Below are 115343 nucleotides of genomic sequence, written 5' to 3'. Positions count from 1 at the left end.
TCAGTAGGCGCTTTTGCACAAAGTTCTCCAAAAATTATCGGGGTAGTCAATCAAGCCAACTGGTGCAGTGTCTGCAAAGCTCATGGGGAAAGAGCTACGGCAGCTTTAATGGAAAACAACAAAGATGGCGCCTATCAATTTGTAATTAACGACATTTCCAATGCCGAAACTGCAAAGAAATCGGCCGCGGAAATTGAAAAACTAGGACTGACAAAAGCCATGGAACCATACAAGGCAACGGGTATGGTATGTTTGTTTGACGCAAAAACCAAAAAGCCCATCAACCAATTACTCATAGCACTTTCCAGTGAGGATATTGGCAGGGCCATGGAAATGTTTAAAAAGGGCAGGTAATACTGCCTGCCAGTACTATTATATGGCAGTCCTGCCTCTGGCCGGACTGCCTTTTTCCGCAATAAAAACAATTAACATATGTCTATAGAGAAAAGAACAGTTCTTTTTTCAATATTTCTTGTATGTTTTTCGGTATTTCCATGCTTAGGTCAAATACAAGAGAATCCCGTACAATGGAAAACATCAATTGAAAAAGGAAAGGGCGATACGTTAGTAGTCCGTCTAAAAGCAACTATACAGGAAGGCTGGCATATCAACAGCCAATTCAACGGTATACAAGACGGGCCTTTGCCCACGATTTTCGACTTTGAAAAATCGGACCGGTACATCATGGCAGACCACGTGGATGAGCCCAAACCATTGAGCCGTATAGAGAAAGCCTACGGGGATCAGGCACTGTATTACTTTGAGAATGAGGCCGCATTTACGCAAAAAATAATACCTGTAACAAATGACAGTATTACCGTTAAAGGAACCATTACCTATATGGCATGCAGCAGTACGATGTGTTTACCACCGGAAACGGAAGAAATAACATTCGCGTACCAACCGGAGCATCGACGGTCTGCAACCAAACAATACGTCTTACCTGTAAAAGAAACTAATTTGTGGTGGATTTTCTCAGGCGGATTACTGGGTGGATTTTTAGCATTGCTTACACCATGCGTATTTTCAATGATACCGCTTACCGTAAGTTATTTTACCAAAAACGGAGGTGTCCGGAAAGCCGTTATATATGCGGCATCTATTGTCGTTATATATGTGACCCTCGGGCTGACGATTACATTGACATTAGGCCCCGATGCCCTTAATGCACTGGCAAGTAACGGCATAGTCAACTTTATTTTCTTTTTGATATTCGTTGTATTTGCCATTTCATTTCTAGGAGCGTTTGAAATAACCCTGCCGAATAGCTGGCTTAATAAATCAGACAAAATGGTTGACAAAGGCGGACTCATCGGAATATTCTTTATGGCTTTTACTTTGGCACTGGTATCGTTTTCATGTACAGGTCCAATTATCGGGAGCTTGTTGGTTGAAGCTGCAATTAACGGGAATATTACCGGTCCTGCTGTCGGAATGTTTGGATTTGCGCTGGCGCTGTCTATTCCGTTTATGCTCTTTGCCGCTTTCCCGGGGATGCTTAAAAAATTACCAAGATCAGGGAGCTGGCTTGGTAAAGTAAAAGTGATATTGGGATTTCTGGAATTGGCCCTGGCCCTGAAATTCTTGTCCGCTTTTGACCTGGTATACCAACTGGGGATCTTAAAACGAGAGCTTTTTATAGGGGTTTGGATCGTTATCTTTTCCTTGTTTGGGTTTTATATGTTGGGCAAACTAAAATTTGACGATGATGAACGCAAATCAAAAACATCGATAAGCGGGTTGATATCAGCTGTTTTGATATTCAGTTTTGTGGTGTACCTGGTCCCGGGACTATGGGGAGCTCCCGTAAAATTAGTCAGTGGATTTTTACCTCCTTCATTTTATAAGGAATGGCGTAAGAATACACCAACAGCCGACTCGAATATCAATAATACCGCGATAGAAAAACACGCCCGGACTTGTCCGCAAAATCTCAATTGCTTTCACGATTACGAAGAGGGTCTGGCGTATGCCAAAAAAGTGAAGAAGCCCGTCTTGCTTGATTTTACAGGCTGGAGCTGTGTCAATTGTCGTAAGATGGAGGATAATGTGTGGAGTGATGAGGCGGTCTGGAAAAAATTGAATGAGAACTATGTGTTGATTTCACTGTATGTGGATGATACCAGCCCTTTGCCCCGGGACGAGCAGGTAATTTCTACCACAACCGGCAAAAAAATAAGGACGGTGGGTAATAAATGGAGTGATTTACAAACGACTAAGTTCCGAACCAACTCACAACCTTACTATGTGGCGATCGATACCAGTGGTACAATGCTGACCAAACCTGTGGCGTACGAACCCAACGCCGTAAAGTATACGGCATTTTTACAAAACGGTATTGAGAATTTTAATTCGGCAACCCCGGAGTAAGCACACGAGACATACAGGAGAACACTAAAAAATACTTTGACCCGGCCCGACAACGCATTTTGCCGCATCCCGGTTGTTATCGGAACGGCACGGCACATGTATGTCTCACCCGGTGCGTAAATATAAATTTTGATTCAACACGTTTTGAACCGAATTGCCAAATAAGTGAGCCGATCCTCAAAATCCTTTTCGTCCTTGTATTGCAACTTTACCACGTCAATAGTGGCATAAGATTTTGAAAATTCAAATATGACAAAATTAAAAAAATTGAATTGCGTATGGTTCATTATAATAGCCTTCAGCGGTTATGCCCAGAACCTGAAGTCGGATAACGGACATGAAAACAACCCATATTATTCAACAACGGACACTGCAAAACTGAACGTGTCCGATGCCGAATGGAAAAGAATACTCCCCGGGGATCTCTATCTGGTGGCCAGGAAAAAGAACACGGAGAAAGCATTTACGGGAAAATACTGGAAAAGCGAGACCAAGGGAGTTTATTACTGTGCAGCCTGTGGCAATGTGCTTTTTAAATCGGATGCCAAGTTTGCCAGCAGTTGCGGTTGGCCCAGCTTCTATGAGCCGCAGAGAAAAAACAGTGTACGGTATCAGGAAGATCATTCACACGGAATGACCCGTACGGAGGTGCTTTGTGGCCGCTGTGATGCCCATCTCGGCCATATATTTAATGATGGTCCGCCACCAACTTACAAAAGGTTTTGTATGAATTCCGTCAGTCTTGACTTTGAACCGGACAAAACGCCTTCCGGCAGGTAACCTTTAAAGCGCATCCGTAGTTTTCTTCAAATAAAAATTCCGGTTAAACATGCGGAAATTTAAAATTATCAAGCATTTCATTCATAAGTAATAAACATGAAGTTACAAGTTCTTTTGTTTTTTATAGTACTGTGGTCGTGTAGTATACGGGCACAGAACATGGTAAGTATGGCTTCTTTACACCCTGAAACTGACACCATCAGTGTCAATAAGAAGGAACTCGCCATTCGTTATCCGGATTTAAGGCAATTCAACGTTGCGGTAAGTAGTTTCGATTATAGTGATTTTGATGCAAAATCGGATGATAACCGTTTTGCCGGAGGAAGAATAAAAACCGAACGCATAAGCTCTTTTTTCAATACACCGGCTGTTAAATGGAAAGGTAATTCCTTATCGGCCACGGTCGGTTATACCCATACATCAACGGAACTGAAAGACATTACCAATGAACTTCCGGAAGTGCAGTTAATGCCTTTAACCGCTGATAAAAGCACGATTGACGTGGCTTTGAATTATTCCAGGTCAGACAGTATATTCAATCACCCGATTATTTATTCATTAGTAGCAAGAGGTATAACCGATGGCCTGAACAGTATTCGTCGTTTTAATTTTAACGGGAGTTTCAGTTTACCCCTGAAAAGAACGGAAAATACCACATTCTCTGTTGGTCTATTGGTATTGATCGACCCTTCTTCGCCCATCCCCGTCGAACCCATTGTGAACTATTATCATAAATTCGCTTCATCCGGAATTGAATTAATCGTAGACCTTCCCAGGGGGATTAACCTGAAAAAACAAATAGCCGGGAATGCCTGGGTGATAATCGGTTCTGACCAGCATTCGTATACTACTTTTTACGATCGCCATAATGCGTTTCTCGATGGCAAGGTAAGTTACAATACCATAGAACTGAAAAGCGGGGCGGCATTTGAATACCTGTTTGCGAAAAATATTATGCTGAGTCTAGGTGGTGGTTTTAACAGCTTTTTATCTTCCAGGCTTTTTAAAGACGGAGAAGACTACAGTAGCGCTTCTATAAAAAGTACGAACAAAAGTGTTCCTTATGTGAACCTTAGTTTATCACTTTTATCTTTCTAGAATACACTTTCGGGAGCTAAACGTTTTAGAGCATTGTCTTTGAACCATATTGCCAAATAATTGACCTGATCCATAAAACCATTCTGTTTTTTGTATTGCAATTTTGCCTTATCAATTAAAGACATTCAAATTTAAAATCAAGATCATGGGATTATCAAATTTAGGGATTTTTCACACCGTTATAGGTGTTGTGGCCATTGCAGCGGCTGTTATAGGGTTTTTAAAAGGCGGTAAAATAGACTTAAGCCGGCTTACCGGCAGGATATATTTTTACTGCACACTTGTCGCTTCACTAACAGCTTTGGGATTATCCAGGCATGGCGGATTTAATCCGGGACATGTTTTTGCCATATTCATTGTGCTTCTGGTCGTGACAGCTTACTTTTTGTATGCTAAAAAACAAGGAAATAACAGGGCCCGCTTTTTTGAGAACTTCTGCCTGTCGTTTAGTTTTTTCTTATCATTGGTTCCTACCGTTAATGAAACTTTTACACGGGTTCCGATCGGACATCCTTTAGCTAAAGGCCCCACAGACCCGTTAATCGGTAAAACACTTCTTGCGCTTTTAGTGCTGTTTATTGCAGGTTCTGTCTATCAATTCAGGAAGCAAAAGAAAATTTACAGGTCGGTATAACTTCAAAAAAGTAAATGCCCGGGGCCGGACGGAATTTCATTACTCCTGTTTTTTATCTTGTAATTAACAACTTCTATAGTGCTATATAAGCGGGGGTAACAAGGTCGTTCCCGGGCCCGGAGTTACCGAGTTATTGCGTGTAGCCTGAATAACCCGTTGACTTCGTGCCTTTCTATATCTCCGGACGAACGGCCAATATCCATGAGCATGCCTGCATCAAAAAAGTATCATGTCATGGATAAACACCGGTTTTTGGTAAAGATTTACGGAATTCACTAAATTTGTATTATGCCGGCTACCAAAAATCTTGAAGCGTTTTACGCACATAAATTTCATAACACGCCACCGTTGCCACCCACCGGAGCAGGAGATTTCAATGTTTTCCGCCTGGCAGACCTCAACGGTGGCAGACCACCGGCACCATACGCACGCTACGATTTTTTTAAGATCATGCTGATCCGCGGGGCGCATCGCTGTCATTATGCGGATAAGAGCATCGCCCTGGGCGGTAACACACTCATTTTTTTCAACCCGACCGTTCCTTATCAGTTTGAGCGACTGGAAGAACAGTCTACCGGATTTTTCTGTGTTTTTAAGGAGTCGTTTTTCACAGAAAAACTCAGGAACGGAATCCACGACCTGCCCATGTTTGCCCCGGGCAGGAAACCTGTATATGACTTAAACCAAAGGCAGGAAAAAGAGGTCGCCGACCTGTTTGAGAAAATGTTAAGCGAAGCCGGTTCTGATTATCGTTTTAAATACGACCTGTTGCGCAATTATGTCTCCGAACTCATTCATTTTGCCATGAAGATCGAGCCGAGTGAGCAGCTGTATCATCACCCGGATACCAATGCCAGAATAACTTCCGTCTTTACCGGTTTACTGGAACGCCAGTTCCCGATCGAATCACCGGAACAGTATCTTAAGATGCGTTCAGCAAGAGATTTTGCCGGGAAGCTCGGACTTCATGTGAACCATCTCAACCGCGCTGTCCGGCTGACCACCGGAAAAACAACCACCAAACATATTACCGAGCGAATGGTAGCCGAGGCGACGGCATTATTAAAACATACGAATTGGAATATTTCCGAGATCAGTTATAGTCTGGGCTTTGCACAGCCATCACATTTCACTTACTTTTTTAAGAAGCATACCAAGGTCACACCTACTTCCATCCGACTTGTTTGAATTTCGATAGTATCCGTTTGATCCGGGTAAACAGCCGGGCCTTTACCTGCTATACCTTTGCCATATAAAAATAATCGTTATGGATAATAAAAAAGTATGGTTTATCACAGGTGCATCAAAAGGCCTGGGACTAGCTTTAGTTAAACAATTATTACAAGCCGGTCACCAAGTGGCGGCAACTTCCCGAAACACCAAAAGTCTGACCGAGGCCGTGAACTTCAACAGCGATGCGTTTCTGCCGCTAGAGGTAGCTTTGGGCAGCGATGAAAGTGTAGCCGCGGCTATTCATGAGGCCCATCAAAGGTTTGGCAAGATTGACGTGGCAGTCAATAATGCGGGGTATGGTATCGGCGGTACTATGGAAGAACTGACGGACAGGGAGGTACGTGACAGTTTTGACGTCAATGTATTCGGCACCGTCAATGTCGTTCGCCATGTTTTACCTATTATGCGCGGACAGGGCGACGGTCATATCATCAATATTTCTTCTATTGCCGGTATAACACCAAGTACAGGTTGGTCGGTATATGGTGCAACTAAACACGCCGTAATAGGCCTGACTGAAGTTTTAGCTGATGACGTCAAAGCTTTTGGGATTAAAGTAACCCTTATAGCCCCGGGTAGTTTCCGCACTAACTTTAATAATCCGGATGCTCTGGTTTTGGCCGGAAAGAAAATCGATGCCTATGCTGAAATTCATGCATCATTAAAACGATTTGCGGGAATGAGCGGCAGCCAGGCCGGCGATCCTGAAAAGGCCGCAGCGGTCATGATCGGAATTACCGGAATGCCCGAGCCGCCGGTGTACCTCCTTTTAGGCAGTGATGCCTATGCACGTGCGTTGGGTAAACTGGAGCTGTTGGAAATGAGTTACAAGCAATGGGAAACATTGACAAGATCAACCGATTATTAATCATGGATAGCTATGCAAATATCAAATAACAAGATTTTAATTACCGGTGGTGCGAGTGGCATTGGCCTGGGGTTTACAGAACTATTTATCAAGGAAAACAATACCGTGATTATTTGTGGCAGGCGACAGGAGGCACTCGATAAGGCGGCCAGCCGGTTTCCCGGCGTGATCACGCGTCAATGCGACCTCGAGATCGAAAAAGAAAGAACCGCCCTGTTTGAATGGGTATCCGAAAAACACCCTGATCTCAATGTCCTGATCCATAATGCGGGTATCCAAAACTGGATGAAAGTTATCGGAGAAGACTTCTTCGAAAAGGCCAAACAGGAAGTGGGTATCAATATTCTCGCACCACTTCACCTGACCGGGCTTTTCCTGGGACTTCCGTCACTGACAACCATCATCAACATCACATCGGGGCTGGCATTTGTGCCGCTCACCCGCGTACCGGTATACAGTGCAACCAAGGCGTTTTTCCGCTCGTTTACGCTTTCGTTGCGGCATCAGTTACAGGATGCCGGAATAGAAGTTATCGAGGTCATTCCGCCTAAACTGAATACCGACCTCGGTGGAAAAGGCCTGCATGATGATGCCCCGCCGGTAAGGGAATTTCTCGAATCGATATTCACGCAATTAAAAAATGGCGATACTGAACTTGGTTATGCGCTCAGTGCTCAGCAGGTCAAGGTTAACAACACCGCGATACAAGAACATTTTATGACACTGAATACGGGCGGCTGAACCTATGCTAATATTGTATTAACGAAATAAGTAAACGGACGTTTCACCTTTAGCTTGATGTTCATTTTCTTATTAAATGTAGGGATTTTTGCTCCTTCAGAAGCTAAATGCTGTTTTAAAGCACCAAAGTTGGCAAGAGACAAGATCTGCTCTTTAAACCAAAAAACTCAGGATATTTTCTGCCTTTTGGATTTAAAAAAGTGTTTGGTCTTTAAATTTTACTTCGCTTTCATCGACGGGCGAATTTCCCCCTTTGAATGTAGAAGTCTACAGGAAAGGACAGAACTTTCATCCGGATCCGGGACTTCTTATTATTTTTGAATGAAATCTATCTTATCTCATTTACGAAAATACGATTTTCCGGCAATTTTTTATGAAAGCATCGCTTGGTATAAACTCAGGCGATGTTTTAGTATTTTGTAACTTTTACAGACTATATAGAAAGTCCTCTATAAAAGTCTGGATTTATAGCATCCTATTCTTTTATAAACCTTATAGCCCTTTTCATAATGAACGCTGTTCCGCTTTACCGTGAATGTATTTTTTAAGGTTCACTTGTATGTAAGTGTTTCACATTATTTTATCACTATAAAGCAGTACCTTTGCAACTATGATAAAACTGGGCGAATACAATACGCTGGAAATCCTCCGGGAAACTGATCCGGGGCTATATTTAGGCGATGGCGAGGAAAACGTGGTGCTCCTGCCACATAAATATAAGCCGGAGAAATATGAAATAGGTGATGAAATTTCTGTATTCATTTACCTTGATAATGAAGAGCGCCCCATTGCCACAACCCTGGATCCCTTTCTTCAGTTAAACACTTTTGGATATCTGCGCTGCAGCGCGATTACGGAATACGGAGCCTTTATCGATTGGGGGTTGGAAAAACAGTTGTTCGTTCCCTTTAAGGAGCAGGCGCGCCCAATGAAAAAGGGAAACTGGTATATTGTTTATTTATACATTGATGAAAAAACCGACCGTTTGGTAGGTTCCAGCAAAACAAACCATTTCCTTCAAAATGAAAACCTGACGGTTGAACCTTTTCAGGAAGTTGATATTTTGGTGACGCATATCACCGAGAAAGGTGCAAGCGCAATTATAAACGGCATTCACAAAGGGCTTATCTATACTGAGGATATTTTTGAAGACATACATACAGGGGACCTAAGGAAAGCTTTCATAAAGAAAATACGTCCCGACAATAAAATTGACCTTGTGTTGCAAACGCCGGGCTATAAAAGTATAGAGCCGAACGCAAACTTTATTCGTGAAGAACTGGAAGCCGTTGGCGGGTTTTTGCCGCTTCACGACAAATCGGATCCGGACTCAATTAAAAACCTTTTGGGGATGAGCAAGAAGAGTTTTAAAAAGGCGATAGGTACCCTTTACAAAGACAAACAAATTATAATTAAGGAAGACGGTATTGAATTACTATAAAGGCGTTGTATAAACACCATAATCTCCATAGAAACTGCTTCGCCGAGTGGGTGGGTAAAACCATAGAAATATGGCATAAACTCTGGTCTTAAAAACCCTCCGCTGCCGCGCGAGTCCTCTCCGTGGTTCTTGAGCAGGCAGGGTTTTAAACCCAATAATGAGACCTGTAATAAGAACCCCTAGATTTTATCGTCAGTAAACGCTTCCCTTAACTTTTGATATGCCTTTGATACCTGGTTTTCTACAGTTTTAATGGAGATGTTCAATTTTTCCGCGATTTCCCTATACTTTAACCCGTTGAATTTGTGTAGTGTAAAAACCTCCTTACATTTCGGAGGCAGGTCGTCGATGGCCTTTTGAAGTATTTCATAGTTCCTGTGAGCCTCTTTTTTACCGGTTTCATCTTCCAGAAAATTTTCGAGATACATGTTGTCTGAAAGAGAAACAGTGTTCCTATGTTCCCGAAGGCTATTGATAAACTTATTATGGCAAGAGCGAAAGAGATAGCTTTTCACGGACGAATTTATGGTAAGTGATTGGCGTTGTTCCCATATTTTCACAAAAGTACCCTGAACAATATCTTCAGCTTTGTCCCTGTCGTTGCACAAGCTGAAGATATAACGTACCAGGTCGTCGTACAGCACTTCAAAAATAAACTTAAAGGCGTCATTGTTTCCCGATTGAAGAGCGTTTATTAATTCTGTGCTATTATCGAGGGAATACTTCATTAATATCCGGGTAAATCATTATTTAAAGAAAAAATAATTTTGTTTTAACAAAAATGGAAAAAAAATGTGAATCCGGCGTAGGGGTTTTTTAAAACCTTTGTGTCTTGTTGTAAAAAGCCCCTTGTCGTAGTATTATGGAAAAAAATCAATTTCAGCATTTATTGCATAAATATTTCTCCGGTGATATATCGGAGAAAGAACAATATGATCTGGACGAGCTGTTAAAGGATGAGTCTTATGCAGAGGAGTTTAAAACCTATGCCCGGTTAAACAAGCGTATTTCGGAGTTATCATATAAACCAACGCCTGCGAAAAAAAAGAAAGCGATCCTGGATACGATCATGAGAGATTCCGGAACGGGAACGAAAGGAAAAGTATATATGATCCCTGTATTTTTTAAATACGCGGCAGCCGTTGTTATTTTACTGGGGCTTGGTTTTATCATGATGAACAAGTGGTCAAATACCCCGGACCAATTGATCGTAGAAGACAACCCGGTGATACTCCATCTGTCGGATACCTTGATAAAATCTTTACAGGAAACGGACTATACCATGATCAACGCTTCGGGAGATGTACAGGTAGAGCAGGCCGGGGATACGATAAAATATATGGCTACCGGAAAAGAAGGAACCCTGGCCTATAACGAAATAGATGTCCCGCATGGAAAAACAGCGGTTTTGGTTTTGAGTGATGGCAGTCGTGTTACACTCAATGCAGGGACCTGGCTGAAATTTCCCCGGAACGCGGGAGTTACGAGTACCCGGGAGGTCTATGTAAAAGGGGAGGCCTATTTTGATGTGGCGAGAGATACGTCCAGGCCCTTTGTAGTACATGCCGATGATGTCAATATCCGGGTGCTGGGAACGCATTTTAATGTCAATAATTACGAATCCGATACCACGGTCAATACGGTTCTTGTAGAAGGGAAAGTAGCACTCTATGCAGATACTGATCTCTATAACGAGGAGAAGTCCCTGGTCATCCACCCCGGAACAATAGCTGTATTTGATAGGGTCGGGCAACCCATAGCTACCCATACTGTAGACACTTCGTTATACACCTCATGGATGCAGGGGCAATTGATTTTTGAAGGCGCTCATTTTTCTGAAATTATACGCAGCCTGGAACGGAAGTTTAATGTGGAAATAGAAAACCGGAACAGCGGATTGGAAAAGGAGAAGTTTACGGCAAAATTCGAAGAAGAATCCATAGAGCAGATCTTAAAATCATTCCAGCAAAGCTACCCTTTTGAATATACGATAAAGAAGAATAAAATAATTATTAACTAACTCAATAAAAATCAATATGAAAACTTAAAGTACATGAACTCGTTTAAACGAGTTCCATATGGACCTTGAACAAAAAAACCGGAAAATGTGGCCGCATTTCCCGATTTGTGTTCAGTGATTTATAGAGATAAACCAACTAATTCAAAACAAAAGTATGAAAAAACTCATTAACGTAATGAGGCAAAGTTCTTTTGCCTTAAAAATTGACCTGAAAATGAGACTTGCATTACTACTTCTTTTTCTTTCCTTATTCCAGATACACGCGAGTTCATATTCCCAGAATGTCAAAATATCGGTTGACCTGGAACAAGTAACGGTGGGTGAATTTTTCAAAACCGTGGAATCCATGACCTCCTATCGGTTTTTGTATAATCACCGGGATGTAAATATTTCCCGGAAGATTAGTGTATATGCCTGGAAAGAACCTTTATCCCTGGTGCTGAACAGGGTCTTTAAAGACACGAATATTTCCCACCGGGTAGTTGATCATCAAATCGTGCTAAACACGTTTACCTCAAAACCCGTTAAAACGGATGGCAGGGATGACCTGCAGGAGAAGCTGATCTCCGGGAGGGTCATGGATAAAAATGGTATGCCTTTGCTCGGCGTGACGGTATTGATCAGGGGAACACAGCTGGGAACTTCCACAAATGAAGAAGGACATTTTGAAATTGTGGCCGAGGAGGGCGATATTCTGGTCTTCAGTTATATCGGGTTTTCGAAGCGGGAAATACTTGTAGGAGCGGAACAGGAGATCAACGTTAGGTTAACCGAACAAGCCAATGAACTCGGCGAGATCACCGTTACGGGATACCAGACCATTTCGAGCGAACGTACAACAGGAGCTTTTTCCAAATTGAAGACCGATGATTTTAAATCGCAACGCCTGAACAGCCTGGATGCCGTACTGGAAGGCCGGATCGTTGGCTACCAGGATGGAGTTATCCGGGGCGTAACCTCCATGAACGGTTTGACAACCCCATTGTATGTTATCGATGGATTTCCTGTTGAAAAGACCAAGTATAATGAAAATTACAGACTGGAAGAAAATCTGCCGGACCTGAATATTGAAGATATCGAAAGTATAACCGTTCTTAAAGATGCCGCCGCCGCCTCCATTTACGGCGCCCGTGCTGCCAATGGTGTTATAGTGATTACTACAAAAAAAGCCAAAGCAGGAGAAACGAATATTTCGTTTTCCAGCAATTTGACGGTATCCCCTTATAAATATTATACGGGTAATTTGACCAATTCGGCTGATATTATCGGGTTAGAACAGGAGTGGGCTAATGGTAATCCCAACCTTCAAGGTGCCGGTTCAGCGGCTTATGCCTCCTCTTTATTGGATAATGCCGTATATACCAGCCAGGGGATGCAAACGCTTTTAAATTACTATGCGGGGAATATTTCAGAAAACGAATCGAATAGTATTTTAAGCAGATTAGGAGCATCCGGGTTTCAATACTATGATGATCTGGATAAATATGCCAAACGGGATCAATACTACAAACAATATAACCTTAGCTTCGGAAGGGCTACTGAAAAGAACAGTTTCAATGCGTCTGTGACCTATAAGGACAATAAGTTCGAGGATCGTTATTCGGAAGACAATTCCCTGGGGATCAATTTGAGGAATTCTACTGAAATTACGGATTGGCTGACCATGGATGTCGGAACATATATCTATTTCAACAATGCGGATGAGCAGGCATACGACGCCCAGGACCCGGGCTTTGTATACCAGCCGTACAACAGATTGGTCAATGAAGACGGTACTTCATTCACTTCTACTGCGGCATCCCGGTACAATAAATCAACCCTTCAATCCCTGGATACCTATAATATGTATAATATGGATATTACACCAATGGATGAATTGGGAAGAAACATAAGAGAACGCAAAAACTTTTCGAACAGGACCTATGCCAAGTTCAATGTCAAACTAAGCGATGCTTTTTCTTATAGCGCTATGTTTCAATACGAATATGGTGTAGAGCGTATAAACCAGTTAAAAGATAAAAATTCATACGAGGTCAGACAGCGGGTAAATAGTCTGGCTACCATTTCACCTGCAAATAAGGCCGTGTATAATTTGCCTTACGGAGACATCTCCTTTAATAGCAATCAGTATTCAAATGCATATAATTTCCGTCAGCAATTGAATTTTGACAAATTGTTTAATAGTGTTCACGATATAAGTATCATCGCCGGCACGGAAATGCGGCATTCCAAACTGGAATACAGCGAACAGACCCGTTATGGCTATGACTCCCAAACCTTGTCTTTCACACCGGTTAACCAGGCAGATCTGCTACAGGTCTACGGTTCGGTTTTAGGAGGGTATATGTCCCAAAACGATTTTTCGGCAGAAAGGGAATTGCTCAACCGTTACGTTTCTGTTTATGGTAATGCGGGGTATACTTACGATGCCAGATATACCGTTACGGGAAGTTTGCGTTGGGACCGATCCAACTTATGGGGAACGGACAACAAGTATCAAAATAAACCGACATGGTCTGCCGGAGCGGGCTGGAATGTACACAACGAATCCTTTTTTAAACCGCCCTGGGTAAATATGTTTAAACTCCGTTTTTCTTATGGTATCGGGGGGAATGTTGCCAAAAATTCAGCACCGTATTTAACGGCATATTACACGTCTAACAATAATGTAGGGGGGATACAGGGAAGCGTACAATCCAGGCCGAACCCGGAATTATCCTGGGAAAAAACAACCACGGCCAACGTAGGGATTGATTTCTCTATGCTAAAAAATCGATTAAATGGAACGATAGATTTATATCATAAAAGAGGAGAGGACCTATTGGCCAACAGTATTGGGGTGCCGACAGAAGGTTGGGGCTATTCTACCTATACCCTTAACAATGGAGAAATGACCAACCGTGGAATAGAGATCAGTCTTGACGGAAGTATTTTGAGGACATCGGATTTCTCCTGGGATGCGGGAATCCTGTTTGCTTATAATAAAAACAAGGTAACCTATGTAAATGTAGAAGCCCCGGTATATTATTTACAATTGGATTATCCTTCGGCTTATCCAAGAGTAGGGAAGAATTTTAATTCTATATACGGATACAAATGGGCGGGTTTGAGCAATACGGGTTTACCCCGGGTTTATGATCCTTCGGGGACTGCGGTATCTCATAACCCGGCAGATCTGGAAGCTATCGAAGACTTTGGTACAACGGTACCGGTTCAAAGCGGATCCTTTAGAACATCGGTATCTTATAAGGACTTTTCGCTTTCCGCTCTTTTTATTTATGAGTTAGGCCATAAGATCAGAAATAATTTTTTACCCATGTTCAATAACAGTTATTCAGGTGCTACAGGTGGCTATATTGCCAATATAAGAGCGGTAAACAATCGTATTGAAGACCGTTGGGTAAACCCCGGGGACGAAGCGTATACGGATGTACCTCGTGCAGTGTATGAATATGATCCGGATTATAGCTACGATCTGCAATCCATTTATTCCTATGCAGACGTGAATATCCTGGATGCTTCAAACCTGCGGTTGAGCAATGTGTCGTTGGCCTATCAAACGTCTGAACTGGCCTCTAAACTGGGTATAGAGAATATTCGCATAAATTTTAATGTGGAAAATGTTTTTACCGTAGCCAGAAGCAGGGATGCGAAGTACCTGTTGGGAGGGTACCAAACTCCGAATTTTGTGCTTGGATTGCATGTGAATCTCTAATTTTAAAAATGAACAGATGAAAAAAATATATATCACCATCATATGTCCTTTGGTATTGGTTGTCGGGTTAACTTCCTGCGAAGACTATTTAGATGACACACCGAAAGGCTCAAAAATACCACAAACATTAGCCGATTTTGAAGCTTTAATAAGAGATGAATACACCAATCATACGGTTAATGCAGATCAGGCTTTATACCTGTTAAATGACAGGTATGTAACCGAAGCAACACTGTCTTTCGAACCATTAACCAAAGCTAATTATCTCTGGGATGAATCCGCAGACCGTATTGCTTTGAACCGGTCGGATGAAGAAGCATATTATTCCGGTTATGCTGCAATTTCCACCTATAATTTAATCATTGAAAATGCTTTGGAAACAACAGAAGCCACGGAAGCCGAACAAAGAGCGCTTTGGGCACAGGCCAAAGTATTAAGGGCCATGAGCTATTTTAATCTGGCTAATTATTATGCCGATACTTATGAAGTCTCTACCGCATCCGAAAAACTGTCTGTTCCTGTAATTACCAGTGCAGATATCAATGCACCGAGTGAACAGGTGAGTATTCAGGAATTATATGATTTTATATTGAAAGATACGGAAGAAGCCTTGCCCGGTTTACCTCAGGCGTCCTCAACCGTATTACATCCGGATCTGGGGACGGGTTATGCCTTTCTGGCACGGGTGTATTTGCAAATGAGCAATTACGAACAGGCATTGAATTATGCCGATAAGGCCCTGGAGGAAAATAATAGCTTATACGACTGGACAGCCTATTATAATGGCAATAAATCCATTATCGAAGACCCGGACACTTATATAAGTACGCCTTCACCAATGGGATTCGATTATGTCGAAAACTATAATTATCGCCATGGAGCCCTTTCCAGGATTAGTACCGAGAATAACACCCCGGTAGAACGGGCACAACGATTTGAAGAAAGAGATGCCCGTTTTTTATCGCGCTGGAAGATCAGGACTGTGGGCGCAGAGACGTTTTATAACTCCACATTGTCTGGTTATTTTAATAAGGGGGGAATTACCACCGTAGAGGTTTATTTAATAAAAGCCGAATGTTTAGCCCGTCAGGCTATAATAGACGATGCGATGGCAGTGTTAAATAAGGTGCGTAAAACCCGGATTTTACCGGATGTTTACCAGGATTTAACCGCAGCAAACGAAGCAGAGGCCATGGAATCCATTCTAAGAACCAAAAAGAACGAACTTGTTTTAACCTTAATTCCTTTTTGTGACGCTCGTCGTTTAAATGCGGAAGGTATATATACCACTGGTTTTACCAAAAACTATCAGGGTGAAACATATTCCCTGACCCCGGATTCCCATTTATGGACCATGCCGTTTCCCCAGGGGGCTACAGATAACCCGGGAAATGGTACTATAACCCAAAATGTAGATAAATAATAACCGGATAAAAGAGGAAGTCTGAACAAAGTTCCGGAGAGCTATTGCTCCGGGATTATCTACACAACTGTCAAAAATTAAAATTCTATAAAATATGAAAGCAATAACATGGAGCATATTGTGCTTTGGTATCGTTCTTTTAGTATCGTGTGCGGAAAAGAAAGAACAGGAAGGATATGCAATTACAGGAAATATACAAGGTTTGAATAACGGAGTCGTGTACCTGGAACCGGTCGGTGAAGAAGGAAAACGGGATTCTTCGCTTGTCGAAAATGGCAAATTTGGCTTTAACGGGGTGTTGGAAGAACCGCTCCGGTACAGGTTAAAGCTAAAAGGGAAAGAAGATAACGGGTTGTACTTTATCCTGAGCAATGAAGCTATTGAAGTTCAGGTAAAAAAAGACTCACTTTTTAAGGGAAAGGTTACAGGAGCTTCAATAGAGGAGGTGTACCGGAGTTACTACAATAATGAATTTCAGGAAATCCGGGACATGGCAGGGCCTGTTTACAAATTATCGGATTCGATCACCCAGCAGGGAAAAGTGGAAATGACGCCGGAGCAAAGAGCCATGATGGATAAAAAATGGAATGAGTTGGATAAAAAGGCAACTTCGATAACTACCGGTTTTATACTTGAACACCCTGGTTCCATAGCCTCGGCACTGATCATTCAGGAGAGATATATTACGTACCCGAATTTAGAAACGGCCGACAAATTGTATAACAATCTTATTCCGGAAGTTCAGGAATCCTACTATGGGAAACAACTGTATGCTTCACTGACGAAAATGAAGAAAACGGCTGTAGGGAGTAATGCCCCTGACTTTACCCAACCTGACCGGGATGGAAACATGGTCAGTCTTTCGGATTTCAAAGGGCAGTATGTTTTCCTGGATTTCTGGGCAAGCTGGTGTGCCCCTTGCAGAAAAGAGAATCCCAATGTCCTGAAAGGATACCGTAAATACCATGAGGCAGGCTTGGAGATCGTAGCTGTTTCTCTGGATGACAAAAAAGACAAGTGGGAAAAAGCTATTGAAGAAGACGGGTTGACATGGCTTCATCTTTCCGATCTTAAAGGATTTAAGAACGAGGCGGCCCAAGAGTATGGAGTCCAGTCCATACCTCAGAATTTTCTGATCGACCCGAAGGGACAGATTATCGGCAAAGATTTAAAGGGAGAAGACCTTCAGGAAAAATTAAAGGAAGTTTTTGAATCGGTAAATTGACCAAAGGCTGTGTCAAACAGCATTTGAAGTTTCGGGCCTAAGTGGGTTAATCGCAACCCGGCTAATGGCGCTTATTAGACCTTTTGAGTTCTGTATTACTCTTCGTGAACCTCTGTGCAATCTTTGTGAATCTCCGTGTAATAACACAATGAATGCAGGCTGTTACACAGAGATTCACGGAGAACACACAGAGAAGCACTGAAATACACATTTAAAAATCGGCATACAGAAATTTCACCGGGAGTTCCCAGGTGAACAGGAAACTGTTTGTATAATTTTATTTAAACAAAGAACAGATGAAAAACAATGTTTTGGGATTGCTCTGCTTTTTAATTATTGCAGTAGCTCCGGCCCAGGTTTCGGATAAATTCAAAAAGAACAAGGAGTTAGGGGGGATCGGGGAATACGAATACCAGCCCAACGGCTTAAAGATATTGTTACTGCCGGACAACAGTACCCCGGTGGTGACCGTGCAGATCGTATATCATGTAGGTTCCACCAACGAGGTCAGTGGAACGACCGGGGCAACGCATTTGCTCGAACATCTGATGTTCAAAGGAACCCCGAAGTTCAATAAGCGAAAAGGCACGGCCATTTTTTCCATCCTCCAGAACGTCGGGGCGAGAATGAACGCCACGACATGGTACGACCGTACCAACTACTTCGAAACCATTCCCAGTGACCAACTCGAACTGGCCCTGGAAATAGAGGCCGACCGGATGCGGAATTCCCTTTTGCTGGAAGAAGATAAGGAAAGTGAAATGACGGTAGTACGCAATGAATTTGAACGGGGGATGAACAACCCCGCAAGGCTGTTGCAAGACCAGATATGGTCTACGGCCTATATGGCCAGTCCTTACCATCATTCCACCATAGGGTGGAGGTCGGATATAGAAAATGTCCCCATGGAAAAACTCCGGGAGTTCTATGACACTTATTATTGGCCTAACAATGCCACACTTACTGTTGTCGGGGATTTTCAAAAGGATAAGGTTTTTCAGTTGGTGGACAAGTATTTCGGGAAAATTTCAAGTTCACCGGAAGACATCCCACAATCCTATACTACCGAGCCGGAACAGTTGGGTTTGCGTAAACTTGTAGTAAAAAAGCCCGGAAAAGTCGGAATTATAACCAGGGCCTATAAAATTCCGGGAGAACTCCATGACGATTATCCCGCACTTGAGGTTTTATCTGATCTTTTGGCGGCAGGTCCTTCCTCGATCTTAAACAAAACCTATGTGGATACCGGGATAGCTTTGTATGCCGGGGCCAGGGCCAACACTTTCAAAAGTGCCGGGTTATTTACGATTGATTTGGGGATAAGCTCCGAAAAGGAACACGAGGACATCGATTCAAAACTGATAGCGACCATAGACAGTATTAAAAACCTGGATTTTGACCAGAGTGATATCGATCGTATTCTTTCAAAAAAGGTAGCACAAAATATATTGTACAGGGATGGTTCCGGGGTGATTTCTTCCATGCTGACCGAAGCCATTGCTTCCGGTGATTGGACCAGTTATGTTACCGGTATCGAAAAACTGAAGAAAGTGACCCGGGAAGACGTTAAAAGAGTAGCCCGAAAGTACCTGGATATAGACCAAAGTACTACCGGGTACTTTATTCCTGAAGACAGCGGCCCGAAACAGGGAGGAAATCCCGGACCGCAGGGAGATGAAAAAGGATCAAAATTATTTTTCAGGGATCCCGATCTCGTCATTAACACAGAAACAGAAGTGTCTTCCCGAAGGGAGGATGATCTCCAAGCCGTTGCGGTGATTAATTCCGAAATAAAAAGAAAGAAAGTAGCGGATATAGATGTCATTAGCCTGAAAACCGCTGCTAAAAACTTCGTTTCCGTAAATGCGAGCCTCTCGATTGGCGATTATATGGAATCCGGGGAAAATGAGTTGATCCCTATGCTCACGGCCTACATGCTAAACAAGGGGACACAGCAAAAAAATAAGATAGAATTTTCCCAGGCGCTGGAGAAACTGGGAGTAAATATCTCCGCATCGGCCTCGGACAGAAACATCAATTTTTCCTTTAAATGCCTGAAAAAAGATATTCCCGAAGTGATAAACCTGTTTTCCGAAGAATTGAAGATCCCCCTGTTCGAAAGCGATGAATTTGACCTTCTGAAATCCCAGCTTAAAGGCAATATGAGTGAACAGCTCAACGATCCGGGAAGACAGGCAAGGATCAAGCTATCGCAGAGCATTTACAAGCCCGGTCACCCGAATTACACAAAATCTACGGAAGAAAGCCTGGAATTACTTGACAAGGCAGCGATAGAAGAAGTAAAAGCCTTTCACAAAAAATATTTCGGCACGGCTTCATTCCGCCTGGTTGTGGTCGGTGATATCGATGAGGGAGAAATGTACGGGGCACTCCGCAGTAATTTTCCCAACTGGAAGGGTGGAATTCAGGAGGATATATCTGTTAGAAAAGGGGAGGAGATAGCCAAGATCAAATCCCGGAAAGTGGAGGAAGTCTTTATTCCCGAAAAAAGCAGTGCGGAATTATTGATCGGTCAATATACCGGTTTGGGTGAAAAAGATCCGGATTATATACCGTTTTACCTGGCAAATTCGATTTTAGGGTCTGGATTCTCGGGCAGGCTAATGGCTACTGTCCGCGATAACGAAGGCCTTACTTACGGTATAGGTTCCGGGCATTCCGGCGATGATCTGACAGGGGGGTACTGGACTGTAAGTGGCACTTTTAACCCTGATTTGATGGATAAAGGCTATCAGTCCACCATGAGGGAAATCAATAAGTGGTATGCCGATGGTGTGACAAGGAAAGAGCTCGAAAATATAAAATCCTATCTTGTAGGAAGCTATAAAGTAGGAATGTCAACCACAGGAAGTCTGGCCGGTACTATCCTGAATTTTGTAAACAAGGGCTATGAACCGGAGTATATTTATGAGTATCCGTCCAGAATAATGGAGCCTGATCTGGATGAGGTCAACAAAGCCATCAAAAAATACCTGGACCCCGAAAAACTGGTTATTGTAAAAGCCGGAACACTGGAAAACAAAGATTAACCCTATGAGAAAAACAAGGTTTTGCCATATAAAACGCTTTGTATTATTCCTGGTTATCGGACTGACCGGGGTGTTAAACGTATCGGCACAAATTTATGATCCCGTAAAATGGGCGACAGAAGTTAAAGCTGGTTCGGACCATGAATATATTTTAGCTATAAAGGCATCCATAATGCCCGGTTGGCACCTGTATTCCCAGTCGGTTCCTGAAGATGGCCCGGTAGCTACGGAATTTTCTTTTGAGGAATCCGGAAGATACCACCTGGTAAATACGGTTAAAGAAGAAAAAGGACATACTGTCCACGATCCGGTATTTGATATGGAGATTACCTATTTCTCCGATTCGGCCGCGTTTTCGCAAAAGATCAAAACTGACAGAGAAGGAAGCTTTACCATTGAGGGAGAAGTGACCTATATGGTCTGTGATGAACAGCGCTGTCTTCCGCCGGAAACCAAAAAGTTGAGTTTCACCATTCCCGGAAACGGGGACAAGGCAGTGAACCCTGCCGGAAAGGATATTGAGGGGGCCGATATGGTGAAGACCACGGAAGATTCCGGCCCCGTTAAGGTTACAGGAGAAGAACACCCGGAAACCCGTAAAAGCAGGAAGGGCTTATTGTCCATTTTTCTTATTGCTTTTTTATCTGGTTTTGCAGCTTTGCTGACGCCCTGTGTGTTCCCCATGATACCTATGACCGTAAGTTTCTTTACCAAACAAAGCAAGACAAGGGCGGCCGGGATCAAAAATGCTGTATTTTACGGCATTTCCATCGTTGTGATCTATGTGTTTTTAGGATCATTGGTCACGGCTGTTTTCGGAGCAGATTCCCTGAATGCCTTATCCACTAATGTCTGGTTTAATGTGATCTTTTTTTTACTGCTGGTGGTATTTGCCGCCTCGTTCCTGGGAGCTTTTGAGATCGTACTGCCGTATTCATGGGCTAATAAAGTGGATAGTCAGGCCAATAAAGGGGGAATCATAGGAATCTTATTTATGGCCCTGGCCCTGGCCATTGTTTCGTTTTCCTGTACCGGGCCCATTGTGGGGACCCTGTTGGTGGAAGCTGCCAGTAAAGGTGGATTGGCCCCCATCATCGGGATGCTGGGCTTCTCCCTGGCATTGGCCTTGCCGTTTATGTTGTTTGCCATGTTCCCGGGATGGTTAAATTCCTTACCGCGTTCGGGAGGGTGGCTGAACTCGGTAAAAGTCGTTTTAGGCTTCCTGGAACTGGCCCTGGCCTTTAAGTTCCTATCAAATGCCGACCTGGTACTGCAGTTGCACTGGCTGGAAAGGGAAGTGTTTATCGCTATCTGGATTGCCATTTTCGGTATTCTGGCCTTATACCTTTTCGGGAAGATCAGCCTGCCTCACGATTCACCGTTAAAACACATTTCAGTAGGCCGGTTAGGCTTGGGGTTGTTGGTATTGTCATTTACTATCTACCTGGTCCCCGGCCTTTGGGGGGCGCCGTTAAAACTCATCAGCGGTTTCCCACCGCCTATGCACTATAGTGAATCCCCTTACGGAGTAGGTTATGCCAAAAGCGGAGAAAGTGGGGCTCCACATGCAGAATTACCCGAAGGGGCACACCATGGCCCCCACGATATTGTAGCTTTCCTCGATTATGAAAAAGGAATGGCCTATGCCCGAAAAGTAAATAAACCGGTGATGATCGATTTTACCGGTCATGCCTGCGTAAACTGCAGGAAGATGGAGGAACGCGTATGGAGCGAAGGCGAAATATTAAACATCCTGAACAACGAGATTGTGCTTATTTCCCTGTATGTTGACGATAAACGCGAATTACCGGAAAGCGAACAGTACATATCCGAAACCACCGGAAAGGAGATAAAAACCATAGGCAATAAATGGAGTGATTTCCAGATCACCAGGTACAAGGCCAATGCACAGCCATACTATGTACTGGCAGATCACAAAGGCAAGAACCTTAATGAACCTGTCGGATATACACCAGAAGTAAATGAATACGCAGCCTGGCTGAGGGAAGGAATTAAAAACTACACTAAAAACAAATAGCGATGAAAAAACTGAGTTTAATGGTCATGGCCCTGGGATTTCTCCTTGCAGGCTGCAACACCTCCCCCGAAAAGGAGCGGACCCTGGAAGACTTAAAACAGATGGATTCCGTTGAAGTTAAGAAAGAGATCAAACAATTACTGGAAAGTGATGATGAGAAAGATTATCAATTAGCGGTAAATTATTACAGGAGTACAGGGAACAACAAAGAAATAGAAACGATCATGGACAAAGCCATTGCAAAGTTCCCCAAGGGAGAATTTTCGGCTATAAGCATGGCAAACACGATCTATACGGAAAAAGACCCGGACCTGAAAATTGAAAAACTAAACACCTACCTCAGTGAATTCCCGGATCAAGATCCGGGCATGGCCTATTTTGATGTGACTGCAACCCTCATGGAAGCCGGAAGGAAAGAAGAAGCATTAGCCTACTACGATAAAAACAGCAAAAAAAGCAGGTTCCGGTATTATGCTACGAAATTTATTGTAAATGGTATGGATGATGATTCCATTACGGATAAGATCAACTTTGTTAAGGACGAACTTAATAATGCGGAAACTTATCTGGTCATTGAACAAGGCAACGGTATGCCCAAATCTCATGTTTTTAACGATTTGAAACTCAGTCTGGCCAACCTGACCGAAGAAGCCGGTAATTTGGGAGAAGCCGTGAATATAATCGAGGATGTGTATACGAATTCTGAAAGGAAAAGCAATGCGGTAACATTGACCTATGCCGCCATGTTAACCCGGTCCGGAGATTATGAAAAAGCCTTTCCCCTGTTGGAAAAGGCAGTTTCCGAAGGTATTGCAACAAAAGACATTAAGGAATATTTAAAGCTGGCCCATACCTCGCTGGGAAAGAAAGATTATGACGAATACTTAAAAGAATTGCAGTCCGCCCTGGCCGAAAAAACCAAAGAGCATTTAAAAGAAATAATGGTCAATAAACCGTCGCCATCTTTTGAATTAAAGGATACAGAAGGGAAACCGGTAACCAATGAGGACCTGAAAGGCAAAATATTGGTCCTGGATTTTTGGGCAACATGGTGCGGCCCTTGTAAAAAATCTTTTCCGGGGATGCAGATGGCTGTAAATAAGTATAAAAATGATCCGCAGGTTAAATTCTTATTTGTCCACACCTTTGAAAAAGGGGAGTACCCTTTGACAGAAGCCGGAACATACCTGGAGGATAATGAATATGATTTTGATCTCTATATGGACTATAAAAATAAGGAGACCAAAGAAAATGCCGTAGCAAAAGCTTTTGGGATAAGTGGCATTCCAACAAAAGTGATTATTGATGCTCAGGGAAATATCCGGTTTCAGGTGGTTGGATTCAGTGGAGGAGGAGACGATACCCTGGTAGAAGAGTTGTCCGCCATGATCGAAATGGCCGGAGCGAACGGTTAATCATAAAAAAATAATTGCCTTTAAAAGCATGAAAGTACACTTAGAAGAACACTTTAAGACTTTCCGGAATCATATCATAGGGCATCGGAGTGAATTTCAATCGCCATACGGGGTGCAGAAAGTATTGTATGCCGATTGGATTGCCACCGGAAGGTTGTATGGCCCGATCGAAGACAAAATAAAAGACAGGCTGGGGCCTTATTTAGCCAATACCCATTCTTTTTCCAGTGAAACAGGAAAGATCACGACTGAAATCTACAGGGAGGCCCGGGCCATTATCAGGAAGCATGTCAGGGCCGATGAGGATGATATTTTAATAACAACCGGTTCCGGGATGACCGGGGCCCTGTCCAGGCTGATTGGCATTTTGAAACTCCGGAAAGACCAGGTAAGGTATGACAGGGAAAAACCGGTGGTGTTTATAACCCACATGGAACATCACTCCAATCATGTTCCCTGGTTTGAAACCCATGCCGATGTCGTTATTGTCCCTCCCGGTAAAGATTTGATGCCATGTCCGGAACAACTGGCCGAACAGGTGAAGAAGTATGAGGATCGCAAACTCAAAATAGGCGCCTTTACGGCATGCTCAAATGTTACGGGACTAATTACCAACTATCCTGAACTGGCCAGCGTAATGCACAGATACGGGGGATACTGCTTTGTTGATTTTGCGGCGTCTGCACCCTATGTGGATATCCATATGCATCCTGAAAATAAAGGCGAGCGATTGGATGCCGTTTCCTTTTCTCCGCACAAATTTCTGGGCGGGCCGGGTGCCTGCGGTATTCTGGTCTTTAATAAGGAACTTTATGAGGCTTCAACTCCCGAGATCCCCGGTGGAGGAAACGTCAAATGGACGACACCCCGGGGTAAACACGCCTATTTCGATGCTATAGAGACCAGGGAAGATGCCGGAACCCCCGGCATCATACAAACGGTCAGGGCGGCGCTGGCCATAAAATTAAAAGAACAGCTCAATCCGCAATTCATGGCAAAAAGAGAGCAGGAATTGATGGACTGTTTTATGAACGAATTACACGGGATAAGAGAAATTGAATTTTTAGGGAATACCCGGGCCAAAAGGATCGGTTGCATATCCTTTAACATCGATGCGGTGCACTACAATCTTGTAGTAAGGCTGTTGAACGACCGCTTTGGTATCCAGGTCAGGGGAGGGTGGTCCTGTGCAAGTACCTATGCCCATTACCTGTTCGGACTGGACGAGGCTGTATCTTCCTCCATCATGGAACAGATCGATCAGGGAGATTTGAGCAATAAACCCGGTTGGGTCCGTATTTCCATTCACCCGACCATGAACCCTGATGACATCCGGTACATCACCGGGGCCATAAAACAGATCATACGGAATAAGGACGAATGGCAAAAGGATTACGAATACAATCCTTCGAATAATGAATTCGAATCTATCCATGATGTCCAAACGGATTCCGAAAAGGAAGAATTTTTTGAACTATAGTTTTTTTGAATGGCACAGACCAGTGTGCAAGGTGTTTTTGTATATTTTAAGCTATTAAATTGTTAGTAGGGTACCTCCGTCAATAATGAATTCTGTTCCGGTTAAATAACTGACCCTTGGAGAAACGAGAAGGCCAACCAATTCTGCAACTTCTTCAGAGTTAGCAGGTCTACCACCCGGAGTATTATAACCTCTAAAATTATTCACCAAGATATTGAGTTTACCAAAGGTTGATTTTCTTCCTTAGGTTTATTTCTTGCTATGATGATAACCGTAGCACCTGCTTGTAGCAATCGTTCTGCAATCGCTTTTCCCGCACCTTTAGTGCCTCCTGAGCCGCACCGGCTTTTAAAAGTCGTTTTACAATAGGTTTTCCTACAACCGCCAACGGCTCCGATTTTTAGGAGAGCATTTTTTGACGGGGAAGCAGCCTGGCTTCATCGGCCTATCAACATAAAAGCCGGGAAAATTTCCCCGGCTCCCTGGAATTCATTATTTAAATCCCATTAAATGGGCCTGATTCCCCGATGCCCTGATCCGGAATGGGACAGGAGATAGTTGTTTTTCAAGAATTTAATATAAAAAACACACAGGTTGTTTACCGGTTATTAAGCGGATATACCACCATCTATTGTAAAGCTACTACCCGTAATGTATCCGGCTTCATCACCTACCAGAAAATTCACTAATGCCGCAATTTCTTCTGGTTTCCCTAAACGTTTTAAGGGTATGGCATTGATGTAATGTTGACGCACTGTTTCATCGGCTTTTTGTAACATGTCCGTATCAATGGCCCCCGGCTCTATACTATTGACAGTGATTTTTCTGGGCGCAAGATCCCAGGCCAGCCCCCTGGTATAGGCTGAAATCGCCGCTTTTGTAGCAATATAATCAGACATCCCCGGACCACCGATACGGATGCCACCTACCGAAGCGATGTTTACGATGCGACCTCCTTCCGGAATATACTTTTGCGTTGTCCGTATTGCCTCAGCCACAGAACGGATGTTTACATCGATCTGGCGGTTATATTCATCTGCCCGTTCAGAAGCAGTCTCAATGGGTCCTCCTATGGAAATAGCTGCATTATTAACCAATATATCTATTTTCTTAAAGGTGGCAACTGCTTGTTCAATAGCGTTTTCGAGGTTACCTTTTACAGCACCATCTGCCTTGATGGCTAAGGCATTTCCACCGGATTGATTAATTTCATTCACAATAAGACGAGCTTTTTCGTCAGAGCTGGCGTAAGTGAAAATAACTGTCGCACCTTCTTTTGACAGACGTTTAACAATTGCCTGTCCCATGCCACGTGTACCACCGGTCACGAAGGCTACTTTTTGATTTAATGTTGACATATTTATTTGATTAAAAAAACTTTGATTATTTATGTGGTTTAATTGTACCTCTTACCATTTATATTTCTAAACAATTATTATGGGATAGGGTTGACAATAATTTTTCCTGTGGTGTGATTTTTTTCAATTTCCTGGTGTGCCAAAGCCATTTCTTCCAGTTTGAATTTTTTTGATATGTGAGGTTTAAGTTGTCCTTTTTTCAAAAGCCCGGCAATTGCAGCCATATCCTTTCCACTGGATACTACGGCATTATAGAAGGCGTGTATTCCCTGCTTATTTGCTTGCTTTTCCCAGAGCGTACCATCTATATTAGACCATAAACTGAGTAAATGCCCTCCCTTTTTGACAACCTGTAATGTTTGTGCTATGTGCTCCTCACGAAGACCTTCGATCACATAATCAACAGGTGCGAGTACCTCCAGAAAATTCGTTGTTTGATAGTCAATAAACTCGTCCGCACCGAGACTCATAACAAAATCCCTTTTAGCCCCGGAGGCGAGCGCTATTACATAAGCGCCAAAATATTTGGCAAATTGTACGGCAAAATGACCTACGCCACCACCAGCAGCCGTAACCAATACACGGTCTCCCGGTTTAATCCTGATTTTATGGAGTGGTTGCCAGGTGGTTAACGCAGCTATCCCTGATGCAGCTGCCTCATCGTGTGATACATTGTCGGGTTTCAGGGTAATATCCTCTGTATGGGCTACCACATATTCCGCATAAGCCTTAGCGTGCCCGGAAGTGGTGTGAGTAGGGAAATTTAACAACCCAAATACAGCATCTCCAAGATGAAAATCAGTGACCTTTTTACCCAGGCCAACTACGACTCCCGAAACATCCCAACCTAGTATTTTAGGGGTTTCGTTATTAAATATATAATTTAATGCAGGGTTTTGCCTTGCATAAATATCCGTAGGGTTTATGCCAATGGCATGGACTTTGACCAGGACCTCATTTGCCCCGGGTATGGGCATGGGAAGATCTGCCATTTTCAGTTGATCAACGCCGCCTTGTTGTTGTAAGATAATTGCTTTCATATACTAAATAATTCATTTCCGGGTAAAATTTTCACTGTTATTAAGGATTACTTATTTATGACTCTGTTTTTCTTTTACAAAGGTATAGCAGAATGGTATAACTTTGTAACCAGTATCACCAATGATACCAAAATTACTTTGAGTAAGTAGCTGGCGGACAGTTATAAAGCGAGATGGAATCGGGGACTTGAGACGGAGCGGGTTGCAGGGCATACTTTTGGGCCTAAGTTGGATAACTTAAAGCCGTTGTGTAGTTTTGTAATTTATTATCAAGCAGAAGGTTAAAATTCTGCTCCGGATCCCGATAATTATCGGGACTATTGCAGTTGCTTTAGTCATACGGAAATGTCAATCTTAACACGTTATATTCCATGAAAAATTGTGCAAAAACAGAAATCAATGAAAAAGACATCAATGCGCTACAAGATACCATTTATGTCATCGGAGGGAAATGGAAATTGCCTATCATTTATTCCATATGTAACGGTAATAAGCGCTTTAGGGATATAGAACGCAGTATTCCGGGTATTACGACCCGGATGTTGTCTCGTAATTTAAAAGAATTGGAGGACAACAGGCTCATTACCCGTGAGGTATATCCGGATTCTCCTGTAATAGTAGAATATACGTTTACCGAATATGCCAAAGAATATGGTGACCTGATCCTTCAAATGATTGAATGGGGGAAAAAGCACCGCAGGATGCTTATAGAAGAATAATAATCCTTTGAAATGGAACGTAATATGTCCGTAAAGACAGTTTCCGGTGAGGCAGAGGAAAAAAATGGTTATACTGCAAAAGTAATAACCACTGCCGATGGGAGTCAAAGCTCCCGGTATTCCGACCAATAAAGTTCAGATGGCAGTCAAAATTATCAAGGCACTTGGAAAAGGTATTGATAAGGCTAGGGGGACAGGTGAGGACATGGGATACTGAAATCCAAAAGTAGGTTACGCCCTACCAGGTTTTTGCTTAACGCTTATCTACCGGAACACTACAAAAACCCGATAGGATCCATGCGCAAAAGTTGCCCCCCCCTACGAATAATCCCGTTAAAAACGCAGAAATCAGAAAACAACTTTTGAACACAAATTTTATGTTTTTTGAATATTTTCAGAATGGCTCCTTACTATAAACAGCCATTACGAACTATAAATTTATTGAATTTCATCAATTTGTCATGACAGGAATATGAATACTCCCAATATACCAGTGTCTACAAGGGTTTAACAGAAACCCAAATATTCCTACACAATATAATTCACATACTGTAAAAGGGCATAAAAGACCACAAAACTTATGCGTCTTTATTAATGCTAAAATTTAAAATTAAAACTGATCATAATTTAAACTTCTATCAAAAAACTATCCTTTTAACAGTTCGGTTTTAAGGGAAGCTTACACCGAATATGCCATAATCATATGCTATGAGATTTATGATTTATAAATTATCAATCGCTTCCTGTATCAGAACCTCTCCATCGTGCATACTTATCACTTTTTGATAAGTGTTAGCACTATTTAATATTTTTAAAAGCGTTTCCGCTACATTTTCAATAGCGTTTTCTTTATGATGAACTACATTCAGTTCTATTAAGCCTGAACCTTTGGTCTCAGTTAAGGCTCCCGGTTGTAAGATGGTATAGTTCAATTTTGTTTGATGCATTAAAAACAGATCGGCATAATGCTTAGCCAGGTAATAATCTGTAAGATTGCCAAGGCCTTCGGCCTTCCACTTTTCAGGAGATAAAGAATGTATGGCACTTAGCATTACAAAACGTTTAATACTTTTATATTCTGCTGCTTGCATTGTCTTTATTGCCCCATGTAAATCTATTTGAAGTAAGTTTTTACCTCTAGAGCCTGAAACAAAATATATAGCTTCTACGGTATCGGGTATCTTATTTTTAATTATTTCTAATTCATTAGTAAGATCCAATTCAATTTGTGTATACTTACTATGGTTTAATACATTGCTCTTACTTCTGGATGTACCCATTACGGTATGACCATTGGCTATTAATAATTTAACCAGATTCAGACCAACACGTCCGCTGGCGCCCACAACTAATATATTCATATTATAATGTTTAAATTAATTCATATAATGTTAATTTTCAAGACTGTTATTATAAATATTTACTTTTAAAAACAGTCAGTTTGGTTCTTGTCATTTCCTCAATGGTATATGATATACCTCCCATTCCTATACCTGAAGAATCCCTCCCTCCGAAAGGCATCCAATCCGCTCTGAATGCTGTATGATCATTCACCATCACAGCAGTTGCATTTAATTTCTTCACTGTATCCAGCGCAATATCAATATTCTTTGTAAACACTGCTGCCTGAAAATGTACCTCTAAAGCATTTGCTCGTTGGATGGCTTCATCACGATCTTTAAACGTATAAATACATACCACCGGTCCAAAAATTTCCTGCCGGGAAACCTTTGAACTCTCCGATGGATTCACCAAAATAGTAGGTTGGAAAAGCGTTTGTGAAATTCGATCTCCTCCTAAAATTAATTCGGCTCCTTCCGCAAGTGCTTCATTCACCCATGCTTCAATTCGATCAACTTCTTTAGGTGTTATGAGTGGTCCTACATCTGTAGTACGCTCTGAAGGGTTACCAACTTTTAACTGAGCTGTTGCTGCGGCAAAGGCCTCAACAAAAGACTCCAAAATTCCTTCATTTACATAAATTCGCTGCACAGAAACACAAACCTGGCCTGCGTGGTAGAAACTACCTTTCACCAAATCGGGAATCATTTCCTCAAAATCGGCATCACTTTCCACAATAACAGGTGCTGCTCCTCCATGTTCAAGTGCACATCGTGTTCCGGGGGATAATTTACTTTTAAGGTACCACCCTACATGGGCCGAACCTATAAACGAGAAAAAATTAATTCTGGCATCTGTAACCATTAGCTCAGCAACTTCTCTATCACAAAACACAACCTGAAGCCACCCCTCAGGTAACCCTGCCTCTTTCAATATTTCTGCAAAAGCTAAACTGGATAAAGGAGTTGTCATCGCTGGCTTAAAGATTACCGGACAGCCTGCTGCTACAGCTGTAGCTATCTGATGTATAGCCAAATTGAGTGGATGATTAAAAGCACTAACTGCGGCCACGACCCCAATGGGCTCCTTAGTGGTAAAGGACAACCTGTTAAGTGTGGCTTGAGTAAGTGCCATAGGCACCTGCTCACCTTTTATCTGGGAAATATGCTCTGCGGCTAACTTAACTCCTTTAATGGCCCTAAGTACCTCTGCTTTACAATCTTTATATGGCTTCCCTCCTTCACTTATCGTGAGTTGAGTTAACATTTCCATACGCTCACTCATTATAAAAGCAGCCGTTTCCAGTACTTCGATGCGCTTATAGGGCGGAAGCCAATTGGACTGATCACTAAATAATTGGTGTGCAGTCTGTAATATAGGCTCAAGATCTTTACTGCTTATTAGTGGCAATTCTTTAATTTCTTTTAAATCGTATGGTGATACTACTTTTATACTTTTTTTCATAATACGGTTTAGTTTTAAGTGGAAATAATCTCACCTTGAACCATAGGTCAAGATTGATTACAATGAAGTCTTAAGCCTGTTCTGGCTTCCCCGTAATTACGCTATGATACGTATTATTAAGATTTGGTCGTAATTCCGAATTGGCTTACTTCATATGAGAACGTAAAAACCAAGCCATCTTTTCATGGTCCTGAAGCAGCCCGGTTATAAAGTCACTTGAACCGATATCTTCAAAATCGCTTTCAAATATTTTGATATCTGTTCTTAACGTTTGAATAATGCGCTCATGATCTGCCAACAGTTCCTGTATAAAACGCTCACTATCTGTTTTTACGTTATCGGATTCGGCCAATTGGGTGATACTTAAAAAGTATCCTAAACTACCCGGTACTCCTTGCCCTAAAGAACGAATACGTTCCGCGACACGATCAATTATTTCATCCAATTCTTCAAACTGATCTTCAAAGAATTTGTGTTTGTCGTAAAAGTCAGGTCCTGCTATGTTCCAATGTGCATTCCTTGTCTTGGTATACAGTACATACTCATCTGCCAGGATTTTCAATAATTCGTTCGCAACAGCCTGTCGGTTATTTTCTGATATTCCAATATGTATATTCATGTTTCTTTTCTTTTATGGGATGAAGAACTTAACTACGCGAATTCCAGGAATCAAAAATTTAAAATTCCTGTAGGGTTGGTCTCATCACTATTTCATTTATATCAACATCGGCAGGTTGTTCAATAGCAAAGGCGATAGCTCTTGCTACTGAAGCAGCCGGAATAGCTATCTGATAGAACTCTTTTACTCCTACCGAGCTTTCTTCATGGCTTGTACTGAATTTTAATTCAGAATCTACTGCTCCGGGCTCTATGGTTGTAGCACGTATATTACCTCCAATTTCGTGTCTTAATCCATCAGTAATCGCTCTTACGGCATATTTGGTTCCACTGTAAACTGTACCGCCCGGACTAAAAACCTTAATTCCTGCAACCGAACCCAGGTTGATAAAATGACCCGACTGTTGCTCCTGAAAAACGGGTAATGCGGCAGCTATACCATACAGTACACCTTTTATATTAATATCTATCATTTGATCCCACTCATCGGTACGAACTTCGGATATAGGGGCGATAGGCATAATACCTGCGTTGTTGATAAGTACATCAATACGGTTGTACGTGCTCAGTGCCAAATCTATAAGAGCCTGTACCTGGGACTTTACGGTAACATCAGTTACCTTATATACTGCTTTGCCTCCATCAGAAGTAATTTCACTTACTATCTTTTCCAACCTATCTTCGCGCCGGGCACCCAGTACTACAATGGCCCCTTTTTTAGCCAGATATTTGGCTGTTTCTTCTCCAAGGCCACTACTGGCTCCTGTAATTACAATGACTTTATTTATGATGTTATTTTCCATATTTATTTTTTTAATACATACTATTCGTTGTTTAATAATGCTTCTGATCCGGCATTTGCCACCTCAAAATCTTGTGCTACGGTACCTCCGGAAACACCTATTGAACCAATAATTATATCGTTGTTGTTTTTCAATACCAAACCACCTGCAAATGATATTAAACCTCCATTGGAGTGTTCTACATTGAATAAGCTTTCCCCAGGCTGGGACAATTCTCCCAGTTTTTCAGAATTCATCTCAAAAAGTCGGGAGGTCTTTGCCTTTTTTATCGCTATGTCCGCACTTCCTAATAATGCACCATCCATTCGATAAAACAACTTCAGATTTGCTCCTTCATCCATGATAGCAATGTTCATGGGAACCTTAATCTCTTTCACTTTGGAAATAGCTGCTTTCAAAACGCTTTCCGCTTGGACTTCCGTAATATTCATCTGTATTGTTTTTTAGTATGAATACATTGTATCCCTTACGCTATGGGTGTTGTTAATACAATTTCTCTACTAGCCAATAATGGGACTATCTGTCCCAGTAATAAGTCTTGAAAATGTGAAGTATTACGGTGTTCTTCAACGGCCGCTTCATTACGATATCCCTCGAAAAGAATCAGCGTATTTGTATCTGTATTGCTTTGTTGAATGGTATAAAACAAATTCCCATTTTCTTTTATACTTTCTTCTCTAACAACCTTTAATACATTCAAAACAGTATCTATATGCCCTTCTTTAACCTGCCATGTTGCAAAAACATGTACTTTTTTTTGATTTTCCATTTGATTTTAAGTTTTGCGAATACAATAATTGAACTTACTCAGCTACAAAAGATGTATTGAAATGGCCTCTTATATTTTTTAGTAAAGAGGCCATTCTCAAACAGTTTTACTTTTTAGCAGGCTCTAGAATAGCGATCATTTTTTCAGCAACGCCCTTAGCCGAAGCAGGGTTCTGCCCAGTTACCAATTTGCCATCTGCAATACTATGGGCACTCCATGGGGCTGCCGCATGGAACTTAGCACCTTGTTTAGTTAAGGCAGTCTCCAATAAAAACGGAACATCTGCAATAGCATAGGCTTCTTCTTCCTCATCGGTAAACGAAGTCATATTTTTACCTTTTACCAAATACTCACCATTACTAAGTTTTACATTTAACAGAGATACGGGACCGTGACACACCGCACCTACTACTGCATTACGCTCGTAGGTTTCCCTGATCACTTGTTTCAATAACTTGTGTTCCGGCATATCAACCATCGGGGCCAATCCTCCAGGTACAAAAATGGCATCGTACTCACTGACATTGACATCCGCTAATTTTACGGCCTTTTGCATGTCTTCCCAGCCTTTTCCTGTAAGAAAGTCCAAATTGTCCGGATCGCCAGCCAAATTAAGGGCATCCAAGTATGGGGTTTCCCCTGTAAGGCTGGCATAATCAATTTGGTATCCAGCTTTCGTAAATTCCGCATAGGGATGCGCTACTTCAGGAAGAAATATTCCTGTTTTTCTGTTGTTTGGGCCAATTATATTGGCGTTTGATACAATAATTAAAATTTTCTTTTTCATTTTTGTCTGGTTTGTGATACTTGATTTACTTTGTTTTGTTGCATCATTCTGCTTTTTATCCTGTGTGTTAAAAGAAAAAAAAGCAAGTGCTAATGTTAATGCCATAATTTTTTTCATTTCTATAAATTTTAAATTGTTGCTAATTATTTATAGAACAAATTTATGGCAGCCCTGTGCTTAAACACGATGACCCAAATCACAGAAAATGTGTGATTTGAATCACCTTTCAAGAGCGTGTTCAGGGAGCGGTGTATAGGCGGCTCAAGGTTTCCCTACTAACCCCTAGGTATTCGGCAATATATTTTTTGGGTATCTTCTGTATCAGGTTGGGATAAAGTTTGGCGAATTCCTCATAGCGCTGTTGGGGGTTACTGGAAAGCAGCGATATGATCCTTGCCTGGAGTGCCATATATCCATTGGTCAGTTTGATCCTGAAAAAATGCTCCATTTGGGGTAGGATGGAGGCAAGCTTTTCCCGACCTTCCAAGGTCAGGCAAAGTACTTCCCCGGGTTCCATGCACAAGACGTACATATTTGCTTTTTTCTGGTTGAAATACGCAATGTAATCGGACATCCACCAATTTTCAGTGGCGAACTGTACGATATGCTCCTTGCCATCTTCATCAAGATAAAATACCCTGAAGACCCCGGATAGTATTAAATATTCATATTTTACTTCGTCGTCTTGCTGAATTAAGTATTGATGCTTTAATACTTTACGAATCGTAAAAAAAGATTTTACCGCGTCAAAATCTTCATCGGTTATAGCTGTTATTTCTTCAATATGTTTTCGGAGTTTTTCCATAGTAATTAATTCATTAAATAGAGCCTACATATGAATTTTTAGCCACTTTTATGCCAAAAAATTAACTTCATGAAAAACAAATAGTTAAATGTTTTTTTACTTTTTACAATTCTAAAATTCAATAAAAATCCTATATATGAGAATTTTAAATAGTTGTTTTTGTACTAGGGAATTCTTATAAATTAATGGTTTTACCCTTTCTGATTGAGGTAAGTAACTGAAAGCAGATTGGGTAAGGCTACAAATTAAAATTGTACACAACTCATTATATATTCACAAATATACCTTTTCATCATATAAAATGCTTGGAAAACAGCACTTTTTACAATCCCCTTTCAATGGCGCGACCGCTGGTGGTATAACGAAAATAATTCCGGAAAAACGGGTAAGTTGTGCCATTAGAAGAGCATTCTTTTAAGCCTTTATAGTATAGATAAAACCACTCAAAAATTTCACCTTTCGATATTACCAAACATCCTTTCCGGAATATGGGTGAAAATAATATCCATAATTCGGAATAAAATATCCCCGATTCCGGGCGCTTTTTAACATTCTATTGGATAAGGCCACAATGCTTGTTGATGGATTTGAAATCCGAATCTTATTGAAGATAACATTCCTTAATATAATCCGTATTGTAATCTATAGCCCCCACACGGGGAGGGGACTATAAAAATCAGGAAGTCTGAATGGATCAATAACACCATTTCAACTATTCTCCGAATAACTTAGTAACCGACACCTCTAACACCACCTGAAGCCCTTATGGATTCACCTGTGATCCACTGCGAATCTTCAGAGGCAAGGAAGAGCGCTAGTTGGGCAATATCTTCGGGTTCACCGAATCGGCCCAGGGGCGTTCCTGCGATTAGCCTGTCACCTAATTCACCTTCAAAATTCCCTGCTGTGCCCGGAGTATTGGTATGTCCCGGAAGTATTGAATTTACCCGTATCTTACGAGGCCCGAGTTCTCGTGCCAATGCCAGGGTAATGGTGTCTACAGCACCCTTAGTCGCTGAATAAACACTGGATGCCAGATAAGGGTCTGTGCTCAGGATAGAGCTTATATTGATAATGCCCCCCCCACGTTCGCCCATGTGTTTAACAGCTTCTTTAGTTGCTAAGAGATACCCCAACACATTCAGGTCAAATTGCGCATGAAAAGCTTCCTCTGTTAAATCGTCGATCATCTGGAAAACGGCTTTACCGGCATTATTTACCAAAATGTCAACCGTTCCGAATTCTGACTTAATTCTATCAAACAATTGTACTACATCGGCCGACTTGCTCATGTCAGCCCTCAGAGCAATAGCTTTTCCGCCGTGCAATTGTATTTCGTTTACAACTTGGTTTGCATCGCTTTCACTTGAGGAATAATTGACTACCACTGTAGCCCCGGCTTTACCGATTTCCTTCGCGATTCCCGCTCCAATACCTTTAGAAGCTCCTGTTACTATTGCTATCTTATCTTTAAGTTTCATTTTGTACTATTTATATGAATTAATGATGAGCCAAAGGTATATTACATTAACTTTACTTTTGATATGGGTTTCCTGAAGTATAGTCAGTTCCCAAAATAAAAACGGTAATAATGGAGAAAAAAAAAGCATTAGCTGAAGAACAGGCAGATTGTTCCCGAATACTATTTGCTATACAAGATACCCTTGATCTTATAAGTGGTAAATGGAAAATTAAAGTGATAAGTGTTCTGCTCTATGGTAAACGAAACTTTACAGAATTACAGCGACAGATAGACGGGCTGGGAGCCAAGATGCTTTCAAAGGAGTTACAAGATCTCGAGATTAACGGACTTATTACCCGGACGGTTAATGCGACAAAACCAATTACCGTAACTTATCAATTGACCGAATACGGACATACTTTGGAGCCGATAATCAGAGCACTTGCCGAATGGGGTACAGAGCACCGGCATAAGATTACAGGCCGTTAATCCTAAAGCAATCGGGAATAGGGGAGAAGACCGGGATTCAAATAGTTGTGAAAAGTACGTATGCCCACAATGTATCCGGAATTACTAATGCCAGCCTATTACCGAAAATGAGTAACTAAAACCCGCAACTGACTACTCCTGATCTTAAGAGTATTGAACGGAAATGAGCTGGTTATTTGCTGAATGGGAGTCATACCGTTCAACAACTTGTAATAATTTTCTGGAAAGTCCCCCTTGAGTTTTGGGACCCGGAAATGTCCCCGGATCCCAAAAACCATTCTTTTATGCTTTATGGGTTATTCCAAAACTGCATCGCAGGCCTTGACCAGAATTTCCCGTACTGCCTGCAAAAGGCCATCGATAGGAGTATCACTGGTGTTGGTGAGACATAGCGAACCGTTACTGGTCACTGCCCCTATGGTTTGCTCCTTGCCCTTTCCCGAGCGGACCATCGGCCCATAAAGGGCTTTTAATTTAAGCGACCCGAAATCAGTTTTATATTTGACCAATCCCAAATTGGTCACCATGATTTCCTGATTAAAGGCATGTTTTAATGTATCCGTTATCTTCTGAAAATCAGCAGTATTGAACGTCAGGTCCCGGAAGAAATGGATATAATTTTTGACATGTTCCGCCGTGTCTGTCCCTGCAAGTCCTGCTTTGGCCAACCGGGCTATGTCCCAAAAGGACAGGTGCTGCTCTCCTTCAAAATATACCGGGTGGGTCGTAATATTGAGTCCATAATTATCATCCAGTTGAAGGGCTCTTCTCGAACATATCGGGGAGATCAATTCTATTTTTTTATCGGCCCATTCCTTCCTCATGTTCCGGCAGGCGATAAGGACTGCCGCGCACAATGCCCCATGAACGGTCGTTTGCTCCTCCCTGGACCTTTTTATGATACTGCGGGTGGCTTCGCCTGAAAAACGAATGCTTGAAATTTTAGGAGCAACGGTTTTTATATCCTTTGTCAAAAGCGTTGTCCGCTCTGAACCAACAGCACCTGCGTCTTCAGGCAGTCCAAGGGTTTCATCATTCGACTTTTGGGGTTGCATGGCCTCCAGTTCCTGTCCGGTAACTGCGGTGAGGATATCCCTGAACAAGTAGCTCATTGAAGTACCATCGGCCAGCGCATGGTGCCCTGTCAGGATCAGCACAGTGTCTTCGGGTCTCTGGACCAGGACTGCCCGTATAAGGACTTCCTCATCGGTTTTAAATCGTGTCGCCAGTTCCTTTTCAACCTCCTGTTCCCAATTATGATCGCCGTCTGCTTCCAGTACCCGCAGCGGTATGGGCGACCAGGCCGAATGCCTGAAGACAGGCCTGGAGTTGGCATCCATTACGATCCTTACCGAAAGATTGGGATGACGTTGCTGTACTTTATCAAGGGCCTGCCGCCATTCTGCAATTGGTTTGCGGCCCTCGATTTCCCCGGCAATTGCAAAATCTTTGGAATCAATAAAATCCAGTAGCCAAAATGTTTTCTCAAATGCACCTAAAGTGCGGTTTTGCTCTTTTCTCATATAATATTTATTAAGTGAGACAAAGTTGAGGAAGCAAATCAGGCCCAAAAATGGAGAAAAGGCACTATGTCTGGCATATTTTTCCTCACCTACCGGCAGCGGATTCAAGCTATGGGACAGGGGAGATTGATTATATGAGCCCCCTGTTTACCTAGTACTCGCCCAGAGAAAGCAATACAAGGGTACAGGCATGTTCCGTAATAATACCCTGTGCGTTTGCCAGTTTGCGGAGTTCTTCGTTTTCCGATCCCGGGTTAAAGATGATCCGCCTCGGATCGGTGCTGAGGATATAGTCGTACAGCAATGGTTGGTTTGCCGGTCCGACATATAGTGATATGGTATCAATATCCGTATGAATGGTACTGGGCTTTTCTATAGGCACCCCGGCCACCTCGCCTGTTTTCATCCCTACATTAATAATGGTATGCCCGAAACAGGCCAGCCTATGGGCCGCAAGGTATGCGTACCGGCTTGGATCGGTGCTGGCCCCCAGAATCAGTGTTTTTTTATTTTTCATGGTTAACATTATCTTGATGAACGTTCAAATCCTATACGCCCGAATGGTGTAAACGATCCGGCCTTACAAAAGTATCTCGAATAGACGGGTTTGAAAATAGACAAAAGGATATTTGTCTGGTGTTTATTTCCCGCGTTTCTGTACACAAGTTCTTTCGTGATTACAATAGCCGCCGAACAGAGTGCGATTCCATATTTAAATAGTGCTGAGAGAACCGCCTTGACAATACCCATACCGGTACCTTCCGGGGTCATTTTAATCCGTTTCGATGCTTCGTAATGTGATTTTTCCCTTAGAAGGGAAAATTGTACAATACCCATCCACCATTTTCCATTTCCCGGCGATTGTTCCCGGGCCATCTTTGCAGTGGAAAAATAATATTAACCTTTAAAACATAATAAGATGAAATCAATTTTTGTAACAACCGTTTTATTTGTAACACTGCTAACCGGCCAACACATTTTCGGACAAGGGAAAAGAGTACCAGCTTCACTGGGCAGGGAAGAATACATTGAAGTTGAAAAAGGCGTAAAACTTCATGTCACTGACATGGGAACGGGCGAACCTATTGTTTTAATTCACGGCTGGCCTTTGAGCGATGCCATGTACGAGTATCAATACCAATATCTTGTCCGAAAAGGTTTTCGTGTGATCGGCATCACCCTGAGGGGGTTTGGAGAGTCAGACAGGCCTTACGGAAGGTATGATTTTGATGTATTCTCCGATGATATTAAAGTTGTGCTCGAAAAGCTAAAGATCCGGAATGCCACACTGGGTGGTTTTTCCATGGGAGGTGCTGTAGTGACCCACTATGTTACGAAGTATAAATCTGCTCATGTCAGTAAGCTGGCTTTATTTGCCGCGGCTGCCCCTTCTTGGATACAACGGGACGGCTTTCCATACGGCCTTACCAAAGCGGACGTCGATGGTATTATCAATGCCACACTGACAAGCCGCCAGGACCTGATTGCAGGTTTCGGAGCTGGGTTTCCTGCCAGGGAGGGGAATATTTCAGAAAATGTGGAAAAATGGCTGGAGTCCATCAACCTGCAGGCATGGCCTTATGCGGTTACCCAATCCATAACAGCGCTGCGTGACCTTGATCTACGTGACCAATTGGCAGAGATCAATATTCCGGTAGCCATATTTCATGGTACACAGGATAAGTTATGTGATTTTGCATTTGCCGAGCAGCTTCACAAAGGCATCAAAAATTCCTTCATCGTAAAATTCGAGAACAGTGGTCATGCCCTGTTCGTGGAAGAAGCGGGTAAGTTCAATGCAGAACTTGAAAAATTTGCCCGGCAGTAATTTATTGACATTGACGGGACAAATAATGTCCTGTCAATGTTATCCTTTCCCGGGGGCTTAACATACTTTCGTTGACTTGTATTGCCGGCCCACCTTAACATGACCGGAATTTGTACGTTTACCTTTTATTTTTCGAATAATGAAAACCGAACAATTGTTCAGGAGCGAGCTTAAAACACTTGGACTTTTATCTCTTGATAAAGAAATTACCAGCAACATCAATGATGAGATCTATAAGGAGTATATAAAGGTCTTGTTCCTTACTTCGGGCTATGAATTACAGGTGGATTTGACAGCATATTCAATAAAACAGCCAACCCTGTTCTTTGTAAGTCCCAATCAACATCTGCATTTTACACAAACAGGTGTCGAAGGCGGATATTTAATTTTTTACAACCGGGACTTCTATTGTATTCAAATTCATGATGATGAAGTCGCGTGTGATGGTCTATTGTTCAATAATATTCATAATATGCCCATTGTAAGGTTGGATGAAGACGAAACGCCTTTTTTTAACAATATCTTTGGCCAGATCGTGAATGAGTTCGCCCTGCAGGATGCTTCTATTGAAGAAATGATACGTACCTATCTGAAACAATTATTTATTAAATCAGCCCGCTTGTGGAAGAGACAAAATCTCAACAACGCGCTTGTGGAAAACCAAAATGACCTTGAGTTTTTCAGAAAGTTCACTATGCTGGTGGAAGAACATTATAAGCAGAAACATAACGTAGCGGATTATGCGGAACTCATGCATGTCGCTCCGAAAACGATCACACACAAGTTTAAAAGACTAAAACTACCGCTGCCAAATGATGTGATCAAGAACAGGATTGTGCTGGAGGCCAAAAGACTGCTGGTATACACGAACCTGACGTCTAAAGAAATAGGATATATACTGGGGTATGAAGACCCGGCCTATTTCAGCAGGCTGTTTTTACAAAAAGCAGGCGAAACGCCATCGGGTTTCAGAACAAAATTTCTTTCCAAGGATTAATTTTAAATTGTATGGGTAATTCGTATAAGGCCCTTTTACTGGGGCTTCTGGCCTCGCTGTTTTTTGCGATCACCTTTATGGTGAACCGTTTGATGTCGTTGGGAGGCGGCAGTTGGGTATGGAGTGCATCCTTGAGATTCTTCTGGATGCTGCCTTTCTTCTTTCTGATCGTTCTTTCCAGAAGGAACTTCAGGGTATTGTGGAGGGAAATGAAAAAAAATACACTGCAATGGATACTCTGGAGCTCTGTTGGTTTTGGCATTTTCTATGCCCCCCTTACTTTTGCGGCTGCCTACAGTCCTTCCTGGCTGGTGGCAAGCACCTGGCAGTTTACCATTGTTGCCGGAATTCTATTGGCACCGTTGATCAATAAACAAGACAAAAGCAAGCGAAGTGGCCTGTGGCCATCCCTGTTTTTTTCGGGCATCATCCTGGTTGGGATCTCGGTCATGCAGGTTAGCGGGGGTGGGGGCCTTACTGTCCGTCATTTTGTATTGGGAATATTACCGGTGCTGGTGGCAGCATGTGCATATCCTTTGGGCAATCGTAAAATGATGCAGCTTACCGGTGGCAGACTGGATGTATATCAAAGGATCCTCGGCATGCTCCTTGGGAGTTTACCTTTTTGGCTCCTGTTGTCCGGATACGACCTGTTTGTAGAACATACATTACCCGGGAGCAATCAATACGCCCAGACCTTTATTGTGGCATTATCTTCGGGAGTCGTGGCTACTGCACTGTTCTTTCGGGCAACCGATAAGGTTTGCCATGACGAGAGATCATTGGCCATGGTCGAGGCCACACAATCCACAGAGGTATTGTTTGCCCTGTTGGGGGAAATGTTGATCCTGAACGCTCCGATACCCGATGGCTATGCAATGGTTGGAATGGTGCTGATAATTTTGGGGATGGTGTTACACAGTACGAAAACCAAGGGGTAGGTACTTAAACGTGTACAGCACCTCTTTTCCCCATTTCGATTTCAGATTTCATCCGGGATGTCGACGTGGGGCAATCGTTTGATGATCACCTCCCGTAATCGCTCTGCGTTGTCATCTCCCCATTGCCCTATGGAACCGATTACAGGAATCAGGCTCTTCCCAAATGCCGTAAGGCTGTATTCCACCTTCGGCGGGACCACGGGATAAACCTTCCTGGTTATCAGCTCATGTTCCTCCAGCTCTTTTAACTGAATATTTAAGACTCTGCGTGAAGCATCCGGTATTTTGCGCTGCAGTTCACTTGGTCTTTTATGGCCCTGGTCGATGAACCAAAGCAAACGCATCTTCCATTTTCCGTAAAGGACTTCACCGATCAGGTCAAGCCCACAGTTTAAGTTGGGTAATATCTTTCTTTCGTACATAGTTCAAAAATAAACCTATGATACCAATTGTGCAATAGTGGAATAATTTATCCCTATATGAATCGTAATTCCGTACTTGTGAGAAAGTATCATACTCCGGAAATTTGTACAAAAGAAATTACATATGGAACATCAAAGCGGAAATCAGATGGAACTATCAGGCAAGATTGCACTGGTAACCGGGGGAACAAAAGGCGCCGGAAAGGCTATTGCCGAGCGTTTAAAAAATGCAGGCGCGCAGGTCATTATTACGGCTAGAAATACACCGGAGTCACCGGACGAAGATCTATTCTTCATATCTGCAGATCTCAGTAAAACGGAAGGAGCCGATACGGTGGCTTCCGAAGTGTTTGAAAAATTCGGTAAACTTGACATCCTCGTAAACAATCTTGGCGGTTCAGAAACTCCTGGAGGAGGATTTGCAGCCCTGACCAATGAAGATTGGGAAAAAACAATCCAGATCAATTTACTGGCCCCGGTACGGTTAGATAAGGCATTTTTACCTCAAATGCTCAAGAACAAAAGCGGTGTAATTATTCATATAGCATCTATTCAGGGTAAATTACCCCTTTACGATTCAACCCTTCCTTATGCCACAGCCAAGGCCGGATTGATTAATTACAGTAAAGGGTTATCGAAGGAAGTTTCGCCAAAAGGGGTGCGTGTATTGACTGTTTCCCCCGGAGGAATAATGACGGATGCTGCAAAGCAGATGATGCAACGCATCTCAGAAAGTTCTAATGTTTCTATTGAGGCAGCTACCCAGAGCGTATTGGATGCACTGGGCGGTATCCCTTATGGCAGGTTTGCGCAACCGGAGGAGGTAGCCGAACTGGTCGGGTTCCTGGTTTCCCCGAGGGCCGGCTATTTGACAGGTGCGGAATATGTTATCGACGGCGGGACCATTCCCACAATTTAATTGATTTGACCATGCCGGCATATATCATATTCACAGGGATGAAAAGGCCGGATAGGACCGAACAAACGTATTGGTCAATGATACAGGATACCGGCATGGGGTCCGCAAAAAAATGGTATCCTAGTGAACCGTACGGGAAAGCTGCAACGCACGGACAAATAGGCACCGCTTACAACGGAATACGTGTAGAGGGGATTTCTCGACAGTAATACATTATAAATAAACATTAAAAAAAGAGAAGCAATAAATTTACCTAAAGTAATTACAGGTTTGATAGCCCGATTGTGTTGAAGCACAACTTTGAATCCGAAGACGGATTGATCAAATTACTTAGAATTACCAGGTAGTGGTACCAATAGGTACTGAAGTTGACCAGATGAGAAAGTTTTGTAAAATATGCAATGGTGTGGGAAAATATGTTATGCGTATTTTGCTTATCCGTTTTGGAGTCCGGTTGAATGAATTAAAAAAAAGGGATCATGTCTTATTGTACAGCAATTGAGTCAATGCCGTCAACAGCGAAAAAGGCATTGCACAAAAACTATCACGACAACCATTATGGTTTTCCAATCCATGATGACGATGAACTATTTGGCAGGTTGCTCATGGAAATCAACCAGGCTGGTCTGAGTTGGGAAACGATTTTGAAGAAAGAAGCCTCATTTAGGAAAGCTTATAGCAATTTCAATATTGAAAAAATCGCTGCCTATACCGAAAGGGACAGGGAGAGGCTTTTGGCGGACCCCGGAATTATCCGCAATAAACTGAAGGTCAACGCAGCGATAGCGAATGCAAAAACCATTCTTGAATTGCAAAGGGATTTTGGCTCTTTTGAGAAATGGCTGGAACACAACCACCCGAAAACAGTGGAGGAGTGGGTAAAGGTGTTCAAAAAAACATTCCGTTTTACAGGCGGGGAAATAGTAAATGAATTTTTAATGAGTATCGGGATTCTGAAAGGCGCACACGATGAAAATTGTCCGGTGCAGAAAAAAATCTCAAAAGAATCGCCACTGTGGATGCTCGCTGATTAATTGAAAAACAATGATAACCCGGTATTACCTATTTATTTCATTTTTCATTTTTTTATTTATCCCACCCGGCCATGCCCAGAAGGTGGGGGATGGGGATGGCCTCAATGATGATTGGCCGTTTGAGCGGGTCCGGCCGGCCCCCGAAAGTGTTTTCAAAAAATTTAGGGAAGCCGGGATGGAACCGGTAAACCATGTATTGACAGATTCCGAGATTGAAAAGGTAGAAAAGAGCTTTTCTGTTTTACCACCGTCATATTATAAACTCCTGAAAGCGCATCTTCACAGTATCAGTTTTATGGACAATATGCCCAATACTGCACTTACGTCTCCTGTTGAAACTGCAGATGCAACGAAAAAGTTCAATATAACATTTCGAGCCGAAATTCTTCACGAAAGCATTTCCGAATGGGCAACGTGGAAAGAGAACACTTGTTATATCCGGTCGGGGGACAATGAATATCAGGTGAGCATTGACGCTGGCGGGTTGGATGCCATTGTCTATGTTTTACTCCATGAGGCGACACACGTTATGGATGCGGTTATGGAAATTACTCCTCATACCGGGGACAAGGAAACTGTGGGCGGGAGTACTCCCTTTACCCAGGGTATTTGGCAAAAGATGAATGGGCCAGCGGAAGAATATATCGATCCATTGCTGGAAACAACACAGTTTCGAAGCGGTAAGGCAATACCAGTTTCGCAGGCATCGGAAGTCTACAAAGCACTTCGGGAGACTCCCTTTGTTTCACTTTATAGCATGGCTTCATGGTTCGAGGATTTGGCAGAATTAATGACAGTATATCATTTGACTGCGAAATTGAATCAACCATTTCAGGTATTGGTAAAAAAGAAAGGCAAAGAGGTTTTTCGTTTTGGACCTATGGAAAATGAATTAGTCAAACAGAGGTTACCTGATTTGGAAAGGTTTTATGAATAGCCGGTTTCGACATTTTTCACAGTTTTCTTTTTGAAGGCGGCTTCTTTGAGAGAAATTATATTTAGGAAAATCGCCTGTTTTAAGGTGTCCGGATTTTTAATGCTTTGTACCGGGGTCAAGGCAATTTTATAATTTTTTTGTAACCAGGGAAGGTCTTGTTTTTTTTCCGAGTGCGGCTGTTGTTGCCCTGTTTTGGTCATGCCATTGGCAGTCCGCCAAAACCATAAATCTTTGTTTAGCTCAAAATTTTTCATTGATGGCGAGGACTATAGTGACTTGCCGGAGGAAGTATTGGATACGCTAATTAGAGGGGGTGTTTTTGTAGGAAAAGGATTATATGAAGCCCTGGTATAACAGCGCCATAGCAGTAATCGGAGGTTTTAAAAAATATACTTTCAATCGATTTGTAATGAAATCATATGAGCAGTTGGATTATTGTTCTTATCCAGGATAATTTACCCATCGAATTGAAGGCTTTCTAATCCTGAACATCTTTGCGCCTGGTCATGGCCAAAAAATGTTCCTTGTGTTCATTTCCCCATTCCTCCATGTGTAGGGTAAGGGGTAATAACCGTCTTCCGAATTCCGTGAGTTCATATTCTACCTTTGGAGGTAATACGGGAAAGATCTTCTTCCTGATGATCCCGTGTTCAATTAGCTCCTTCAATTGCACGTTGAGAGATCGTCTGGATGCATAAGGGAGCGCACGCTGCAAATCACTGGGACGCTTTATTCCATTGTTTATGTTATTGATTATACAGGGTTTCCACTTGCCTCCTATGAGATCCATAGTGACCTTGATTCCGCAATCGTAGTGCTTTTCAATTTTGTGTTCGTACATGAGTTTCAAGTGTTGTGTAATAGGGCAAAAATTTACACTATTGGTAAATTTTTGCCGTAATTGTGACATCGGAATGTTGACTATAACTTTGCAAAAGTAATCATTTGTGAAAGTTAAATAAATTAGACAATGAAATTATTAACAAAATTGGACTCTGGAGAATTCTCGGTAAAAAACAGGGTCGTAATGGCGCCGATGACAAGAAGTCGTGCTGATAACGAAGATTTAGCAGCCAATAAACTTATGGCAGAATACTATGCGCAACGTTCATCGGCAGGGCTTATCATTACAGAAGGTACACCGATAAGTAACATGGCGAATGGATATATCAATGTGCCGGGCATCTATAGTGAAAAGCAAATTGCGGGTTGGAAAAAGGTAACGGAGGCGGTTCATCGTAAAGGAGGTAAAATCTTTGCACAATTATGGCATGTCGGAAGAATTTCGCATCCTGACCTTTTGGACGGGAATCTTCCTTTGGGGCCATCGGCAATCAACCCGTATGTCAAGGCATATACCAAGAATGGTTTCGTTGATACGGTTACCCCCAAAGAAATGTCTATCCATGAAATTCAACATACGATTTTGGATTTTAAACAAGCAGCAATAAACGCTATTACCGCCGGTTTTGATGGTGTAGAAATTCATGCTGCCAACGGTTACCTGTTCCAACAATTTTTCTCAAAAGGGGCAAACCATCGTATGGACGAATATGGTGGATCAGTTGAAAAACGAGCTCGTTTTCTGTTTGACGTTATTGATGCCATTTCGGAAGGATTGGATTTAAATAAAGTAGGAGTGCGGATTTCTCCAACGCTTAATGGAACATTTGGAATCACTATTGATGATGAAACTGAAAAACTCCATGAGTATGTTGCTTCAAGATTAAATACATACAACCTGGCTTACTTGCATATATCCGGATTTACTTTAAACGAATCGGATGATCCTCTTCAAATGGCTATTGATACTGCTAAACATTACAGGTCGATTTATAAAGGTTTGTTGATGATTAATAAAGGCTTCACGAGGGAAACAGCAGAACAGGTATTACAGGATGATATCGCAGATCTGGTCTCATTTGGAGTGCCTTACATCGCTAACCCTGATTTGGTGGAACGTTTTGAACAGCATATTACGTTGAATGAGGCTGATAGAACAACTTTTTATACTCCGGGACCGAAAGGGTACACGGATTACCCTACCATGATCGAACAGAATAGTCTATAGATTATATAACCCGTTGTGCATTTTTGCCATTGTAATTTTGGTGTTCAATACCTCTTACAGGCAAGACATATTTTTTGTTTTCACTTTAAAGAACACCTGAATTGATGAAACTCAGACCAGATGCACAACGGGTTATTACAATGTTTGCAGTAAACTGCCACCGGGTAGTAATAATTTCAATATTGATTTATAATAGATTGTAAATTATATTGAGATTCATAACAAGTGTTATTTTTTCTTTGATTTTTTAGGTTCTCCATTCAGACCTGACTTCGCTTTAAGGATCTCTATATCCTCACTGATTTTTTATCAGGTACCCAGGCGTATTCCATATTAACGGGAGGAGACCAGGGTTTAAATAGTTGTGAAAAGTACGTGTGCTCATAAAGTATCCGGAATTACGGTAGATTTGACTACCCTTTGACAAACCCGGGGAGGTTCACGAATCCACCCGGGATTGCTAAGGCCGGTACTTCTTACCGAAAATCAGTAACTTGAACCCCGCACCTGACAGCTGTACTGAGCCGTTTGCGTGCATTGTGAAATAACAAGTAATTTCACCGGAATTAAATATTTAATAAATAAACACATTTCAAGATGGGCAAGCAGGTTTTATTCTTACACGGTGGAGGGGAAGGCGGTTATGAAGCTGATAAAAAATTAGCAGATTCGCTTAGAAAAGAATTGGGAGATGCCTATGAGGTACATCATCCTGAAATACATTTTAACGATACTCTTCCGGATTTCGGTTGGCTTCAGCAAATCGGGAAAGAGATTTCCTCAATTAAGGAAGAAATCATTTTGGTGGGGCACTCTTTTGGCGCTTCAATGCTTTTGAAATATTTGTCGGAAAACCGGATACGGAAGAAAATTGACGGACTTTTTCTTATCGCCGCACCGTATTGGAGTGGTGACGAAGATTGGAAACAGGGCATGATGTTGTCCAAGAGGTTTGCAGATAGCATACCAAAGGATATCCCGATTTTCCTCTACCAATGTGAGGATGACGAAGTAGTGCCGTTGGACCATCTCGAATTTTATATACAAAATCTGCCGCAGGCAACGGTCCGCAAAATAACCAGTGGGGGGCATCAATTTAACAACGATCTATCACTCGTTGCCGAAGATATTAAAAGGGAAAAGTTTATTTAGTGTAGAAGAAATTCATATCCAAGGCGGATTTGGGATAATCTATTTATCCGGAAAAAAATATCCGGCGTAATTACTTGTTCCCTTTTTGTCCTGCTACATGTGCAGAAAATATACCATACGAACTGCATGGGGTCAGGGGAGCTCTACATTTAACGGTCGGAGGTGAAAAAAATCAAGCTTATAATTTACTTTCTCTTAACTTATAAGAAGATAAATTACAGTTATTTTGCGAAGTGTCTTCGCCAGGTAATACATCGACAGCCGTGCTTTTGGCCCGGATAAAAAAATCGGATGAGAGTGCTTTACATACATTGTATGATATGTATTGGGAGCCTTTGCTGAAAGTGGCTTACAATATTCTAAGGGACCGGGAATTATCCAAAGATGTAGTACAGGAAATATTTGTAAATCTTTGGGAGCGAAGAAGAGAACTCAATATCCGGGACTTTGGCGCATATCTTCGACATGCGGTCAAATACAAATCACTCCGGTATTTGAAGAACACCAAACTGAAAGATGTCCATTTGGAAACCCTGGAAGATGTTATTGCAGAATTTCCCGGTGACGTTGTTGAAATACAACAGCTCCGCAATACTATTGAAACCGCTCTGGAAGAATTGCCCGAAAGGTGCAGGGAAATATTCATATTAAGCAGGGAATACGAATTGTCTAATTCGGATATAGCCGCTAAACTCGGTATTTCCAAAAGAACTGTGGAAACACAAATATCCAAGGCACTGAGAATACTTCGGTCTTCTTTAGCCGTTATAATACTTTTTCTCTTTATCGGATTGTGTTTGATTAACTAAATGTTAAGAGGGTTAAATAAAGGTAAAATCCGTTGTTTTTAGTAAAAACGGGATACGTGTGATCTGTCTTTTATTGAACATAAGAGTAAAGACAACTACGTAATGACCGAAAAACAATTTCAGCACCTGCTGGAAAAATATCTTAACGATACCGCCTCCGCATCTGAAAGGAAACAGGTGGAAAGGTTTTTTGAAATCCTTCAAACCGAACGATCAGCGGATTTTCAATGGCTGGAAAAGGACAAGCAGCGCGTAAAGGATTTAATAAAAAACCAATTCAAACAAAAAATTGACAGGCGGCGGTCTAAACCTTTCCACAGAAAAAGGATCTTCAGGCTTGCCGCCGTACTCCTGCTATTGGTTGGTTTGGCTTTTTTATGGCAATATACCCTGCAGGATCTCAATATAAAACAGGAATCCGAAGCTTCCCGCTTGGTGGTTACACAAGTACATCAAATAAAAACCATTGTCCTGGAGGATGGTACAAGGATCATTTTAAACAGCGGCAGTACTCTGAAATACCCTTCAGGTTTTGAAAATGAATCCGTCCGGAAAGTTACGCTTGAGGGGGAAGCTTTTTTTGACGTTGCCAGGGATACATCAAAACCTTTTGTGGTATCGACCAATGCAATACAAACGCGGGTGTTGGGAACAAGGTTCAACATAGGGAGCCAACCCGACAAGGTGACCGTGGCTTTGGTGGAAGGAAGTGTACGGATAGATAGCAAAGACGGAAAGCAGCTCTTGAAACCAGACCAGAAAGCTGTTTACGATGTGAAAAGCCGACGTATTGAAATCCAGTCCTTTGATGCGGCAGGAGAACTGGCCTGGATAACAGGGGATTTTAATTTTGAACAAACTCCGCTAACGAAAGTGGCCGCTTTGGTCGAAGCGCGGTTTGATGTCAAAATCCGTTTTGCCACAACAGATATCGGGGAGAAAAAAATAACGGCTGATTTCGAAGGGGAAAGTATGAAAAACATTGTACTTGCCATAACCATAGGAGGCGGGTTGAAATACAAAAACATTTCAAAAAATGAAATATTAATCTATAAATAAACTGTTTATGAAAAAGTAACCGGGAAACAAAAAAGGAAGCGTTGCAGCGCTTCCTTATCAGGATCATTCTATTTTAAAATGCATTTCCAATTACATTTTATTAAAAATCACGAACAAACCTTGTATCTAAAATTATGAAAAAAAAAGTTTTAAACCATTCCGTCAGGTGTTCACGGGTCTTGGCCATTTTTTTTGTGCTACTGAGTTTTGAAAGCCTCTTTGCCGGCAAAGCCGAAGCCCAGGACCTGGAGGATTTTTCCGTGACCCTTAACAAAACCGAATACAAATTTAATGAATTATTCAAAGCAATCGAGCGGCAAACCGTTTTCAAGTTTACGTATTACAAAAGCGAAATAAATAGTAACGATACATATGTGCCGCTGAAAAACGAACAGAACCTGAAACAACTCCTGGACGATATATCTCAAAAAAAGCGGTTGTATTTCCATCAGATTAACAAGATCATCGCGGTTTCCAAAACCCGGCACCAAAGTACCACAGGGATGAAGGAACAACGGATCATTTCAGGTACGATAACGGATGCCGAAGGAGTGCCTATGCCCGGTGTAACAGTAGTGCTGAAAGATACTGATAGGGGAACCAGTACCGATTTTGACGGGAATTTTCAACTAGAAGCAGCTACCGGGGATCTCCTGGTTTTTTCTTACATCGGTTATATTACCCAAGAAATAACAATCACCGGTAGTACTGCCCTGACGGTGATATTGGAACCCGATATAAGCCAGCTTAGTGAAGTTGTGGTGGTCGGTTACGGGGTGCAGAAAAAGGCCAATCTGACCGGGGCAGTTAGTGTTGTGGATATGGAAAAGCAGGTTGCCGACCGTCCGTTGTCCGATGCCGCAGAGGCGCTGCAGGGCGCGGCACCCGGACTTCAGGTAACCTCTGATTCCGGCCAGCCGGGGGCTCAGGGGCTCAGCATGAGGATACGGGGCTATGAGTCGATTAATGGCGGGCAGCCTTTGGTGTTGGTCGATAACGTGCCCATGGGCATTAACGACATCAACCCCAGGGATATTGAGACAGTGACGGTGCTGAAGGACGTCGCTGCATCGTCTATTTACGGAGCACGTGCGGCTTTCGGTGTCATATTGATTACTACCAAGCAAGGCAAACGGGAGCAGCCTATCAGCTTTGATTATTCATCAAACTTTGCGTTTACCAGTGCGAGTAATCTCCCGGTAAAAGCCTCTCCGTTACAACATGTACAGGCTTTGGCCGATTTTGGGAATAAAAATGCCTGGACGGGACAGGATATACCTACCTGGCTTACGTTACTGAATGCATACCAGCAAGATCCCGGGCAGTACCCGGAAGGGTATGCAGACATAGACGGTACCATTTACCCTTTAGCAGATCAGGATCACTATGGCAAGTTCTTTCAAAACGGATTTGAGCACCTGCACAATTTGTCTTTTAGCGGCGGCTCGAAACGTACTTCATACCGGGTTTCGGTGGGATATAACGATGCAGATGGTATTATGATTACAGACAAAGACAGCTACCGGAAGATAAACCTGAATACCTTTCTGAATACAGACCTGACCGATAATCTGAGAGGAACTGTGAATGTGTTCTATAAAAATGATTACAGAAGGACTCCCGGAAATTTCGGGAATATAATAGGCAGGGCTGTCAACCTGAGTTCTTTTGACCCCACAGGTACCGGGGTTACTCCGGATGGAGAAGAACTTCCTTACGGTACTTCGAACAACATTCTGGAACAAGAGCCCCCCGTGAAACAATACGGAGACAATATAAGGTTATACGGAAAACTGGAATACGAACCACTGGATAACCTGAAAATAACCGGAGAATATACTTTTGACAAATCTACAGGCAATGTCCGTGAGACCGGTTTAAGAACTCCATATATAGCTCCTGATACGCATGCGATAGATTTTTTTAATGATGAAACGTTTTACAGAAGATCCAGCAGCACTACGAATTATCATGCCGTTAACCTCTATGCAAATTACAGCAGGAGTTTTGGTAATCATAATTTCAGTATACTGGCAGGTACAAACCAGGAGAGTAGCAAGTATGAATATTTTAATATCAGGAGGGCAGATGTAATTAACGGTGAGGTTCCTTCCATTTCAACCAGTACGGGTTTGGCATCCGGAAGTGACGATTTCAGTGAATACGCCGTGTCGGGTTATTTTGGAAGAATCAATTACAACTACAGGGAGAAATATCTTCTTGAAATGAACGCCAGGTACGACGGGTCTTCTCGTTTTCCTCCGGGGCACCGTTTTGGGTTTTTTCCTTCAGTGTCTGCAGGCTGGGTTATCTCTAAAGAAAATTTTATGGAATCTTTGCAAAATTCCATATCCCTTTTGAAACTAAGAGGGTCCTGGGGAGAAGTTGGCAACCAGGTAACCGGGAGCGATTATCCTTTTATCCCGGGGATGAGTCCCTATGAAGCCCAGTGGATTGATCCCGATACTAATATACGATATACATCTCTAAACCCTCCGTCTTTGGTGAGCAATAATTTTAGCTGGGAAACCGTGCGGTCCGTGAACCTCGGGATAGATATAGGATTGTTCAGGGACCGGTTTAACGGAAGTTTTGACATATTTCGACGAAAGACATTGGATATGCTGGCTCCGGGTGCTGAATTACCCGCCGTTGTAGGGGCTTCGGCGCCGTTACAGAATGTAGCAGACCTGGAAACAAAAGGTTGGGATCTGGAAATTTCATGGAAAGACCAGATAAAAAGTTTTGTGTATTCATTCGGGTTTAATCTCTCCGATAACCGGACCTTCATCACTCAATTTAACAACAAAGCCGGTTTGATAAGTGATTATTACGAAGGACAGGAAATAGGTGAATTATGGGGATATGTTACGGATGGTTTTTATACCGTAGACGATTTCGTGGAAGGTACGCTGAATGAAGATCTGACCGGGGGAGTGCTAAAAGAAGGTATTCCGGCTTTTGAAGGTTATGAGACCAGGCAAAATCCAGGTGATATCCGTTTTGTAGACCTGGATGGGGACGGAATGATTACGGACGGCGATAATACGCTGGACAATCCGGGAGACCGAAAAGTTATTGGCAATCAGGGAAACAGGAGGTATCAATTCGGGATCAATGGAAGTGCAAGCTATAAAAACTTTGATTTGACCTTCTTCCTTCAAGGAGTGGGGAAAAGGGACAGGTGGATAAACACCGCTGTGTTCTGGCCGTACCGAAGTCAATTTCAGGAAATATTTGCAAACCAGGTGGATTACTGGACTCCCGAAAATACAAATGCTTATTATCCCCGAATGTATCCGGAAGCAGGGGGCAATACGGAAATCAGCAGGCTTCTTCAAACCAAATATTTATTGAATGGTGCGTATCTCCGTGTAAAAAACATAACCCTGGGGTATTCCTTGCCCGAGCGTTTTTTAAAAGCTGTTAACCTGACCAAGGCCAGAATCTTTTTTTCAGGAGAAAACCTGTTCACCTTTGATGATCTGGCAAAAGGTCTGGATGCAGAAGCCGGGAACATTACTTCCGGAGGGTATTACCCTTTTCTGAGGAAAATCAGTTTTGGTCTAAACATTTCATTTTAATTAAAAGATCTTGATCGTCATGAAATACTTTAAAAATATATGTCGCTTCTTTTTGCTTGTTGGGCTTTTGATGTCCTGTCAGAAAGATTTTCTTGATTTATCACCTAAGGATGAACTTACCGAAGAAACAACGTTTACCAGTTATGAGAATATTTTAACCTACGCATGGGGATTCTATGATGTTTTCCCCGGGTATGTGCCGGGCATACCGATATCGGAACGCAACGGAGATTTATTTCTCAATTCCGCTCCAAATTCAGAGTCTGAATGGATTTGGCAGCGAATAACGGTTCCGAGTTCATCTCCGGACTGGAATGACCCCTACAGCAATATCCGCCGTGTTAATATCATGCTTGATAACCTGGAGGATTCGGGGATGGACCAGGAAAGTATCGATCACTGGAGAAGTGTCGGTTATTTTTTCAGAAGCTACAATTATTTTGAACTCGTAAAAAAATATGGAAGTGTTCCGTGGATAGAACATGCAGTAGGGGATGGCGACGATGATATTATTTACGGTCCCCGGACTCCCAGGGATGAGGTTACCGGATCGATGCTGGAGCAGCTCCGGTGGGCTGAAGAGCATATAAAACCGGAAGGAGACGGGCCTAATACGATAAATGTTCATGCGGTAAGGGCCCTGATCTCCCGTTTCGGACTTTTTGAAGGTACGTGGAGAAAGTACCACAGCCTGGGAGGGGAAGAAGTTTATTTAAAAGCCTGTGCAGATGCGTCGGAGAAACTCATGTCGTCTTTTCCAAATCTGCATCCGAGTTTCGATGAAGTTTTTAACAGTGAATCATTGGCCGGGGTTGAAGGCATTATTTTGTTCAAGGCTTATGAAGCTAACCAGCTGACTCACGGACAGACGGCCAGGTCGAGGAACAGTTCCGGACGCTATGATTTAACAAGGAAAGCCGTCGATATGTACCTTATGACGGATGGAGAAACACGTTGGACGAGCCCCCTTTTCGAGGGGGATAAAAGTCCTTATACGGAGTTCAGGAATAGGGACAGACGTTTTTATTTTACCGTGACCCCTCCTTATGAAGTAGAGACCCCCAACACAAATAGTACCGAATGGTCCTTTACCTCTAATCCCACTCATAGGGAATATATAGACCTGATGAATGAGATTTCGGATCCGGTACATAAACAACTGCCACAGGTTAACTGGAATGAAATAGTTTTACGGCAGGTGCCTCATTATTTTGATGACAGGAAAGGTCAGGGCTTTATTATCAGTTTTACCGGGTATTATTACTGGAAAAATTACAATAGGATATTAAACAATATCGATTTTTCAGATATAAGTGATGCTCCCATATTCCGAATGGGGGAGGTGCTGGTAAATTATGCAGAAGCTAAATTCGAACTGGGAGAGTTTAATCAGGATGTTGTTGATCAGACGATTAATAAACTCCGCGAGAGAGGATACATAGCCAGCCTGGACATCGGGAACATACCTGATGATCCGACCCGCGACCCTGCGATTGATCCTGTTTTATGGGAAATAAGAAGAGAACGAGCTATCGAATTAATGGGAGAGGGATACAGACCTGATGATTTGAGAAGATGGAAGAAGATGGATTATGCTACCAAACGAAAACTGGGGAGGTGGATTACGCGGTCGGAAGTGGAAACCGTACCTATTTTAGATGGAGCAAGTGAAGGTTATATTGATTACTATGGTCAACCACCTGCCGAATTCCCCGAGGATTACTACTTGTGGCCTATACCATCTGATCAAAGGGTGTTAAATCCACAGTTAGAACAAAATCCCGGTTGGGAATAAGAGCTATAATAATTATGGACAAACCGATTTGTCAAAAGGGAAATAACTGTAAAAACTAATATTTAAATTCCGATGAAAAAGACAACTTTATTACTTTTATTGTTACTGAATATCACTACCTACGCACAAGAGCGGGTAACGGGAGTGGTTTTTAACGATTCGAACAAGAATGGTCGGAAGGATTCCGGAGAAAAGGGTATTGCAACAGTACCCGTTACCAACGGTATAGAGGTGGCCTTAACCGGTCCTGAAGGGAAATACGAACTTCCCGTTGGAGATGACAATATTATCTCGGTGATCAAACCCGCCGGGTATACCGTTCCGGTAAATGACAACAACCTGCCGGAATTCTATTACATACATAAACCCGGGGGAAGCCCGGATTTAAAGTTTATGGGAGTGGCTCCGACGGGAAAGTTACCCCGGTCTGTTGACTTTGCACTGCATGCCGTTGAAGAACCCCTGGAATTTACCACGCTGGTATTCGGAGACCCCCAGCCCTATACTCCTGAGGAAGTGGACTATTTTGCCCGCGGAGTCGTTTCGGAGGTAGAAGGAATAGAAGGTATATCTTTCGGTCTTAGTCTGGGTGACCTCGTGGGAAATGATCTGGCTTTGTTCAATCCGTATATAGAAGCGGTCAGAAAAGTGGGACTTCCCTGGTATAATGTGATGGGCAATCACGATATGAACTTTGATGTTCAGGACGACAAACTATCCGATGAAACCTATGAAGCCCACTTCGGTCCTAACAATTATGCCTTTAACTACGGAAAGGTCCATTTTATTATCCTCGATGACATTATCTATCCCGATCCCCGTGATGACAAGGGATACTGGGGCGGATTCAGAAAGGATCAGCTCGATTTTGTGGAAAATGACCTGAAATACGTTCCAAAAGATCACCTGGTGGTCCTGGCATTTCACATTCCGCTCAGCGAACCCGGGGGAGATGCCTTTATCGATGAAGACAGGGAAAGGCTCTTTAACCTGCTGAAGGAGTACCCGTATACCCTGTCATTATCGGCCCATACCCACATCCAGAAGCAGGATTTCTTTACTGAAAAAGAAGGCTGGAAAGGTGAAAATCCACACCATGAATACAATGTAGGAACGACTTCAGGAGACTGGTACTCCGGAAAACTTAACGATGAGGGAATTCCGGTTTCCACCATGCGGGACGGGACTCCCAAAGGCTATGCCTTTATTCGTTTTAACGGAAATCAGTACGAGGTAGACTATAAAGTAGCCGGCCGATCTGAAGACTATCAAATGGAGATCTTTGCTCCTAAAGTAGTGGCCAAGGGGCGCAGGACTCAGGCCGGAATCTATGTGAATTTCTTTATGGGAAATGCAGGTGATACTGTTGAATATCGTATAGATAATGGTAATTGGAAACCAATGCTATTCCTGGAGGAAGCCGATCCGTCATATGTACGGCAGGTCTACGAATGGGATACTTCGGATTCCCTGTTTACAGGAAGACGCTCGTCCAATCCCATAAACTCCACTCACTTATGGAAAGGGAATATTCCGACCAAACTGGAAACAGGCCGGCATAACATAGAGGTTCGGGCTACAGATATGTTTGGTAAAGAACACTTTTCGAAAAGCAGTTTTATACTGGCTTTGCCCAAAAAAAGGTAAGTTCTTTTATTACAAAATGAATTTCACTATTTCCTGCCGTATGCTTTCCGGCGGTGGCGGAGAACATATTAAGGAATGGGTATAACCCCATTCCTTATTTATTGTAATAAGCGATCAAATCAGATATTACCAAAGGGGATGGTGAGCAACCCTCCCCTTTATTTATTTCCCCTAGCCAATCCTGCAAGCATAAAATTCGGGAATTTTAGTTATCTTAGTTCTTAACCAACCCGCAACTGAAGGATGTATCGTTTTTATCTGCGTTCATTCAGCTGAAGTAACCCTATAATTTTATGAAAAATACCGGTATTTTCGTATACGCCGTTAAAAACATCGGAATGAGGGCCGTATGCAAATACAGGGACCATAACACCTGTGTGGTCGTGAGTGGTGAAATCACCCTCGATAAAAGATGTTGCAATATTTCCTTGCGGTATGCTAAAACCGGAGGTCTCATGATCTGCAGTGATGATAACCAAAGTGTTTTTATGGGTGTCGGCAAAGCGGATGGCTTCGGTGACCGCTTTGTCAAAATCGATCCCCTCTGTAATGATCATATCGGTATTGTTGGCGTGTCCGCCCCAGTCTATCTGAGCTCCTTCGACCATGAGAAAGAAAGGCTTTTTCTTGTCGTTTAAGTATTCCAGACCGTATTTGGTGGCTTGTGCCAGATCATCTTTTCTTCCTTTTAAAACAGAAGGAACTCCACCGGGAGCCATAAACCAGCATACCTTGTCTGCTGTGGAAGAGGCGATGTCCTGTACCTGGTCTGCTACAGTAAATTCCGATTGTTTTACGATAGCCTCAAAATCGGTCTTACCACCGCCGACAAGAAGGGAGATTTTACTGTTGAGCAGGTCACGGGCTATGCGTTCGGATTCCGAACGTTCTTTTTGATGCGCATAGAATGCGGAAGGTGTAGCCCCTGCAATCCGGTCGGTGGTTATAATTCCGGAAGCAAAATCGTGTTGGCCCAGCAACTCGGTAATATTCTCTAAAGGCTTACCCTTAGTATCTGTTCCTATAGCCCGGTTGTTCGTTTTTTCCCCGGTAGCCAAAGCGGTTCCTGCAGCAGCAGAATCTGTGGTGAAGTCGTCTGCAGACTGTGTTTTCATCAAGCCAATGCTCTTCAATTGAGTGATGGTGGAAGTATTGTTGTTAGAGAAAACAGCCGAAGAGAGTTGTGTCAGTCCGAAGCCATCGCCAATAAGCAATATCACATTTTGAATTTCTCCATCTGTCCTGTCACTTTCAAAACTCGGTGTGTAAGGAACCGAATAATCGGTATTGGTAAAAGTACGTTCCGTTAAACTTCCGAGATATTCGGAAGAAGCTGCAGGTTGGTCTGTGTTGATATAATCTACTCCCAATTCGGCAAAGGTCTTCCAGGTAGATTTGGTATCCGGGGCTCCCCAAAAGCGGAAGGGTTTACCACCGGCATGTGCTTTTTCGATAACAGAGATTACACTTTCTTTATCTTCTGCGGTGAGTCTCCCCAGTCCGTTCCACACGGAATAATCTGCAAAATTAACGCTAATCAATGCTACTTTATCCCAGTTAGAGGCGGGATGATTATCGACGTCTTGCCAGTCGAACAAAATATACTCGGGGTAATCGCTATAGTCTTCCGGAGCAGGGCGATTCCCGGATATAACAAAACTGATTTTAGGATTGGAAGTGAGTTCCGGATATTTCTTCAACACCTTTACGATTTCTTTTAATGTACTTTTCGCCTCGGATTTAAGGTCGATAAGCAATTGGATATTGTCAGTGATTTTTCCGGATTTTACTTCCCTTAAAAGTGGTTCCAGGTAAAGAGATTGTATCGTGCTGTGCTCTACGATCTCACTTTCCGTATGGGTGGCGTAAAGCGTGTTGTTTTTTAAAAAAACATCCACTTCGATAGACGTTAACCCGTTGGCATAGGCGTTCCAGAAGGGTGATTTCTGCTCGTAGTCGTTGTGGGAGTGAATTTTAAAAGAGTCGTAGTGCTGTGCATTTATTGTATGAGCAGAAAATAGATAGATGGCCGCAATTGCCAATCGGTATGTTAATTTAAACATTTATCGGAATTTAAAAATGAAGGGTGTAAGTGATCAATAAACACCCTTCATTGCGTTAAAAAATTATTGTCGGTGTTGTTACCAACCTGTATTCGGGGTAATTCCTGATGACTGAATTACGGTATTAGGTATAGGCCATACATTCATATAAGACGGATCAAAATTTCGTGCGGGCCATACTACTTCCAAAGTGTAATCGGAAAAGGGGTCGGAACGGTCCGTGTGAATTCTGCCGTACAGCGGTTGGCTGTATACTTCCCGGGCATTTCCCCAACGCACCAGGTCGAAATGACGATTGGCAAATTCTCCGGCCAGTTCTACGCGGCGTTCGTGCTTCAAATCTTCCATAGTAGCTCCGGAAACGGGAGGAAGCCCGGCGCGATCTCTCACCTGGTTTAAAGGAGCATCTCCGTTATTCCCCAGCATGATCAACGCTTCGGATTTCATCAGTAAGACTTCCGCATATCGCATCAGGGGAACGTTATACGTAGTAGAAGGGAAATCACCATTGGTGTTGATGTAGCTTCCCACGGGATTGGAGAAACCGTATTCCACCATGTATTTGTTGAACTGGAACCCGGAAAGTGAGTTTTCCGACTGGAAATGGCGGGTTTCACCAAAGTATTCGAATTCATCGCCGTACTTTAAGATGGTAACTTCACGCCTGGGATCTTCTTCTTCAAATTCCTGGTACAGACTTTCCGTAGGTTGATAATATCCCCAACCGTTATAGCTGCCCCAGCCTTTGTTTTCCAGCATACAGCCCGGAAGTATGCTTCCCGCATTGTTGGTTACACTGGAGTTTACAGACCAGATGTACTCCGAAGCCCAATTGTTTTCGGCGCTGTGTAAGGTACGGAAATCCCGGTCCGGGTTACCGGTGTCTATAAGCGCTCTTCCGGAACCGGAATTGGTAACGGCATCACAAGCGGTGACTACATCGGTGTATTTGGAATTGTCGTATTGTGCCCAGTACAGATGGGTTTTCGCCATATAGGCATAGGCCGCATCTTTGTGGGGGCGACCGTAATTTTCGCTTTCCATGTCGGTAAACAACGGTAGGAGAGCGGCAGCGTTTTCCAAATCAGCTATAATTTGCTGATAATTTTCAATAACACTCTCCGGTCGGGTAAAAGTACCCGCTTCTTGTGTCATGTTTTCTTCGGTGACTATGGGGATACCGCCGCTGGTGCCATTGTCGCCATACGTATGTGCAAGCCAGAAATAGTAGAATGCTCTCATAAAGTAAGCTTCTCCCAATAAATGGTTTTTTATATTTTCGTCCATATCAATTTCCGGAACATTCGTCAGTACTTCATTGGCACGCCGGATAACGCTATATCCGTTCGGATATAAACTATTCATGTAGTTTTCATCTCCGCTTGGATTAAAGTTTTTAATGTTGTCCGGCCCTGCTTTAACACGGCCCGTAATCATATCGTCCGAAGCGTTGATGTACCAGAAGTATCCCCGGCCAAAGTCGTCCGGTAAGTATCGATACATACTGTTTACGGCCTCTGTTGCATCTTGTTCATTGCTCCAGAAAGTTTCGTAAGAAGCACTTCCTTTGGGCGTTAATTCCGTAAAGTCGTCAGAACAGCTATAGGAAGCTAAACCGATAACCCCGGCAGTTATTATTTGTATGATTGACTTTTTCATAGTGTTAGAATTTAAAATTTAAACCTAATGTGTAAGCGCTGGATAATGGATATCTACCGATGTCCAGCCCGTTGTTACCAACCTCAGGGTCGAGTCCGGAATAATTGGTAATGGTAAACACGTTGTCAGCAGAAAAGAAAATCCTCAGGGAAGCTTGATCTCCCAGAAAAACAAGCGCTTTTTCCGGTAGATTATAACCCAGGGTGATATTTTTCATGCGCAGGTAAGCGGCATCTTCCAGGTACCAGCTCGACGTATTACCATAAGTTTGATTGCTGTCTTTGGTAGATAATCTCGGAATTCCGGTATTGGTGTTTTCCGGGCTCCAGGCGTTTAATACCCTGTTGTCGAGGTTGTACCCTTGCAAAGAAGCGTTGTAAGTAGAGTATTTGTAACCGTTAAAGGCTTTAGCGCCCCCGACACCCTGGAAGAACATGCTCAGATCAAAATTTTTGTAGTTGAGGTTTAAGGTGAAGTTATACGTTACATCAGGCTGGTAGTTGCCCATAAACACCCGGTCATCATCACCGATCTTTCCGTCACCGTTGGTGTCTGCAAACTTGAAGTCCCCCGGAAGGGCGTTGGGTTGAATCAATTGCCCGTCAGGGCCGGTATAAACATTGATCTCTTCCTGGGTCTGGAAGATACCTTGTTGCGGAATAAGGTAGTAGGAATACAGGGGTTGCCCCACTTTGGAACGAAAAGGGGTGAGTACGCTTCGCACATTGTCGTCATTATGAGTCCTGTAGTCTATGCCGCTGTTGCTGTAACCGTCGAGGTTGACGAGCTTGTTATCCAGCAGGAAAAACCCTGCGGTAATGCCGTATTGCAGGTCGCCGATGGTGTTGTTGTAGTTCAAAGCAAATTCCCATCCGGTGTTTTTTACTTCACCGCCGTTTACATCCGGAGCGAGAGTTCCCTGGTGTGCGTCTTCCTGTCCCGGGATAATCATTTGTTTGGTCCGCTTCTCAAAATAATCTATGGTGAGTCCGAGTGTATTGTTGAACAGACTGGCATCCAGACCTATATCGACGGATTCGGAAGTCTCCCATTTCAGGTTCGGATTGGATTGGCGACCGAGATAGGTCCCCTTGTCGTCCAGACCGCTTCCTTCGCCTATGGCCACCTTGGTGTTGTACATGGGGACATCGTAAGAGTAATAACCTACAGAGTTGATATTCCCGATCTGGCCCCAGGAAGCTCTGAGTTTTAAATCGTTTACGGTGTGTATATTGTCAAAGAAAGACTCATTTCCTATTCTCCAGGCAGCAGAAGCAGAAGGGAAGTAGTCCGATTGGTTGCTCCTGGCCAACCGGGAAGAGGCGTCTCTTCTCAAACTGGCTGAGAGGTAATAACGGTTGTCGTAGTTGTACATCACCCTGCCGATGGCAGAGGTAAGCGCGTCTTCGTAAACGTCGGTTTCCGGCATTAATACCGAGGTGGCATTGCCCATGTACTGGTTGTAAGGTTCTTCACTGCTAAACCCTTGTCCTTCCTGGTAGTAATACTCGTAATCCGTATGCTGCGAAGAGTAGATTGCCGTGGCGTTCAAATGGTGTTTTCCAAAGGTTTTGTCGTAACTGATCTGGTTGTCCCATATCCATTTATTCGTAGTGGCATTACTCTGGTACAGATAATTGTTGAGGTTCGTTCTGCCTAATTCCGGAATCCGTGGCTGAAATTGTTTGTAGCGTTGCCCGGTATAGTTATACGAGTACGTAGATTTAAATTTCAATCCGTCGAGGATATCGTATTTAAAATAAACATTGGCGTTAATAAAGTCAGTCGGGTTGGTGGTTGTGGGCCGCATTAACAGGGCCACGGGGTTGTACACATCTCCGTAAGCGCCGGCAAAATTGGCGAGCTCTTCGGGAACAACACCCTGGAACGTTCCGTCGTCATTGTAAACAGAAGCTGCGGAAGGCATATAGATGGCGTTGATAATAGATCCGCTATACCCACTGGAGGTATTGGTCCCGACAGCGTCGGTTCTGGAATAGTACACATTTTCTCCTATGGTGATCTTATCCGTAAGGTCAATATCCGTTTTTACTCTAAAGTTGTAACGTTCTCTTTCCGTACCGATAAGTACCCCTTCCTTTTTCTGGTAACCGAAAGAAGTCATATATCTTATATTTTCAGCTCCACCGGAGACATTGGCGTTGACATTGTATATGGCAGCTGTTCTGAATATTTCGTCCATCCAGTTGGTACGGGTAGTCTGTCCCCACGGGTTTTGTTCTGCATCGTGTGCTGATAGCCTGGAAGCTCCTGCACCTGCATTATCTGCTGCGGTGTTGTATACCCGGGCCTGCTGCTCTGCATTCAGTGCAGTGGGAAGGTTGTTGGCTTTCTGGAACCCGCTGTACACGTCGACAGCTACTTTTGGTTTTCCGCTTTTTCCGCTTTTGGTCTCAATTACGATAACTCCCGATGAAGCCTGTGCACCGTATATTGCAGCAGCGGCGGCATCTTTTAAAACGGAGATGGAAGCGATGTCGTTGGGATTTATGGGCGGGCCGTAATAGGGAACGCCATCGACAACAGTTAAAGGAGATTCGGTCTCAAAAGATCCGTAACCACGAATAACGACCTGCCCGTCCTGGGTGGGATCTCCTCCTTGTTGCAGTACGGTAACACCGGGAAGATTCCCCTGCAGGAAATCGTTGACGTTGCTCACCGGCCTGCTCGCTATGGATTCGACGTTTTCCACCGTGGCGACGGCAGAGGTAAGATCTCCTTTTTTGGCCGAGCCATAGCCGATGAGAACCACTTCTTCAAGACGGTTGATTTCGTCTTCCAGTTCGATATAAAGTTTTTCGCCAGCTTTATATGGAATCTCCAGAGTCGTGTATCCCATGGAAGAAATGGTAAGCATTCCTTCTTTCTGATCTACCGATATCGTGAAATTACCATCAAAATCGGTGGAGGCTCCCTTTCCGCTGCTGTTGTCCGGAATGACCGTTGCAGCGGGAATGGGGACATTGTCTTTTTTGGAAACTACTGTTCCTTCCAGGACTTGCTGTGCCATCAGTCCTGTGACACAGAACAGGTTCAGCAAAACCAATAATACAGTACTTTTTCTCATGTGAATTAAAGTTTGATTTACATTTGAAAGGTACTGTCCTATATGTTTTAAAGGGGGTAAAATAAGTTCATAAAGGTGCTTTTAGCGTTCGTTTATGGTGTTTTTATGATGGAGAAAGGTGTATATTTGTTGCATTAACAAAGCCGTAACAATGGCGTAATCCGGTCTTAATTTTCCTGTATCTCTTTTTGGTTTCTGAACTGTCTCGGATTGTGACCATATCTTTTCTTAAATGCTTTACTGAAGTACTTCGGGTCGTTAAAACCGCATTCGAAACTTATTTCGGAGATGTTCAATCCTTTTTTCTGTAAGAGGTAACTGCTTTTTTGTAACCGCAGTTCGTGTATTACTTCAGAAGGAGCCTGATGGAAGACTTCTTTGAAAATGCGATAACACTTAGCTCTCGATATTTCCAGGTCAGCGATGAGTTGTTCCACGTTGAAAGAAGGATTGCCCAGTTGTTGCTGAATAATGTCAATGCCCTTTTGTGCAAGTTTTTCATGTGGTGTCATCATTTCCTCGCCTTCGCGATTTACAACCAGGGGATGTATAGATTTTTCGCGTTGATAATCTTCGCCTTTTTGAAGTAATGAATGTAAGGTTTTGACAATAAAATGTTTTCGTGTAGGTAGGTTGATGACACTGTCAATACCCAATTCGATGAGATGTTCCTTAAAACTCACATTCAGACTTTCCGAAATATAAATACCGGGCAGACGCTTGTCTTTTTGTTGTAAACTTCGGATCAGATCATTGGAAAAGGGAAGATCGTAAATGACGAGTGCGTGTATGTCCAATTGTTTTAAAGCGGTTTGCAGATTTGCAGCTTCGTTTTCAAAAATAAGACTGGTATTTTTGCCTTCCAACAGCTGCTGTGCGATGGTCATGTCATAAGCCGCACAGTACACCAGGATGTTTTTCCTTCCCTTCGGAAGATGGTTTTTAGTGTTTAAGTGCTTCCACAAAATGCGCGTGTCTTCTAATTGTTCTGTCTCTGCATATACCACAGGCAGTTGTATGGTGATCTGTAGCGTGGAAGACCGGGTGTCTATATTGAGCTTTCCGTCCATATCGCGGACTAACGAATGGAATGCTCTGTAATACGGGCTAAAAAGCGAAATGCTCTCCCAGTTCATTTTTACCATGTTGCTATAGGTACTGAGGGAGATCCGGATTTGCTTATTTTGAAGGGAGATCTCCACAAAAAGGCGGTGCTCTTTTTCGATGTATTTTAAAAGATCCGTGGTGATATATCTAAATAAGAGTTTAAACCGAAGACTGTCCAGTAATATCATCTTCTCTTTTTCTTCTTCGGAAAACCTGATTTCCAATTGGGTTTTCGAACCGGAAAACTGAGGAGTTAATCCTTCGGCAAAGTCCTTGAATTTCACCGGAACTTTTTGGAGATCTCCCAGTTCATCTACCTGGTCCAGATATTTCCATTCCTCCAGGACCTGTAGTAAGGTATCCACCTGATCCAAAAGCTGGTTTTTGACCGATGGCGAGAAGTTTACGGTTTCAATATGATTTAGAATACTGTGTATGGGAGGTTTAAATTCGGACAGTATAAAAGTTTTGAATTTTTCAATCTCAAAATCCTTATCCTTTAATTGCTGATAATAACGGAGTAATTGATTTTTTTGATCCGATATTTCTTTGTTTTTCTGGTTTAAATCTTTGTTGATACTGACAAGTTCATTTTTATGAGCTTCTATGGTTTGGGTTCGTCTCTGTATTTTTTCTTCGAGTTTTTTCTGATTTCTGATGGAAATTCGGTTTTTGCGGTATATGTATATGAGGATGAAGCTGAGGCCAACGACTATTAACATAGTGAAAAACCAGGAAGCTTTATAGAAAGGGGGTTCTATTTTTAAGTTGACTACCGAAGAAATCAAAGCATTGGCATCGTCTCCTTTCTTGATGAGTAGTCGATATGATCCGGGGTGAAGATGATCGTAGTGAATTGTGGGGTTTTTAAGAGGAATCCAGGTTTTGTCATGTCCTTCCAGCTGGTAAAATATAGGTGATTTTCTTTTGGAAAAGTAAATAGGAGTTAGTTCTGCCTGTAAACTGTTGTCGGCGTAAGATTTGGTATACGATTCGGCATAATTTTCTTTGTGGTCGATTTTTATCTTTAATTTCGGCTTCGGCTGCTGTGGGACAATAGCTTCCGGTTGAAAGTAATTAAGTCCGTGAATACCGCCAAAATACAGCATCCCCTTGTTGTCCTGATAATAGGAACCTTCGGAGAACTCGGCACCTTGCCACCCTTCTTCGGGAGGAAATGTAGTAACACTAAAATCTCTTTTATCTACAGAGGCAATACCTTTGGTAGTACTTACCCACAGGGCATCCCTGTTGGGTAAAAGACTGTATACCATGTGGCTGGGCAAACCGTCTTCTTCGGTGATTTGCCGGATCAGCTCACGATTGTTGAAGTCGTAAATGGTAATACCGCCCAGGGTAGCAATCCAGTAATAGTCGGTTTCGGGGTCTTTGTAGATGTAGTATACACTATTGCCCGTAAGCCCGGAGTTAAGGTTTATTTCTTCTACATTTCCGGTAAGGGTATTTAATATCACCATGCCATGGTTTTCGGAAGCGAGGGCGATAACAGCCCCGTTTTTCACAAGTTGACGAAAATGATATTTATTTAATTTTTCCTGTCCCGGAAAATATTCGAAGGAACTTTTGTTTTTATTGTAGCGGGCGAGCCCGCCCCAACAGGTTATCCAGAATGCATCTTCTTCTTCAAAGAAGGCGTAGTTGCGGTTGTTGGGGAAATTTTGATGTTCCTCGGCACGTATAAGCTGGTACGTATCTCCTGTTATGTGGATCAGACCTGCGTAGGTGCCTACCCATACGGAACCGTCTTTTGCGGTATGCAAGCTTCGGATACGTCCCCAATCCGGATTTTTTTGGGTTTCGGCAATGGGATAGTGGAGGTAACATCCGGAGTTTTCACTATAATAGTACAGCCCTTTGGTGTAGTACCCCAGCCATATTTTGCTATGATGGTCTTGGGTAATGGCACGTATAGTTTCATTGGGCAAATGCGGAAACCGGTTTGGATGCGGGAGTATGGTATTGATGTTTTCCGACCCTTTATATACCATACTGATGCCCCCGTCTTTATGAGCAAGCCAGATGTTGTTAAAACTATCCTCGTATAGTTTTTCTATATCATTACTCTTAAAACTGTATTCCGAATACAGGTCGTAAGTGTAGTGCACAAATTGTTCATTGTAAATATTCTTATTGGTGTTGGGAAGAATAAAAAGTCCTTCCCGTGTAGCATACCAAATATTTCCTTTGTCGTCTTTCAGGACATCCTTGATGGTCAGATCAGGGAATTGTGACCACAAAATATTTTTCAGATTGTCGATTTGGTAGTCTTCACCGGGAGCGGAATATGAAGCTTCTGCAAATTTTCCGTCTTGTAGTCGGAAATATGAACTGTTGGAACGGACCCAGATAACATTGTTGTTGTCTGTGAAGAGCTCATGTATAATATTGTCGAAATAGTGGTTTTTAAATTTGCCATCCCCCATATATCGGCTTACGGCCTTGTTGTCTGTGAGTATCCAGATATTCTGGTGCTCATCTTTGACAAATGTGGAAACGACATTCCCCGCAATAGAGGAATCGTCCGAAAGATCGTGTTTGTAAACAGTAAATGTCTGTCCGTCAAAGCTGTTTAGCCCGTCCCAGGTGCCAATCCACAGCATACCGTTTCTATCGCTGATAATATCATTAACAGAATTATTAGATAGCCCGTCCTGGGTCGTAAAAGTATTAAATTTCAATTGCTGTGAATGACCTTGAAGCGTTATCAGAAGAAAAAACAAGGTATAAATAGATGGATATTTCAAGTGTATTTTTGGGTACAGTATAACACAATAGTATTATTTCAAAGAGAATAAATGTTTATGTTTTTGTTATTTTCACGACTTAACTGCAACTGCAATTTGTCTACATATAATTTTCTAAAGTGTCTGATGCGGATAATAAAACAGGCAGATTTAGGTCACATCCGTATGGATCTTACTCTTCTATCGGAGATAATGCTAAATCCAGCTTTTACGAAGTATTCAAGAAATATCTGGTATTACCCCGGGAGATGTGGTAAGGAAAGGGGAATTTAGAAGAAACGATTTTTGTTGTGTAGTCATAATATTTAATCTGGTTTTAAAATTACTTTTTTACTCGTAACTGTCAGATTAAATATTGACGAATTTAGATACGGTGTTGAACTAAACCTTCGGTAGCTTTTCCGGCTCTTGGGCTAACTTAGCTAAACGACTATAGACTTCAAGTCCATAGCGGTTTAGTGGTTGATTTGCACTAGTCCACATCAGGAAAGTAAACCCGATGATCTATTTATGGCAACAAAGAAACCAAGCTATTAAGTTACCACTTTCCGAATTAAAAACTGAATGAGAAATAAATACATTAGAACACAAATTTCCACTGAAAATTGAAAAAAATGTCCCTACCTATAAGATTTTTATTAAAAATTACTTATCTATGTGATGATATAATGTATGTAGAAAGAACTCCCCATTATTATGAATAGATTCCTGAGCTGCGATTGGGGAACTTCCTCTTTTCGGCTAAGGCTGGTAGAGGTAACTCCGTTAAGGATCTTGGCCGAAGTAAAAACGGATCAGGGAATTGCCGCTACCCACAGGCTCTGGAAAACAACAATAAACAAAACTGCAGATAAAAGATTCATATTTTATCTGGATGTGATCCAGGAGCATATCCGTAGCATAGCAAAAGATCTTTCCATGAATCTTCAGGGAGTACCGCTGATTATTTCGGGAATGGCTTCGTCTTCCATCGGAATGATGAATCTGCCTTATGGGCAACTTCCGTTTCATACGAGCGGCAAGGGAATTAGAACAGAATATTTTCCGGCTGGCGAAACTTTTGAGCATCCTATGCTTTTGATTTCGGGGGTGCAAAGTAAGAACGATGTGATGAGGGGCGAAGAAACACAGTTGATAGGCACCTTAATCCATGTAGAAGATAAAAATGATAACCTCTTATTTCTTTTCCCCGGTACACATTCAAAACATATTAAAGTGAGTGAAGGTCAGGTACGAGATTTCAGGACTTATATGACCGGAGAATATTTTGAACTGCTATCCCGAAAAAGCATTCTATCATCAAACGTAGATTCAGAAGGAGAACCGGATCAAAAAAATATGGAAGTTTTTAAGCTGGGAGTAGAGCAGGCACTTCAAACGAATCTACTGCATGCGAGCTTCCTGGTACGCACCAACGAACTTTTCGGGAAAATGACGAAGAAAGAGAACTTTCATTTTCTAAGTGGACTGCTCATAGGAGCAGAGCTAAAGGAACTTCTGAAGGAAGATGATTCAAAAATATATCTGTGTTGTAGTTCAAACCTGAAATATTTGTATGAAGAAGCCTTGAAGAAGCTGGGTGTCACGAGCACCAACGTTTTACCTGCCCGGCTGGTAGACGAGGCTGTTATAAAGGGACAATTAGAAATATTTAATAAATTGAAAATTCATGGATAATTCATTTTCATGGGAATTGTTCGAGAGGATACCGATCATTGGAATTTTGAGGAACTTTCCCTTCAGCCAAATAGAAAGTATGTCGGAATGTTATGCCCGCGCAGGATTGACAAATTTAGAGGTTACCATGAATTCTAAAAATGCAGTTGAAACGATTTCTTTTCTAAAAAACAAGATGCAAGGCCGGTTAAACATAGGTGCAGGAACCGTTTGTACTATGGAGGACCTGGACCGGGCGCTGGAAGCGGGTTCGGAGTTTATAGTAACTCCAATTATTGAAGAAAAGATTATTCAGGAGTGTGTGGAGAATTCGATCCCCGTCTTTCCGGGAGCTTATACACCTACCGAAATTTATAAAGCGTGGAGCCTTGGTGCCAGTATGGTGAAGGTTTTTCCTGCTTTTAAACTCGGACCTGATTATATAAAACAGGTGCTGGCTCCGCTCAACCAAATTAAACTTTTACCCACCGGCGGAGTTTCTATTGAAAATATGGAGGATTTTTTCCGCGCCGGGGCGAAGGGAGTTGGGGTCGGAAGTCAGCTCATACCCGGGGATTTGGTTGACAAAAACGAATGGGAATTGTTAAGTCTGCATTTTTCCAAATTTATTAATAAATACAAAACAATTTCAGATGAAGATTAGAAGTTTCGAATTGTTCCAGGTACCACCCCGCTGGTTATTTTTAAAGATTGAAACCGATGAGGGAATCGTAGGCTGGGGAGAACCGGTAATAGAGGGAAGGGCGGCAACGGTCAAAGCAGCTGTGCAGGAACTAATGCATGGATTGATTGGAAAAGATCCAATGAACATTGAAGATCACTGGAATACAATGTACCGGGGCGGATTCTATAGGGGTGGGCCAATCCTTATGAGCGCAATTGCAGGAATTGATCAGGCTTTGTGGGACATAAAGGGTAAATTTTATAACGCTCCCGTATATCAGCTATTAGGTGGAAAAGCCAGGGATTCTATAAAGGTGTATTCCTGGATTGGTGGCGACCGACCTGCAGATGTAGGGAAGGCCGCCAAAGAGATGGTATCCCGGGGTTTTTTGGCTTTGAAAATGAATGCAACAGAAGAATTGCAATATCTGGACTCCTACGCGAAAGTAGACCAGGCAATAGAAAGAATTGCCGCGGTACGGGAAGCAGTGGGTCCCGAAATAGGGATTGGAATCGATTTTCACGGCCGGGTGCATAAGCCAATGGCAAAGATTATAGCAAAGGGAATAGAGCCTTATCGCCCCATGTTTATTGAAGAACCCGTATTACCCGAAAATAATGAAGCGCTGCGGGAGATAGCACAACATGTCTCCACTCCTATAGCCACGGGAGAAAGGATGTTTTCGAAATGGCAGTTTAAAAATCTGTTGAAGGATGGCTATGTCGATATCATTCAACCGGATCTTTCTCATGCCGGCGGTATCACAGAATGCAAGAAGATCTTCTCAATGGCAGAGGCGTTTGATGTGGCTGTAGCGCCTCATTGTCCTCTTGGCCCTATTGCCCTCGCATCCTGCCTGCAGGTCGATGCGACCTGCCACAATGCATTTATTCAGGAGCAGAGCCTGGGAATTCATTACAATCAGGGGAGTGACTTGCTGGATTATCTGGAAGATAAGGAGATTTTCGATTATGAAAACGGTTATGTCAAAATCCCGGAAGGTCCGGGTTTAGGTTTAAAAATAAATGAAGACCATGTTCGAAAAATGGCTGAGAAAGGGCACAATTGGAAGAACCCTTTGTGGAGGCATAAAGATGGTAGCATAGCTGAATGGTAATATGATGGATAACACAATCTACTTATTAATAATTGCATCTCTTTCAATTTTATTACTGCTTGTTCTGGTAATGAGGTTAAAAGTACACGCTTTTATCTCTTTGTTGCTTGCTAGTGTTTTTGTGGGCCTGGCCACAGGGATGCCTTTTATGGAATTAATCGCGAGCCTTCAGAAGGGAATGGGTGACATTCTTGGTTTTATTGCAATTGTGGTCGGTATGGGAGCCATTCTGGGAAAACTTCTGGAGCAGTCAGGAGGGGCCCAGACGCTGGCTTATTTTATAATCAATGCCTTCGGAAAAAAAAGATCCAATTGGGCATTGATGCTTACCGGATTTATTGTTTCTATACCTGTATTTCTTGATGTTGGGTTCATCATACTGGTGCCTATTGTATATGCTTTAGCCAATCGATCAGGATTATCCCTATTACATTTCGCGATACCACTATTGGCAGGAATGGCTGTTGCTCATGCTTTTATACCTCCGACTCCGGGACCCGTGGCTGTAGCACAAATCCTGGATGTGCCGCTGGGGTGGATGATTGGATTTGGAGTTGTAATAGGCTTTCCAACTGCGGTGGTGGCAGGACCTGTCTTCGGAAATTTTATTGGAAAGAAGATAAAAGTGGATACCCCCGATTTTATTGATGCTACAGAAAAGAAAATAGAAGAAACCAAAAAAGATTTTTGGGTGATTCTTTTTATCATCATTTTGCCCATTTTCCTGATCCTTCTCGCAACGACCTCGGATATGCTAGTCGGGGGAGGAAATTTGAGCGGAGACAATTTTGCGGTTGGATTGCTTCAGTTTTTAGGACATCCCTTTATAGCATTGACCATTGCCACCCTTGTGGCTTCTTATTTTTTAGGTTTTAGAAAAGGTTTTAATGCAAAGCAATTACTGGAATTTTCAGATAAAGCACTGGCTCCGGCTGGATTGATCATTTTGATTACCGGGGCCGGTGGAATGTTTAAGCAAATCCTTGTAGAGAGCGGTGCGGGAGAAGCCCTTGCCGAAATATTTATAACCTATAATGTAGCGCCAATCACGATGGCCTATTTACTGGCGGTTATTATAAGAGTTATACAAGGTTCAGCTACTGTAGCCATGGTCACTTCAGCAGGTATGATGGCGCCGGTGATCTTGCAACTCGACCTTTCCGACCCCACAAAAGCTTTAATAGGACTTTCTATAGCTGCGGGAGCAACAATTCTTTCTCATGTCAATGACAGTGGCTTTTGGCTGGTGAAAAAATATCTTGGATTGACGGAAAAGGAAACACTTCAATCCTGGACAATGATGGAAACTATCATCTCGGTTGTTGGTTTTATTCTAATCGTAGGAATTTCATTTTTTGTGCCGTGATATGAGTGTACAATAAATCCAATTCAGAAAAGCTTGTTAGTCAATTTATCTTTAGTTTCCCCTTTAAAAAGGCTTTCAGGTACTTTTCCGTAGTATAGTAGTTCTTCATCGTACCCGGTTTCAGGGTATGCACCATACTTTCGTTATGATAGGTAACAAGCTGCATTAAGGTTTTGTGCTACTCATCCTCCCCGAGAAAACGTTTTTTAATGGCATCGGGAGTAATGACTTTAAGTTCGTTCAACAATTGCTTGTAACAATCGAGCAACTGCGCGTGCACTTCATCCAGATAAGCGTTGAGCCGGTGGCTGTCGGGGGAGTTCACCAGGTGGGGTGAATTCAGGTGAATACAAACGATACTAATGCTATGACTAAAAACAAAAAAGCATTGAAAATCAGCTGATTTTCAATGCTTTTGATACTGAAAAGTCGGGGTGACTGGACTCGAACCAGCGACCACACGCACCCCATGCGTGTACGCTACCAACTGCGCCACACCCCGATATCCCTTTGTTTGTAAAACAAAATAAAGAACGCTTGCTTTAATTCTGCGCGAATATACAGAAAAAATATAAAGTGGAAAACATAAAAGATAAACAAAAATTAACTCTCGTTCTTACCGTATTGATTATGTGTTTCTTCAAAGAAAAACAAGTAAAAACGGGCATTCCGATAGGGGAGCGCCCGTTGTGTACTGCTTATTTTTGATTTCGTTCTTTAAAGGCGTCGAACTCTGATTTGGTTTCTCTTCGCGGCCAGAAATTATTCCCGGTTTCCACATCTGCGGTTTCTTCTTTCGGGTCTATTACAATCTGAGTAATTTCTTTGTTTGTAGCAATGACTTTAGATACTTCCTTATCGTTTTTTCTCCAAAGTTCCACGGGATACTTTACAGTTTTTTTACTGCCGTCGGCATAAGTGTATTCCGCGATGAGCGGCATCGGCATTCCTCCCGGTTTCTCGAATGTTATTTCGAAGAAATACTTCGGTTGTTTTAGTTTGGCCCGTTCTTCGGGGGTGAAATTATCGAGGATATACTGATTCAGGGGGGTAGAATGGTCTAGTATACTCCCGTTTTTTAAGTCATCGCTATAATTTTCACCTCCTTCTTCTGCCAGATACACCAGGGGGGCGTTCGCAGGAATATTACGGGCGGCCATGATTTCCTTAACCTGGTTACTCGGTTTTGAGGACACATAGTATTTTTTCACCTCCTTAATACCTATATCCACATAATCGGTGGTATAGAACCAGCCCCGCCAGAACCAGTCGAGTTCTACGCCGGAAGCGTCTTCCATAGTGCGAAAGAAATCTTCGGGGTTAGGGTGTTTGAACATCCAGCGCTGCGCATAGGTTTTAAAGGCATAATCAAAAAGTTCGGGCCCCATAATGGTTTCTCGCAATATAGTGAGCCCGGCTGCCGGTTTTCCGTATGCATTATTTCCCAGTTGGTAAACGTTTTCCGGGTTACTCATAATAGGGGCAATGAAATTCTCGTCCCCCTTCATATAGGTTACCATAGTGGAGGGCTTTCCACGCCTGGATGGGTAGTTTTCCATAAAATCCTGCTCAGTGAGGTATTGTAGAAAACTGTTGAGACCTTCGTCCATCCATCCCCATTGACGCTCGTCGGAATTAACGATCATGGGGAAGAAATTATGCCCGACTTCATGGATAATAACACTTATCATTCCGTATTTCACCCTGTCCGAATACGTACCATCTTCATTAGGCCTTCCGTGATTCCAGCAGATCATAGGATATTCCATGCCCTGGTTCCTGGCGTGTACGGAAATGGCTTTGGGATATGGGTAATCAAAGGTGTGATCGGAATAGGACTTGAGCGTATATGCCACTACTTTGGTAGAATACTCTTCCCACAAAGGATTTCCTTCTTTAGGGTAAAGGGATTCGGCCATCACGGTTTTGTCCCCGATTTTCACGGCCATAGCGTCAAAAATATATTTTCTGGACGTGGTAAAGGCAAAATCTCTGACATTCTGTGCCTTGAATTTCCAGGTGTTTTTCTTATCGGAGAACGATTTTTCTTTGATTTCCGCTTCTTCCTGGGTGACCACTATTACCGGTTTGTCGAAGGACTTGGCAGCTTCTTCGTAACGTTTCATCATATCTTTGGTGAAAACGTCTTTACGGTTTTGCAGTTCCCCGGTGGCTTCCAGCATATGATCTGCAGGGACGGTAATATTTACTTCATAGTTCCCGAAAGGGAGGGCAAATTCCCCGCTTCCCCAGAACTGGTAGTTCTGCCAGCCTTCATAATCGTTATATACTGCCATCCTCGGAAAAAATTGTGCTATGACATAGGTATTATTACCGTCTTTCGGGAAGTGTTCATAGCCGCTCCGCGCCCTGTTTGTCACGTGATTGTTTACATTATACCACCATTTGATAGCAAAGGATATTTTTTGCCCCGGTTGCAACGGTTTGGGCATGTCAATACGCATCATGGTATAGTTGATGGTGTATGGAAGAGCATTTCCCCTGGCATCTTTTACATATTCTATATTAAAGCCTCCGTCGAAAGGCTCCTTCAGGTATTTGTCCGTAAACCGGTCCGGGGTTTCGGCCGGCGAAAGGTTTTCACTGTCCTTATCCAGGGCGGGAGAAGTTTTAGAACGGATATTCTGATCGAGCTGTACCCAAAGGTATTCCAGTTTGTCCGGTGAATTATTGGTATAGGTTATGGTCTCTTCCCCGTATAATTTCTGATTCTTATCATCGAGCTCTATATCCATCTTGTAGTCTGCCTGTTGCTGGTAATACGCAGGCCCGGGGGCACCGGATGCGGTACGGAACATATTGGGTGTGGTAAATTCCTGGTACATCTGGCGGAATTTATTTGTATTGACATGCTCCTGTTGTTTTGGTTCTTTTTGGGCATATGTCCCGGTGGACAAAGACAGGGCCAGTAAAAAGGAAAAGAGTGATTTAACTGAATTCATACCTGAGTTGTGTTAGTAAATGGAACAAAGTTGCAAATTAAATGTTTTTTGAAGAAAGTTATTATTTACGGTTGAATTTTAACGTACACCGGTCATCATCTTTTAGCAATAAAAAACTTTTCCTGGTATCCCCGGAACGTATGTGTACAATATTCTGTTGTTCCGGATAGGTTTCGTATAACAGTTTGTTTTCAATTTCTATGGAAGAGGGAAGGGGAGTACCCGGGATTTCGAGATATGAAACCACCATGTCGTCTTTGTATTCTTTACCTATAAATCGGAATTTTCCCGGTTTCCCGTTTACCCTGATTATAAATTTTCCGTTGTAATATTTTTCCAGGTAATCATCTGTCTCAGGATGTTCCCTGGAAGTGGCCAGTCCGGATTTTATACCATACCGGGCGTCTATGGTCTTTTCCAGGTCGTCTGCAAAAACCCGGGAAACAACCTGTATGGCATGTGACTTTTCATCGTAGTTTACATCTGTAGTACTGACGTAAAATTTATGCATGCCTATAAAAGCCAGCAGGGGCAGTAAAAGAAAAAGAGCACTGATTTTTTTAATAATACGCATTGTACAGAATTTCAATTCAGGGTTCGGGCAGGTTAATCTTTTGAAGTCGGGGAGGGGGTGTTTATTTTTACATAGGTTTTCGCATGTTTTTGTAAAAACTGTTGCAAGAACATTTTATTATTTAAATCCGGAATTTGATGATATCCGATCTGGACCGAACAAAAGTATAAAAAATCGTATATTTTTTCTTCGGGAATGCCGAGAGAAATAAAAAAATCATTGTCGAAACCGTTATGAATTCCTTCAAGTTTTGCTGTTTCCTGTTCCTTCCGCTGCCTGTCCTTCAACATTTTGGTTCGTCCTGAAAAAGCGTTTATTATAGGGTCAATGGAGAACGCAAGTCCATGAAAATTCCAATCTGTGGCTGTATACAATTTTCTTTCTGTCTGTGTGCGTGGAATAACATGAGCATTTGGGAGGTTCAGAGTCATAGCGTTAATACTATCTGTTTTTGTCCTTTTGAGATCCGTTACCAAATTTCCGGACATGTTTTTCACAATTACTTCGTCCAGTTCTGCCACCTTCTCTTCCGGTTCTACGATAAGAAATGAGGCACTCAAAACCTGTTTATCCACAACAACCATTTTTTTCCAAAATTGAACAGCAGAAAATGCCAGGGTATCTCCCGAGTTTACGGGAATGGAAAAGTATCCTTTACCATCTGTTATTGTTGCCTTCCCCCTTGTTTTATTGATAACATGGATTCCTTCCGTATCCTGGGACTCGCTTTTTATTTTTCCCTTGAGAACAATGGTCTGGGAAATGGAAAGATTAATGGACAAAGGGATGAAAAACAGAAAAAGGATAGTCACCTTTTTTATTTCAGAGATTTTTCCCTGCATTTTTTTGTCTTTTTGCATGTCACGGATTAAGGCTGTGTTTTTATGGGACTCTGCCGGTTTTCCAAGAGATACTGTCTTGCCATCCTTTTTAAGGAATCTGTAAGCACTATGAGATCGGGATTATTTTTAATATGGTGATAATTTCCTTGTCCTTGGCAATAGTGAAGAAAATCGTATATTTTATCTTCTGGAATTCCAAACTCTATGAATATGCGATCCTGGAGTAAATTCCGTATTTCTTCTATCTTTTGTGTTTCGCTCTCTAGCTGCAGGCGTTTTTTAAGCATCCTGGTTCGTCCGCTTATTGCATTTATAATAGGATTGAGCGGTATAAAACCCCCGCCGGTGGTCGCTTCGTTTAACCTGCGTTCGGTTTGTGTGGGGAGTCGTTTGGTAGCATTGGGCAAGCCCATATGAATAGCTGTAACACTATCTGTTTTAATTCTCCGGAGATCGGTGATCAGGTTTCCGGTAAGGTTTTTTAAAACCACTTCATCCAGTTCTGTCACCTGCTCTGTGAGATGTATGATGAATGAGGGCGCTGCCAGGATTTCGGATGTAACAACAATTTCTTCTTTCCGGTACTGTACGGCAGAGAATAAAATGGTATCTCCTTCCTGCGTCGGGATATCAAAGTACCCATAGGCATCGGTAATCGTGGCGGATTCACGGGTTTTATTTATGACATGAACCCCCGTGACATCCGAAAACGTACTTTCCACCTTTCCTTTTAATCTGCTTTGGGCGTGGACACCATACAGGGAAAACGGCAAAAGCAGGAGCAAAACCTTATTTTTTCTCGATTGTTGCAATACCTGTAGTTATGGGTCCTATGTTATGTACTCTTTGTGAACAAAAAAGCGAACTATTCTTCTTTCTTCAGGCTTTGCCGATAGTTTTCACTTTGTTGTACGAGAAACTCTATAAGTTCAAATTCGTTATCTTTACGCAGGAGAGATTGTCTTGGTATCCTGTCATCGCAATAGTAAAGAAAATCGTCTATTTTATCCTGGGGGATTTTCAGATCTGCCACGAAAAAATCATCATTGTACACCTGGCGCAGTACTTCACTTACCTTAAGTTGTCTTTTGGGGCCTTCACCTTCCTGCTCAGACAGGAATAGAGCCTTGAATATGTTTACAAAGTTGACACCATTTTGCAAATGATGTTCCGGGGTGGCCATATTTTCGGCATTAGAGGAATAATCCTGTTCGTAATCGAATTTCTTGAATTCCTCTCCTTTCAGTTCCAGGAACTTCTCTTCGTTATCCGGAGTTACCACTACTTCATCCAGCTGGTTAACTCTCTCGTTTACTTCTACCACCAGGCGATTATTGTTTAATATACTGTCATTTATCTGTATGGTCTTTAACCGGTAGTTTACAGCGGAGAATGCAAGATTGTCCCCTGATTTTACATAAATCTCGAATTCACCGTCCTTATTGGTGATCGTAGCTCTTTCCGTATCGATGTTTATGACGTTCTGATTCGGAACGTTAGTGTTTTTGTATAATACTTTTCCCCGGAGAATGATCCTGTCATCGTCTTGAGCGTAGGTTGTTAAGGTACAGATCAGTATCAGAATAAAAAATATTTTTCGCATAGGGTCATTTTGTTTTTTCACTTTTCCTGCCTGTCCGTACCTGTAAAAGTAACCGGGAGATTTCCTTTTGTGCGGTAGGCAGATATTTTTCGTCCGGATAAAGAAAACACAAGATTACCGGAAAAAAAACAACAGGGCAATTAAAATTTTGTTAAATACAACCTGTGGCGCATTTCAAAGGAAGATTGGCCTGACAGAGAAAATCTCTTAAAATGCGGAACGGATTAAATACAATATTTAAATTTACAAAAAATCCAGTTAACCATAATACGAAAACATCCGGATGAAGAAACTTATCATAGCCAGCACTTCAACGATTCATGGCGGTACATATTTATCTTATATTTTACCACATCTAAAAGATTTTTTTGCGACAACCGATGAGATCCTTTTCATCCCTTACGCCCGTCCGGGGGGAATTACTTATGATGAATATACGGAAGTGGCCCGTAAAGGCTTCGGAAAGATAGGGAAAAGGGTAAGAGGGATCCATACTTTTGAGGACCCGAAGGAAGCTATCCGGGAGGCTAAAGCGGTATTTACCGGCGGAGGAAATACCTTTCTGCTGGTGACACAGTTGTATAAAAACGAGATCATGCAGCCTTTACGACAAGCGGTCCTTGGCGGTACTTTATACTTCGGTACAAGTGCAGGGGCCAATATAACGGGGCTCACGATGCAGACGACTAATGATATGCCTATTATTTATCCACCAAGCTTTAAGACGCTGGGACTGGTATCCTTTAATATAAACCCACACTACCTGGACCCGGATAACGGGAGCAAGCATATGGGGGAAACGCGCGAAACCCGTATAAGGGAATTCCATCGCATTAATACCCAGCCCGTTATAGGCCTTCGGGAAGGTAGCTGGCTGGAGGTTTCCGGAGATGACATTGTTCTGAAAGGGGAACTTTCCGCCAGGATATTCGAGCAGGATAAAGAAGCATACGAACTTGAAAGTGGCAGTAAAATACCGTTCGGGCTGTTCTAATGAGAAAACACTTTCAGCCCGATAATGGAGAGGATAAGTGTAGTTATAAAGAACAATCTCCAGAAGTCGGCGGGTTCCTTAAAAAATAACATTCCCACTAACACGGTACCTACGGCACCTATGCCGGTCCATACGGCATAGGCTGTACCTATGGGTAAGACCTGCGTGGCCCGGTAAAGGAGGTACATACTAAGGGAAAGGGAGAGGAAAAACCCGGTTATCCACCAATAGGAGGCAGATCCGGCAGTCTCTTTGGCCTTTCCCAGGCAGAAGGTGAAACCTACTTCAAAAAGACCGGCTATAATAAGAGTTAACCAATGCATATGGAGTATTGTAAATTATAGAAAATAATATTTATTCTTGTTTTTTTATGATCTTCACTTCGAAAATCTTATCCCAGTTTTTTCCGGTAACAAAGAAGGAATCATTTTTTGGGTGATATGCTATGCCGTTTAATACATTGAGATCTCTGTGTTGGGTGACTTTATCTTTTAGTCCTCGAAAATCAATAACGCCTTCAATAGCCCCGGTTTTAGGATTAATAATCATCACTCCATCTTTCTGCCATGTATTGGCGTATATCTTACCATTCGCGAATTCCAGTTCGTTGGCACGGGAAAAGACAGAAGTATTGGTAACAATTTCAATGTGGTCTTTTTCTTCCAGGGTCTCGGGGTCCAGTATCCATATTTTTTCGGTGCCGTCACTTTTGTAGATCCGGGTGCCGTCATTACACAATCCCCAGCCCTCTTTACTACTGCCATAAGGAAAATCTTTTATCTTATTGAATTCCATGTCATAGATGAAGCCGATATTGGCTTTCCAGGTAAGCTGGTATATTTTGCGGTTCATAATGGTAAGCCCCTCCGCAAAGTACATGGAATCCAGGCTTGTTTTTTTCAGAATTTCCCCGGTGTGATAGTCAATTTTCCGCAGGGATGACTGTCCCCGTCTCCCGGTGCTTTCATAGAGCGTATCATTGCGAAATTCCAGTCCCTGTGTAAAGGCTTTGCTGTCGTGCGGATATTCATTCAAAACGGTATAGGCGTATAATTCAGGTGCGTTTTCGGCAAGAACAGCTATCTGTTTTGATATTTTATCCGATTTTCCTTCATAATAAACCGTTGCTTCCAGGTTACGGTGCCCCAGATGGATTCCGGTAAAAGTCAGGTTACCTTCATCCGTATCCATTTTTTCGCCGTCAATGCTGTAGGCCACGGAATCAATTTCTATTTTTTTCCTGTTTTTTATGGTTGCCTTGACCTTCTGGTTGTATTGCACCTTATCCAGTCCTTCTCCGAGTTGTATGGAAAACTTTTTTGTAGAAGCCTTCTCTCCGTTGCAGGCCATGAACAAACAAAACAGTATATTGACAATTAACCACTTGAACATTTTCATGAAAGTTTATTTAAGACATGGCAATTTATTCAATAAAATTAAGATGGTAAAACCTTTGGCAAAATATAAAAAAGAAGTACCTTTGCACCCGGCAAGTCCTACACGACCAGCTCCTGCAGAATCCCCCAGGGTGGGAACGCAGCAAGGGTATGCGGTCGTAGCGGTGCGATGTAGGTAGCTTGCCTTTTTTTGTACCCAAAAGTTTCCTTTTTCGGAGATTGGAGAGCCTTCACAAAAGTTCCGGTTTGCGTTAAAATTGTTTGCCGGTTTTCTTTTATAAATTCCTTGTATCTTTTTAATTTTGCACCATGAATTTGCCATCAAAAAGCAACTTTGTCAGGAACGGATTAATTTGGTCTTTGTTTTTAATCCATTTTATCTTTTTATTCATTATTTTAATAGAATACAAAGCTCCTGTTTATGTTTTGGCTTTTATCGGGATTTTACTGCTTATCATGCTTTTTTCCTACCTGAAGTCACCTTTGCACATAGACGGATTTGATTATGATTCCTGGCGTCTTGTGCTTTGGGTTCCGGCAGGGGCCCTGGTCGCTTTTGTTTTAAATCAGAAACTGGAACTGGGCCCGGTTCTGGGGGGGTCCGTCACGGGTTTTGCGGGATCTTTTATACCTCATCTTAATAAACGTTCGATTTACTTATCGCGATTGCCGGAGGTGATTTACTGCGGGGCTTTCATCGGGATGTCCGCGCCAAAGGTAGCAAACGGATTTATGTTTGTTGTGATTGCCGGAATTATAACGTCCATTTTCCTGATGCTTTCCAAAAACTTTTTACATGGTATAGGAGGGAAATTGGGAACACTTGCTTTTTTAGGTGTGGTTATCGCTTCATTTATTTACCAATTACTGAATTTATGGAGCTTTTGGTATTAATAATAACAGCGCTGACAGGGGCATTAGCCACGTATTATTGCTGTAACCGTTTCGGATGGTCGCCAGTGCGTTCTTCGGCTATGCTGAGCATGGTTGTCGCCTTGTTTTTTAAAATATTTCCGGACGTTCTTTCGCAGTACCTGACGGAAACTATCCCCTTTGTTTTTATCGGGGCCACTTTTGTGGGGATGGTATCGGCAAGGCAAACCACGAGTTATTTCGGTATTAGTCTGGCAGCTGTTATTTACAGTATCATCCTGTTGAATATGAGCGATTATTTCCAGGGTTACGGAGGTGCTTTGGGAACAACGGCCTGTGTAGCTCTCCTGGTGGTGTTGAGTTCCCGTTATCTTAAATCAGATAAAAAAGTCTATGTAGGAACCAGGAAAGTATGGAAACAGGTTAAAAAACCGATGCGGAAGGGATAGTTTTGTAGGTGTATAGTCCTCACGGATCGGAAGCTGCCCGTCTGATAATTAGTGATTCTTAAACAGGGTTTATTTTTGTTTTTTCAGGAGTTTTTAACTTAAAAAAAGTATCTTCGTTTGCTGATTCCGATAGGGAATAAAAATATTTCATGTCAAAAGTAGTTCTAATCACCGGAGGGTCTTCTGGCATTGGTAAATGCATAGGAGAGTTTCTCATAACCAAAGGATATAAGGTTTACGGCACCAGCAGGAATCCGCAAAAGGTAACAGGTTCTGTTTTTCCTTTGCTTAAGATGGATGTCAGGGAAAGGGAAAGTATTGATGAAGCCGTGAAAATCCTTATAAATACCGAATCGCGCATTGATGTCCTGGTGAACAATGCCGGAGTGGGGATTACGGGGCCTTTGGAAGAAACCCCGGATGCGGAGATGCTCAATAACTTCGAAACCAATGTTTTTGGCCCCCTGCGGGTTATAAAGGCTGTACTTCCGCATATGAGAGAGCAGGGGAAGGGGCTTATTATCAATGTCACTTCTATTGCAGGATATATGGGACTGCCTTATCGCGGTATTTATTCTGCCTCGAAAGGGGCCCTGGAATTGATTACGGAAGCATTGCGTATGGAGATCAAAGCCTTTGGTGTGCAGGCCGTAAATGTCGCCCCGGGTGATTTTGCAACCAATATTGCTGTCGGAAGGTATCATGCCCCGGTTATACAAGGTTCGCCTTATGAAAAAATATACGGCAATACCCTGGAGATGATGAACGATCATGTGGATTCGGGAGGAGATCCGGAAGAAATGGCGAGGGCGGTATATCGTATTATGCAACAAAGATCACCGGCTGTTCATTACAAGGTAGGGGCTTTTAAGCAAAAGTTGTCTATAGTCTTGAAACGGGTTTTACCGGATAAAACATACGAAAAACTACTGATGAACCATTATAAATTGTAGCTTTGTAGTCCTTGTTACTATAAGTTTTTTTTGCAATATGGACAACGATCAGACCAGAATAAATGAAAATCCAACATATTAAAATTTAAACGATGAAGTTTTTTATAGACACTGCCAATCTGCAACAGATCGAAGAAGCACAGGCACTGGGCGTTCTCGATGGAGTTACCACCAATCCTTCCCTTATGGCCAAAGAAGGTATTACAGGGAGAAACAATATTCTGAAACACTACGTGGATATATGTAATATTGTGGAGGGTGATGTTTCCGCCGAAGTGATTGCTACCGATTTTGAAGGTATGATAAAAGAAGGAGAGGAACTGGCAGAGCTGCACCAGCAGATCGTGGTAAAAGTTCCCATGATAAAAGACGGGATAAAAGCTATAAAGTACTTTACAGATAAAGGAATCCGGACCAATTGTACATTGGTATTCTCTGCCGGACAGGCCCTGTTGGCAGCTAAAGCCGGTGCAGCATATGTTTCCCCGTTTATCGGAAGACTGGACGATATTTCTACGGACGGGTTGAACCTTATTGCCGAAATACGCCAGATCTATGACAATTATGATTTTTCAACCGAGATACTGGCTGCATCTGTTCGTCACACTATGCATGTTATCGATTGTGCGAAAATAGGGGCAGATGTAATGACCGGGCCTTTGTCTTCTATTACCGGATTGTTGAAACACCCGTTGACGGACATAGGTCTGGAGCAGTTTCTCAAAGACTACCAGAAAGGAAATTCTTAATTATCACGGAAATTCAGCCGGACAGAGGCGGGTTTTCTGTGGATGCTATAACGTATACGGCGAGGCTGGAGTTTTTTCAGCTTCGCTTTTTTATTGGTCTTATCCCGGATCGTTATGATTCTCTCAACAGGCTGATAGGCCGATAACAGAATTTTAACCCATTACCGCTTTGGCCAGCAATTCGAGTGATTTCAGTTTTTTGTCGTGATTTGCAGAGATGAGTTGAACGATGATCTCGTCGGCACCGAATACTTCCTGGACAATTTTCAATTCCCGTGCTACGGTTTGCGCGTCCCCGACAAAAAATCTGGGAGGTTGTCCGGGGTCCGAAAGCCGTTGGGCCAGTTCGGAGCTTTTCAATAATTCCAGGGCTTCTTCTTCTGTACGCAATCCGTCCTTTATATTTCCCCGGTGAAGCTGTTGCAGGAAATACTGTGCAGGGGCCGATAATTCTACAGCCAGTTGTTCGGTTTCATGTGCGTAAATGCTGAGTGACAGTAAAAGCCTGGGGTGTTGCTGTCCGTAAGTTTTATCGGAAGGCTGAAAGAGGTTTTTGTAAAGTCTGGTGATATAGTGCGCTTGCGAAGGGTTTATAAATGCGGCAAAGGTGTAAGCTAATCCTAATTTTGCTGCTGCCCTGGCGCTCCATTCGCTGGAGCCAAGCAGAAAGATCTCCGGTAAAGCATCGTCACTGAATACTTTTACTTCGTTAAAGGGATGATCTCCGGAAAAATCATCTGCCAGCCAGGAAAGCAGTTCTGCCAGTTGTTCCATGGAGTCGTTGGTGGTCTGGCGGTAAGAACGGTTGCGCTGCAGGGCAAGGTCAGAGTAAGGGCCGGTTGTCGCCCGCCCTATACCGAGGTCTATTCTTCCGGGAAACAGTTCGGTAAGTGTAGAAAATATTTCCGCGACTTTAAAAGGGCTGTAGTGATTGAGCAATACAGCTCCCGAACCCACGCGGATATTCCTGGTTGCCGATGCTATGGCGGGTATGAGTGCTTCCGGGGCACGCCCGGCAAAATGCCCGGAATTATGATGTTCCGCCACCCAAAACCTTTTAAAACCTAGGTCTTCGGTGAATTTGGCTGTCTCTATGGTTTTATGTAAGGCCTCGTGGCGGGTGCCGTTATAGGGTACAGGGGATAAGTCTAAATAGGATACGTCCATGATTATTTTTTGTTGATACAAAATTATTTTACTTTTACTATATAAAAAATAGCAGTTACCCAAAGGATAGTAATGAAACAGGAAAAAGTTATACCCAAAAAGGAGCAGTTTAAGGAATGCATCCACAGTTTATACCCCATACGCGATGCGCTGGAGGTACTAGGGGGGAAGTGGCGGATACAGATACTCATTGCCATACGCACAGGTAATTATCGTTTTACGGCCATACAAAGGGCTATAGAAGATATTTCGCCACGCATTTTATCCAAAGAATTGAAAGTATTGCAGGATAACCGTTTAATTGTCCGGGAAGTCTCCAATACCTATCCGGTAGTTATAACCTACAAATGGTCTGCACATGCGGACAGTATAGCTCCTATTATCAAAGCCTTGAACGACTGGGGTATTTATCATCGAAAATTCCTTTTCGGCGATAGAAAGCAGTAAGGCTGTTGCAGGGTGGGAGCTGTTTGCGATTGCTGGTTTAATTTAAGGAATTCAGAATGTTGCGGAATTCCGGGCTTTGGATATAGGTGAAAGCATTGATGATGTTATTCTTTTCATCCACTACGATCACTTTGTTCAGGTTGTTTACGGTAAGCTCTTTGCTGATGCTCTCCCGTTTGAGGGAGAGGTATTGTTCTTCCTGGCGCAGACTGTTCAGGGTAATGGCTTCCATCCATTTATCATAATCTTCATTGAGACAGATACCAACAAAATTCACCATAGGATATTCTTTCTGAAGGCTGCCTACGTACTTGTTAATATACTTGGAATGCCCCTTCTGAAATATTGTCCAGAAATAAACTACCGTATTTTTGTTATGGCATACCCGGTTCAGGTCGGTATTGTTCCCTTGCCGGTCTACGAGTTGTAATGCCGGAATATGTGCCCCTTTTTGAAGCTTTTGGATATTGGTATAAAGAGATTCAATCTCTTCCATATATTTATTATCTCCATCGAGTTCCAGAAACTTGTCCATAAAGAGCTTGTTATTGGCTTCATCCTGGTCTTCGAGGTAATAGGTATAGGCTGTATTACGGAACAGGTGGTCTTTCAATCCCTTTTCCTCTACTTTATTGTCTATAAGCTGTAATTTGTGTATGTAATAGTGTACGGAGTTCTCGATAAAATTTTCTTTACGCGGACATTCTTCGACACACTTACTGTACGCAAGTCCGTTAAAGTGATATACCATAAAATCAAAATACGGTTTATAGTACCTCAGCTCCCTGTCGTTATAATTTACATTATTCCGAAAAGCATAAAAATTATCAGGTATTTTAACCTTGTTTTTCCCGTCAGTACTTTTTAGCCTTTTGTACATATACGGGTAGAATTCCCGGTACCTGTAACTGGGATAATCAATAGAGGCCTTTGCCACATTTTTAGCCGGTTCCGAAAGCCTTTGGGTAACAATAAGATGTTCGTATTGCTCCATTTTCATAGCGCGGAGCGAATCTATTTTACTACTGAATTCAGCCGGTTCCAAATTATAGTAACTGTATATGAGTTTTTGCTCGTCATCGTCCAGAAGATACATTTCTATAAGGAAATTGTTTTTCTCCGCACCTTTGCCGGAGAAGACCAGGGATTCGTCAAAATTAAGCGTGTTTACCCTGGCCAGGACACTATCCCTTCCCTGGATAAATACATACTGGTATTCCGGGAAGTGCCTGAATTTAAAGAGATCACCTTTTTTATCCCGCAATTTTATCCGGAACAAAAAGCGGTTTTCGCTGTTTAATAATGCAGTATCTACGGGTTCGTCATCTCTGTACAAAATGACAATGCTATCACGTGGATTTATGACTTCGCCCCCAAAATAGGCGATGGTATTCTTGGAATTATTACAGCCAATAAAAGGTAATACCAAAAATGCAATCAGCAAGTTCCTCATACAATCCTTTTAAATGTATAGCGCTGAGAACTATACTATTTGTAACAGCAAAGCTAACAAACCTTGGGGTGTTCGCGTGTTAATACCGAGTTAAAAAATGTTTTGAAAAGGGTGGGGGTATACCCTTTGTAATAGTTTACGTTTTGTTACTTTTGCATCGAGTTAAACGAACTTCAAAAATAAAATAAATGTTAACAGTATCAAATCTTTCTGTTCAATTTGGCAAACGGGTTTTGTTTGATGACGTCAACGTCACATTCACCCAGGGCAATTGTTACGGGATTATCGGTGCGAATGGAGCCGGGAAATCGACATTTTTAAAAATTCTTTCCGGTAAGATGGACCCCACTTCGGGCCATATACACCTGGAACCCGGGAAGCGTATGTCTGTATTGGAGCAGGATCACTATGCTTATGATGAGCACCCGGTGCTGGAAACCGTAATACAGGGAAATAAACCGTTATTTGCCATAAAAAAGGAAATGGACGATATCTATGCCAAGGAAGATTTCAGTGATGCCGACGGCGAAAGGGTAGGAGAATTGCAGGTACAGTTTGAGGAAATGAACGGGTGGAGCGCAGACAGTGACGCCGCTGCCCTGCTATCTAATTTGGGGATAGCGGAAGAATTTCATTATACTCCGATGGGGGATATGGACGGAAAGCTGAAAGTGCGGGTACTGTTGGCACAGGCGCTTTTTGGCAACCCGGACGTACTCATCATGGATGAACCTACCAACGACCTGGATTTCGAAACCATAAACTGGCTGGAAAATTTCCTGGCCAATTACGACAATACGGTTATTGTGGTTTCTCACGACCGTCACTTCCTCGATGCTGTTTGTACACATATATCTGATATAGACTTCGGGAAAATAAGTCACTATTCGGGTAACTATACTTTCTGGTACGAAAGTAGCCAGCTTGCGGCAAGACAACGTGCCCAGCAAAACAAGAAAGCAGAGGACAAGGCCAAGGAATTACAGGAATTCATACAGCGTTTCAGCGCTAACGTAGCAAAATCCAAACAGGCCACTTCCCGTAAAAAAATGCTTTCAAAACTGAAGATAGATGATATAAAACCTTCCAGCAGGAGATATCCCGCCATTATTTTTGAACAGGAAAGAGAGGCCGGAGACCAGATACTCCATGTAGAAGGGCTTTCTGCCTCCCTGGAAGGAGAGGTATTGTTCCGGAATGTAGATATCAATCTGGCGAAAGGAGATAAAGTGGCGGTTATTTCCAGGGATTCCAGGGCTACCACTGCTTTTTACGAGATCATTAACGATAAAACAGCGCCAGATTCCGGCAAGTATCAATGGGGGGTAACGACTTCCCAGTCGTATCTTCCGGTGGATAATACGACGTATTTTGATAATGACCTCTCCCTGGTGGATTGGTTACGCCAGTGGGCAAAAACCGAAGAGGAGCGGGAAGAAGTTTATGTACGTGGGTTCCTCGGAAAAATGCTGTTTAGCGGGGAAGAAGCTTTAAAAACAAGCAGGGTGCTTTCCGGAGGTGAAAAGGTACGGTGTATGCTCAGCAGGATGATGATGCTTCGCGCCAATGTACTGATGCTGGACGAACCTACCAACCACCTGGACCTGGAAAGTATCACCGCGTTTAACAATTCGCTGAAAAATTTTAAAGGTACGGTGATGCTCACTACACATGACCACGAATTTGCACAAACAGTGGCCAACAGGATCATAGAACTGACACCCAACGGAGCTATTGACAGGTACCTTACCTTTGATGATTATATGGACGACCCTGCAATCCGTGAACAAAGGGAGAAAATGTATAAGAGGTAATAACAACGACATTCCGGAAGCGGGACAGGTAAAATAGAAAGCACCTGAAGATAGCTTATGCAACCCTTCAGGTGCTTTTTTGTTTGAGGAAATCCGCGATTAAACTGTCTTTGTTATTCTTTGTCCTTTAACTCCGAGGCTTGCCCTTTCCAGTCGTCACGCTTGATCCTCCCGGGGAAGAACTGTATGAGTTCGGTAACTTGGTTCATATCCTCATCCGTGAATCTGCTTACCTGTGCAAAGGTAAAGATGCCTATACTGTTCAGTTTTTCTTCAATGAACGGACCGATGCCGCTTATTTTCTTGAGGTCATCTTTTTCTGTTTCGTCTGCCCTTCCTATACGTTCGAAATTAAGCGGGCTGTCCTGGAGGGTATAGAGTACTCCGCGCCTGTCCCTGGTTTTCCTGGCCTTGATGTTGGAGTTGTTATTGCCAAATGTGCTTTGGGCATGTTTGTTCAGACTCTCCTGGAGCGATTGTTTTTCCGAAAGGCACTCGTCCAGTTGCTTTCCGTATTTTTTAGAACTATGATTTTTCGCAAAGAAATACCCGATAAGGAAACATCCCAGGCATATGATAAACAATACGACGTATTCTATTGCGGCTACCGGTGCTAATTGGTCCATGATCTTTTATTCAGGTTATGGTTAATTCACTTTTATTTCTATCCTCCGGTTTTTCCGGCGGCCTTCCAGGGTATTGTTGCTTTCCAGAGGCTTATGAGGGCCTTTGGACAACACTTCCAGTTTTTCTTCGGGAATACCTGTGCTGACGAGGTATTCCACGACATTTTTTGCTCTTTGCATACCGATCCATTCATTGGCTTCGTCAGACCCCACATTGTCCGTATGCCCGGTAATGACCACCTCTTTTTCAGGATATTTATCCAGGTAGTTTTTCAGTTCTTCTGCATAGGCCTGTAATGTATTATCCGGCTGAAATTTTTCCGATCCGAAATGCGAATACAGTATTTTGTTGGTGATGCCCTCTTCGATCAGGGCGTTTCTGTCTTCCGTGAGGTCCTGGTATTTCAGTTCAACACCACCCTGGTATTGATTTTTGGGATCAAAATTAAAATCTTTACTTGCGGATTCCGAGACTATCCGGTCCGGATTAATTCCGTACGCCATAAAACGCTTTTTGAGCGTCTCTGCCCTGGCCAGTCCGAGCGCTTTTTTCTCTGTTTTATTGTACAGTCCCGTAATTAACAATTCCTTGTCCTGGTTTTTGTTGAGGAAATCAAAGAGCAGTTTTTCGATATTAGCGGATTTGTCGGAAACAATGACCGAATCGGTTCCGGAAATAATGGAAAAATCGTCAAATTGTTCCAGGGCAAAGCCGCTGTCGTACTTTTCGCGGGAGGGGATAGTATCTTTCGGGGATGTTACTACCGTTTTTTTGCCAGGGAAGTCCAGACATAAATTTTTCACATGGCAGGTGTATACCCATGTTCCCAGGGCAGACCACATCAAAAAGAAAATAAAAGCAATGAGAAAATTTTTCATATGATTTATTTTGGTTGCCGTCTCAATTTAGATTCGTGAACGAGTTTTATTTCATCTCCATCTATTTCATAAGCCCATATAGGAGGGTCGAAATCACTTTCAGATAAGGGGGAGTGTCTTGTGAATTCTAAACAATTTTCTTTTAACTTTTCTCTATTCTTTATTTGAATAGCAGGTTTGACATCCTTTTCCGTTAAAGAATCCTCTTTTTCAAAATAGATAAATATAGGCTCTTTCTTATAATAAAATACTCCTTCAAAATAGGAACAATCATTCAGATTGTTCAATGAAATACTGAGCCTTTTTTCCCCTTTATATTTACTAAAAAAAAGACCTATAGCAGAGAATTCTTTTAATTCATGCCTATTGATTAATAGTATAAACTCATCCAATTCTGCCTTGACTTTCTTGCTTAGGACGATTTCTTGATTATTTTTTTCCGCACAGGAAAGAAAAGTCAGCAGAGAAATTAAAAGAATCAAACTGTTCTTCATCATAGTATTATTTTGCACCAAATCCCTTTCTCAGATTTAGAGTTTTAAGCTTTATAAGGGTGATATTGTTTTTTTTGACAAAACCATGTCTGTCATTCGAATATTCTGTTAGGGAATGTTCGCCATTATGGTACATATAGTGTTTTTGATAACCATAGTTTCTAATAAAACGTTCTCTGTAGCCTCTGTCACCACTAATTCCTGTAGGACCATATCCGGAAGGAAATTCATCCCATGGGTCATTATCATCAAAGGGATGGCTGTGAATTTTATACCAGGGAGAAAAACCATCTATCATATCAAAAAAATCAGTGTCCATTTGTACACTACCTAAGTCGTAATTAGAATAAATATAAAAGGTTTCGGATCCCGAACTATCCGAAAAGGCCTGCAATGCCTGCTCCACATCACCGTTATCCGCCATAAATTTAAAGAATGCCAGGGCGGCGCCTTCATCTTCTATGGTGAGCAGCGTCAAATTTTTTATCTTTTCTCTTTTACCCGATCTGACTTCTTCTTTATTGGCTACAAACGTACATTTGGTCATATTCTCCAGGATACTCTGTTTTACCAGTATGGACTTTCCGGTCTTATCGGAGATGAGTTTATGAACAACCTCTCCGCTCTTATCGTAGTGTGTTTTGTTGTCTGCATGACGTATCCTCCCCATGGCATCCATCCGGTAAGTGTCCGGCGGGTCGATCAGGTTTTGGGGGATCATTTCATTGTCGGTAAAAGGTTTATCATCCAATAACGATGGACTGTCCTGTCCGACATTAATAATAAAACTTAACTCTCCGTTATGGCCCATACCGGATAAATCTTCGGACCAATCCAGGGCATCTTCTATTGAACGCACATTAATCTCCATAAAATGTTGGCATTCATTGAACAAAAACCGGGTTCACCTTACTCCGGGATGTCTTAATTTTTGTTAAAAATATAAAATTCTCACAAAAGAGGCAATACCAAATCCGGGGATGTATGACGGATTGCGATCTTTTTATTACAATATCCGGGTGGAATGTTATAAAATTTTGAGATTATTTTTGTTGATCTGAATAATTTTTCATTTAAATTTGCATCAACAAAAGAAGAAATGAATCCTATAGTTTTACATCATCATCATTTTTACACTTGCACTCAGGCGAGGTGATAATGGTATGCATGTAATTCTTTAACCAATATTAAGCCCGTTTGAGTGTATCAAACGGGCTTTTTTTATTTTCATAACCCAGAGTAAAGAAAAATGTAAACGCATCCCGGACCGGGCAAACCAAGAGCAAAAATGAACAAACTAAAAATTGCCATTCAAAAGAGCGGCCGTCTTAATGAAGATTCACTTAAGATCCTTAAAGATTGTGGTATTTCCATAAACAATGGTAACGACCAGTTGAAGGCCGAAGCCTCCGATTTTCCCCTGGAAGTCCTATTTCTCAGAAATTCTGATATCCCGCAGTACCTCAAAGACGGGGTAGTGGATGTAGCTATTGTAGGGGACAACCTGCTGGTAGAAAAAGGGGAAGGGATAGCTGTTGTGGAAAAACTGGGCTTTTCCAAATGCCGGGTTTCTCTGGCTGTTCCCAAGACTTTCGAATACACGTCTGTAAAAGACCTGGACGGCATGCAGATCGCTACTTCTTATCCGAATACGGTAAACGGGTTCCTGGCTTCCAAAGGTATCCGTGCCGATCTTCACCAAATCTCCGGTTCGGTGGAAATAGCACCTAATATCGGTCTGGCCGACGCTATTGTAGACATCGTTTCCAGCGGGAGCACCCTGTTTAAAAACAACCTGAAGGAAGTAGAGGTCATCCTGAAAAGTGAAGCCGTGCTTGCGATATCTCCTGCTATCACCAAAGAAAACAGTGTTATTCTCGACAAATTGTGTTTCCGTATACAATCGGTATTGAAGGCCAGGAATTCAAGGTATATCCTGATGAACGTTCCGAATGACAAAATAGAAGCGGTGGGTAATATCCTTCCCGTGCTTAAGAGCCCTACGGTAATGCCGCTGGCAGAGGAGGGATGGAGTAGTTTGCATTCGGTGATCGATAAGAATAAATTCTGGGATGTTATTGATGAACTGAAAGCAGTAGGTGCGGAAGGCATATTGGTATGCCCGATAGAAAAAATGGTACTTTAACTAAAAACGAATGAAAGAGCGTACCTTTCAATTGGAACTTATACCCGGACAGGATATTTTTACGATTATCCCGTTGTTAAGGCAATTGAATACGGAAATTCCGGTAAAAACCCTGGAAGAACGACTTGAGGATATGGTTAACCAGGGTTACCAATGTCTCGGCGTTTATGATAAGGGGAAACTGATCGGTGTTTCCGGCCTCTGGATATTGACCAAGTATTATGTAGGCAAACACATAGAACCGGACAATGTGGTCATACACCCCGATTACCGGGGGAGTGGTATCGGAAAAATGATGATGGACTGGATCACGGAATATGGCAAATCCATAGGATGTGAGGCCTCGGAACTGAATTGTTATGTAAGCAATGACAAAGGAGTGAAATTCTGGATCAATTCCGGGTACCGGATCATAGGATATCACTTTCAGAAAAAATGGATTTAAAATTACAGATAACCAAGCAATACAAAATAACAGGCATATGAACAAGATATACGGTCCCGCCAGGGAAGAATGGCCGGAACTCTTAAAAAGGCCCACACAGACCATAGGGGATATAGAAGCTATGGTAAAAGAAATATTTAAGGAAATCCAGGGTAAAGGAGACCGTGCGGTATCTAAATACACCTCTCTTTTTGACGGGGTAACCTTAAAACAGACAGCCGTAACAGATGCGGAGATGGAAGAGGCGGAAGGCCTGGTTTCGGACGAATTAAAAGAAGCTATTCTTCTTGCCAGGACTAATATAGAAAAATTTCATCGCGCTCAGAAGACCGGAAGGGTGTCGGTAACCACAACCGAAGGTATCGAATGCTGGCAGGAAAAAAAGGCCATACAGAAAATAGGATTGTATATACCCGGAGGTACGGCACCGCTATTTTCTACTGTTCTTATGCTGGCCGTTCCCGCAGGTATTGCAGGTTGTGGCGAAATTGTGCTCTGTTCACCACCGGACAAGCAGGGAAAGATAAACCCGGCCATCCTGTATACAGCAAAACTTTGTGGAGTAACCAAAATACTTAAAATAGGAGGGATCCAGGCCATTGCGGGAATGACCTTCGGAACAGAGAGCATTCCCCGGGTGTACAAAATTTTCGGCCCGGGAAACCAGTATGTTACCGTAGCCAAGCAATTGGCCACACAGCACGGCGTAGCTATTGATATGCCTGCCGGTCCTTCGGAACTGCTCATTGTGGCAGACGATAGCGCGGATGCTTCTTTTGTAGCTTCGGACCTGCTGTCACAGGCGGAACACGGTGCGGACAGCCAGGTGATACTCGTTTCCACTTCCGGGGATTTTATAGATGACGTTGAAGGAGAGATCGCTTCGCAGATCGAGGAACTACCGAGAAAGACCATAGCAGAAGCTGCTATACATAATTCCAGGCTGATTTATGTGGAGGATAAAAACGAGGCCCTGGACCTTATCAATGCATACGGACCGGAACACCTGATTATCTGCTCGCGGGACGAAGCATTTTATGTAGATGGTATTATCAATGCCGGTTCCGTATTTATCGGGAACTACACCCCGGAGAGTGCCGGCGATTATGCTTCCGGAACCAACCATACGCTGCCTACCAACGGTTATGCGCGTAATTACAGCGGGGTAAACCTGGATAGCTTCACCAAATCCGTGACTTTTCAGAAGATATCCGAAACGGGAATACAAAATATAGGGAAAGCCATAGAAATAATGGCAGAAGCAGAAGGATTACAGGCACACAAAAATGCGGTTACCCTGCGTCTTAACAGCCTGAAAAACACATAATATGAAAATGACGACATTCCGGATAGACAAACTGGTACGCCCCAATGTGGCGAAGCTGAAGCCGTATTCTTCGGCAAGGGATGAGTTTGAGGATTTTGATGCGGAGATGGTTTTTATCGATGCCAACGAAAACCCCAACGAAACGGATGTAAACCGTTACCCCGATCCGCAGCAACGCAAAGTAAAAGAAGTCCTGGCACAACAAAAGAATGTACGCACGGCAAACATTCTGCTCGGGAACGGCAGTGATGAAGTCCTGGACCTGCTTTACAGGGCGTTCTGTGAACCTGGCGCAGATAATATTATAACCTTACCGCCCACATATGGTATGTATAAAGTGTTGGCGGATATAAACAATGTGGAGAACAGGGAAGTGTTTTTATCCGGTGATTTTCAGCCGATAGTTTCGGAGATCCTGGAAAAAGCCGATGAAAACACCAAAATATTGTTCCTGTGCTCTCCGAATAACCCTACGGGGAATTCGTTTTCAAAAGAGATCGTTGAAAAATTGCTGGAAGATTTCGACGGATTGGTAGTTATCGATGAGGCTTATATTGATTTTTCCGATAAGGCAAGCTGGTTGTCCGGACTTTCCATTTATCCCAATCTTATCATTACTCAAACGCTATCCAAGGCGTATGGTATGGCCGGGATACGTCTCGGTATATGCTATGCTTCCGAAGAAATTATTGCCGTACTCAATAAAATAAAACCACCGTATAACGTAAACGAACTTACACAGAGACGTGCGCTGAAACGATTACTGGAACCCGATACTTTGAAATCGGAAGTGATTGAAATAAAGGAACAAAAGATGCTATTATTTAAAGAATTACTAGAGATAGAATTTGTATTTGAAGTATACCCTTCCGATGCCAATTTTATCCTGGCTAAAGTAGATGATGCCGGTAAGAGATACGGACAATTGATAGCAAGAGGTATAGTGTCCAGAAATCGTACCACGCAGCCGCTTTGTGAAAACTGCCTGCGTTTTACCGTAGGTACCCGCGAAGAAAATAAAAGACTGGTACAGGTGTTGCATGAATTGTAGAGAACATTTATACCAGCCTCGAAAAATACAAAGAAATTCATCCGGATTGGATTTTGTCATGTGCTAAAATAACGGATATAAAACAAAAAAGTAATATGCAAAAAGTACTATTTATAGACAGGGACGGTACCCTGATACGTGAGCCGGAAGACGAACAGATAGATGCTTTCGAAAAACTGGAATTCTACCCGGGAATGTTTACATGGCTTTCCAGGATAGCGAAAGAACTTGGATTTGAACTCGTTATGGTAACCAACCAGGATGGTCTGGGTACCGATGCTTTTCCTGAAGATACGTTCTGGCCTGTGCAGGATTTTATTCTGAAAAGCCTGGAGAACGAAGGTATCGTTTTTGACGCGATTTATATAGACAGGACTTTTCCCCATGAAAATTCACCCAACCGGAAACCTAAAACCGGATTGCTCACCAAATATTTCTCTGAAGATTATGACCTCGGAAATTCTTATGTAATAGGAGACCGCCTTACAGATATTGAATTGGCTAAGAACCTGGGAAGCCAAGGTATATTTATAAATAATGAAACTGATCTCGGCACCGGGGAAGTCACGCTGGGGCAGGAAGAGATAAAGGCCTGTATTGCGCTGGAAACCTCAGATTGGAAGGATATTTATGAATTCCTGAAACTACAGAGCCGCAGGGCTTCCGTTGCAAGAAAAACCAACGAAACGGATATAGCCATTACCCTTAACCTGGACGGTACCGGGAAAAGCGACATATACACCGGGATCGCCTTTTTTGACCATATGCTCGACCAACTGGCCCGCCACGGACAGATGGACCTGGAAATTAAAGTAAAAGGTGATCTGGAAGTAGATGAGCACCACACCATAGAAGACACGGCCATTGCCCTCGGAGAAGTATTCAGGAAAGCACTGGGAAACAAACTGGGAATAGAACGCTACGGTTTTTGCCTGCCTATGGACGATTGTCTTGCGCAGGTAGCCATAGACTTCGGAGGGAGAAACTGGCTGGTATGGGAAACCGAATTTAAACGCGAAATGATAGGGAAGATGCCTACTGAAATGTTTTATCATTTCTTTAAATCCTTTACCGATGGGGCAGGGGCCAATCTGAATGTTAAAGCAGAAGGAACTAATGAACACCACAAGATCGAGGCCATCTTCAAAGCTTTTGCAAAAGCCATAAAAATGGCCGTAAAACGCGATGTGGAAAAAATGGTATTGCCTACCACAAAAGGAATGATCTGAAATTAGAAATACGAAGTCAGAAGTGCGAAGTTGAAGTTATGCGTTATTGCCGGACTTTAAACATATTTCGTACCCCTGACTTCTAACCTCGTACTTATGAAAATAGTAATTATAGATTACGGAGCGGGTAACATTCAAAGCATCCGGTTTGCTATAGAACGACTGGGATATGAAGCGGTCCTTACCGATGATGCGGAAACCATCCGCAATGCCGATAAAGTCATATTCCCGGGAGTGGGAGAGGCCGGTAGCGCTATGCAAAAACTACGGGCCACGGGAATAGACAGGATTATCCCGGAATTAAAACAGCCCGTGCTGGGGATTTGCCTGGGCATGCAGTTGATGTGCGCGTCTTCTGAAGAAGGTAATACAAAAGGACTGGGTATTTTTGATGTGGATATTATCCGGTTTTCCGATGGGGTAAAAGTACCGCAGATAGGCTGGAACCAGGTACACGGATTAAAAACCCCTTTGTTTGATGGAGTTAAGGATAACGAATTTATGTATCTCGTTCACAGTTATTACGCACCCCGATGCGAAGAAACCATAGCGCTGACAGACTATGAAGTAGAATACGCATCGGCATTACATAAAAACAATTTCTACGGCGTACAGTTCCACCCGGAAAAGAGCAGCGCCGCAGGTGCCAGGATATTGGGAAATTTTTTAAAAATATAACCTTGTAGAGATACACGGCCGTGTATCTCTACGTCGTATTTTTTAAATACGGGATTAGAATAAATTAATTAAAACAAATATGAGAATCATCCCTGCCATAGATATTATAGAAGGCAAATGTGTACGTCTTTCCAAAGGCGACTACAGCACCCGTAAAATATACAACGAAAACCCGCTGGAAGTAGCTAAAGAATTTGAAGCCCACGGCATAGAGTACCTCCACCTGGTGGACCTGGACGGGGCAAAGAGCAGTCACATTGTCAATTATAAGATACTGGAACAGATAGCTTCCCAAACCGGGTTAAAGATCGATTTCGGTGGTGGCCTTAAATCCGATAAAGATTTGCGTATAGTTTTCGAAAGCGGCGCGCGACAGGTAACCGGGGGAAGTATCGCAGTGAAAGACCGGGAGATTTTTTTGGGGTGGCTGAAGCAGTACGGCCCGGAAAAAATTATCCTCGGTGCTGATGTCCTGCCGGGAGAAACCGGGGAAAAAATCGCTATAAGTGGTTGGCAGGAAAATTCAAGTATAGATTTAACTCCTTTTGTGCAAGAATATAAAAAAGAAGGTGTTAAATATGTGATATGCACTGACATAAGCAAAGACGGTATGCTCAAAGGGCCGGCATTTGACCTCTATGCCAAAATGTTGAAAGATATTAAAGGAGTGAAGCTTATTGCTTCCGGGGGGATATCGGCTTTTGAGGAATTACCCCGATTGGAAGAGCTCGGTTGTGAAGGGACCATTATCGGTAAGGCCATATATGAAGGAAACATCAGCTTAAAAGAACTGGAGCAATACATTATTGCACAATAACCCCGGGACACCAATTACCGGAAACAAAGAAGAACATCAGATTATGTTGACCAAACGAATTATACCCTGCCTGGATATTAAGAACGGCAGGACAGTGAAAGGAATCAATTTCCTGGATCTCCGGGATGCAGGGGACCCGGTGGAACTCGCGGAAATATATGCCAGGGAAGGTGCGGACGAACTGGTATTCCTTGATATTTCGGCTACCGAAGAAAAACGTAAAACCCTGGCCGAACTGGTAAGGCGTGTAGCTGAAAAAGTAGACATCCCTTTTACCGTAGGCGGTGGTATCGCATCGGTAGAAGATGTCGGGGTATTGTTGCATAACGGGGCAGATAAAGTTTCCGTTAACTCCTCCGCGGTGAAGGACCCGGAACTCATAGACCGTCTGGCCGGCAGGTTCGGGAGCCAGTGTGTGGTAGTAGCGGTAGACGCTAAAAAAGTAGCTGGCGAGTGGCTGGTACACCTGGTAGGTGGAAAAGTTCCTACGGAGATCAGACTTTATGATTGGATAAAAGAGGTCGAACAGCGTGGGGCCGGAGAAATTTTATTTACTTCTATGGACCATGACGGTACTAAAAACGGTTTTGCCAATGATACCCTGGCAGAAATATCCGGGATGGTAAATATACCTGTTATCGCTTCCGGAGGGGCAGGAAACATGCAGCATTTTGCTGATGCGTTTACCCTGGGGAAGGCAGATGCTGCCTTGGCTGCCAGTGTATTTCACTTTAAGGAAATGGAGATCAAAGACCTGAAACAATTCCTGCAAAAACAGGATATTGCCGTACGGCTTTGATTTTAATTTCCTCTAATTTAATTTAAACTACAGAAAACAAAACAGGATGGAAATAGATTTTGACAAAGATAACGGGCTGGTCCCTGCCATTATCCAGGATAAAGAGACAAAAACCGTACTTATGCTTGGGTATATGAACGAAGAAGCCTATAAAACAACAGTAGAAACCGGGAAGGTTACCTTTTACAGCAGGAGCAAACAGCGCCTGTGGACCAAAGGGGAGGAGAGCGGTAATTTTCTGTACCTGGAAGATATTAAAGCAGATTGTGATAAGGATACGTTGCTTGTCCGTGCCCGGCCACAAGGGCCGACATGTCATACGGGTACAGATACCTGCTGGAAAGAGGAAAATAAGCCACATTTCGGTTTTCTTTCTGTGTTGGAAGAAGTTATTGCGGACAGAAAAGAAAATGCCAACTCCGGCAGTTATGTGTCTTCCCTGTTTGCCAAAGGGATAAACAAGGTGGCGCAAAAGGTGGGGGAAGAGGCCGTAGAAGTGGTTATTGAGGCGAAAGATGAGAATGACGACCTGTTTCTTAACGAGAGTGCTGATCTGCTTTTTCATTACCTGATCCTTCTCCAGGCGAAAGGATACACTTTAGCCGACGTGGAGAAAATTCTGAGGGAACGACATAGAAAATAAGTGTTTTTTATTACCTTTAAGGGATAACATAAACTCTGTCGTTATGAAAAATACAGCCCGTATACTTGGTATGATACTATTTGTATCTGCAATCATGGCATCGTGCAATACCACTAAAACAGACCCCTTAACCGCATTGGCTTCCGGTAGATGGATGCTCGATTCTTTTGAAAGCAAAAAAGTAGATTCCACAAATTTTGGCAATGGTATGCCATACCTGGAATTTAACAAAGAAGAAATGCGTGTTTCCGGATTTTCCGGATGCAACCGGCTTATGGGAGGGTTTTCCCTGGTGGAAGAAAACGGAATAAGCCTCGATAAATTGGCGTCTACCAAAATGGCCTGTATGGGTGTGAATAAGGAAAGTGAATTTCTGGCTGCGTTGGACAAAGCAGATCATTTTAAGGTGAAAGACGAATTGTTGCAATTGCTTTCGGGGAAGACTGAGCTTATGACCTTTACCGCTACGAAAGGCGAATAATGAAACCGAATTTATTCAACGAGACCGGTTTATGAAGAAAAAAACACGGCCACGAAAGAAACGCAGAAAAGGACTCGGTTCCGTTCCCGGGACCCTGACATATACGGGGAATAAGTCCGAACAGGAATTCTATATTGAGGTCATAGATTATTCCAAAGAGACATATACCCGCACGGTATATAACGATGTGGAAGAAGTATTCCGGTATGCAGAAGAAGAGAACACAACCTGGATAAATCTAAACGGACTGCATAGTGTAGAAGCTATTGAAGTGCTGGGTAAATACTACAAGTGGCATCCTCTTGTCATGGAGGATATCGTGGATACTTTCCAGAGGCCGAAGATAGACGAATTCGAAGACTACCTGTTTGTAGTTTTTAAAATGATATACTATGAGGAAAAACGCCTGGTAACCGAACACCTCAGCCTGCTTATGGGTAAAGGTTACGTGGTTACTTTCCAGGAATCCAAAACAGATGTTTTTGATGATATAAGAAAACGAATAGAGGAAAACGGGGGGCGTGTACGCGGTGAAAAGTCCGATTACCTGCTTTTTATACTCCTCGATGCCGTTGTAGATCACTATTTTCTGGTTATAGAAACCCTCGGTGACAAAATAGAGGACCTGGAAGACGTTCTTTTCGAAGAGACTGATGTAGATATTTCAAAAGATATACTCAATCTGAAAAAGGAGATATTGCGTATTAAACGTTCGGTATTTCCGGCGAGAGAGATTATTAACCGTGTTGAAAAAACCGATTTCGGTCTCATTCAGGAGCACACACGCAATTATTACCGCGACCTGTACGATCACACTATCCAGGTTGTCGAATACGTAGAAGTGTACCGCGAAATGATCCTCAGCCTTATGGAAATGTACATGGGGACCATCAGCAACAAAATGAACAATGTGATGAAAGTATTGACGGTCATAGCCACTATATTCATTCCTCTTACTTTTATTGCGGGGATATACGGGATGAATTTTGACAATATGCCCGAACTCCACGGCAAATACAGCTATTTTATCCTTATGGGGATAATGTTCCTTATATTCATAGGAATGCTCCTGTATTTCAAAAAGAAGAAATGGCTGTAATTTTTTTACACGGCCATGCCCACTTCCAGTAATTGCACGCGGTCTTTAATGGTTTCTATAACCATGTTCATCATACGTTTGTTCAGGGCCGAAGAATTTTCGATGTATGTCAGGTATTCTTCTACCGTAAACTGACCGATGATCATCCCTTTGAGTGAATTCCGGAATTTGATGTCTTTGTGGATGGCATTCTCAATGTATACCAGCCGCTTTTCCAGGCTCAGGGTGTAAAACATTCCCTTATGCTTGTTGGCGTAGTTGCGGAAAGCTTCTACCAACAGCTCCCTTTGTAACTTTATCACCGGTCGGATAGTGGCGTTCTGAAAGCGTTCGTCACTACTCATTTCTTCATAAACCAATGCGTTTGGAATTTCCGGACGGATACGGAGCAAATCCTTTGTTCTGTTGTCCATAATAGAAGTTTTCTTAAAGATAATTCATAAAACAGGGGGAGACAGCCGGTGTCTTTCTTAGTTGTTAACTATTTTATAAACAACTTACCTGTTTTTAAAGGTATCTGGGATTGTTTCGGATTAAAATTAAGAAATAGCCCTTTTATTTTAACATCCAAGAGGATCGTTTTATAGTAATGTTTACTTATTTTTGAGGTTGAATACGAGTGCTTTACACGGGATATGTCTGAAAAGTAATCCGGGAGGTTCGTTTTCGTGCAGTTAGGCATAAAATTTGTTATTACCGGGGTATGAGATACATTGTACTATTATTTATGGCTATGGGGTTTTCTACCAGCTTTTATGCTCAGGGAGAACTACCGCGTAAATCTATCCCCATAAAGGCGGAGAATAATATATTGCCCAAAAGCAGTACTTCGGACAATAACAGTTCCATTTTCAATTCTCCGGATTTTATGCCGTCTCCAATGACCAATAGCAATAGTTCCAATACTTCATCTTTTGACCTTTCTACAACCGAAAATGAGAATTTTATGCAAAAAGAGCAGTTTCTCAATAACGGTACCCAATACGAGAAACGCCTGAACCGCAAATCAGGAGAAGGGGAGAACCGTGGCGGTAATTATAAGACCACAGGATACCTCGGAGATTTTAAAACCAATTCCGGTTTTGTAAGGCTTGCCTGCCGGGACCACGAATATGTGGATGGTGACCGGGTGCGTATATACCTCAATGACAGTATTGTGGTCTATGATCTTATCCTGGAAGGTGGCTTCAAGGGGATTGATATTCCGCTTCATAAGGGATTTAACAAAATAGAATTCCAGGCGTTGAACCAGGGAACTTCCGGTCCTAACACGGCAGAATTACGGGTTTATGACGATAAAGGAGAACTTCTGTCTGCCAACGAATGGCTGCTGAATACAGGAGGTAAGGCCACAATGATCGTGGTCAAGGATGATGATGAAGAGTAGATAATTTTAAATTTCTTTCTGGTAAGCCACTACATCTAGTATCTCCCCGAATTTTTCTCCCACGTTACGGAAACGGGCACATTGCGTATAACCACATTTGGTGAAAAGGGCAATACTACCGTGGTTATCCCCTGTAATAATTCCCAGTAGGTTCTTAAACCCGTTATTAACGGCTCTTTTCTCCAGGTAATCCAGGGCAATTTTGCCAATACCTTTTTTGCCCATCTCCGGTTTCAGGTAAATGGTAATTTCGGCGGTGCGGTCATAGGCCTGTCGTTTCTTATAAGGTGTCAGAAAACAGTATCCGGCAATTTCACTGTCCATACAGATAAGACAGGAAGTATAGCGGGAGTGCCCGAGGTATATGAATTCCTTAAGTTCCGGGATCTCCACCGGCTCCGTATGAAAAGTTGCTTTGGAATTGGCTATGTACCAGTCATATATCTTTTTTACTTCCGGAAGATGCTCTTCCCGTAATTCTTCAAATGCAATACTCATGGAGACAAACTTTTTCAATAAGCAGGACCAAATATACATATAACTACAGTATACAACATGTTTTTATCCCTGTATTTCCGTGTTATAAGTAAGTAAAACCACTCCGGAGGAAGAACTTCTGGTAGCTTTTAGTTGCAGGCCTATTCGCTCTTTGATATCCTTGAAAAGCGGTTTCCCTTTACCGAGGATCACCGGATGAACGGCGAGCCTGTATTGGTCTATCAATCCCAGGTTAGCCAAAGAAGTGATCAGTCCGCCACCCCCGTAGACCCATATATTCCCCGGAGTCTCCTGTTTTATTTGTTGTACTTTTTCTTTGATGTCCGAGTCGATGAAAATGGCGTTTGTATTATCCCCCTTTATGGTGGATGAGAATACGATTTTCGTTTTGCCGTTTAATAATTTATAGGCTTCTTTCAGTTTGGTGCCCGCGTGTTCTCCCGGTTCATAATTTCCCCATGCTTCATAACTTTTTCTACCATAGAAAATGGTATCCACACCTTCCAGGATCTCGAAGAGAATATCCCCGAAATCGGTATTCTCATCTTTGACCAGCCAGTCGATCTCTCCTTCCGGACCTTCTATATAACCGTCTAATGTTACAGCAAGGTCTAATATTAATTTTCCCATGTCATGTCTTTTTATCAGTTAATGTTTGAGGCGCTGGCAGGTGCTTTCCAACGAACTTTTATCCCGTTTATATTGTTTTTTGAAGAAGAAACTTCCCGTAATATCTCAAAACCGTTCTTTTCGTAAAAGGGGATGGGCGACCTGTATTTTTGGCCGTTTTCCTTTAGTTCTTCACTGTTATCAATAACCCAACCGTGAAGTTCCGTATTCCGTTCTTTTGCCAAACTGAGTAAACGCGAGCCGAGTCCCTTGCCCTGTTCACTTGGGTCCAGTAACATGGCAAAACAACGTTCGTTTTCCCGGACAAAATAAATTAACCAGCCTTTTACCTGCTCTTTTTCGTCCTGGAGTAATAAATGATGCCTGTCCTCAAGACCTGCCAGGTATTTCTCAAAACTTTGTACATCGGGTAAGGACAGGTCTTTAGGGTATTCCCGGTTCCAGAGTGCCAGGATATCTGATTTTTGGCTGTCGGTCAGCGAGTTATTTTCAATAAATTTCATAATATCTGTTTGGTATGGTGCGCAGTAAACGCCTATTTCTATTGATACATTTCGGGACTTACGGCTACTTCCTCAATAAATTCCCCGTTTTTATCGTAATAAAGGTAATTCATGGTGATTTTCTTTTTACGGAAGATCTCCAGGCCCGGATTGCTTTTGGCATTATCAATAATTACCGGGCGCACGTATTTGTTTATAGTGTCGGCGTTAATTTCGGTTATCTCCGTCTCGGGGAGGGTGTAATAGTAGAGAATGTCGGAATTGCCCCTGGCTGCAACACTGTCCAGCCGGGTGATCTCATCCACTTTCATCGGGGTTTTCCGGTTCATTTCATCCACAGTCTGTTGTAATTCGGACTCCTGGTCTTTACTGAAATATTGTTTGGATGCGTAAAACGCAATAGCAAAAGCTATGGCAAAGGCGCAGATAAAAACAATGATGCTTATAGCCGTTTTGCGCTTGGCAGGTTTTCTGTTTTTTTCCATGTATGTTTTTTTGTGCTGTATTTTTTTATAAATTTTAGCCACGGATACACGAATGTATTAATGGTTATTTTAAAATTATTCGCGTATCCTTGGCTAAACGGACTTTTCCGTTTGCCGAAAACCATCCATATACTCTAGTTCCCTTTTACCGGAATCCATAGTTCTTCTTCCGAATCCGGGTGTTCGGTTTTGTATTTTGCTCCCATTAGTGCAAAGTGGGGACGGTTGTCCAATATGTATCTGGAATCCGGTATCCACGTACCGTAAATATATTTATACACATCTGAAGATTCACTACCTTTGCCTTTGAACGGGAATACGGCATACAATCCGTCCGGAATAATCAGTTTTTCCATTTCTTTGGGAACAATGAGATGATCGCTTACCTCTACGGCAGCCCATTTTTTAAAAAAATTATCGGGATCGAATTTTTCGAAAAAGCTGGCGTCGCTATATACTTCTACGGAATATAATCCGGTGCCTACATTGTTTTTTATTTCTCTTCTTTTCGGCATGAAATCACGCCACAGTTCCCCGGTCTTGTTCTCCGTAAAGGACATCTTTACTTTTTTGCCGATGAGTTTGGTTTCTTTTAATTGTATGATTTTTGGCTTCATAGTATTCGTCTTAAATTAAAATACAGACGGGTGATTATAACTTTACCGGGAAAAAACTTCCCTGGCTTCTTCCGGTGTATTTACAAAATTTATTCGTCCCATCTTATTGCTTTCACGGATAAAATCCTTCAGGCTTTTGCTCGTAACATGCTTAAAATCGCCGACGATAGCCAGGCGGGCATTGTAATTGGAAAATTTTTGAAGTATGTCTCCTGCTATTCCCGTTTTCAGTTCAAAAAATTCCGGGACCAGGTGCTTTTTTAGTATGATAATACGTTCGGAACCCTGGTAAATACTGTTCATCATGATATCCAGAGCGTCCTGAGCATTGGTGATCTCCGTTTTATCGGATATAAGTTCGGCAACAGGTATGCCGTTGACTTCTTCAATATGTATCTTCATTGTTGTTTTGTTCTGTGATTTGGGGAGAACCATAAATAGCTGTTCCTGCCGAATCGTAAAAGGATAACGAAAAGGAAGCGGAAATAATATAGTTATATAGTATTACCCGCGGAGATCGGGACAGTCTTTTATGAGTGGCCCGGTTCTTTTCCCTATAAAGATAATGAACTCATCTTGACTTTTCTAATTGGCTACAAAATGATCTTTTTACTCCAGATTTCGCCTTTTTCTTGCTCCGTAGCTATGGCTATGCTCCCGATAATTATCGGGAGCAAAAAAGCCTGCATCTGAAATAAAAACCTCTATTTTTCACTTCAATCACAAAAGTCAGGATGAGTTCAATAAATACAAATTCTTTAAAAATCAAAATGCGGGAGGATATTTATCCGAAAAAAAATGATGTGGCACTGTTCTTATGGACTAATTACCAAATAAACGGTATTAACTTATAGGTACGTTTCTGGTAGTCTGCATAGGAATTTCCAAAGATATCGCTCAATAATTTTTCTTCTTTGCTTATTTTTTTAAACAGACCCATAGTGTAGAGAACGGTGATAATAATTCCGGAAAGGCTTCCCATAACCAGGCAGGTTCCTATAAGCCCCGAGATAAATCCGGTATAGATGGGGTGCCGGACAAACCGGTACGGACCTGTAACGATGAGTTCGTGTTCTTTTTTTGCGGATACGCCGCCACTCCAGTTCCATCCCAGGAGCAGGCGGGACCATATGGATATAAAAATACCACCAACAGATAATACAAGTCCTGTGAACTGTATACCATTATAGGGGGGGATAACAATTTTCCCTACGCCTCTGGTGGTGAAAAGGGGCAGGTATAAGGCAAGAAAAACAATAACGAACCCCATAAAAGCCGAAATCTTCTGTGAGGTGGTGCGGGGATTGACATTTTCCTTGGTCTTATTGCTCTGCCATAGCCAGGTGACTGAAAATAAAAACCAGCACGCCAGGGTGGCATAAACCGGAAAACTGATCTGGGTATTCACGCTATCTTAATGGTTGATTAGTGAGAAGTAAATGTACAATTATTTTTCAACAAATCGTGTATTATTTGAGGAAGCTGCTAAAAAATCGATTTCTTGTTTTTACAGGTCCGGATCGTTAAATCAACTACCTCGGCATCCCGATGACACCGGGGGAAGTTCAGGTGAACGGGTAGTGTTATGCGGAGATCGGAAAGCTATCCAGATAGCACAGGATTTCCGGCCCCATTAACTCCGTTTCCCTTTTAAATAGGCATAAACAGCTATAGTATGGCCATGTCCCAGATCGTAATCGTCTTTTAACCATTGAACGATTTGTCCGGCTTTTAATGTCCGGTTTAAGTGTTTTATTATCCACAAACCCCTTTTCCGTGGCCAGTTGGATAAAATCTTCCGGGCTGTTCCCGGTTTTGGTTTCGATATTAATTAAATACGATTGAAAAGAAATGGTTTACAGTTATTTGTTTTGCTTAAATTTCCGGGTAATACTGCAAATACGAACGGTATGAAAATGTCATATAACAGGGGAGAACGGGACAAATGTGGCTCGGGATTCCGGGATGGGAGAGAAAACCTTGAGATTTCGGATTATGAAGAAAAATCAAACAACTCCTTTTCTGTTATTTTAAGCGCTTTGGCAATAGCGTGGACGGTAGAAATAGTGGCATTGGTCTGGGCGTGCTCAATTTTAAAGACCTGGGAATATTCGACCCCGGCAGCATGTGCCAGCTTCTCCATAGAGAGGCCTTTCTCCTTTCGGAGTCTTCTTACATTCCTGCCGAATGCTTCCAGGTATGCTTGGTTTCTAATATTGCTCACCTTCGCAAGGTGCGTCATATAATCGGGATTAATTATAGCGTATAAACCATATTTTATTACCTTAGCAATGTATTTAAACGATTTGTCCCGGGTTTTTATGTGTTACTAAAGGATACTTTATTCGGGAATTATACTGAATGCGGACGGAAACTCATCCCCGGGTTTACCGATATGGCAGCAGCCACTTCATCGCCCCGTTAAATTGCGGACATGCTGGTATTTATGGATTAAACCTTATTGTTATGCTTAAATATTATTTAAATAGATTTCTGGTAAATCGGAATGCCACGATTACGGAAAAGGAATGGAGGACCAGGTGTTCTACCTGCTTTTTACTCGGTATGGCAGCCGGGTGCATTCTCCTTGCTATATTGTTTGTGATCTTTGCGCCGGAACTTTTTGGTTTTTCCTTTTTTTCGGCGGAATAAGGATAACATGATTTAAGAAAACCGGTGGGAGAGAGGCATTGAAACCTTTTTATGGACCAGTCTCTATTATCCTCTTTGAGTTTTTACTTTATCCCAGGCAATGACTTGCACGCCGGGGGAATAATGTGCAAGTTGCGGTGCGCCTTTCAGGAGTATGGAAAACCGGGGGTAATGTACCTCTGTTTTTTTGAGTTCTATCGTGTATACGGGCCATGGAATATGGTGTATCTCAAATTCGTTTATAGCGGTCCGGGTGTCCTGGAACAGGGCGTACCTTTCCGTAAGCCAATGGTCCGGACCTGTTTTATGGGATATTTTCCCGCCTATGCTATAATGTATATCCAACCGATCCCCGAATTTGTGATTTACGGAATTGTAATAACATTCCTGCCGTTTCATCCGGGAGTATCGGTACGGCAGCTTGGACAGGGTCCTGGCTACCCGGCACGAAATCCCTGTTCCGCCTTCTATACTCAGGAAATATACGCCCGTTTTATTATTGTTTTTTACATAGGTACGTATATTTATTTCGTGGAAGTCCGAAACGGGAGGGAAGGGAGGAAGATTTCTGGGCCTTATCTTTTGCATGGTAAAAGCTACGACCGATATCCAGGCTTTACCATCATACAGATCGATCTCCAGTTCCGGCGGGACAAATTTGCGCAGCTTGGCAGGCTCTACCAGCCAATGCAGAAATACGGCATCATTCCATTCCTGGTAATATTTCCATTCTTCCGTCGGCATTGTCCACGTACGATGATCTGTTGTTTGTAGTATTTCTTTAATTTTCACAGAATAATATTTTCATAATGAGTGGAATAGGAGTTCGGGAGTCGTGGTTTATGAAGTGGGGTTAAATATTTTTCAAATCTCTGACAAACTCATCTTTAAATCTGGCCACCTTTACCAGTTGGTCATTGAGTTCACCTACAACTCTGGGGTTCCGGTAATCCCGGAACCGGCTAAACTTATCTTCTTAATTTACTTTTTGGATAGCCATAAACCGGATGTTAAACTAAGGCTTAAAAGTACAAAATTGCGAGGGAATGATATAGATAGTATAATTATTAACGCTTAATAAGCATCTTTATACGGTTTTCTATTAATCCTTTATTGCACCCCCGACTGAGTGTATATTCAATGCTCATCGGGCTTTACCCTGTGATATGCTATCAACCCGGGAATATGCCTTTTCGCATCTAAAACTCCGGTCCTGGCAAATTTAGTCCATATGGCGCGGACTTCCTTTCCGGCTTCCCGTAGTTCTTTAAGCGATTTTCCTTCGCGAAAGGCTGAAGTTTTCCATAGCTCTTCGGTGCCGAATAAAAGGGAAATATCTACAATATGAGCGGCTTTTATTTTGTTGTTCTCGGCGCCCCAGCTTATACGATACTGATAAACCGAACCACCTGCTCCGGCAATATGCCGGGCAAAGGCCTTTCCCGGATTGCGGTATATCCGGTCCGTTGTTTTGCGGATCAGCCATTCCAGGGTGGGTATTCCCATAAAAGGGACACGGGCAAGCGACTGTAAGGATTTTACAAATGGAACGAATAAGGAAGTCTCACGATCGGCCCACCCGATCATCACATCCCACTGCCCGGCACGTTCTAGCCATATTTTTTCCGTATCCTTTTCCGGGGGCATGGGCGGATACCCGTATTGAATACCAAAAGGCATTCCACCTTTTATTCCGAAACCTTTCATGGAAAGTATCAGTTTGCTTTGCAGGGCCAGGAGTGTATCCGCATCCGTATCTTTTAGCAGCACGGCTACCTTCTTTATCATTTTTCTGGCAATAGCAGCCTTTCCTCTCCGGATGCCCAGCGGGGCACTTTGGATGATAACCCGGTGAAACAGGCCCTCCGTGCCTTCGGCAAGCATTAAATGAGCAATGGCATCACCTCCTGCCGACTGCCCGAAAAGTGTAATGTTATCGGGGTTTCCTCCAAAAGCCGCAATGTGCTTTTTAATCCAGCGTAAGGCGGCCATAATATCCAGCAACCCCAGATTGGCCGGAACATCTTTGTATCCGCCCAGAAAGCCCAGTAATCCCAGGCGGTAATTGATATTTACAACGACCACATCATTTTCTTCCACCAGTAGGGTAGGATTATAAACCGGGGAATCTCCTGCCCCCGAGGTATAGGAACCACCGTATATCCACACCATTACCGGCCGGTCGGATGGTGGCGGTACGGAATCCGGAAGCGTTATGGAGAGGTGCTGGCAGTTTTCATCTATTGTCAGCTGCTCCAGCATGTCCCGGCCCAATAAGTTCCCGGATTTCCGGGAAAGATTCTGCGGGCATGCGGGAGACCATTTTGTGGCAGGATAGGGGACTTGCGGAAGCGGGGTTTCCCGTGGTTTCTCATAACGTCCTGCCGAAGCATAAGGAATCCCTGTTGCCCGTATAACATTGCCGTCCCGCCATCCCTGTACGGGACCGGCTGATGTTTCAAAAATAATATCTGCCATAACTAAAGCGTATCATGTCTGCTACCGGATAAGAACCGTAGCATGCTGTCAAGACAAATGTATAAATTTATCGGGGCATACTTTTAATTCCCTTCAACGTCCCGCGTGGCTTTGTGACCTTTGAGGTGGCATAAGGATCCGGCATTGCTTCTTCGGAAATGTATGTTTTTATGTTAAAATTCATATTTTTAGCATTTCGTTAGGTTTTTGTTAAGAAATATGTATATTTGTTTCCCAACAGTGTAATTCTTAACATAAATCCTCTAAATCAGTTTGCCGAGTTAGGATTTACCTTAAATACATCTACCTCACCAAATTTTATTTTTTAACCTAAATCTATTTTTTATCATGAAAATGCAAAACGTATTTGTATGGATGCTGATGGTATCTTTAATTTTCGTCTCCTGTTCAAAAGAGGATGTGAACGAAGCGGACAACCTGAACAGCGAACAGGAAACCCGGGAACTCAGCGCCGATGAACTTGCCGCGATCCGGATGTGTAAAGACGTCTATCCTGAAGGCGTGACCCCCAGGGCGGCAGCCGTTAGCTCTAAAGTCTGGCAGAATGGCCAAACGTTGAGAGTGAAATTTTTGGGCGGTTCACAGTATGTCAGGAATAAAGTCATGCAGTATGCCAACGAATGGTCTGATCACGCTAATATTACATTCGAGTTTGTAACCAGCGGAAATGCGGATATACGGGTAAGCTTTATGTCCGGGCAAGGTTCTTATTCTTACATAGGCACCGATGCCAACCTGATCTCACCCAATTCGGAAACTATGAACTTCGGTTGGTTTGACAACAATACTTCCGAATCGGAATTCAGTCGTACTACTATTCACGAATTCGGGCATGCCCTTGGCTTGATCCATGAACACCAGCACCCGGAAGTTGAAATTCCGTGGGACAAGCCTGCAGTATATGCCTACTATGGAGGAGCGCCCAATTACTGGTCGCAGGCCCAGGTAGACAATAATCTCTTTGCCACCTATTCCGCTTCACAGACACAGTTCAGTGCATATGACCCCCAGTCCATTATGCACTATGCCATAGATAATTCCCTGACCATAGGCAATTTTGAAGTGGGCTGGAATACCGTATTGTCAAACACCGATAAGCAATTTATAGCCGATTTATATCCTAATTAATCAACTTTTATCAGGATACATCATTATATCATGTGTGTAGTCTCTTTGCACTGCGCACATGATATTTTTGTATTTTCCGACTTCAAAAGGAAGAGCTTTTGAAAATTATCATTTTGCGTATGAGACTGTGTTTTTCGGTTACCCTGTTGTTTTTCCTTCTGTTTACTTGCAACGATGTACTTGCCCAGGAATTTCCGGAATACAAATTATCCATACATCCATATGTAAAGTACAGGCAGGAAGACCTGCGCTGGTCCATAGCGGGGGATGTCAATGGGCAGAACCCCAATATCCTGTCGGAACTGATCTGGAAAAGGTTACAGGGACCACAGGTTGGGTTGATGATTCAAAAGAATATATCCAGGCGTTTCTCCGTCCAGGCGGATATGTCTTACATGGGCGTCACAACGGGAAGGGTTACAGATACGGATTATCGACGGGATGACAGGCAGGACATTTCTTTTGACGAAAACTTACGGTCAGACAGGGGATATTCGCTTTCTTTTGATGCCAGGCTACAATATCTTGTGTATATACATCCCAAAGTAAGTATTCTCCCGTTCCTCGGATTTACCAATAAATACCAGCATGTTTTTATGCTGGATAATGAAATACCGTTAATTAAAGGAAGTGTCCTTAAAAGCACTTACACTCCGCATTGGTACGGAGGTACTGCCGGAGGCGTATTTGTTTTTAATGCCGGAAAGGCAAGGATTTCCCTGGAAGTAAGTGGCGACCTCGTAAAATATTCGGCAAAAGCCAACTGGAATTTAAGGTCAGAACTCGCGCACCCGGTAAGTTTTAAGCACAGCGCTACCGGAAAAGGTGTTAACGCTCAATTGTTTGTAGCGTATCCGCTATGTGAAAATATATATATTACCTTAAATGCCGATATCTCTCATGCAGAAACAGGGAACGGGACGGATAAGACCTTTTATGAAAGTGGTAAAAAAGTATATACCCGGTTAAATTCCGTGGTCAATAAGTCTTATGGCCTGGGGTTCGGGCTTAAATTTAAGTTACTGTAAGTATGCCATTTGGCGCTGGTTTACAACTAATACCCATTGCTCCCCGCCCTTGGAATATCCCATTACCTTAGTAATTTCATTATCAGAATGCTTTTGCTTTTTTAAGGTGCGTTGCAAACGCTTTGTATGGCAGGCACTCGTTGCAACCTTAAATCCGCAAGTTGATATTAAAAACAACCGGCAAGGCTTGGGCCAATTGCTCAACGAACAGCTCCCAAGTCTTGGTTCCCAAAGTTGTTATGATTGGCGGGATATTTTATACAGTTATTGGTCTGTGTTCTTTTGTGGTGGGGATTGCGCCGAAGATTTGTCCGGAAATTTTAAGCCAAGCCTGTCTCAATCCCCTTTTTTAAAAGTTCCTAGTCCGGACAGGGTTCTGGGCAGGTTAAAGGAACTGGCAATGCCAGGAAACTTTTTTTCTACACCAAGAGGGCAATTCCAACACCACTTTGCTATCCATGAAAAACTGTCGGATTTAAACCTTTCGGTATTGAACAGGTTATTTGGCTTGTCCAAAAACAAAGTCGACCTGGACTATGACAACACGGTTTGTTTTACCAAAAAGCAGGATGCAGAACGTACCTACCACAAAGAACTTGGTTACATACCCGGGGTTGGGCTTGTTGGCTCAAAAATAGTCTATGTGGAAAATCGAAATGGGAGGAGCAACGCCGCCATATTGCAAGAAGAAACCCTTGAGCGTATGTTTGGGCAGCTTGAAAGGGCATCAAAGTAAACAGGTTTAGGGCAGACAGCGCTTCGTACACTTTCAAGATCATCAAGGTCGTTGAAAAACATACGGACAAATTTTACATCAAGGCTAGGATGTCCGCAGGCTTGGCCAGTACTATAGCTTCGGTAAAACAATGGAAACAAATGGATAAAAAAAGGAGGACACTTTCAGGGGAGAAACATTTTACGTCCCTTTTGAACGGGCGGCAAGGGATACCAAATCAAAGGGAGAACTAAGGCCCTACAGGTTTATCGTCACCAAGGAAAAAAGAAGAGCCGGGCAGATCAATGCTTTTACGGGGGAAGCCTGTAATTATTGGGTGATCATCACCAACGATCAAGAAAGCAAAGTGGACGATACCGTGTATGACTACAATCAACGGGGAACCATAGAAAAAGAGTTCGATGTGCTGAAAAATGACTTTGGATGGGGGAAATTACCGTTCTCTATACTGGAACAGAATCTTGTTTACTTACAAATAACAGCAATTTGTCGCAACCTTTACCATTATATCATCCAGGCGTTTTCCAAAAAGGTTAAGGGACTCCTGCCTTCCTTTAGAATTAAAAAGTTTATCTTCAGGTTTATTGCCATACCAGCTAAATGGGTGTATCATTCAAGGCAATGGCACTTAAAAATATATGGGGATATAGCTTTGAAAATATAGGAGGTCTGCGGCAGTCGCTCTTTGAAAATATTGGTTTTTGCCTTAAAAGGATAGTTCCTTCAAGGGGAAAATACGTCCTGTGGTCAAGCATTTTTGTTTCCAAAAAGGAACCAC

Annotated in this window: 108 protein-coding genes, 1 tRNA gene, 1 other RNA gene and 1 pseudogene (1 of these 111 running past the window's edge); 60 read left to right on the top strand and 51 right to left on the bottom strand. The window is 42.6% G+C overall.

Annotated features, from left to right (window positions below; genetic code table 11):
* The 9 genes from ACVBDY_RS21475 to ACVBDY_RS21435 all read left to right on the top strand — a co-directional run.
* A protein-coding gene (locus ACVBDY_RS21475; protein WP_447177529.1) for a hypothetical protein crosses the window boundary here: on the top strand, nt 1-354 show its 3' portion. It extends 51 nt beyond the left edge of the window; only the last 354 of its 405 coding nucleotides appear in the window; its start codon lies beyond the left edge, outside the window; its stop codon occupies nt 352-354.
* A 78-nt stretch (nt 355-432) separates the two neighbouring features.
* Nucleotides 433-2370, top strand: a complete 1938-nt coding sequence (locus tag ACVBDY_RS21470; RefSeq protein WP_447177528.1) for a protein-disulfide reductase DsbD family protein — start codon at nt 433-435, stop codon at nt 2368-2370.
* A gap of 249 nt (nt 2371-2619) precedes the next feature.
* Nucleotides 2620-3150 (top strand): peptide-methionine (R)-S-oxide reductase MsrB, encoded by a 531-nt coding sequence (gene msrB, locus ACVBDY_RS21465; RefSeq protein ID WP_447177527.1) that lies wholly within the window; start codon nt 2620-2622, stop codon nt 3148-3150.
* A gap of 96 nt (nt 3151-3246) precedes the next feature.
* Nucleotides 3247-4248 carry a hypothetical protein gene (locus ACVBDY_RS21460; RefSeq protein ID WP_447177526.1) on the top strand — a complete coding sequence of 334 codons (1002 nt, stop codon included), beginning with the start codon at nt 3247-3249 and terminating at the stop codon, nt 4246-4248.
* Nucleotides 4249-4393: 145 nt separating this feature from the next.
* The gene (locus ACVBDY_RS21455) at nt 4394-4882 is read left to right on the top strand and encodes a hypothetical protein (RefSeq protein ID WP_447177525.1); all 489 of its coding nucleotides are present in this window, start codon (nt 4394-4396) and stop codon (nt 4880-4882) included.
* 288 nt (nt 4883-5170) lie between these two features.
* Nucleotides 5171-6070, top strand: coding sequence for a helix-turn-helix domain-containing protein (locus tag ACVBDY_RS21450; protein WP_447177524.1), 900 nt, complete (start codon nt 5171-5173; stop codon nt 6068-6070).
* Between the two features lie 79 nt (nt 6071-6149).
* The gene (locus ACVBDY_RS21445; protein WP_447177523.1) at nt 6150-6983 is read left to right on the top strand and encodes an SDR family NAD(P)-dependent oxidoreductase; all 834 of its coding nucleotides are present in this window, start codon (nt 6150-6152) and stop codon (nt 6981-6983) included.
* A gap of 12 nt (nt 6984-6995) precedes the next feature.
* Nucleotides 6996-7724, top strand: a complete 729-nt coding sequence (locus ACVBDY_RS21440; protein ID WP_447177522.1) for an SDR family oxidoreductase — start codon at nt 6996-6998, stop codon at nt 7722-7724.
* Between the two features lie 610 nt (nt 7725-8334).
* Nucleotides 8335-9165 carry a CvfB family protein gene (locus tag ACVBDY_RS21435; RefSeq protein ID WP_447177521.1) on the top strand — a complete coding sequence of 277 codons (831 nt, stop codon included), beginning with the start codon at nt 8335-8337 and terminating at the stop codon, nt 9163-9165.
* Between the two features lie 179 nt (nt 9166-9344).
* On the opposite strand, the gene ACVBDY_RS21430 is transcribed toward ACVBDY_RS21435, so the two are convergent.
* Nucleotides 9345-9893 (bottom strand): RNA polymerase sigma factor, encoded by a 549-nt coding sequence (locus ACVBDY_RS21430; RefSeq protein ID WP_447177520.1) that lies wholly within the window; start codon nt 9891-9893, stop codon nt 9345-9347.
* 134 nt (nt 9894-10027) lie between these two features.
* On the opposite strand from ACVBDY_RS21430, the gene ACVBDY_RS21425 reads away from it, so the two are divergent.
* From ACVBDY_RS21425 to ACVBDY_RS21390, 8 genes are all read left to right on the top strand, one after another.
* Nucleotides 10028-11185 carry a FecR family protein gene (locus ACVBDY_RS21425; protein ID WP_447177519.1) on the top strand — a complete coding sequence of 386 codons (1158 nt, stop codon included), beginning with the start codon at nt 10028-10030 and terminating at the stop codon, nt 11183-11185.
* A gap of 154 nt (nt 11186-11339) precedes the next feature.
* Nucleotides 11340-14900 (top strand): SusC/RagA family TonB-linked outer membrane protein, encoded by a 3561-nt coding sequence (locus ACVBDY_RS21420; RefSeq protein ID WP_447177518.1) that lies wholly within the window; start codon nt 11340-11342, stop codon nt 14898-14900.
* Between the two features lie 16 nt (nt 14901-14916).
* Complete coding sequence (locus tag ACVBDY_RS21415) at nt 14917-16323, top strand: RagB/SusD family nutrient uptake outer membrane protein (protein ID WP_447177517.1); 1407 nt, start codon at nt 14917-14919, stop codon at nt 16321-16323.
* A 94-nt stretch (nt 16324-16417) separates the two neighbouring features.
* On the top strand, nt 16418-17548 hold the full coding sequence (locus tag ACVBDY_RS21410) for a redoxin domain-containing protein (protein WP_447177516.1): 1131 nt from the start codon (nt 16418-16420) through the stop codon (nt 17546-17548).
* A 296-nt stretch (nt 17549-17844) separates the two neighbouring features.
* Nucleotides 17845-20598: a M16 family metallopeptidase gene (locus ACVBDY_RS21405; protein WP_447177515.1), complete on the top strand. Its 2754-nt coding sequence runs from the start codon at nt 17845-17847 to the stop codon at nt 20596-20598.
* Between the two features lie 4 nt (nt 20599-20602).
* Entirely contained in the window at nt 20603-22636 is a 2034-nt protein-coding gene (locus tag ACVBDY_RS21400) for a protein-disulfide reductase DsbD family protein (protein WP_447177514.1), read from the top strand.
* Between the two features lie 2 nt (nt 22637-22638).
* Nucleotides 22639-24051: a TlpA family protein disulfide reductase gene (locus ACVBDY_RS21395; protein ID WP_447177513.1), complete on the top strand. Its 1413-nt coding sequence runs from the start codon at nt 22639-22641 to the stop codon at nt 24049-24051.
* 28 nt (nt 24052-24079) lie between these two features.
* Nucleotides 24080-25531 (top strand): aminotransferase class V-fold PLP-dependent enzyme, encoded by a 1452-nt coding sequence (locus ACVBDY_RS21390; RefSeq protein WP_447177512.1) that lies wholly within the window; start codon nt 24080-24082, stop codon nt 25529-25531.
* Between the two features lie 54 nt (nt 25532-25585).
* Here the strand turns inward: ACVBDY_RS21390 and ACVBDY_RS21385 are convergent, their stop codons facing one another.
* The 3 genes from ACVBDY_RS21385 to ACVBDY_RS21375 form a co-directional block, all read right to left on the bottom strand.
* Complete coding sequence (locus tag ACVBDY_RS21385; protein ID WP_447177511.1) at nt 25586-25738, bottom strand: SDR family oxidoreductase; 153 nt, start codon at nt 25736-25738, stop codon at nt 25586-25588.
* 401 nt (nt 25739-26139) lie between these two features.
* Nucleotides 26140-26889 carry an SDR family NAD(P)-dependent oxidoreductase gene (locus ACVBDY_RS21380; protein WP_447177510.1) on the bottom strand — a complete coding sequence of 250 codons (750 nt, stop codon included), beginning with the start codon at nt 26887-26889 and terminating at the stop codon, nt 26140-26142.
* A gap of 77 nt (nt 26890-26966) precedes the next feature.
* A complete protein-coding gene (locus ACVBDY_RS21375; protein WP_447177509.1) occupies nt 26967-27929 on the bottom strand; it encodes an NADP-dependent oxidoreductase in 963 nt (320 codons plus the stop codon).
* Between the two features lie 371 nt (nt 27930-28300).
* Here ACVBDY_RS21375 and ACVBDY_RS21370 point away from each other — a divergent pair, with 371 nt between their 5' ends.
* A complete protein-coding gene (locus tag ACVBDY_RS21370) occupies nt 28301-28648 on the top strand; it encodes a winged helix-turn-helix transcriptional regulator (RefSeq protein ID WP_447177508.1) in 348 nt (115 codons plus the stop codon).
* A 722-nt stretch (nt 28649-29370) separates the two neighbouring features.
* On the opposite strand, the gene ACVBDY_RS21365 is transcribed toward ACVBDY_RS21370, so the two are convergent.
* The 9 genes from ACVBDY_RS21365 to ACVBDY_RS21325 all read right to left on the bottom strand — a co-directional run bounded on the left by ACVBDY_RS21365 (nt 29371) and on the right by ACVBDY_RS21325 (nt 36716).
* Nucleotides 29371-30009: an NAD(P)H-binding protein gene (locus ACVBDY_RS21365; protein ID WP_447177507.1), complete on the bottom strand. Its 639-nt coding sequence runs from the start codon at nt 30007-30009 to the stop codon at nt 29371-29373.
* Nucleotides 30010-30058: 49 nt separating this feature from the next.
* Nucleotides 30059-31453, bottom strand: a complete 1395-nt coding sequence (locus tag ACVBDY_RS21360) for an aldehyde dehydrogenase family protein (RefSeq protein WP_447177506.1) — start codon at nt 31451-31453, stop codon at nt 30059-30061.
* Between the two features lie 145 nt (nt 31454-31598).
* A complete protein-coding gene (locus tag ACVBDY_RS21355; RefSeq protein WP_447177505.1) occupies nt 31599-32072 on the bottom strand; it encodes a Dps family protein in 474 nt (157 codons plus the stop codon).
* A 58-nt stretch (nt 32073-32130) separates the two neighbouring features.
* Nucleotides 32131-32874, bottom strand: coding sequence for an SDR family oxidoreductase (locus ACVBDY_RS21350; RefSeq protein ID WP_447177504.1), 744 nt, complete (start codon nt 32872-32874; stop codon nt 32131-32133).
* 20 nt (nt 32875-32894) lie between these two features.
* The gene (locus ACVBDY_RS21345) at nt 32895-33305 is read right to left on the bottom strand and encodes a GlcG/HbpS family heme-binding protein (RefSeq protein ID WP_447177503.1); all 411 of its coding nucleotides are present in this window, start codon (nt 33303-33305) and stop codon (nt 32895-32897) included.
* Nucleotides 33306-33340: 35 nt separating this feature from the next.
* Nucleotides 33341-33643: a putative quinol monooxygenase gene (locus ACVBDY_RS21340; RefSeq protein WP_447177502.1), complete on the bottom strand. Its 303-nt coding sequence runs from the start codon at nt 33641-33643 to the stop codon at nt 33341-33343.
* A gap of 106 nt (nt 33644-33749) precedes the next feature.
* A complete protein-coding gene (locus ACVBDY_RS21335; RefSeq protein ID WP_447177501.1) occupies nt 33750-34547 on the bottom strand; it encodes a type 1 glutamine amidotransferase domain-containing protein in 798 nt (265 codons plus the stop codon).
* A gap of 121 nt (nt 34548-34668) precedes the next feature.
* A complete protein-coding gene (locus tag ACVBDY_RS21330; RefSeq protein WP_447177500.1) occupies nt 34669-35235 on the bottom strand; it encodes a Crp/Fnr family transcriptional regulator in 567 nt (188 codons plus the stop codon).
* Between the two features lie 728 nt (nt 35236-35963).
* Nucleotides 35964-36716 carry an SDR family NAD(P)-dependent oxidoreductase gene (locus ACVBDY_RS21325; RefSeq protein ID WP_447177499.1) on the bottom strand — a complete coding sequence of 251 codons (753 nt, stop codon included), beginning with the start codon at nt 36714-36716 and terminating at the stop codon, nt 35964-35966.
* Nucleotides 36717-36826: 110 nt separating this feature from the next.
* On the opposite strand from ACVBDY_RS21325, the gene ACVBDY_RS21320 reads away from it, so the two are divergent.
* On the top strand, nt 36827-37186 hold the full coding sequence (locus ACVBDY_RS21320) for a winged helix-turn-helix transcriptional regulator (RefSeq protein WP_447177498.1): 360 nt from the start codon (nt 36827-36829) through the stop codon (nt 37184-37186).
* Between the two features lie 296 nt (nt 37187-37482).
* On the opposite strand, the gene ACVBDY_RS21315 is transcribed toward ACVBDY_RS21320, so the two are convergent.
* Complete coding sequence (locus tag ACVBDY_RS21315) at nt 37483-38709, bottom strand: condensation domain-containing protein (protein ID WP_447177497.1); 1227 nt, start codon at nt 38707-38709, stop codon at nt 37483-37485.
* A gap of 151 nt (nt 38710-38860) precedes the next feature.
* The gene (locus tag ACVBDY_RS21310) at nt 38861-39226 is read right to left on the bottom strand and encodes a CoA-binding protein (protein ID WP_447177496.1); all 366 of its coding nucleotides are present in this window, start codon (nt 39224-39226) and stop codon (nt 38861-38863) included.
* Between the two features lie 402 nt (nt 39227-39628).
* Here ACVBDY_RS21310 and ACVBDY_RS21305 point away from each other — a divergent pair, with 402 nt between their 5' ends.
* From ACVBDY_RS21305 to ACVBDY_RS21295, 3 genes are all read left to right on the top strand, one after another.
* Complete coding sequence (locus ACVBDY_RS21305) at nt 39629-40537, top strand: alpha/beta fold hydrolase (protein WP_447177495.1); 909 nt, start codon at nt 39629-39631, stop codon at nt 40535-40537.
* 139 nt (nt 40538-40676) lie between these two features.
* Nucleotides 40677-41534: a helix-turn-helix domain-containing protein gene (locus ACVBDY_RS21300; RefSeq protein WP_447177494.1), complete on the top strand. Its 858-nt coding sequence runs from the start codon at nt 40677-40679 to the stop codon at nt 41532-41534.
* An 11-nt stretch (nt 41535-41545) separates the two neighbouring features.
* Nucleotides 41546-42475, top strand: coding sequence for a DMT family transporter (locus ACVBDY_RS21295; protein WP_447177493.1), 930 nt, complete (start codon nt 41546-41548; stop codon nt 42473-42475).
* Between the two features lie 41 nt (nt 42476-42516).
* Here the strand turns inward: ACVBDY_RS21295 and ACVBDY_RS21290 are convergent, their stop codons facing one another.
* Nucleotides 42517-42897 (bottom strand): winged helix-turn-helix transcriptional regulator, encoded by a 381-nt coding sequence (locus tag ACVBDY_RS21290; protein WP_447177492.1) that lies wholly within the window; start codon nt 42895-42897, stop codon nt 42517-42519.
* 148 nt (nt 42898-43045) lie between these two features.
* On the opposite strand from ACVBDY_RS21290, the gene ACVBDY_RS21285 reads away from it, so the two are divergent.
* The 3 genes from ACVBDY_RS21285 (at nt 43046) to ACVBDY_RS21275 (ending at nt 45787) form a co-directional block, all read left to right on the top strand.
* Nucleotides 43046-43816 carry an SDR family oxidoreductase gene (locus tag ACVBDY_RS21285; protein ID WP_447177491.1) on the top strand — a complete coding sequence of 257 codons (771 nt, stop codon included), beginning with the start codon at nt 43046-43048 and terminating at the stop codon, nt 43814-43816.
* A gap of 479 nt (nt 43817-44295) precedes the next feature.
* Nucleotides 44296-44850: a DNA-3-methyladenine glycosylase I gene (locus ACVBDY_RS21280; protein ID WP_447177490.1), complete on the top strand. Its 555-nt coding sequence runs from the start codon at nt 44296-44298 to the stop codon at nt 44848-44850.
* A gap of 175 nt (nt 44851-45025) precedes the next feature.
* Complete coding sequence (locus ACVBDY_RS21275) at nt 45026-45787, top strand: hypothetical protein (RefSeq protein ID WP_447177489.1); 762 nt, start codon at nt 45026-45028, stop codon at nt 45785-45787.
* Here the strand turns inward: ACVBDY_RS21275 and ACVBDY_RS21270 are convergent.
* On the bottom strand, nt 45778-46041 hold the full coding sequence (locus ACVBDY_RS21270) for a hypothetical protein (RefSeq protein WP_447177488.1): 264 nt from the start codon (nt 46039-46041) through the stop codon (nt 45778-45780). The two genes, ACVBDY_RS21275 and ACVBDY_RS21270, sit on opposite strands and share 10 nt — an antisense overlap.
* Before the next feature lie 224 nt (nt 46042-46265).
* Nucleotides 46266-46628, bottom strand: a complete 363-nt coding sequence (locus tag ACVBDY_RS21265) for a winged helix-turn-helix transcriptional regulator (protein ID WP_447177487.1) — start codon at nt 46626-46628, stop codon at nt 46266-46268.
* Between the two features lie 129 nt (nt 46629-46757).
* On the opposite strand from ACVBDY_RS21265, the gene ACVBDY_RS21260 reads away from it, so the two are divergent.
* The 7 genes from ACVBDY_RS21260 to ACVBDY_RS21230 all read left to right on the top strand — a co-directional run bounded on the left by ACVBDY_RS21260 (nt 46758) and on the right by ACVBDY_RS21230 (nt 57904).
* On the top strand, nt 46758-47858 hold the full coding sequence (locus ACVBDY_RS21260; RefSeq protein WP_447177486.1) for an alkene reductase: 1101 nt from the start codon (nt 46758-46760) through the stop codon (nt 47856-47858).
* A 597-nt stretch (nt 47859-48455) separates the two neighbouring features.
* Nucleotides 48456-49010, top strand: coding sequence for an alpha/beta fold hydrolase (locus ACVBDY_RS21255; protein WP_447177485.1), 555 nt, complete (start codon nt 48456-48458; stop codon nt 49008-49010).
* Nucleotides 49011-49243: 233 nt separating this feature from the next.
* Nucleotides 49244-49819, top strand: coding sequence for an RNA polymerase sigma-70 factor (locus ACVBDY_RS21250; RefSeq protein WP_447177484.1), 576 nt, complete (start codon nt 49244-49246; stop codon nt 49817-49819).
* A gap of 102 nt (nt 49820-49921) precedes the next feature.
* The gene (locus ACVBDY_RS21245; RefSeq protein WP_447177483.1) at nt 49922-50878 is read left to right on the top strand and encodes a FecR family protein; all 957 of its coding nucleotides are present in this window, start codon (nt 49922-49924) and stop codon (nt 50876-50878) included.
* 134 nt (nt 50879-51012) lie between these two features.
* On the top strand, nt 51013-54462 hold the full coding sequence (locus ACVBDY_RS21240; protein ID WP_447177482.1) for a SusC/RagA family TonB-linked outer membrane protein: 3450 nt from the start codon (nt 51013-51015) through the stop codon (nt 54460-54462).
* A 19-nt stretch (nt 54463-54481) separates the two neighbouring features.
* On the top strand, nt 54482-56257 hold the full coding sequence (locus tag ACVBDY_RS21235; RefSeq protein WP_447177481.1) for a RagB/SusD family nutrient uptake outer membrane protein: 1776 nt from the start codon (nt 54482-54484) through the stop codon (nt 56255-56257).
* A gap of 72 nt (nt 56258-56329) precedes the next feature.
* A complete protein-coding gene (locus tag ACVBDY_RS21230) occupies nt 56330-57904 on the top strand; it encodes a calcineurin-like phosphoesterase C-terminal domain-containing protein (RefSeq protein WP_447177480.1) in 1575 nt (524 codons plus the stop codon).
* 254 nt (nt 57905-58158) lie between these two features.
* Here the strand turns inward: ACVBDY_RS21230 and ACVBDY_RS21225 are convergent, their stop codons facing one another.
* From ACVBDY_RS21225 to ACVBDY_RS21210, 4 genes are all read right to left on the bottom strand, one after another.
* The gene (locus ACVBDY_RS21225; protein ID WP_447177479.1) at nt 58159-59967 is read right to left on the bottom strand and encodes an alkaline phosphatase; all 1809 of its coding nucleotides are present in this window, start codon (nt 59965-59967) and stop codon (nt 58159-58161) included.
* Nucleotides 59968-60045: 78 nt separating this feature from the next.
* Nucleotides 60046-61626 carry a RagB/SusD family nutrient uptake outer membrane protein gene (locus tag ACVBDY_RS21220; RefSeq protein WP_447177478.1) on the bottom strand — a complete coding sequence of 527 codons (1581 nt, stop codon included), beginning with the start codon at nt 61624-61626 and terminating at the stop codon, nt 60046-60048.
* Nucleotides 61627-61630: 4 nt separating this feature from the next.
* Complete coding sequence (locus tag ACVBDY_RS21215; RefSeq protein WP_447177477.1) at nt 61631-64714, bottom strand: SusC/RagA family TonB-linked outer membrane protein; 3084 nt, start codon at nt 64712-64714, stop codon at nt 61631-61633.
* A 167-nt stretch (nt 64715-64881) separates the two neighbouring features.
* Entirely contained in the window at nt 64882-68586 is a 3705-nt protein-coding gene (locus ACVBDY_RS21210) for a two-component regulator propeller domain-containing protein (protein WP_447177476.1), read from the bottom strand.
* A gap of 696 nt (nt 68587-69282) precedes the next feature.
* On the opposite strand from ACVBDY_RS21210, the gene ACVBDY_RS21205 reads away from it, so the two are divergent.
* From ACVBDY_RS21205 to ACVBDY_RS21190, 4 genes are read left to right on the top strand one after another with little or no spacing between them, the layout of a single operon-like run.
* Nucleotides 69283-70263 carry a 2-dehydro-3-deoxygalactonokinase gene (locus tag ACVBDY_RS21205; protein ID WP_447177475.1) on the top strand — a complete coding sequence of 327 codons (981 nt, stop codon included), beginning with the start codon at nt 69283-69285 and terminating at the stop codon, nt 70261-70263.
* Nucleotides 70256-70906 carry a bifunctional 4-hydroxy-2-oxoglutarate aldolase/2-dehydro-3-deoxy-phosphogluconate aldolase gene (locus tag ACVBDY_RS21200; protein WP_447177474.1) on the top strand — a complete coding sequence of 217 codons (651 nt, stop codon included), beginning with the start codon at nt 70256-70258 and terminating at the stop codon, nt 70904-70906. The genes ACVBDY_RS21205 and ACVBDY_RS21200 overlap by 8 nt, the downstream gene beginning before the upstream one ends.
* Nucleotides 70896-72044: a galactonate dehydratase gene (gene dgoD, locus ACVBDY_RS21195; RefSeq protein ID WP_447177473.1), complete on the top strand. Its 1149-nt coding sequence runs from the start codon at nt 70896-70898 to the stop codon at nt 72042-72044. Before ACVBDY_RS21200 ends, dgoD begins: the two co-directional genes overlap by 11 nt.
* A 1-nt stretch (nt 72045) precedes the next feature.
* Complete coding sequence (locus tag ACVBDY_RS21190) at nt 72046-73410, top strand: GntP family permease (RefSeq protein WP_447177472.1); 1365 nt, start codon at nt 72046-72048, stop codon at nt 73408-73410.
* Nucleotides 73411-73450: 40 nt separating this feature from the next.
* On the opposite strand, the gene ACVBDY_RS21185 is transcribed toward ACVBDY_RS21190, so the two are convergent.
* The 8 genes from ACVBDY_RS21185 to ACVBDY_RS21150 all read right to left on the bottom strand — a co-directional run bounded on the left by ACVBDY_RS21185 (nt 73451) and on the right by ACVBDY_RS21150 (nt 79392).
* Nucleotides 73451-73576, bottom strand: a complete 126-nt coding sequence (locus tag ACVBDY_RS21185) for a phage integrase SAM-like domain-containing protein (RefSeq protein ID WP_447177471.1) — start codon at nt 73574-73576, stop codon at nt 73451-73453.
* 12 nt (nt 73577-73588) lie between these two features.
* A complete protein-coding gene (locus ACVBDY_RS21180; protein ID WP_447177470.1) occupies nt 73589-73735 on the bottom strand; it encodes a hypothetical protein in 147 nt (48 codons plus the stop codon).
* 104 nt (nt 73736-73839) lie between these two features.
* Nucleotides 73840-73912: transfer RNA gene (locus ACVBDY_RS21175), tRNA-Pro, on the bottom strand.
* A gap of 196 nt (nt 73913-74108) precedes the next feature.
* The gene (locus tag ACVBDY_RS21170; RefSeq protein WP_447177469.1) at nt 74109-76373 is read right to left on the bottom strand and encodes a M1 family metallopeptidase; all 2265 of its coding nucleotides are present in this window, start codon (nt 76371-76373) and stop codon (nt 74109-74111) included.
* Nucleotides 76374-76434: 61 nt separating this feature from the next.
* Complete coding sequence (locus ACVBDY_RS21165; protein WP_447177468.1) at nt 76435-76947, bottom strand: DUF6702 family protein; 513 nt, start codon at nt 76945-76947, stop codon at nt 76435-76437.
* Between the two features lie 32 nt (nt 76948-76979).
* The gene (locus ACVBDY_RS21160; protein ID WP_447177467.1) at nt 76980-77789 is read right to left on the bottom strand and encodes a carboxypeptidase-like regulatory domain-containing protein; all 810 of its coding nucleotides are present in this window, start codon (nt 77787-77789) and stop codon (nt 76980-76982) included.
* Between the two features lie 26 nt (nt 77790-77815).
* Entirely contained in the window at nt 77816-78574 is a 759-nt protein-coding gene (locus tag ACVBDY_RS21155; RefSeq protein WP_447177466.1) for a carboxypeptidase-like regulatory domain-containing protein, read from the bottom strand.
* A gap of 80 nt (nt 78575-78654) precedes the next feature.
* On the bottom strand, nt 78655-79392 hold the full coding sequence (locus ACVBDY_RS21150; protein WP_447177465.1) for a BamP family beta-assembly machinery protein: 738 nt from the start codon (nt 79390-79392) through the stop codon (nt 78655-78657).
* A 283-nt stretch (nt 79393-79675) separates the two neighbouring features.
* Here ACVBDY_RS21150 and pepE point away from each other — a divergent pair, with 283 nt between their 5' ends.
* On the top strand, nt 79676-80386 hold the full coding sequence (pepE, locus tag ACVBDY_RS21145; protein ID WP_447177464.1) for a dipeptidase PepE: 711 nt from the start codon (nt 79676-79678) through the stop codon (nt 80384-80386).
* On the opposite strand, the gene ACVBDY_RS21140 is transcribed toward pepE, so the two are convergent.
* Together ACVBDY_RS21140 and ACVBDY_RS21135 are read right to left on the bottom strand one after the other, a co-directional pair.
* Nucleotides 80383-80709 carry a DMT family transporter gene (locus ACVBDY_RS21140; protein ID WP_447177463.1) on the bottom strand — a complete coding sequence of 109 codons (327 nt, stop codon included), beginning with the start codon at nt 80707-80709 and terminating at the stop codon, nt 80383-80385. The two genes, pepE and ACVBDY_RS21140, sit on opposite strands and share 4 nt — an antisense overlap.
* 31 nt (nt 80710-80740) lie before the next feature.
* Nucleotides 80741-81784, bottom strand: a complete 1044-nt coding sequence (locus ACVBDY_RS21135) for a glutaminyl-peptide cyclotransferase (protein WP_447177462.1) — start codon at nt 81782-81784, stop codon at nt 80741-80743.
* 89 nt (nt 81785-81873) lie between these two features.
* On the opposite strand from ACVBDY_RS21135, the gene ffs reads away from it, so the two are divergent.
* The 5 genes from ffs (at nt 81874) to fsa (ending at nt 84807) form a co-directional block, all read left to right on the top strand.
* Nucleotides 81874-81972: signal recognition particle sRNA small type (gene ffs / locus ACVBDY_RS21130), an RNA gene on the top strand.
* Nucleotides 81973-82239: 267 nt separating this feature from the next.
* On the top strand, nt 82240-82677 hold the full coding sequence (locus ACVBDY_RS21125) for a hypothetical protein (protein ID WP_447177461.1): 438 nt from the start codon (nt 82240-82242) through the stop codon (nt 82675-82677).
* A complete protein-coding gene (locus tag ACVBDY_RS21120; protein WP_447177460.1) occupies nt 82659-83105 on the top strand; it encodes a hypothetical protein in 447 nt (148 codons plus the stop codon). Before ACVBDY_RS21125 ends, ACVBDY_RS21120 begins: the two co-directional genes overlap by 19 nt.
* Nucleotides 83106-83254: 149 nt before the next feature.
* A complete protein-coding gene (locus ACVBDY_RS21115) occupies nt 83255-84058 on the top strand; it encodes an SDR family oxidoreductase (protein WP_447177459.1) in 804 nt (267 codons plus the stop codon).
* Nucleotides 84059-84150: 92 nt separating this feature from the next.
* On the top strand, nt 84151-84807 hold the full coding sequence (gene fsa, locus ACVBDY_RS21110) for a fructose-6-phosphate aldolase (RefSeq protein WP_447177458.1): 657 nt from the start codon (nt 84151-84153) through the stop codon (nt 84805-84807).
* A 153-nt stretch (nt 84808-84960) separates the two neighbouring features.
* Here fsa and ACVBDY_RS21105 read toward each other — a convergent pair whose 3' ends face one another.
* Nucleotides 84961-85974, bottom strand: coding sequence for an MsnO8 family LLM class oxidoreductase (locus ACVBDY_RS21105; RefSeq protein ID WP_447177457.1), 1014 nt, complete (start codon nt 85972-85974; stop codon nt 84961-84963).
* Nucleotides 85975-86046: 72 nt separating this feature from the next.
* Between ACVBDY_RS21105 and ACVBDY_RS21100 the strand changes: the two genes are divergently transcribed.
* Entirely contained in the window at nt 86047-86421 is a 375-nt protein-coding gene (locus ACVBDY_RS21100) for a winged helix-turn-helix transcriptional regulator (RefSeq protein WP_447177456.1), read from the top strand.
* Nucleotides 86422-86458: 37 nt separating this feature from the next.
* On the opposite strand, the gene ACVBDY_RS21095 is transcribed toward ACVBDY_RS21100, so the two are convergent.
* Nucleotides 86459-87874 carry a TlpA family protein disulfide reductase gene (locus ACVBDY_RS21095; RefSeq protein WP_447177455.1) on the bottom strand — a complete coding sequence of 472 codons (1416 nt, stop codon included), beginning with the start codon at nt 87872-87874 and terminating at the stop codon, nt 86459-86461.
* A gap of 188 nt (nt 87875-88062) precedes the next feature.
* On the opposite strand from ACVBDY_RS21095, the gene ACVBDY_RS21090 reads away from it, so the two are divergent.
* Nucleotides 88063-89688: an ABC-F family ATP-binding cassette domain-containing protein gene (locus tag ACVBDY_RS21090; protein WP_447177454.1), complete on the top strand. Its 1626-nt coding sequence runs from the start codon at nt 88063-88065 to the stop codon at nt 89686-89688.
* Nucleotides 89689-89801: 113 nt separating this feature from the next.
* On the opposite strand, the gene ACVBDY_RS21085 is transcribed toward ACVBDY_RS21090, so the two are convergent.
* Genes ACVBDY_RS21085 through ACVBDY_RS21070 form a run of 4 tightly spaced genes read right to left on the bottom strand, consistent with a single transcriptional unit; the run spans nt 89802 to nt 92558 of the window.
* Nucleotides 89802-90314, bottom strand: a complete 513-nt coding sequence (locus tag ACVBDY_RS21085; RefSeq protein ID WP_447177453.1) for a helix-hairpin-helix domain-containing protein — start codon at nt 90312-90314, stop codon at nt 89802-89804.
* A gap of 21 nt (nt 90315-90335) precedes the next feature.
* Nucleotides 90336-91193, bottom strand: a complete 858-nt coding sequence (locus ACVBDY_RS21080) for an OmpA family protein (protein ID WP_447177452.1) — start codon at nt 91191-91193, stop codon at nt 90336-90338.
* A gap of 5 nt (nt 91194-91198) precedes the next feature.
* Nucleotides 91199-91690: a hypothetical protein gene (locus tag ACVBDY_RS21075; RefSeq protein WP_447177451.1), complete on the bottom strand. Its 492-nt coding sequence runs from the start codon at nt 91688-91690 to the stop codon at nt 91199-91201.
* A 4-nt stretch (nt 91691-91694) separates the two neighbouring features.
* Nucleotides 91695-92558 carry a JAB-like toxin 1 domain-containing protein gene (locus ACVBDY_RS21070; RefSeq protein ID WP_447177450.1) on the bottom strand — a complete coding sequence of 288 codons (864 nt, stop codon included), beginning with the start codon at nt 92556-92558 and terminating at the stop codon, nt 91695-91697.
* Nucleotides 92559-92975: 417 nt separating this feature from the next.
* On the opposite strand from ACVBDY_RS21070, the gene hisG reads away from it, so the two are divergent.
* The 11 genes from hisG (at nt 92976) to corA (ending at nt 102402) form a co-directional block, all read left to right on the top strand.
* The gene (gene hisG, locus ACVBDY_RS21065; RefSeq protein ID WP_447177449.1) at nt 92976-93833 is read left to right on the top strand and encodes an ATP phosphoribosyltransferase; all 858 of its coding nucleotides are present in this window, start codon (nt 92976-92978) and stop codon (nt 93831-93833) included.
* Between the two features lie 10 nt (nt 93834-93843).
* Nucleotides 93844-94278 carry a GNAT family N-acetyltransferase gene (locus tag ACVBDY_RS21060; RefSeq protein ID WP_447177448.1) on the top strand — a complete coding sequence of 145 codons (435 nt, stop codon included), beginning with the start codon at nt 93844-93846 and terminating at the stop codon, nt 94276-94278.
* Nucleotides 94279-94315: 37 nt separating this feature from the next.
* Nucleotides 94316-95605, top strand: coding sequence for a histidinol dehydrogenase (gene hisD / locus ACVBDY_RS21055; RefSeq protein WP_447177447.1), 1290 nt, complete (start codon nt 94316-94318; stop codon nt 95603-95605).
* A gap of 7 nt (nt 95606-95612) precedes the next feature.
* Complete coding sequence (gene hisC, locus ACVBDY_RS21050) at nt 95613-96656, top strand: histidinol-phosphate transaminase (protein ID WP_447177627.1); 1044 nt, start codon at nt 95613-95615, stop codon at nt 96654-96656.
* Between the two features lie 95 nt (nt 96657-96751).
* Nucleotides 96752-97885: a bifunctional histidinol-phosphatase/imidazoleglycerol-phosphate dehydratase HisB gene (hisB, locus tag ACVBDY_RS21045; protein ID WP_447177446.1), complete on the top strand. Its 1134-nt coding sequence runs from the start codon at nt 96752-96754 to the stop codon at nt 97883-97885.
* A 96-nt stretch (nt 97886-97981) separates the two neighbouring features.
* Nucleotides 97982-98563, top strand: coding sequence for an imidazole glycerol phosphate synthase subunit HisH (gene hisH, locus ACVBDY_RS21040; protein WP_447177445.1), 582 nt, complete (start codon nt 97982-97984; stop codon nt 98561-98563).
* A 79-nt stretch (nt 98564-98642) separates the two neighbouring features.
* Nucleotides 98643-99380, top strand: a complete 738-nt coding sequence (hisA, locus tag ACVBDY_RS21035; protein WP_447177444.1) for a 1-(5-phosphoribosyl)-5-[(5-phosphoribosylamino)methylideneamino]imidazole-4-carboxamide isomerase — start codon at nt 98643-98645, stop codon at nt 99378-99380.
* Between the two features lie 43 nt (nt 99381-99423).
* Nucleotides 99424-100179, top strand: a complete 756-nt coding sequence (hisF, locus tag ACVBDY_RS21030) for an imidazole glycerol phosphate synthase subunit HisF (RefSeq protein ID WP_447177443.1) — start codon at nt 99424-99426, stop codon at nt 100177-100179.
* A gap of 46 nt (nt 100180-100225) precedes the next feature.
* Nucleotides 100226-100822 (top strand): bifunctional phosphoribosyl-AMP cyclohydrolase/phosphoribosyl-ATP diphosphatase HisIE, encoded by a 597-nt coding sequence (hisIE, locus tag ACVBDY_RS21025; protein ID WP_447177442.1) that lies wholly within the window; start codon nt 100226-100228, stop codon nt 100820-100822.
* Nucleotides 100823-100865: 43 nt separating this feature from the next.
* On the top strand, nt 100866-101303 hold the full coding sequence (locus ACVBDY_RS21020) for an META domain-containing protein (RefSeq protein WP_447177441.1): 438 nt from the start codon (nt 100866-100868) through the stop codon (nt 101301-101303).
* A 31-nt stretch (nt 101304-101334) separates the two neighbouring features.
* On the top strand, nt 101335-102402 hold the full coding sequence (corA, locus tag ACVBDY_RS21015; protein WP_447177440.1) for a magnesium/cobalt transporter CorA: 1068 nt from the start codon (nt 101335-101337) through the stop codon (nt 102400-102402).
* A 5-nt stretch (nt 102403-102407) separates the two neighbouring features.
* Here the strand turns inward: corA and ACVBDY_RS21010 are convergent, their stop codons facing one another.
* Nucleotides 102408-102815 carry a glyoxalase gene (locus ACVBDY_RS21010; protein WP_447177439.1) on the bottom strand — a complete coding sequence of 136 codons (408 nt, stop codon included), beginning with the start codon at nt 102813-102815 and terminating at the stop codon, nt 102408-102410.
* Nucleotides 102816-103105: 290 nt separating this feature from the next.
* On the opposite strand from ACVBDY_RS21010, the gene ACVBDY_RS21005 reads away from it, so the two are divergent.
* The gene (locus tag ACVBDY_RS21005; protein WP_447177438.1) at nt 103106-103789 is read left to right on the top strand and encodes a hypothetical protein; all 684 of its coding nucleotides are present in this window, start codon (nt 103106-103108) and stop codon (nt 103787-103789) included.
* A 6-nt stretch (nt 103790-103795) separates the two neighbouring features.
* Here the strand turns inward: ACVBDY_RS21005 and ACVBDY_RS21000 are convergent, their stop codons facing one another.
* From ACVBDY_RS21000 to ACVBDY_RS20950, 11 genes are all read right to left on the bottom strand, one after another.
* Entirely contained in the window at nt 103796-104287 is a 492-nt protein-coding gene (locus ACVBDY_RS21000; protein WP_447177437.1) for a GNAT family N-acetyltransferase, read from the bottom strand.
* Nucleotides 104288-104350: 63 nt separating this feature from the next.
* Entirely contained in the window at nt 104351-104917 is a 567-nt protein-coding gene (locus tag ACVBDY_RS20995; protein ID WP_447177436.1) for a dihydrofolate reductase family protein, read from the bottom strand.
* Nucleotides 104918-104931: 14 nt separating this feature from the next.
* The gene (locus ACVBDY_RS20990; protein ID WP_447177435.1) at nt 104932-105420 is read right to left on the bottom strand and encodes a GNAT family N-acetyltransferase; all 489 of its coding nucleotides are present in this window, start codon (nt 105418-105420) and stop codon (nt 104932-104934) included.
* 38 nt (nt 105421-105458) lie between these two features.
* On the bottom strand, nt 105459-105905 hold the full coding sequence (locus ACVBDY_RS20985) for a DUF8479 domain-containing protein (RefSeq protein WP_447177434.1): 447 nt from the start codon (nt 105903-105905) through the stop codon (nt 105459-105461).
* A 134-nt stretch (nt 105906-106039) separates the two neighbouring features.
* Nucleotides 106040-106522 carry a GyrI-like domain-containing protein gene (locus tag ACVBDY_RS20980; RefSeq protein WP_447177433.1) on the bottom strand — a complete coding sequence of 161 codons (483 nt, stop codon included), beginning with the start codon at nt 106520-106522 and terminating at the stop codon, nt 106040-106042.
* Between the two features lie 42 nt (nt 106523-106564).
* Entirely contained in the window at nt 106565-106924 is a 360-nt protein-coding gene (locus ACVBDY_RS20975) for a DUF4180 domain-containing protein (RefSeq protein WP_447177432.1), read from the bottom strand.
* A gap of 424 nt (nt 106925-107348) precedes the next feature.
* Entirely contained in the window at nt 107349-107930 is a 582-nt protein-coding gene (locus ACVBDY_RS20970) for a methyltransferase family protein (RefSeq protein WP_447177431.1), read from the bottom strand.
* Between the two features lie 225 nt (nt 107931-108155).
* Nucleotides 108156-108287, bottom strand: a complete 132-nt coding sequence (locus tag ACVBDY_RS20965; protein ID WP_447177430.1) for a DUF4287 domain-containing protein — start codon at nt 108285-108287, stop codon at nt 108156-108158.
* A 228-nt stretch (nt 108288-108515) separates the two neighbouring features.
* Nucleotides 108516-108764 carry a type II toxin-antitoxin system RelB family anti-toxin gene (relB, locus tag ACVBDY_RS20960; RefSeq protein ID WP_447177429.1) on the bottom strand — a complete coding sequence of 83 codons (249 nt, stop codon included), beginning with the start codon at nt 108762-108764 and terminating at the stop codon, nt 108516-108518.
* A gap of 476 nt (nt 108765-109240) precedes the next feature.
* Nucleotides 109241-109966 carry a YqjF family protein gene (locus tag ACVBDY_RS20955; protein WP_447177428.1) on the bottom strand — a complete coding sequence of 242 codons (726 nt, stop codon included), beginning with the start codon at nt 109964-109966 and terminating at the stop codon, nt 109241-109243.
* 345 nt (nt 109967-110311) lie between these two features.
* Entirely contained in the window at nt 110312-111652 is a 1341-nt protein-coding gene (locus ACVBDY_RS20950) for a carboxylesterase family protein (protein WP_447177427.1), read from the bottom strand.
* A gap of 348 nt (nt 111653-112000) precedes the next feature.
* On the opposite strand from ACVBDY_RS20950, the gene ACVBDY_RS20945 reads away from it, so the two are divergent.
* From ACVBDY_RS20945 to ACVBDY_RS20930, 4 genes and pseudogenes are all read left to right on the top strand, one after another.
* The gene (locus ACVBDY_RS20945; RefSeq protein ID WP_447177426.1) at nt 112001-112801 is read left to right on the top strand and encodes a M12 family metallopeptidase; all 801 of its coding nucleotides are present in this window, start codon (nt 112001-112003) and stop codon (nt 112799-112801) included.
* Between the two features lie 98 nt (nt 112802-112899).
* The gene (locus ACVBDY_RS20940; protein WP_447177425.1) at nt 112900-113829 is read left to right on the top strand and encodes a hypothetical protein; all 930 of its coding nucleotides are present in this window, start codon (nt 112900-112902) and stop codon (nt 113827-113829) included.
* A 49-nt stretch (nt 113830-113878) separates the two neighbouring features.
* On the top strand, nt 113879-114565 hold the full coding sequence (locus ACVBDY_RS20935) for a hypothetical protein (RefSeq protein WP_447177424.1): 687 nt from the start codon (nt 113879-113881) through the stop codon (nt 114563-114565).
* Between the two features lie 238 nt (nt 114566-114803).
* Nucleotides 114804-115229: pseudogene (locus ACVBDY_RS20930) on the top strand (transposase); the annotation flags it as partial.
* Here the strand turns inward: ACVBDY_RS20930 and ACVBDY_RS20925 are convergent.
* Nucleotides 115162-115343: hypothetical protein (locus tag ACVBDY_RS20925; RefSeq protein ID WP_447177423.1), on the bottom strand; the 182-nt coding region annotated here is incomplete at its 5' end. The pseudogene ACVBDY_RS20930 and the gene ACVBDY_RS20925 sit on opposite strands and share 68 nt — an antisense overlap.

Source organism: Sinomicrobium halophytocola, assembly GCF_052983395.1.
This window is presented reverse-complemented; position numbering and strand designations above follow the sequence as displayed.

Excerpts from the sequence above, each read along its gene's own strand:
- ACVBDY_RS21470 (WP_447177528.1), top strand. The coding sequence starts at position 433 with ATGTCTATAGAGAAAAGAACAGTTCTTTTTTCAATATTTCTTGTATGT.
- msrB (WP_447177527.1), top strand. The coding sequence starts at position 2,620 with ATGACAAAATTAAAAAAATTGAATTGCGTATGGTTCATTATAATAGCC.
- ACVBDY_RS21460 (WP_447177526.1), top strand. The coding sequence starts at position 3,247 with ATGAAGTTACAAGTTCTTTTGTTTTTTATAGTACTGTGGTCGTGTAGT.
- ACVBDY_RS21455 (WP_447177525.1), top strand. The coding sequence starts at position 4,394 with ATGGGATTATCAAATTTAGGGATTTTTCACACCGTTATAGGTGTTGTG.
- ACVBDY_RS21450 (WP_447177524.1), top strand. The coding sequence starts at position 5,171 with ATGCCGGCTACCAAAAATCTTGAAGCGTTTTACGCACATAAATTTCAT.
- ACVBDY_RS21445 (WP_447177523.1), top strand. The coding sequence starts at position 6,150 with ATGGATAATAAAAAAGTATGGTTTATCACAGGTGCATCAAAAGGCCTG.
- ACVBDY_RS21440 (WP_447177522.1), top strand. The coding sequence starts at position 6,996 with ATGCAAATATCAAATAACAAGATTTTAATTACCGGTGGTGCGAGTGGC.
- ACVBDY_RS21435 (WP_447177521.1), top strand. The coding sequence starts at position 8,335 with ATGATAAAACTGGGCGAATACAATACGCTGGAAATCCTCCGGGAAACT.
- ACVBDY_RS21430 (WP_447177520.1), bottom strand. The coding sequence starts at position 9,893 with ATGAAGTATTCCCTCGATAATAGCACAGAATTAATAAACGCTCTTCAA.
- ACVBDY_RS21425 (WP_447177519.1), top strand. The coding sequence starts at position 10,028 with ATGGAAAAAAATCAATTTCAGCATTTATTGCATAAATATTTCTCCGGT.
- ACVBDY_RS21420 (WP_447177518.1), top strand. The coding sequence starts at position 11,340 with ATGAAAAAACTCATTAACGTAATGAGGCAAAGTTCTTTTGCCTTAAAA.
- ACVBDY_RS21415 (WP_447177517.1), top strand. The coding sequence starts at position 14,917 with ATGAAAAAAATATATATCACCATCATATGTCCTTTGGTATTGGTTGTC.
- ACVBDY_RS21410 (WP_447177516.1), top strand. The coding sequence starts at position 16,418 with ATGAAAGCAATAACATGGAGCATATTGTGCTTTGGTATCGTTCTTTTA.
- ACVBDY_RS21405 (WP_447177515.1), top strand. The coding sequence starts at position 17,845 with ATGAAAAACAATGTTTTGGGATTGCTCTGCTTTTTAATTATTGCAGTA.
- ACVBDY_RS21400 (WP_447177514.1), top strand. The coding sequence starts at position 20,603 with ATGAGAAAAACAAGGTTTTGCCATATAAAACGCTTTGTATTATTCCTG.
- ACVBDY_RS21395 (WP_447177513.1), top strand. The coding sequence starts at position 22,639 with ATGAAAAAACTGAGTTTAATGGTCATGGCCCTGGGATTTCTCCTTGCA.
- ACVBDY_RS21390 (WP_447177512.1), top strand. The coding sequence starts at position 24,080 with ATGAAAGTACACTTAGAAGAACACTTTAAGACTTTCCGGAATCATATC.
- ACVBDY_RS21380 (WP_447177510.1), bottom strand. The coding sequence starts at position 26,889 with ATGTCAACATTAAATCAAAAAGTAGCCTTCGTGACCGGTGGTACACGT.
- ACVBDY_RS21375 (WP_447177509.1), bottom strand. The coding sequence starts at position 27,929 with ATGAAAGCAATTATCTTACAACAACAAGGCGGCGTTGATCAACTGAAA.
- ACVBDY_RS21370 (WP_447177508.1), top strand. The coding sequence starts at position 28,301 with ATGAAAAATTGTGCAAAAACAGAAATCAATGAAAAAGACATCAATGCG.
- ACVBDY_RS21365 (WP_447177507.1), bottom strand. The coding sequence starts at position 30,009 with ATGAATATATTAGTTGTGGGCGCCAGCGGACGTGTTGGTCTGAATCTG.
- ACVBDY_RS21360 (WP_447177506.1), bottom strand. The coding sequence starts at position 31,453 with ATGAAAAAAAGTATAAAAGTAGTATCACCATACGATTTAAAAGAAATT.
- ACVBDY_RS21355 (WP_447177505.1), bottom strand. The coding sequence starts at position 32,072 with ATGAATATACATATTGGAATATCAGAAAATAACCGACAGGCTGTTGCG.
- ACVBDY_RS21350 (WP_447177504.1), bottom strand. The coding sequence starts at position 32,874 with ATGGAAAATAACATCATAAATAAAGTCATTGTAATTACAGGAGCCAGT.
- ACVBDY_RS21345 (WP_447177503.1), bottom strand. The coding sequence starts at position 33,305 with ATGAATATTACGGAAGTCCAAGCGGAAAGCGTTTTGAAAGCAGCTATT.
- ACVBDY_RS21340 (WP_447177502.1), bottom strand. The coding sequence starts at position 33,643 with ATGGAAAATCAAAAAAAAGTACATGTTTTTGCAACATGGCAGGTTAAA.
- ACVBDY_RS21335 (WP_447177501.1), bottom strand. The coding sequence starts at position 34,547 with ATGAAAAAAATTATGGCATTAACATTAGCACTTGCTTTTTTTTCTTTT.
- ACVBDY_RS21330 (WP_447177500.1), bottom strand. The coding sequence starts at position 35,235 with ATGGAAAAACTCCGAAAACATATTGAAGAAATAACAGCTATAACCGAT.
- ACVBDY_RS21325 (WP_447177499.1), bottom strand. The coding sequence starts at position 36,716 with ATGAAACTTAAAGATAAGATAGCAATAGTAACAGGAGCTTCTAAAGGT.
- ACVBDY_RS21320 (WP_447177498.1), top strand. The coding sequence starts at position 36,827 with ATGGAGAAAAAAAAAGCATTAGCTGAAGAACAGGCAGATTGTTCCCGA.
- ACVBDY_RS21315 (WP_447177497.1), bottom strand. The coding sequence starts at position 38,709 with ATGAGAAAAGAGCAAAACCGCACTTTAGGTGCATTTGAGAAAACATTT.
- ACVBDY_RS21310 (WP_447177496.1), bottom strand. The coding sequence starts at position 39,226 with ATGAAAAATAAAAAAACACTGATTCTGGGGGCCAGCACCGATCCAAGC.
- ACVBDY_RS21305 (WP_447177495.1), top strand. The coding sequence starts at position 39,629 with ATGAAATCAATTTTTGTAACAACCGTTTTATTTGTAACACTGCTAACC.
- ACVBDY_RS21300 (WP_447177494.1), top strand. The coding sequence starts at position 40,677 with ATGAAAACCGAACAATTGTTCAGGAGCGAGCTTAAAACACTTGGACTT.
- ACVBDY_RS21295 (WP_447177493.1), top strand. The coding sequence starts at position 41,546 with ATGGGTAATTCGTATAAGGCCCTTTTACTGGGGCTTCTGGCCTCGCTG.
- ACVBDY_RS21290 (WP_447177492.1), bottom strand. The coding sequence starts at position 42,897 with ATGTACGAAAGAAAGATATTACCCAACTTAAACTGTGGGCTTGACCTG.
- ACVBDY_RS21285 (WP_447177491.1), top strand. The coding sequence starts at position 43,046 with ATGGAACTATCAGGCAAGATTGCACTGGTAACCGGGGGAACAAAAGGC.
- ACVBDY_RS21280 (WP_447177490.1), top strand. The coding sequence starts at position 44,296 with ATGTCTTATTGTACAGCAATTGAGTCAATGCCGTCAACAGCGAAAAAG.
- ACVBDY_RS21275 (WP_447177489.1), top strand. The coding sequence starts at position 45,026 with ATGGAACCGGTAAACCATGTATTGACAGATTCCGAGATTGAAAAGGTA.
- ACVBDY_RS21270 (WP_447177488.1), bottom strand. The coding sequence starts at position 46,041 with ATGAAAAATTTTGAGCTAAACAAAGATTTATGGTTTTGGCGGACTGCC.
- ACVBDY_RS21265 (WP_447177487.1), bottom strand. The coding sequence starts at position 46,628 with ATGTACGAACACAAAATTGAAAAGCACTACGATTGCGGAATCAAGGTC.
- ACVBDY_RS21260 (WP_447177486.1), top strand. The coding sequence starts at position 46,758 with ATGAAATTATTAACAAAATTGGACTCTGGAGAATTCTCGGTAAAAAAC.
- ACVBDY_RS21255 (WP_447177485.1), top strand. The coding sequence starts at position 48,456 with ATGGGCAAGCAGGTTTTATTCTTACACGGTGGAGGGGAAGGCGGTTAT.
- ACVBDY_RS21245 (WP_447177483.1), top strand. The coding sequence starts at position 49,922 with ATGACCGAAAAACAATTTCAGCACCTGCTGGAAAAATATCTTAACGAT.
- ACVBDY_RS21240 (WP_447177482.1), top strand. The coding sequence starts at position 51,013 with ATGAAAAAAAAAGTTTTAAACCATTCCGTCAGGTGTTCACGGGTCTTG.
- ACVBDY_RS21235 (WP_447177481.1), top strand. The coding sequence starts at position 54,482 with ATGAAATACTTTAAAAATATATGTCGCTTCTTTTTGCTTGTTGGGCTT.
- ACVBDY_RS21230 (WP_447177480.1), top strand. The coding sequence starts at position 56,330 with ATGAAAAAGACAACTTTATTACTTTTATTGTTACTGAATATCACTACC.
- ACVBDY_RS21225 (WP_447177479.1), bottom strand. The coding sequence starts at position 59,967 with ATGTTTAAATTAACATACCGATTGGCAATTGCGGCCATCTATCTATTT.
- ACVBDY_RS21220 (WP_447177478.1), bottom strand. The coding sequence starts at position 61,626 with ATGAAAAAGTCAATCATACAAATAATAACTGCCGGGGTTATCGGTTTA.
- ACVBDY_RS21215 (WP_447177477.1), bottom strand. The coding sequence starts at position 64,714 with ATGAGAAAAAGTACTGTATTATTGGTTTTGCTGAACCTGTTCTGTGTC.
- ACVBDY_RS21205 (WP_447177475.1), top strand. The coding sequence starts at position 69,283 with ATGAATAGATTCCTGAGCTGCGATTGGGGAACTTCCTCTTTTCGGCTA.
- ACVBDY_RS21200 (WP_447177474.1), top strand. The coding sequence starts at position 70,256 with ATGGATAATTCATTTTCATGGGAATTGTTCGAGAGGATACCGATCATT.
- dgoD (WP_447177473.1), top strand. The coding sequence starts at position 70,896 with ATGAAGATTAGAAGTTTCGAATTGTTCCAGGTACCACCCCGCTGGTTA.
- ACVBDY_RS21190 (WP_447177472.1), top strand. The coding sequence starts at position 72,046 with ATGATGGATAACACAATCTACTTATTAATAATTGCATCTCTTTCAATT.
- ACVBDY_RS21185 (WP_447177471.1), bottom strand. The coding sequence starts at position 73,576 with ATGCAGCTTGTTACCTATCATAACGAAAGTATGGTGCATACCCTGAAA.
- ACVBDY_RS21170 (WP_447177469.1), bottom strand. The coding sequence starts at position 76,373 with ATGAATTCAGTTAAATCACTCTTTTCCTTTTTACTGGCCCTGTCTTTG.
- ACVBDY_RS21165 (WP_447177468.1), bottom strand. The coding sequence starts at position 76,947 with ATGCGTATTATTAAAAAAATCAGTGCTCTTTTTCTTTTACTGCCCCTG.
- ACVBDY_RS21160 (WP_447177467.1), bottom strand. The coding sequence starts at position 77,789 with ATGCAGGGAAAAATCTCTGAAATAAAAAAGGTGACTATCCTTTTTCTG.
- ACVBDY_RS21150 (WP_447177465.1), bottom strand. The coding sequence starts at position 79,392 with ATGCGAAAAATATTTTTTATTCTGATACTGATCTGTACCTTAACAACC.
- pepE (WP_447177464.1), top strand. The coding sequence starts at position 79,676 with ATGAAGAAACTTATCATAGCCAGCACTTCAACGATTCATGGCGGTACA.
- ACVBDY_RS21140 (WP_447177463.1), bottom strand. The coding sequence starts at position 80,709 with ATGCATTGGTTAACTCTTATTATAGCCGGTCTTTTTGAAGTAGGTTTC.
- ACVBDY_RS21135 (WP_447177462.1), bottom strand. The coding sequence starts at position 81,784 with ATGAAAATGTTCAAGTGGTTAATTGTCAATATACTGTTTTGTTTGTTC.
- ACVBDY_RS21125 (WP_447177461.1), top strand. The coding sequence starts at position 82,240 with ATGCTTTTTTCCTACCTGAAGTCACCTTTGCACATAGACGGATTTGAT.
- ACVBDY_RS21120 (WP_447177460.1), top strand. The coding sequence starts at position 82,659 with ATGGAGCTTTTGGTATTAATAATAACAGCGCTGACAGGGGCATTAGCC.
- ACVBDY_RS21115 (WP_447177459.1), top strand. The coding sequence starts at position 83,255 with ATGTCAAAAGTAGTTCTAATCACCGGAGGGTCTTCTGGCATTGGTAAA.
- fsa (WP_447177458.1), top strand. The coding sequence starts at position 84,151 with ATGAAGTTTTTTATAGACACTGCCAATCTGCAACAGATCGAAGAAGCA.
- ACVBDY_RS21105 (WP_447177457.1), bottom strand. The coding sequence starts at position 85,974 with ATGGACGTATCCTATTTAGACTTATCCCCTGTACCCTATAACGGCACC.
- ACVBDY_RS21100 (WP_447177456.1), top strand. The coding sequence starts at position 86,047 with ATGAAACAGGAAAAAGTTATACCCAAAAAGGAGCAGTTTAAGGAATGC.
- ACVBDY_RS21095 (WP_447177455.1), bottom strand. The coding sequence starts at position 87,874 with ATGAGGAACTTGCTGATTGCATTTTTGGTATTACCTTTTATTGGCTGT.
- ACVBDY_RS21090 (WP_447177454.1), top strand. The coding sequence starts at position 88,063 with ATGTTAACAGTATCAAATCTTTCTGTTCAATTTGGCAAACGGGTTTTG.
- ACVBDY_RS21085 (WP_447177453.1), bottom strand. The coding sequence starts at position 90,314 with ATGGACCAATTAGCACCGGTAGCCGCAATAGAATACGTCGTATTGTTT.
- ACVBDY_RS21080 (WP_447177452.1), bottom strand. The coding sequence starts at position 91,193 with ATGAAAAATTTTCTCATTGCTTTTATTTTCTTTTTGATGTGGTCTGCC.
- ACVBDY_RS21075 (WP_447177451.1), bottom strand. The coding sequence starts at position 91,690 with ATGATGAAGAACAGTTTGATTCTTTTAATTTCTCTGCTGACTTTTCTT.
- ACVBDY_RS21070 (WP_447177450.1), bottom strand. The coding sequence starts at position 92,558 with ATGGAGATTAATGTGCGTTCAATAGAAGATGCCCTGGATTGGTCCGAA.
- hisG (WP_447177449.1), top strand. The coding sequence starts at position 92,976 with ATGAACAAACTAAAAATTGCCATTCAAAAGAGCGGCCGTCTTAATGAA.
- ACVBDY_RS21060 (WP_447177448.1), top strand. The coding sequence starts at position 93,844 with ATGAAAGAGCGTACCTTTCAATTGGAACTTATACCCGGACAGGATATT.
- hisD (WP_447177447.1), top strand. The coding sequence starts at position 94,316 with ATGAACAAGATATACGGTCCCGCCAGGGAAGAATGGCCGGAACTCTTA.
- hisC (WP_447177627.1), top strand. The coding sequence starts at position 95,613 with ATGACGACATTCCGGATAGACAAACTGGTACGCCCCAATGTGGCGAAG.
- hisB (WP_447177446.1), top strand. The coding sequence starts at position 96,752 with ATGCAAAAAGTACTATTTATAGACAGGGACGGTACCCTGATACGTGAG.
- hisH (WP_447177445.1), top strand. The coding sequence starts at position 97,982 with ATGAAAATAGTAATTATAGATTACGGAGCGGGTAACATTCAAAGCATC.
- hisA (WP_447177444.1), top strand. The coding sequence starts at position 98,643 with ATGAGAATCATCCCTGCCATAGATATTATAGAAGGCAAATGTGTACGT.
- hisF (WP_447177443.1), top strand. The coding sequence starts at position 99,424 with ATGTTGACCAAACGAATTATACCCTGCCTGGATATTAAGAACGGCAGG.
- hisIE (WP_447177442.1), top strand. The coding sequence starts at position 100,226 with ATGGAAATAGATTTTGACAAAGATAACGGGCTGGTCCCTGCCATTATC.
- ACVBDY_RS21020 (WP_447177441.1), top strand. The coding sequence starts at position 100,866 with ATGAAAAATACAGCCCGTATACTTGGTATGATACTATTTGTATCTGCA.
- corA (WP_447177440.1), top strand. The coding sequence starts at position 101,335 with ATGAAGAAAAAAACACGGCCACGAAAGAAACGCAGAAAAGGACTCGGT.
- ACVBDY_RS21010 (WP_447177439.1), bottom strand. The coding sequence starts at position 102,815 with ATGGACAACAGAACAAAGGATTTGCTCCGTATCCGTCCGGAAATTCCA.
- ACVBDY_RS21005 (WP_447177438.1), top strand. The coding sequence starts at position 103,106 with ATGAGATACATTGTACTATTATTTATGGCTATGGGGTTTTCTACCAGC.
- ACVBDY_RS21000 (WP_447177437.1), bottom strand. The coding sequence starts at position 104,287 with ATGAGTATTGCATTTGAAGAATTACGGGAAGAGCATCTTCCGGAAGTA.
- ACVBDY_RS20995 (WP_447177436.1), bottom strand. The coding sequence starts at position 104,917 with ATGGGAAAATTAATATTAGACCTTGCTGTAACATTAGACGGTTATATA.
- ACVBDY_RS20990 (WP_447177435.1), bottom strand. The coding sequence starts at position 105,420 with ATGAAATTTATTGAAAATAACTCGCTGACCGACAGCCAAAAATCAGAT.
- ACVBDY_RS20985 (WP_447177434.1), bottom strand. The coding sequence starts at position 105,905 with ATGGAAAAAAACAGAAAACCTGCCAAGCGCAAAACGGCTATAAGCATC.
- ACVBDY_RS20980 (WP_447177433.1), bottom strand. The coding sequence starts at position 106,522 with ATGAAGCCAAAAATCATACAATTAAAAGAAACCAAACTCATCGGCAAA.
- ACVBDY_RS20975 (WP_447177432.1), bottom strand. The coding sequence starts at position 106,924 with ATGAAGATACATATTGAAGAAGTCAACGGCATACCTGTTGCCGAACTT.
- relB (WP_447177429.1), bottom strand. The coding sequence starts at position 108,764 with ATGACGCACCTTGCGAAGGTGAGCAATATTAGAAACCAAGCATACCTG.
- ACVBDY_RS20950 (WP_447177427.1), bottom strand. The coding sequence starts at position 111,652 with ATGGCAGATATTATTTTTGAAACATCAGCCGGTCCCGTACAGGGATGG.
- ACVBDY_RS20945 (WP_447177426.1), top strand. The coding sequence starts at position 112,001 with ATGAAAATGCAAAACGTATTTGTATGGATGCTGATGGTATCTTTAATT.